Origin of the sequence: Pelomonas baiyunensis (assembly GCF_043555935.1) — a bacterium.
Classification (GTDB): Bacteria; Pseudomonadota; Gammaproteobacteria; order Burkholderiales; family Burkholderiaceae_C; genus Pelomonas; species Pelomonas baiyunensis.
Map to the genome: position 1 here is coordinate 1 of NZ_JBIGIB010000002.1, position 114363 is coordinate 114363.

94 protein-coding genes and 3 tRNA genes (1 of these 97 only partly in view) are annotated in these 114363 nt (G+C 69.0%); 64 read left to right on the forward strand and 33 right to left on the reverse strand.

Features of this window, described 5'->3' with window-relative positions:
* Nucleotides 1-243: 243 nt before the first annotated feature.
* On the reverse strand, nucleotides 244-2520 hold the full coding sequence (locus ACG01O_RS06390) for a TonB-dependent receptor plug domain-containing protein (protein ID WP_394382563.1): 2277 nt from the start codon (nucleotides 2518-2520) through the stop codon (nucleotides 244-246).
* A gap of 190 nt (nucleotides 2521-2710) precedes the next feature.
* On the opposite strand from ACG01O_RS06390, the gene apbC reads away from it, so the two are divergent.
* The 17 genes from apbC to ACG01O_RS06475 all read left to right on the forward strand — a co-directional run bounded on the left by apbC (nucleotide 2711) and on the right by ACG01O_RS06475 (nucleotide 20244).
* Complete coding sequence (gene apbC, locus ACG01O_RS06395) at nucleotides 2711-3805, forward strand: iron-sulfur cluster carrier protein ApbC (RefSeq protein WP_394382565.1); 1095 nt, start codon at nucleotides 2711-2713, stop codon at nucleotides 3803-3805.
* Nucleotides 3806-3981: 176 nt separating this feature from the next.
* Nucleotides 3982-7053 carry a formate dehydrogenase-N subunit alpha gene (fdnG, locus tag ACG01O_RS06400; RefSeq protein WP_394382568.1) on the forward strand — a complete coding sequence of 1024 codons (3072 nt, stop codon included), beginning with the start codon at nucleotides 3982-3984 and terminating at the stop codon, nucleotides 7051-7053.
* A 2-nt stretch (nucleotides 7054-7055) separates the two neighbouring features.
* Nucleotides 7056-7970: a formate dehydrogenase subunit beta gene (gene fdxH, locus ACG01O_RS06405; protein WP_394382570.1), complete on the forward strand. Its 915-nt coding sequence runs from the start codon at nucleotides 7056-7058 to the stop codon at nucleotides 7968-7970.
* Nucleotides 7971-7982: 12 nt separating this feature from the next.
* Entirely contained in the window at nucleotides 7983-8606 is a 624-nt protein-coding gene (locus ACG01O_RS06410) for a formate dehydrogenase subunit gamma (protein WP_394382572.1), read from the forward strand.
* A complete protein-coding gene (fdhE, locus tag ACG01O_RS06415) occupies nucleotides 8603-9613 on the forward strand; it encodes a formate dehydrogenase accessory protein FdhE (RefSeq protein WP_394382574.1) in 1011 nt (336 codons plus the stop codon). The genes ACG01O_RS06410 and fdhE overlap by 4 nt, the downstream gene beginning before the upstream one ends.
* Before the next feature lie 20 nt (nucleotides 9614-9633).
* Nucleotides 9634-11049 carry an L-seryl-tRNA(Sec) selenium transferase gene (selA, locus tag ACG01O_RS06420; RefSeq protein ID WP_394382575.1) on the forward strand — a complete coding sequence of 472 codons (1416 nt, stop codon included), beginning with the start codon at nucleotides 9634-9636 and terminating at the stop codon, nucleotides 11047-11049.
* 10 nt (nucleotides 11050-11059) lie between these two features.
* Nucleotides 11060-12925, forward strand: coding sequence for a selenocysteine-specific translation elongation factor (selB, locus tag ACG01O_RS06425; RefSeq protein ID WP_394382578.1), 1866 nt, complete (start codon nucleotides 11060-11062; stop codon nucleotides 12923-12925).
* Nucleotides 12926-12932: 7 nt separating this feature from the next.
* Nucleotides 12933-13028: transfer RNA gene (locus tag ACG01O_RS06430), tRNA-Sec, on the forward strand.
* Between the two features lie 120 nt (nucleotides 13029-13148).
* On the forward strand, nucleotides 13149-13604 hold the full coding sequence (locus tag ACG01O_RS06435; protein WP_394382581.1) for a glycine cleavage system protein H: 456 nt from the start codon (nucleotides 13149-13151) through the stop codon (nucleotides 13602-13604).
* On the forward strand, nucleotides 13601-13981 hold the full coding sequence (locus tag ACG01O_RS06440) for a DsrE family protein (RefSeq protein ID WP_394382584.1): 381 nt from the start codon (nucleotides 13601-13603) through the stop codon (nucleotides 13979-13981). The genes ACG01O_RS06435 and ACG01O_RS06440 overlap by 4 nt, the downstream gene beginning before the upstream one ends.
* 50 nt (nucleotides 13982-14031) lie before the next feature.
* A complete protein-coding gene (locus ACG01O_RS06445) occupies nucleotides 14032-14901 on the forward strand; it encodes a putative selenate ABC transporter substrate-binding protein (RefSeq protein WP_394382586.1) in 870 nt (289 codons plus the stop codon).
* On the forward strand, nucleotides 14898-15485 hold the full coding sequence (locus ACG01O_RS06450) for a nitroreductase family protein (RefSeq protein WP_394382589.1): 588 nt from the start codon (nucleotides 14898-14900) through the stop codon (nucleotides 15483-15485). The genes ACG01O_RS06445 and ACG01O_RS06450 overlap by 4 nt, the downstream gene beginning before the upstream one ends.
* Before the next feature lie 4 nt (nucleotides 15486-15489).
* Nucleotides 15490-15792 (forward strand): urease subunit gamma, encoded by a 303-nt coding sequence (locus ACG01O_RS06455; protein WP_394382592.1) that lies wholly within the window; start codon nucleotides 15490-15492, stop codon nucleotides 15790-15792.
* A 27-nt stretch (nucleotides 15793-15819) separates the two neighbouring features.
* Nucleotides 15820-16395 (forward strand): HupE/UreJ family protein, encoded by a 576-nt coding sequence (locus tag ACG01O_RS06460; RefSeq protein WP_394382595.1) that lies wholly within the window; start codon nucleotides 15820-15822, stop codon nucleotides 16393-16395.
* Nucleotides 16395-16700: an urease subunit beta gene (locus tag ACG01O_RS06465; RefSeq protein WP_394382599.1), complete on the forward strand. Its 306-nt coding sequence runs from the start codon at nucleotides 16395-16397 to the stop codon at nucleotides 16698-16700. Before ACG01O_RS06460 ends, ACG01O_RS06465 begins: the two co-directional genes overlap by 1 nt.
* The gene (gene ureC, locus ACG01O_RS06470; RefSeq protein WP_394382602.1) at nucleotides 16697-18415 is read left to right on the forward strand and encodes an urease subunit alpha; all 1719 of its coding nucleotides are present in this window, start codon (nucleotides 16697-16699) and stop codon (nucleotides 18413-18415) included. Before ACG01O_RS06465 ends, ureC begins: the two co-directional genes overlap by 4 nt.
* A gap of 257 nt (nucleotides 18416-18672) precedes the next feature.
* Nucleotides 18673-20244: a M28 family metallopeptidase gene (locus ACG01O_RS06475; protein ID WP_394382605.1), complete on the forward strand. Its 1572-nt coding sequence runs from the start codon at nucleotides 18673-18675 to the stop codon at nucleotides 20242-20244.
* A 145-nt stretch (nucleotides 20245-20389) separates the two neighbouring features.
* Here the strand turns inward: ACG01O_RS06475 and ACG01O_RS06480 are convergent, their stop codons facing one another.
* Complete coding sequence (locus ACG01O_RS06480) at nucleotides 20390-20830, reverse strand: hypothetical protein (RefSeq protein WP_394382607.1); 441 nt, start codon at nucleotides 20828-20830, stop codon at nucleotides 20390-20392.
* 268 nt (nucleotides 20831-21098) lie between these two features.
* Between ACG01O_RS06480 and ACG01O_RS06485 the strand changes: the two genes are divergently transcribed.
* Together ACG01O_RS06485 and ACG01O_RS06490 are read left to right on the forward strand one after the other, a co-directional pair.
* The gene (locus ACG01O_RS06485; protein WP_394382609.1) at nucleotides 21099-21302 is read left to right on the forward strand and encodes a hypothetical protein; all 204 of its coding nucleotides are present in this window, start codon (nucleotides 21099-21101) and stop codon (nucleotides 21300-21302) included.
* Nucleotides 21286-21624, forward strand: coding sequence for an REP-associated tyrosine transposase (locus ACG01O_RS06490; RefSeq protein WP_394382612.1), 339 nt, complete (start codon nucleotides 21286-21288; stop codon nucleotides 21622-21624). The genes ACG01O_RS06485 and ACG01O_RS06490 overlap by 17 nt, the downstream gene beginning before the upstream one ends.
* Nucleotides 21625-21754: 130 nt before the next feature.
* Here ACG01O_RS06490 and ACG01O_RS06495 read toward each other — a convergent pair whose 3' ends face one another.
* Nucleotides 21755-23791, reverse strand: coding sequence for a M13 family metallopeptidase (locus ACG01O_RS06495; RefSeq protein WP_394382614.1), 2037 nt, complete (start codon nucleotides 23789-23791; stop codon nucleotides 21755-21757).
* 204 nt (nucleotides 23792-23995) lie between these two features.
* On the opposite strand from ACG01O_RS06495, the gene ACG01O_RS06500 reads away from it, so the two are divergent.
* Nucleotides 23996-25864, forward strand: coding sequence for a M3 family oligoendopeptidase (locus ACG01O_RS06500; RefSeq protein WP_394382617.1), 1869 nt, complete (start codon nucleotides 23996-23998; stop codon nucleotides 25862-25864).
* Nucleotides 25865-25936: 72 nt separating this feature from the next.
* On the opposite strand, the gene ACG01O_RS06505 is transcribed toward ACG01O_RS06500, so the two are convergent.
* On the reverse strand, nucleotides 25937-26719 hold the full coding sequence (locus tag ACG01O_RS06505; RefSeq protein ID WP_394382619.1) for an SGNH/GDSL hydrolase family protein: 783 nt from the start codon (nucleotides 26717-26719) through the stop codon (nucleotides 25937-25939).
* A gap of 148 nt (nucleotides 26720-26867) precedes the next feature.
* Here ACG01O_RS06505 and ACG01O_RS06510 point away from each other — a divergent pair, with 148 nt between their 5' ends.
* Entirely contained in the window at nucleotides 26868-28076 is a 1209-nt protein-coding gene (locus ACG01O_RS06510) for a CaiB/BaiF CoA transferase family protein (RefSeq protein WP_394382622.1), read from the forward strand.
* Between the two features lie 84 nt (nucleotides 28077-28160).
* On the opposite strand, the gene ACG01O_RS06515 is transcribed toward ACG01O_RS06510, so the two are convergent.
* Together ACG01O_RS06515 and ACG01O_RS06520 are read right to left on the reverse strand one after the other, a co-directional pair.
* On the reverse strand, nucleotides 28161-29030 hold the full coding sequence (locus ACG01O_RS06515) for a matrixin family metalloprotease (protein ID WP_394382625.1): 870 nt from the start codon (nucleotides 29028-29030) through the stop codon (nucleotides 28161-28163).
* A gap of 166 nt (nucleotides 29031-29196) precedes the next feature.
* Entirely contained in the window at nucleotides 29197-30816 is a 1620-nt protein-coding gene (locus ACG01O_RS06520) for an oleate hydratase (protein WP_394382628.1), read from the reverse strand.
* Between the two features lie 219 nt (nucleotides 30817-31035).
* Between ACG01O_RS06520 and ACG01O_RS06525 the strand changes: the two genes are divergently transcribed.
* Entirely contained in the window at nucleotides 31036-31557 is a 522-nt protein-coding gene (locus tag ACG01O_RS06525) for a DUF4405 domain-containing protein (protein WP_394382631.1), read from the forward strand.
* Nucleotides 31558-31612: 55 nt separating this feature from the next.
* Here ACG01O_RS06525 and ACG01O_RS06530 read toward each other — a convergent pair whose 3' ends face one another.
* A complete protein-coding gene (locus tag ACG01O_RS06530) occupies nucleotides 31613-33013 on the reverse strand; it encodes a hypothetical protein (protein ID WP_394382634.1) in 1401 nt (466 codons plus the stop codon).
* A 236-nt stretch (nucleotides 33014-33249) separates the two neighbouring features.
* Nucleotides 33250-33876, reverse strand: coding sequence for a LysE family translocator (locus tag ACG01O_RS06535; protein ID WP_394382636.1), 627 nt, complete (start codon nucleotides 33874-33876; stop codon nucleotides 33250-33252).
* Nucleotides 33877-33962: 86 nt separating this feature from the next.
* Between ACG01O_RS06535 and ACG01O_RS06540 the strand changes: the two genes are divergently transcribed.
* Nucleotides 33963-34895 (forward strand): ParB N-terminal domain-containing protein, encoded by a 933-nt coding sequence (locus tag ACG01O_RS06540; RefSeq protein WP_394382639.1) that lies wholly within the window; start codon nucleotides 33963-33965, stop codon nucleotides 34893-34895.
* A 9-nt stretch (nucleotides 34896-34904) separates the two neighbouring features.
* Here ACG01O_RS06540 and ACG01O_RS06545 read toward each other — a convergent pair whose 3' ends face one another.
* The 6 genes from ACG01O_RS06545 to ACG01O_RS06570 all read right to left on the reverse strand — a co-directional run bounded on the left by ACG01O_RS06545 (nucleotide 34905) and on the right by ACG01O_RS06570 (nucleotide 48025).
* Nucleotides 34905-35918 (reverse strand): HD-GYP domain-containing protein, encoded by a 1014-nt coding sequence (locus ACG01O_RS06545; protein ID WP_394382641.1) that lies wholly within the window; start codon nucleotides 35916-35918, stop codon nucleotides 34905-34907.
* Nucleotides 35915-39571, reverse strand: a complete 3657-nt coding sequence (locus tag ACG01O_RS06550) for a PAS domain S-box protein (protein WP_394382643.1) — start codon at nucleotides 39569-39571, stop codon at nucleotides 35915-35917. Before ACG01O_RS06550 ends, ACG01O_RS06545 begins: the two co-directional genes overlap by 4 nt.
* A 26-nt stretch (nucleotides 39572-39597) precedes the next feature.
* A complete protein-coding gene (locus ACG01O_RS06555; protein WP_394382645.1) occupies nucleotides 39598-40410 on the reverse strand; it encodes a crotonase/enoyl-CoA hydratase family protein in 813 nt (270 codons plus the stop codon).
* Between the two features lie 153 nt (nucleotides 40411-40563).
* Nucleotides 40564-45093, reverse strand: coding sequence for a PAS domain S-box protein (locus tag ACG01O_RS06560; protein ID WP_394382647.1), 4530 nt, complete (start codon nucleotides 45091-45093; stop codon nucleotides 40564-40566).
* Nucleotides 45090-46103: a diguanylate cyclase domain-containing protein gene (locus tag ACG01O_RS06565; protein ID WP_394382648.1), complete on the reverse strand. Its 1014-nt coding sequence runs from the start codon at nucleotides 46101-46103 to the stop codon at nucleotides 45090-45092. Before ACG01O_RS06565 ends, ACG01O_RS06560 begins: the two co-directional genes overlap by 4 nt.
* An 11-nt stretch (nucleotides 46104-46114) precedes the next feature.
* Nucleotides 46115-48025, reverse strand: a complete 1911-nt coding sequence (locus ACG01O_RS06570) for a hybrid sensor histidine kinase/response regulator (RefSeq protein ID WP_394382650.1) — start codon at nucleotides 48023-48025, stop codon at nucleotides 46115-46117.
* Between the two features lie 168 nt (nucleotides 48026-48193).
* Here ACG01O_RS06570 and ureE point away from each other — a divergent pair, with 168 nt between their 5' ends.
* The 5 genes from ureE to ACG01O_RS06595 all read left to right on the forward strand — a co-directional run bounded on the left by ureE (nucleotide 48194) and on the right by ACG01O_RS06595 (nucleotide 51850).
* On the forward strand, nucleotides 48194-48961 hold the full coding sequence (gene ureE, locus ACG01O_RS06575; protein WP_394382654.1) for an urease accessory protein UreE: 768 nt from the start codon (nucleotides 48194-48196) through the stop codon (nucleotides 48959-48961).
* A gap of 98 nt (nucleotides 48962-49059) precedes the next feature.
* Nucleotides 49060-49671 carry an outer membrane beta-barrel protein gene (locus ACG01O_RS06580; RefSeq protein WP_394382656.1) on the forward strand — a complete coding sequence of 204 codons (612 nt, stop codon included), beginning with the start codon at nucleotides 49060-49062 and terminating at the stop codon, nucleotides 49669-49671.
* A gap of 16 nt (nucleotides 49672-49687) precedes the next feature.
* Nucleotides 49688-50368, forward strand: a complete 681-nt coding sequence (locus ACG01O_RS06585) for an urease accessory protein UreF (RefSeq protein ID WP_394382658.1) — start codon at nucleotides 49688-49690, stop codon at nucleotides 50366-50368.
* A complete protein-coding gene (gene ureG / locus ACG01O_RS06590) occupies nucleotides 50365-51021 on the forward strand; it encodes an urease accessory protein UreG (RefSeq protein WP_394382660.1) in 657 nt (218 codons plus the stop codon). Before ACG01O_RS06585 ends, ureG begins: the two co-directional genes overlap by 4 nt.
* Nucleotides 51014-51850: an urease accessory protein UreD gene (locus ACG01O_RS06595; protein ID WP_394382662.1), complete on the forward strand. Its 837-nt coding sequence runs from the start codon at nucleotides 51014-51016 to the stop codon at nucleotides 51848-51850. Before ureG ends, ACG01O_RS06595 begins: the two co-directional genes overlap by 8 nt.
* 58 nt (nucleotides 51851-51908) lie before the next feature.
* Here ACG01O_RS06595 and ACG01O_RS06600 read toward each other — a convergent pair whose 3' ends face one another.
* The 3 genes from ACG01O_RS06600 to ACG01O_RS06610 all read right to left on the reverse strand — a co-directional run bounded on the left by ACG01O_RS06600 (nucleotide 51909) and on the right by ACG01O_RS06610 (nucleotide 54357).
* Nucleotides 51909-52676, reverse strand: a complete 768-nt coding sequence (locus ACG01O_RS06600; RefSeq protein ID WP_394382665.1) for a TerC family protein — start codon at nucleotides 52674-52676, stop codon at nucleotides 51909-51911.
* Nucleotides 52677-52804: 128 nt separating this feature from the next.
* On the reverse strand, nucleotides 52805-53818 hold the full coding sequence (locus tag ACG01O_RS06605) for a 2-dehydropantoate 2-reductase (RefSeq protein WP_394382667.1): 1014 nt from the start codon (nucleotides 53816-53818) through the stop codon (nucleotides 52805-52807).
* The gene (locus ACG01O_RS06610) at nucleotides 53815-54357 is read right to left on the reverse strand and encodes an Mpo1 family 2-hydroxy fatty acid dioxygenase (RefSeq protein ID WP_394382669.1); all 543 of its coding nucleotides are present in this window, start codon (nucleotides 54355-54357) and stop codon (nucleotides 53815-53817) included. The genes ACG01O_RS06605 and ACG01O_RS06610 overlap by 4 nt, the downstream gene beginning before the upstream one ends.
* A 96-nt stretch (nucleotides 54358-54453) precedes the next feature.
* Here ACG01O_RS06610 and ACG01O_RS06615 point away from each other — a divergent pair, with 96 nt between their 5' ends.
* Nucleotides 54454-55146, forward strand: coding sequence for a YceI family protein (locus ACG01O_RS06615; protein WP_394382671.1), 693 nt, complete (start codon nucleotides 54454-54456; stop codon nucleotides 55144-55146).
* Here the strand turns inward: ACG01O_RS06615 and ACG01O_RS06620 are convergent.
* Genes ACG01O_RS06620 through moaA form a run of 4 tightly spaced genes read right to left on the reverse strand, consistent with a single transcriptional unit; the run spans nucleotide 55096 to nucleotide 57602 of the window.
* Nucleotides 55096-55617, reverse strand: a complete 522-nt coding sequence (locus ACG01O_RS06620; RefSeq protein WP_394382673.1) for a GNAT family N-acetyltransferase — start codon at nucleotides 55615-55617, stop codon at nucleotides 55096-55098. The two genes, ACG01O_RS06615 and ACG01O_RS06620, sit on opposite strands and share 51 nt — an antisense overlap.
* On the reverse strand, nucleotides 55610-56188 hold the full coding sequence (mobA, locus tag ACG01O_RS06625) for a molybdenum cofactor guanylyltransferase MobA (protein WP_394382674.1): 579 nt from the start codon (nucleotides 56186-56188) through the stop codon (nucleotides 55610-55612). Before mobA ends, ACG01O_RS06620 begins: the two co-directional genes overlap by 8 nt.
* Nucleotides 56185-56475 (reverse strand): hypothetical protein, encoded by a 291-nt coding sequence (locus tag ACG01O_RS06630; protein ID WP_394382676.1) that lies wholly within the window; start codon nucleotides 56473-56475, stop codon nucleotides 56185-56187. The genes mobA and ACG01O_RS06630 overlap by 4 nt, the downstream gene beginning before the upstream one ends.
* A 5-nt stretch (nucleotides 56476-56480) precedes the next feature.
* A complete protein-coding gene (gene moaA / locus ACG01O_RS06635) occupies nucleotides 56481-57602 on the reverse strand; it encodes a GTP 3',8-cyclase MoaA (RefSeq protein WP_394382677.1) in 1122 nt (373 codons plus the stop codon).
* Between the two features lie 133 nt (nucleotides 57603-57735).
* Between moaA and ACG01O_RS06640 the strand changes: the two genes are divergently transcribed.
* The 12 genes from ACG01O_RS06640 (at nucleotide 57736) to paaZ (ending at nucleotide 69052) form a co-directional block, all read left to right on the forward strand.
* A complete protein-coding gene (locus tag ACG01O_RS06640; protein WP_394382680.1) occupies nucleotides 57736-58677 on the forward strand; it encodes a PfkB family carbohydrate kinase in 942 nt (313 codons plus the stop codon).
* Between the two features lie 74 nt (nucleotides 58678-58751).
* On the forward strand, nucleotides 58752-59561 hold the full coding sequence (locus ACG01O_RS06645) for an enoyl-CoA hydratase-related protein (RefSeq protein ID WP_394382683.1): 810 nt from the start codon (nucleotides 58752-58754) through the stop codon (nucleotides 59559-59561).
* Nucleotides 59561-59998 carry a hydroxyphenylacetyl-CoA thioesterase PaaI gene (gene paaI / locus ACG01O_RS06650; RefSeq protein ID WP_394382685.1) on the forward strand — a complete coding sequence of 146 codons (438 nt, stop codon included), beginning with the start codon at nucleotides 59561-59563 and terminating at the stop codon, nucleotides 59996-59998. The genes ACG01O_RS06645 and paaI overlap by 1 nt, the downstream gene beginning before the upstream one ends.
* Nucleotides 59995-61305, forward strand: coding sequence for a phenylacetate--CoA ligase PaaK (gene paaK / locus ACG01O_RS06655; protein WP_394382688.1), 1311 nt, complete (start codon nucleotides 59995-59997; stop codon nucleotides 61303-61305). The genes paaI and paaK overlap by 4 nt, the downstream gene beginning before the upstream one ends.
* 9 nt (nucleotides 61306-61314) lie before the next feature.
* On the forward strand, nucleotides 61315-62319 hold the full coding sequence (gene paaA / locus ACG01O_RS06660; RefSeq protein ID WP_394382691.1) for a 1,2-phenylacetyl-CoA epoxidase subunit PaaA: 1005 nt from the start codon (nucleotides 61315-61317) through the stop codon (nucleotides 62317-62319).
* Between the two features lie 10 nt (nucleotides 62320-62329).
* Nucleotides 62330-62617: a 1,2-phenylacetyl-CoA epoxidase subunit PaaB gene (gene paaB, locus ACG01O_RS06665; protein WP_394382695.1), complete on the forward strand. Its 288-nt coding sequence runs from the start codon at nucleotides 62330-62332 to the stop codon at nucleotides 62615-62617.
* Nucleotides 62617-63381, forward strand: a complete 765-nt coding sequence (gene paaC, locus ACG01O_RS06670; RefSeq protein ID WP_394382697.1) for a 1,2-phenylacetyl-CoA epoxidase subunit PaaC — start codon at nucleotides 62617-62619, stop codon at nucleotides 63379-63381. The genes paaB and paaC overlap by 1 nt, the downstream gene beginning before the upstream one ends.
* Nucleotides 63375-63845: a 1,2-phenylacetyl-CoA epoxidase subunit PaaD gene (gene paaD / locus ACG01O_RS06675; protein WP_394382700.1), complete on the forward strand. Its 471-nt coding sequence runs from the start codon at nucleotides 63375-63377 to the stop codon at nucleotides 63843-63845. The genes paaC and paaD overlap by 7 nt, the downstream gene beginning before the upstream one ends.
* Nucleotides 63846-63908: 63 nt before the next feature.
* Nucleotides 63909-64967, forward strand: coding sequence for a 1,2-phenylacetyl-CoA epoxidase subunit PaaE (gene paaE, locus ACG01O_RS06680; protein ID WP_394382702.1), 1059 nt, complete (start codon nucleotides 63909-63911; stop codon nucleotides 64965-64967).
* Nucleotides 64968-65127: 160 nt separating this feature from the next.
* Nucleotides 65128-65739, forward strand: a complete 612-nt coding sequence (locus tag ACG01O_RS06685) for a TetR/AcrR family transcriptional regulator (RefSeq protein WP_394382705.1) — start codon at nucleotides 65128-65130, stop codon at nucleotides 65737-65739.
* A 25-nt stretch (nucleotides 65740-65764) separates the two neighbouring features.
* The gene (locus ACG01O_RS06690) at nucleotides 65765-66910 is read left to right on the forward strand and encodes an ABC transporter substrate-binding protein (protein WP_394382707.1); all 1146 of its coding nucleotides are present in this window, start codon (nucleotides 65765-65767) and stop codon (nucleotides 66908-66910) included.
* Between the two features lie 93 nt (nucleotides 66911-67003).
* Nucleotides 67004-69052, forward strand: a complete 2049-nt coding sequence (gene paaZ, locus ACG01O_RS06695) for a phenylacetic acid degradation bifunctional protein PaaZ (protein ID WP_394382710.1) — start codon at nucleotides 67004-67006, stop codon at nucleotides 69050-69052.
* A 16-nt stretch (nucleotides 69053-69068) separates the two neighbouring features.
* Here paaZ and ACG01O_RS06700 read toward each other — a convergent pair whose 3' ends face one another.
* Nucleotides 69069-69851 (reverse strand): hypothetical protein, encoded by a 783-nt coding sequence (locus ACG01O_RS06700; RefSeq protein ID WP_394382712.1) that lies wholly within the window; start codon nucleotides 69849-69851, stop codon nucleotides 69069-69071.
* A gap of 100 nt (nucleotides 69852-69951) precedes the next feature.
* Nucleotides 69952-70686, reverse strand: a complete 735-nt coding sequence (locus ACG01O_RS06705) for a C40 family peptidase (RefSeq protein ID WP_394382715.1) — start codon at nucleotides 70684-70686, stop codon at nucleotides 69952-69954.
* Nucleotides 70687-70917: 231 nt separating this feature from the next.
* Here ACG01O_RS06705 and ACG01O_RS06710 point away from each other — a divergent pair, with 231 nt between their 5' ends.
* The 5 genes from ACG01O_RS06710 to ACG01O_RS06730 all read left to right on the forward strand — a co-directional run bounded on the left by ACG01O_RS06710 (nucleotide 70918) and on the right by ACG01O_RS06730 (nucleotide 83232).
* Complete coding sequence (locus tag ACG01O_RS06710; RefSeq protein ID WP_394384184.1) at nucleotides 70918-72816, forward strand: propionate--CoA ligase; 1899 nt, start codon at nucleotides 70918-70920, stop codon at nucleotides 72814-72816.
* Between the two features lie 39 nt (nucleotides 72817-72855).
* Entirely contained in the window at nucleotides 72856-73662 is an 807-nt protein-coding gene (locus tag ACG01O_RS06715) for an AraC family transcriptional regulator (protein WP_394382718.1), read from the forward strand.
* Nucleotides 73663-73829: 167 nt separating this feature from the next.
* A complete protein-coding gene (locus tag ACG01O_RS06720; protein ID WP_394382721.1) occupies nucleotides 73830-74303 on the forward strand; it encodes an SgcJ/EcaC family oxidoreductase in 474 nt (157 codons plus the stop codon).
* A 70-nt stretch (nucleotides 74304-74373) separates the two neighbouring features.
* The gene (locus tag ACG01O_RS06725) at nucleotides 74374-76350 is read left to right on the forward strand and encodes a M3 family metallopeptidase (protein WP_394382723.1); all 1977 of its coding nucleotides are present in this window, start codon (nucleotides 74374-74376) and stop codon (nucleotides 76348-76350) included.
* 354 nt (nucleotides 76351-76704) lie between these two features.
* The gene (locus ACG01O_RS06730) at nucleotides 76705-83232 is read left to right on the forward strand and encodes a fibronectin type III domain-containing protein (RefSeq protein WP_394382726.1); all 6528 of its coding nucleotides are present in this window, start codon (nucleotides 76705-76707) and stop codon (nucleotides 83230-83232) included.
* 75 nt (nucleotides 83233-83307) lie between these two features.
* On the opposite strand, the gene ACG01O_RS06735 is transcribed toward ACG01O_RS06730, so the two are convergent.
* Nucleotides 83308-83799 (reverse strand): hemerythrin domain-containing protein, encoded by a 492-nt coding sequence (locus tag ACG01O_RS06735; RefSeq protein WP_394382728.1) that lies wholly within the window; start codon nucleotides 83797-83799, stop codon nucleotides 83308-83310.
* A gap of 45 nt (nucleotides 83800-83844) precedes the next feature.
* Entirely contained in the window at nucleotides 83845-85242 is a 1398-nt protein-coding gene (gene argH / locus ACG01O_RS06740) for an argininosuccinate lyase (protein ID WP_394382730.1), read from the reverse strand.
* 84 nt (nucleotides 85243-85326) lie between these two features.
* Here argH and ACG01O_RS06745 point away from each other — a divergent pair, with 84 nt between their 5' ends.
* The 4 genes from ACG01O_RS06745 to ACG01O_RS06760 all read left to right on the forward strand — a co-directional run bounded on the left by ACG01O_RS06745 (nucleotide 85327) and on the right by ACG01O_RS06760 (nucleotide 89307).
* Nucleotides 85327-86454: a sensor histidine kinase gene (locus tag ACG01O_RS06745; RefSeq protein ID WP_394382733.1), complete on the forward strand. Its 1128-nt coding sequence runs from the start codon at nucleotides 85327-85329 to the stop codon at nucleotides 86452-86454.
* The gene (locus tag ACG01O_RS06750) at nucleotides 86451-87281 is read left to right on the forward strand and encodes a LytR/AlgR family response regulator transcription factor (RefSeq protein ID WP_394382735.1); all 831 of its coding nucleotides are present in this window, start codon (nucleotides 86451-86453) and stop codon (nucleotides 87279-87281) included. Before ACG01O_RS06745 ends, ACG01O_RS06750 begins: the two co-directional genes overlap by 4 nt.
* Before the next feature lie 37 nt (nucleotides 87282-87318).
* Nucleotides 87319-88491, forward strand: a complete 1173-nt coding sequence (locus ACG01O_RS06755; protein WP_394382738.1) for a hypothetical protein — start codon at nucleotides 87319-87321, stop codon at nucleotides 88489-88491.
* A gap of 186 nt (nucleotides 88492-88677) precedes the next feature.
* Complete coding sequence (locus ACG01O_RS06760) at nucleotides 88678-89307, forward strand: DUF6976 family protein (protein ID WP_394382741.1); 630 nt, start codon at nucleotides 88678-88680, stop codon at nucleotides 89305-89307.
* A 28-nt stretch (nucleotides 89308-89335) separates the two neighbouring features.
* Here ACG01O_RS06760 and ppc read toward each other — a convergent pair whose 3' ends face one another.
* Together ppc and ACG01O_RS06770 are read right to left on the reverse strand one after the other, a co-directional pair.
* Complete coding sequence (ppc, locus tag ACG01O_RS06765) at nucleotides 89336-92134, reverse strand: phosphoenolpyruvate carboxylase (RefSeq protein ID WP_394382743.1); 2799 nt, start codon at nucleotides 92132-92134, stop codon at nucleotides 89336-89338.
* Between the two features lie 100 nt (nucleotides 92135-92234).
* Complete coding sequence (locus ACG01O_RS06770) at nucleotides 92235-93593, reverse strand: cytochrome-c peroxidase (RefSeq protein ID WP_394382746.1); 1359 nt, start codon at nucleotides 93591-93593, stop codon at nucleotides 92235-92237.
* 104 nt (nucleotides 93594-93697) lie between these two features.
* Here ACG01O_RS06770 and ACG01O_RS06775 point away from each other — a divergent pair, with 104 nt between their 5' ends.
* The 6 genes from ACG01O_RS06775 (at nucleotide 93698) to ACG01O_RS06800 (ending at nucleotide 103499) form a co-directional block, all read left to right on the forward strand.
* Nucleotides 93698-95164, forward strand: a complete 1467-nt coding sequence (locus ACG01O_RS06775; protein WP_394382749.1) for an ATP-binding protein — start codon at nucleotides 93698-93700, stop codon at nucleotides 95162-95164.
* Nucleotides 95161-95850, forward strand: coding sequence for a response regulator (locus ACG01O_RS06780; protein ID WP_394382750.1), 690 nt, complete (start codon nucleotides 95161-95163; stop codon nucleotides 95848-95850). The genes ACG01O_RS06775 and ACG01O_RS06780 overlap by 4 nt, the downstream gene beginning before the upstream one ends.
* Before the next feature lie 494 nt (nucleotides 95851-96344).
* Nucleotides 96345-99398: a TonB-dependent receptor gene (locus tag ACG01O_RS06785; RefSeq protein WP_394382752.1), complete on the forward strand. Its 3054-nt coding sequence runs from the start codon at nucleotides 96345-96347 to the stop codon at nucleotides 99396-99398.
* Between the two features lie 163 nt (nucleotides 99399-99561).
* Complete coding sequence (locus tag ACG01O_RS06790; RefSeq protein ID WP_394382754.1) at nucleotides 99562-100257, forward strand: SapC family protein; 696 nt, start codon at nucleotides 99562-99564, stop codon at nucleotides 100255-100257.
* Nucleotides 100258-100262: 5 nt separating this feature from the next.
* Nucleotides 100263-101228, forward strand: coding sequence for a cupin-like domain-containing protein (locus ACG01O_RS06795; RefSeq protein ID WP_394382756.1), 966 nt, complete (start codon nucleotides 100263-100265; stop codon nucleotides 101226-101228).
* Between the two features lie 6 nt (nucleotides 101229-101234).
* The gene (locus ACG01O_RS06800; RefSeq protein ID WP_394382758.1) at nucleotides 101235-103499 is read left to right on the forward strand and encodes a DUF6445 family protein; all 2265 of its coding nucleotides are present in this window, start codon (nucleotides 101235-101237) and stop codon (nucleotides 103497-103499) included.
* On the opposite strand, the gene ACG01O_RS06805 is transcribed toward ACG01O_RS06800, so the two are convergent.
* Nucleotides 103480-103788: an antibiotic biosynthesis monooxygenase family protein gene (locus tag ACG01O_RS06805; protein ID WP_394382760.1), complete on the reverse strand. Its 309-nt coding sequence runs from the start codon at nucleotides 103786-103788 to the stop codon at nucleotides 103480-103482. The genes ACG01O_RS06800 and ACG01O_RS06805 overlap by 20 nt on opposite strands.
* A gap of 64 nt (nucleotides 103789-103852) precedes the next feature.
* Here ACG01O_RS06805 and hemC point away from each other — a divergent pair, with 64 nt between their 5' ends.
* The 6 genes from hemC to ACG01O_RS06835 all read left to right on the forward strand — a co-directional run bounded on the left by hemC (nucleotide 103853) and on the right by ACG01O_RS06835 (nucleotide 108427).
* Nucleotides 103853-104779 (forward strand): hydroxymethylbilane synthase, encoded by a 927-nt coding sequence (gene hemC, locus ACG01O_RS06810; RefSeq protein WP_394382763.1) that lies wholly within the window; start codon nucleotides 103853-103855, stop codon nucleotides 104777-104779.
* Nucleotides 104776-105525 (forward strand): uroporphyrinogen-III synthase, encoded by a 750-nt coding sequence (locus tag ACG01O_RS06815; protein ID WP_394382765.1) that lies wholly within the window; start codon nucleotides 104776-104778, stop codon nucleotides 105523-105525. Before hemC ends, ACG01O_RS06815 begins: the two co-directional genes overlap by 4 nt.
* 73 nt (nucleotides 105526-105598) lie before the next feature.
* Nucleotides 105599-106696, forward strand: coding sequence for a uroporphyrinogen-III C-methyltransferase (locus ACG01O_RS06820; RefSeq protein ID WP_394382768.1), 1098 nt, complete (start codon nucleotides 105599-105601; stop codon nucleotides 106694-106696).
* A 2-nt stretch (nucleotides 106697-106698) separates the two neighbouring features.
* A complete protein-coding gene (locus ACG01O_RS06825; protein WP_394382771.1) occupies nucleotides 106699-107946 on the forward strand; it encodes a heme biosynthesis HemY N-terminal domain-containing protein in 1248 nt (415 codons plus the stop codon).
* A gap of 127 nt (nucleotides 107947-108073) precedes the next feature.
* Nucleotides 108074-108150 (forward strand) — tRNA-Arg (locus ACG01O_RS06830).
* 200 nt (nucleotides 108151-108350) lie between these two features.
* Nucleotides 108351-108427: transfer RNA gene (locus ACG01O_RS06835), tRNA-Arg, on the forward strand.
* Between the two features lie 81 nt (nucleotides 108428-108508).
* Here the strand turns inward: ACG01O_RS06835 and ACG01O_RS06840 are convergent.
* The gene (locus ACG01O_RS06840) at nucleotides 108509-109558 is read right to left on the reverse strand and encodes a CaiB/BaiF CoA transferase family protein (RefSeq protein ID WP_394382773.1); all 1050 of its coding nucleotides are present in this window, start codon (nucleotides 109556-109558) and stop codon (nucleotides 108509-108511) included.
* A 14-nt stretch (nucleotides 109559-109572) separates the two neighbouring features.
* On the opposite strand from ACG01O_RS06840, the gene greB reads away from it, so the two are divergent.
* Nucleotides 109573-110139 carry a transcription elongation factor GreB gene (gene greB, locus ACG01O_RS06845; RefSeq protein ID WP_394382775.1) on the forward strand — a complete coding sequence of 189 codons (567 nt, stop codon included), beginning with the start codon at nucleotides 109573-109575 and terminating at the stop codon, nucleotides 110137-110139.
* Nucleotides 110140-110184: 45 nt separating this feature from the next.
* Here greB and ACG01O_RS06850 read toward each other — a convergent pair whose 3' ends face one another.
* The 4 genes from ACG01O_RS06850 to ACG01O_RS06865 all read right to left on the reverse strand — a co-directional run bounded on the left by ACG01O_RS06850 (nucleotide 110185) and on the right by ACG01O_RS06865 (nucleotide 114306).
* Nucleotides 110185-112443, reverse strand: coding sequence for a RelA/SpoT family protein (locus ACG01O_RS06850; protein ID WP_394382778.1), 2259 nt, complete (start codon nucleotides 112441-112443; stop codon nucleotides 110185-110187).
* 80 nt (nucleotides 112444-112523) lie between these two features.
* Nucleotides 112524-112727 (reverse strand): DNA-directed RNA polymerase subunit omega, encoded by a 204-nt coding sequence (gene rpoZ / locus ACG01O_RS06855; protein ID WP_394382780.1) that lies wholly within the window; start codon nucleotides 112725-112727, stop codon nucleotides 112524-112526.
* A gap of 34 nt (nucleotides 112728-112761) precedes the next feature.
* Nucleotides 112762-113382 (reverse strand): guanylate kinase, encoded by a 621-nt coding sequence (gene gmk, locus ACG01O_RS06860; RefSeq protein WP_394382782.1) that lies wholly within the window; start codon nucleotides 113380-113382, stop codon nucleotides 112762-112764.
* A gap of 9 nt (nucleotides 113383-113391) precedes the next feature.
* Complete coding sequence (locus ACG01O_RS06865) at nucleotides 113392-114306, reverse strand: YicC/YloC family endoribonuclease (RefSeq protein WP_394382783.1); 915 nt, start codon at nucleotides 114304-114306, stop codon at nucleotides 113392-113394.
* A gap of 31 nt (nucleotides 114307-114337) precedes the next feature.
* On the opposite strand from ACG01O_RS06865, the gene ACG01O_RS06870 reads away from it, so the two are divergent.
* Nucleotides 114338-114363 carry the 5' portion of a serine/threonine protein kinase gene (locus tag ACG01O_RS06870; protein WP_394382785.1) on the forward strand. 943 nt of this gene lie beyond the right edge of the window, so only the first 26 of its 969 coding nucleotides appear in the window; its start codon is at nucleotides 114338-114340; its stop codon lies off the right edge, out of view.

Genomic DNA, 114363 nt, shown 5'->3' on the forward strand with positions numbered 1-114363 from the left:
TGTACGACGTGTACTTCTGCCATCAGCGCTTCACGCAGTTCGACCTACGTGAGCCTCTGTTGGACACTTGAGAACGCGTTACCCATGTCCTGGCACGGGTGTTACCCATGTCTCCGGTCTAAACAGCGCAGCAGAAGAAAGTTACCCCGCCGCCGGGCGGGACTCCCGGCACGGTGCACCGAGTCCAAAGGCTCTTGGCAAAAGCATCCAACCCATCAACCCAGTCGGCGCCCACCCGAGCGCTCAAATCTTCATCTCCCACCGCACCTGCCACTGCGTATAACTCGGCCCCCCACTGCGCGACGTGATCAGCTGATCGCCCGTGTTGATGACCGACCCCGTGAAGTAGTCCATCGCCGACAGGTTGCTCGCCGACACCCGCAACGACTGCTCCGGGTTGATCGCCCACAGTGCGAAGGCGTCCACCACCGCCTTGCGGCTGGCGGTGCTTTCGGTGATCAGCGTTTGCTGGATGGTCGTGGAGGGCGTCCAGTTCAGCGAGGCGCCGAGCGTGAGTGGCAGTGAACGCAGGCGGTAGTCGGCGCCCAGGTTGGCGGTTGCCTTGGGTTGGCCGTCGATGTGGTTGTTCGGGCCTGAAATGCCGTCCACCTTGGAGGTGAAGAAGCTGAAGTTGCTGCGCACATTGATCGGCCAGGCGTTGTCGAAGTACTCGTCCAGCCGGAAGCGTGCTTCCAGCTCCAGCCCCGCGGTGGAGGCCTTGCCGATGTTCTGCGGGCGGGCCACCCAGCGCTGGGTGGCGGCCCAGGGCACGGTTTCCAGGGCAGTCACGGTGCGCATCAGGTTGGTGATGCGCCGGGCGAAGAAGTTCGCGCTCAGCAGGCCACCCTTGCTCAGGTAGTGCTCCACACCCACCTCCACGCCGGTGGCCAGTTCGGGCTTCAGGTCGGGGTTGCCGGCGCGGTCAGGGGTGTTGGCCTGGTGGGGCACCTGGCTGTTGATGGTGGGGCGCGCGATCAGGTCTTGCAGCTGCGGGCTGCGGTAGCTGCGGGTCAGGCTGGCCCGGATCAGGTCGCGGCCGCGGTCGTCCAGCTTGTAGCGGGCGTGGGCCAGCGGCGTGAACACGCTGGAGGTGTTGCGCGCGTCGTACGTGGCAGCGCTGGAGCGGGTGCGGATGCCCTCCCAGCGGGCGCCGGCGTAGAAGTCCCAGCGTTTGCCCACGCTCCATTCGTCTTGCGCGTAGGCGGCGAGCCGGGTCGAGGCGGCGTCCAGGTCATCGCCGAAGTCGTCCAGTCCGGCCTGCGGAGCGCCATTGACCAAGGTCACGCGGTTCTGGTGCCGGGTGTTGCCCTCGGCCTCGAAGCCGGTCACCAGCGAGTGTTCGTCGCCCAGGTTGTGCGACAGCTTGGCCAGTGCGCTCCAGCTGTTGTCGTGGCTGGCGGTGGTGTCTTCCTGCAGGCGGGTGGCTGCGCCTGCCAGTCGCTCCTGGCGCACGCTGTGCGCGTCGGCCCGGGCGCGGCCCACACCGGCGCGGGCTTCCACGCGCGTCTCGCTGCTCAGGCGGCTTTGCCACTGGGCGTTCAGGCGCGCCATGGTGAAGCGGTTGTCGCCTTGCGTGTCCACGCTGTCGAAGAACCCGGCCGGGCGCGGGTTCGGTGTGGGCGTGGTGGTTTGCTGCAGCTGCGAGTCCGTGGTGGAGCGGCTCGACACGATGAAAGGCTGGATGGCCAGGCTGTCGGTGCCGTTGAGCTTGAACTGCACCCGGCCCGTCAGGTTCAGCGCCTTGCGGTCTTCCTCGCTGCGCCCTCGCGACACGAGCAGGCTGTCGGTGTTGGCCGCCACCGAGTGGGTGAGGGTGTCGTTGATGACGTCATCCAACCGCTTGGCCTGCATGGCATTGACGGTCAGGTTGTAGGCATGGCCTTCGCCGAAGGTGTCGTTGCGGCTCCAGCCGATGCCCGGGCTGATCTGCCCGCGCTCGGTGGCAAACCCGGCGCGGAACTCGTTGAGCGTGCGCTTCAGCGCCTCGCGCAGCACCACGTTGATGGTGCCCGCCACCGCGCGCGTGCCGTACTCGGCGGTCGGTGCGCGCAGCACCTCGATGCGTTCCACCTGCTCGGGGGGTAGTTGGTCCAGCGAGAAGCCGGGCGGCATGCGCTCGCCGTTCACCAGGATTTGCGTGTAGCCACCTCCCATGCCGCGCATGCGGATGTCGCCGCCGCGCCCCGGGCGGCCGCCGGTGGTGACGCCAGGCAGGCGCTTGAGCACCTCGCCCAGGGTGCTGTCGCCGAACTTCTCGATCTCCTCGCGGGTCACGACGATCTTGCTGGCCGTGGAGGCCTTGCGGATGGACTCGTCACTCGCCGTGCCGCTGATCTCCACGCGCTTGAGCTGCTCGCCGGCCTTGGCCGCCGGGGCGGGCGCGCTGGCGGCGGCGTCGGGCGCGGCGGGGCGGCTTTGGGGCTGGCCCTGGGGTTGGGTTTGCGCTTGGGCGGCGGGCAGGGCGGCGCCCGCGAGCAAGGCGGCGGCCAGAACGTTGAGGCTGGGGCGTGGCGTGTGCATAGCCCGTCAGCTTGCCATGCGGGGCGCCGCCGCTTGTGGCCTGCGCGTTAACGCAAATCTTCTTTACCGATTCAGTCAAAAGTCATGGTGGCCATCAACGCTGCCGGGGCCGCTCATGGGCCTGCGCGGAAGCCGGGAACACCCCCCGGGCTAGACTGCGCGCCCCTCAGATTCACAAGCCCGCACCGCCATGACCGCGATCACAGAAGCCCAGCTGCAACCCCTTCTGCAAGCCGTGACGGACCCCGGCAGTGGCCGCACGCTGGGCGACAGCAAGGCGCTGCGCACCGTGCGCGTGGACGGTGCGGACGTCAGCGTGGACATTGAACTGGGCTACCCCGCTGCCAGCCAGCACGCCAGCCTGCGCGCGGCCGTCATTGCCGCAGCGCGGGCACTGCCGGGTGTGGGCAACGTCAGCGTCAGCATCTCCACCAAGGTGGTGGCGCACGCGGTGCAGCGCGGCGTGCAGCTGCTGCCGGGCGTGAAGAACATCATTGCCGTGGCCTCGGGCAAGGGCGGCGTGGGCAAGAGCACCACGGCCGCCAACCTGGCGCTGGCGCTGGCCGCCGAGGGCGCCAAGGTGGGCGTGCTGGATGCCGATATCTATGGCCCCAGCCAGCCCACCATGCTGGGCACCAGCGGCCGCCCCGAGACGCTGGATGGCCAAACCATGGAGCCGCACATCGCCCACGGTCTGCAGGTCAACTCCATCGGCTTCCTGGTGGATGACGACCAGGCCATGATCTGGCGCGGCCCCATGGCCACGCAGGCGCTGGAGCAGCTGCTGCGCCAGACCCGCTGGCAGGAGCTGGACTACCTGGTGGTGGACATGCCGCCCGGCACCGGCGACATCCAACTCACGCTGTCGCAGCGCGTGCCGGTGACCGGCGCCGTCATCGTGACCACGCCGCAGGACATCGCCCTCATCGACGCCAAGAAGGGCCTGAAGATGTTCGAGAAGGTGGGCGTGCCCATCCTCGGCATCGTCGAGAACATGGCGGTGCACATCTGCTCGAACTGCGGCCACGCGGAGCACATCTTCGGCGCCGAGGGCGGCCAGAAGATGGCCACCCAGTATGGCACGGTACTGTTGGGTTCGCTGCCCCTGGCCATGAACATCCGCGCCCAGGCGGACTCGGGCCGCCCCACTGTGGTGGCCGAGCCCGACAGCGAGGCCGCGGGCCTGTACCGGGCGCTGGCGCGCAAGGTGGCCGTGAAGATCGCGGGCCAGGGCAAGGACTACTCCAGCAAGTTCCCCAGCATCTCGATTTCCAAGGGCACCTGACGTTCCAATTTCCTGACATCACCCTGACGGGCTGGAATGTCCCACCCAATCGGTGAGGAGGTGTAAAGCCTATTGGACAAGCCGAGTCGATTGTGGAGAAATGCGGGCGCTGCCGCGTGCCGGCGTCGATCATCAATGTTTAGGACGTGAGGCTCAGGCCTCAGGAGACGACTCCCATGGACATGAACCGGAGGCACTTCTTCCGGGTGAGTGGCGCGGGGCTGGCTGCATCCAGCCTGGTCGCGCTTGGGTTTTCGCCAACGGCCGCGCTGGCCGAGACGCGCAACTTCAAACTCTCCCGGGCCACTGAAACCCGCAACACCTGCCCCTACTGCTCGGTGGGCTGCGGGATCATCATGTACAGCCTGGGCGACAAGGCGAAGAACGTCACGTCGTCCATCATCCACATCGAAGGTGACCCGGACCACCCGGTCAACCGCGGCACGCTGTGCCCGAAGGGCGCCGGCCTGCTCGACTTCGTGCACAGCCCCAACCGGCTGAAGTTCCCGGAGATTCGCGAGCCGGGCAGCAAGGAATGGAAGCGCGTGAGCTGGGACGAGGCGATGGATCGCCTGGTCAAGCTGATGAAGGCCGACCGCGACGCCAACTTCCAGGCCACCAACGCCGACGGCAAGACCGTCAACCGCTGGCTCACCACCGGCATGCTCTGCGCGAGCGCATCCTCCAACGAAGCGGGCTACATCACCCACAAGGCGATGCGCTCGATGGGGATGCTCGTCTTCGACAACCAGGCGCGCGTTTGACACGCCCCGACGGTGGCCAGTCTGGCCCCGACGTTTGGGCGCGGTGCGATGACCAACCATTGGGTGGACATCAAGAACGCCGACCTCGTGCTGATCATGGGCGGCAATGCCGCCGAGGCCCACCCCTGCGGGTTCAAGTGGGTCATTGAGGCCAAGCACCACAACAAGGCCAAGTTGATCGTGGTCGACCCCCGCTTTACGCGGTCGGCGTCCATGAGCGATTACTACGCCCCCATCCGGGCGGGGTCCGACATCGCCTTCCTGGCCGGTGTCGTCAACTACCTGCTGAGCAACAACAAGATCCAGGCGGAGTACGTCAAGAACTACACCAACGCCAGCTTCATCGTGGGCGAGGACTACAAGTTCAACGACGGCCTGTTCAGTGGCTACGACGAAGCCAAGCGTCGCTACGACAACAAGAGCTGGGGCTACGAGCTGGACGACAAGGGCTTTGCCAAGGTCGACCCGACGCTGGAACACCCGCGCTGCGTGCTCAACGTGATGAAGGCGCACTACGCGCGCTACACGCCGGAGTTGGTCAGCAAGATCACCGGCACGCCGAAGGACAAGTTCCTGAAGGTGTGCGAAATGATCGCGGAGACCTCGAAGCCCAACAAGGTGATGACCATCATGTACGCCCTGGGCTGGACACAGCACAGCCAGGGCTCGCAGATGATCCGCACCGCGGCCATCATGCAGCTGCTGCTGGGCAACATCGGTCTGCCGGGTGGTGGTATGAACGCGCTGCGCGGCCACTCGAACATCCAGGGCCTCACCGACCTGGGCCTGCTCTCCACCTCCATGACGGGCTACATGAGCCTGCCGCGCGAGAGCGAGCAAGACCTGGAGACTTACTACAAGCCTCGCGCGGTCAAGCCCCTGCGGCCGGGCCAGATGAGCTTCTGGCAGAACTACCCCAAGTTCTTCGTGAGCCATCAGAAAGCCTGGTGGGGCAAGGCGGCCACGGCCGAGAACGAGTGGGCCTTCCACTACCTGCCCAAGTGGGACAAGGCCTACGACGTGCTCCAGGCCTTCGAGCTCATGAACCAGGGCAAGCTCAACGGCTACATCTGCCAGGGCTTCAACCCGGTCGGCTCCTTCCCGAACAAGAAGAAGATCGTCGCGGGCCTGTCCAAGCTCAAGTACCTGGTCATCATCGACCCGCTCATCACCGAAACCGCCGAGTTCTGGAAGAACCACGGCGAGCACCACGACGTGAAGAGCGAGGACATCCAGACCACGGTGTTCCGCTTCCCGAGCACCTGCTTTGCCGAGGAAGACGGCTCGCTCACCAACTCCGGCCGCTGGTTGCAGTGGCACTGGAAGGGCGCGGAGCCTCCGGGTGAAGCCAAGGGCGACCCGGAAATCATTGCCCACCTCTTCACGCGCCTGAAGGCGGCCTACGTGAAGGAGGGCGGTGCCTTCCCCGACCCCATCCTCAACCTGACCTGGCCGTATGCCCAGCCCACCAATCCTTCCGCGGAGGAGTTGGCCAAGGAGTACAACGGCAAGGCCTTGGGCGATGTGCTGGACCCCAAAGACCCGACCAAGGTGCTGGTGAAGGCGGGCGACCAGATCGCCGGCTTCGGCCAGCTGCGGGACGACGGTTCCACCTCGTCGGGCTGCTGGATCTATGCCGGTGCCTGGACGCAAGCGGGCAACCAGATGGCCCGCCGCGACAACGCCGACCCGTGGGGCATTGGCCAAACGCTGAACTGGGCCTGGGCCTGGCCGGCGAACCGCCGGGTGCTCTACAACGCCGCGTCGTGCGACCCCACCGGCAAGCCCTGGAACGCCAAGCGGCGCCTGGTGGCCTGGAACGGTGAGAAGTGGGGCGGCTCGGATGTGCCGGACATCCGGCCGGACGCCAACCCGACCGATGCCGACGCCGTGCGCCCGTTCATCATGACGGCCGAAGGCGTGGCACGCCTGTTCGCGCCCACCGGCATGGCCGAAGGTCCGCTGCCCGAGCACTACGAGCCGTTCGAGACGCCGCTGCTGGCCAACCCCATGCACCCGAACAACCCCACGGCCAAGAGCAATCCGGCCGCGCGGGTGTTCAAGGGCGACATGGAAGCCTTCGGCACGCCCAAGGACTTCCCGTACGTGGCGACGTCCTATCGCCTGACCGAGCATTTCCACTACTGGACCAAGAACGTCCGCAGCAACGCGGTCATCCAGCCGCAGCAGTTCGTGGAAATTGGCGAGGAGCTGGCCAAGGACAAGGGCATCGCCAATGGCGATTGGGTGAAGGTGAGCAGCAACCGCGGCTTCATCAAGGCGGTGGTGGTGGTGACCAAGCGAATCGCTTCGCTCGATGTGGACGGCAAACGTGTCCACACCGTGGGCTTGCCCAACCACTGGGGCTTTGTGGGTGTGGCCAAACCCGGGTATCTCGTGAACACGCTGACCCCCTTCGTGGGCGACGCCAACACGCAGACCCCCGAGTTCAAGAGCTTCACCGTCAACATTGAAAAGGCCTGACCATGTCCTCCCTTCAATCTCTGGACATCGCCAAGCGCTCGGCCACCACCACGCCGTCCACCCAGGCCCGCACGCACGTTGCTGAAGTGGCCAAGCTCATCGACGTGTCCTCCTGCATTGGCTGCAAGGCCTGCCAGGTGGCGTGCATGCAGTGGAACGACCTGCGTGACGACGTGGGCGACAACGTCGGCACCTACGACAACCCGCGTGATCTGTCCGCCCAAAGCTGGACGGTGATGCGGTTCTCTGAAGTCGAGGTCGAGAAGGACAAGCTCGAGTGGCTGATCCGCAAGGACGGCTGCATGCACTGCGAGGACCCGGGCTGCCTGAAAAGCTGCCCGGCCCCCGGCGCCATCGTGAAGTACACGAACGGCATCGTGGACTTCATCTCCGAGCACTGCGTCGGCTGCGGCAACTGCGTGACGGGCTGCCCGTTCGACGTGCCGCGCCTGAGCAAGGTCGACAACAAGGCCTACAAGTGCAGCCTGTGTTCTGACCGCGTGGGCGTGGGCCTTGAGCCTGCGTGCGCCAAGGCCTGCCCCACGGGCGCCATCCGCTTTGGCACCAAGGAAGACATGCTCGACTACGGTGCCGAGCGCGTGACTGACCTCAAGGACCGGGGCTTCGCCAACGCGGGCGTCTACGACCCTCAGGGCGTGGGCGGCACCCACGTGGTGTACGTGCTGCAGCATGCGGACAAGCCGGAGCTGTACCACGGCCTGCCGGCTGAGCCCAAGATCAGCCCGCTGGTGTCGTTGTGGAAGGGTGTGGCCAAGCCGCTGGCGGTGGCCGCCATGATTGGTGCGGCGGTGGCGGGGTTCTTCCACTACACCCGCGTTGGCCCCATCGAGGACCCGGACGATCCAAGCGCCGACCGCAATGCCGGCCGCAAGGATGCCGATCAACCCACTGCCTGACCGGAGCGCAACATGGCTACACGCTTTCTGCAGCGCTACAACGCTGGCGAGCGCACCAACCACTGGTTGATCGTGCTGTTCTTCCTCGGTGCCGGGCTTTCGGGCTTGGCGTTCTTTCACCCCAGCCTGTTCTTCCTGACGGCGCTGTTCGGGGGCGGCACTTGGGCGCGCATCCTGCATCCCTTCATGGGCTTGCTGATGGCCGCGTGCTTCTTCGTGCTCTTCCTCAAGCTTTGGCGTCACAACGTGATGACCGAGGCCGACCGCGAGTGGATGAAGCACACCGGTGACATGCTGCGCGGTGACAAGAGCCGCATGCCGCCGGTCGGGCGCTACAACGCCGGTCAAAAGCAGGTGTTCTGGGTGATGGTGGTCAGTCTGGCAGTGCTGGTGTTGACCGGGTTCGTCTTCTGGCAGCCCTGGTTTGCGGACAGCTTCCCCATCCTGGCGCGACGGATCGCCGTGCTGCTCCACGCCGTGTCGGCCACGGTGCTGGTGCTGTCGGTGATCGTCCACGTGTACGCGGCGATCTGGGTCAAGGGCACGGTTCGCGCCATGACGCGCGGCACCGTGACCGAGGGCTGGGCGCGTCAGAATCACGCGCTGTGGCACCGTGAGATGACAGGCAAACAGTGACGGCGAACACCAGCAAGCTCCTCAGCCCGGAAGAAATCGCGGTTCGCGCGGGCGAACAGCTGACCTTCCTGCACCTGCCCGACGCGGGGGTGTTCGCGGCCCGTGCCCTGCGCCTTCGGGCGCTGGCGCCGGGGCACGCGATGGGCGACTTCCTGATGTTCGTGGCCGAGTTGGCCGACGCCCAGCACCGGGCGTTGGCTGCCGGCCAGCCGCGCGTGCTGCCCACGCCCGAGCAGGTGGATGCCGCCGCCCGCGACGGCGTGCCCCTGCTGCCGGCCAGCAGCTGGGCCCGTGACCCCGCCTGGCGCGACGCTTTGCGGGCCTTGCTGCGCGACCTGTCGACGCGCCTCGCAGCGGGCCCGGCGCAAAACGCGGTGCTGGAGTTGGCGGCCGCGAGCGACGAGCATCTGGAAACCCAGGCCGGGCGCTTGCTGAATGGTGTGATGCTGGGGCTGGACATGGCCACGGCGCCGCTCATCGCCGCCGGCCTGCAGCTGTACTTTGTGCAGTTGGTGCAGCAAACGGCGCGGGCGTTCGACGGCGCCCCGGTGGCCCCCTTCGGCCGCATTGACGACGCCACCGCCTGCCCCTGCTGCGGCTCACGCCCCGTGGCTTCCGTGGAGCGGCTGGGCGCTGAAGGGGCGCGCTACCTGGCCTGCGGGCTGTGCGCCATGCAGTGGCACTACGTGCGCATCAAGTGCACGCATTGCCAAAGCACCAAGGGCATCTCGCTCCAAAGCCTGGTGGCGGCTGACGGTGCCCAGGCCGAGTCGCAACCGGCCGTGCAGGCCGAGTGCTGCAGCGAGTGCGGCCACTACCTCAAGCTCATGCACCCGGCGCGCGACAACGGCATCGAGCCCGTGGCCGACGACCTCGCCACGTTGACACTGGACCTGCTCGTCAGCGGCGACGGCGATGGCGGTGGCCACCAGCGTCACGCGGTGAACCTGCTGCTGCTGTTCGGCGAGCCCGACGACAGCGCGCCGCCACCCGGTCGAGGGCATTGATCGTGGCGCCCGACGAATCCGTGGTTCACGGTTCCAAGGCCCCCGACAACGCGGCCCCCAAAGACCTCCCCGCACTCGACAAGCTGCTGCGCGAATGTGCGCCGGTGGTGGCCGAGCACGGCCACACGCTGGTGGCCCGCGAGGCGAGGGCGCTGCTGGACGGCCTTCGCGCCCGGGCCGTGGCGGGCGAGCTGCCGCGCGCCGAATTGGACACGCTGCCGCAAACGCTGGCGGCGCGAGTCACGGCCCGCATGCAGCCGCACATGCGCGCGGTGCTCAACCTCACCGGCACGGTCATTCACACCAACCTCGGCCGCTCGCTGCTGGCCGATGCGGCGCTGCAGCAGGTGCTGGCCCTCACCGGCTCGCCCAACAACCTGGAATTCGATCTGGCCACCGGCGCCCGCGGTGACCGCGACGACCTGATCGAAGACCTGCTCTGCGAACTGACCGGGGCTGAAGCCGCCACCGTCGTCAACAACAACGCCGCCGCGGTGCTGCTGGGCATCGCCGCGCTGGCGCGGGGCCAGGAGGCCATCGTGTCGCGCGGCGAATTGGTGGAAATCGGCGGCGCCTTCCGCATGCCGGATGTGATGGCCGCCGCAGGCGCCACGCTGGTGGAGGTGGGCACCACCAACCGCACCCACCCACGCGACTACCAAGCCGCGTTGAACCCGCGCACCGGCCTCATCGTGAAGGTGCACACCAGCAACTACGCGGTGCAGGGCTTCACCGCGTCCGTGGATGAAGCCACGTTGGCCCCCATCGCCCATGCCGGCGGGGTGCCGCTGATGACCGACCTCGGCAGCGGGGCGCTGGTGGACCTGGCCCAGTGGGGCCTGCCCGCTGAGCCCCTGCCGCAGGCCATGCTGGCGGCCGGCTGCGATGTGGTGACCTTCAGCGGCGACAAGCTGTTGGGCGGCCCGCAGGCGGGGCTGATCGTGGGCACCAAGGCCGCCGTTGGCAAGATTCGCAAGTACCCCATGAAGCGGGCGCTGCGCCTGTCCAAGCTGCCGTTTGCGGCGCTGGAGGCCACGCTGCGCCTGTACCTGCGGCCCGAGCGCCTGGTGCAAGACCTGCCCACGCTGCGCTTGCTGACCCGCCCGCAGGCCCAGATTGCTGCGCTCGCCCAGCAACTGCTGCCGGCGGTGGCGGCTGCGGTGGCGCCGCGCTTCACCGTGGAGGTGGTGGCGCTGCAAAGCCAGATCGGCTCCGGCTCGCTGCCGGTGGACCGCCTGCCCTCGGCCGGCCTGGCCCTCAGCGCGGTGGACGGCCGCGGCCGCACGTTGGAAGCGCTGGCCGTTGTCCTGCGCGAGCTGCCGCGCCCGGTGATCGGCCGCATCCACGAAGCCCGCCTGCTGCTGGACTTGCGATGCCTGGAAGAGCCGATGCCGCTGACTTCGCAACTGAGCGTGCTGAAGGAGTCGCTGGCTTGAGAGGGGCGCCATGATCGTCGGCACCGCCGGGCACATCGACCACGGCAAGACCACGCTGGTGCATGCACTCACCGGCGTGGACACCGACCGGCTGCCCGAGGAAAAGGCGCGCGGCATCAGCATCGAGCTGGGCTACGCCTACCTGGACGTGCCAGGCCACGACCAGCGGCTGGGTTTCATCGACGTGCCGGGCCACGAAAAACTCGTGCACACCATGCTGGCCGGCGCCAGCGGCATCGACTTTGCGCTGCTGCTGGTGGCGGCGGACGACGGCGTGATGCCGCAGACGCGCGAGCACCTGGCCGTGTTGAGCCTGCTGAGCCTCACCCACGGCGCCGTGGCCCTCACCAAGGTGGACCGCGCCGAGCCCGGCCGCGTTGCCGCCCTCACTGACGAAGTGCGCAGCCTGCTGGCCGGCACGGGGCTGGACGCGGCGCCCATCGTGCCCGTGTCCGCCACCACGGGCGAGGGTGTGGCGTCGTTGCGCGAGTTGCTGTTCGACGCCGCCCGCCGCCTGCCGCCGCGCCATGTGCACGGCCTCGCCCCCCGCCTGGCGGTGGACCGCGCCTTCACGCTGGACGGCGTGGGCACGGTCGTCACCGGCACGCTGCACGCGGGCGAAATCGCCGTGGGCGACGAGTTGGTGCTGGCCGGCCGCAGCGCCCGCGTGCGCAGCCTGCATGCCCAGAACCGGGTGGTGGAACGCGCCCAGGCCGGCCAACGCTGCGCCGTCGCCCTGGCCGGCATTGCCAAAGACGAAGCCCCGCGTGGCGCCTGGCTGACCGCACCCCACGTGGCGCTCACCACCGACCGCTTCGACGCCGAACTGCGCCTGTGGCCCGGCGAAGAGAAGCCCCTGCGCAGTGGCGCGCGGGTGCACCTGCACCTGGGCGCCCAAAGCGTGATGGCCAGCGTGGCGGTGCTGGATGCCGAGGCGATCGAGCCCGGCGGTTCCGCGCGCGTGCAGCTGGTGTGCCATGGCGGTGTGGGGGCCTGGCGGGGCGACCGCCTCGTGCTGCGCGATGCCGGCGCCACGCGCACCGTGGCCGGCGGCCTGGTGCTGGACCCGTTCGCACCGGCCCGCTACCGCCGCACGCCCGAGCGGCTGGACGAACTGGCGGCCTGCGCCTTGCCCACGCCCACCCGGCGCCGGGAGCGCTTGCTGAGCCTGCTGACGGGTGGGCTGGACCTGGCCCGCTTTGCGCAAGCCGAAGGCCTGGCCGAGCCGATGCACGGCTGGGCGTTGGGCGACGCGGCAAGCGCGGCCCTCACGCAGCGCTTGCTGGCCACGCTGGCCGACTTCCATGCCCGCCAGCCCGACGAACTCGGCCCGGACGCCGCCCGCCTGCGCCGCCTGGTGGCGCCGCGCATGGCCGAGGCGCTGTGGCGCCAGGTGCTGGCTGACCTGCGCGCCACCGGCCGCGTTGCGGTGCGCGGCGCGTTCGTGCACCTGCCCGAGCATGGCGTGCAGCTGTCTGCCACCGAGCAGCGCATCGCGCAAAAGGTGGCCCCGCGCCTGGCGGCCGCCGGTGCCGAAGGCGCCTGGGCGCGTGACCTGGCCAAGGACTGCGCCGAGCCCGAACCGCTGATGCGCGCCACGCTGGCCCGGCTGGCCCAGCAGGGTGAGCTGCACCAGGTGGTGAAAGACCTGTACCTCGACCACGCCACCGCCACCTCTCTGGCCGCTACAGTGCGCCGGCTGGCCGGCGAGCACGGGCACGTGGCCGCCGCGGCGTTTCGCGACGCCACAGGCCTGGGGCGCAAAAGGGCCATTCAAATCCTGGAACACTTCGACCGCGTCGGCCTGCTGCGCCGTGTGGGCGACGAACACCGCCTGCGGGCGGACAGCACGCTCTTCACGCCGGAGGCCGGGTGATGCAACTGGAGGGGCAACGACACCGGTGTGTCGGCCGGGCTTCAAACCCGGTGGGGGGCGCCATGCGCTCCTGGGTGGGTTCGACTCCCACGCCCCTCCGCCATTTGGCATTCATTCGCCGGCTGCGCAGCCCGATCCTGCGTCTGCGATGCTCGCCGTACGCCAGTACGGCTGCGCTTCTCCCCACAGCCTCGGGCCGCTCGCGACGGCGACTGAACGCCAAATGCATCGTGGAGGTGCGGTGCTGATCGCGGGTGCGGAATTGCCCGACGACCTCTGGTACTGGATCGACGACCAGACCTGGGCGCGGCCGCTGGACGATGGCACGGTGCGCGTGGGCATCACGGCGCTGGGCCTCAAGGCGTCGGGCGACATCTACATGTGTCGGCCCAAATCGGTGGGCAGTGTGGTGGAGCAGGGGCGCTCGCTCGGGGTGGTGGAGCTGTCCAAGTCCATCGTGTCGGTGAAGTCGCCGCTGTCCGGCACGGTCACGCGGGTGAACGAGGCGTTGGACGAGCGGCCGGAGTTGGTGCACCAGTCGCCGTACGACGTTGGCTGGCTGGTTGAGTTGGCGCCGTCCGAGCTCGACGCCGACAAGGGCCGGCTTGCCATCGGCGAATTGGCCGTGGCTGAGGCCATGCAGCGTTGGGCCTGGCTCAACCAGCTGGACACCGCATGAGCCGCACCGGCTTGGCCTTGTTGCTCTGGGCTGCCGACCCGGCCGACCCGGTGCGCCTGGCCACGCCGTTTGCCCATGCGGCCGCCGGTGCGGCGTTGGAGTTGCAGGTGGAGGTGTACTTCACCGCGCGCTCGGTGCTGTTGCTCAAGCCCGGCGTGGCCGAGCGCCTGCGAGCGTCTGAGCGCTTTGACAAAACCATTGCCGCCTGGATGCAGGATGCGCTCGATCACGGCGCTCGCTTTCTGGCCTGCACCGATGCGCTGGCCGCCCACGGCCTCACGCACGCCGACTTGATTCCCGCCGCCCGCCAGCATGGTGGCGCGGTGCAATTTGCCGCCCGAGCCGCTGATCCGGCCTGGGCCACGTTGGTGTTCTGACCGAACGCCTTTTTCGTTTCGTCCCGTCCTTTCCCCTCAGGAGAACTGCAATGAATTTGACTCGTGTCGTCGCCGGTCTGGCGCGTGGTGTGGTGGTGTCGCTGGCCCTGGTGGGCGCGGCAGCGCAGGCGCAGCAGGTGCTGCGGGTCACCGCCATTCCGGACGAGTCGCCCACCGAACTGGCCCGCAAGTTCGCGCCGCTGGGTGCCTACCTGGAAAGCAAGCTGGGCATGAAGGTGGAGTGGACGCCGGTGACCGACTACGCCGCCGCCGTGGAAACCGTGGTCAACAAGAAGATCGACCTCGCGTGGTTTGGCGGTTTCACCTTCGTGCAGGCCAACGTGCGCTCGGGCGGCAAGATCGTGCCGCTGGTGCAGCGCGAGGAAGACGAGAAGTTCCGCTCCGTCTTCATCACCGATGCCAAGAGCGGCATCAACAAGCTGGAAGACCTGAAGGGCAAGACGCTGAGCTTCGGCTCCGCCAGCAGCACCTCGGGCCACCTGATGCCGCGCAGCTTCCTGCTGGCCGCCAAGATCAACCCCGACGTTGACCTCAAGCGCGTGGCCTTCAGCGGTGCGCATGACGCCACCATCGCCGCCGTGGCCAGCGGCAAGGTGGACGCCGGCGCGCTGAACATCTCGGTGTGGGAGAAGTTCGTCAACGAGAAGAAGGTGGACCCGTCCGCCGTCAAGGTGTTCTACACAACGGCGCCTTACTTTGACTACAACTGGAGCGTGCACGCCGACATGCCCCAGGCCCTGCAAGACAAGATCAAGGCCGCATTCCTGGCGCTGGACCCGAACACCCCGCAGGGCAAGGAGATCCTGGGCCTGCAGCGCGCCACCAAGTTCATCCCCAGCAAGCCGGCCAACTACGACGGCATCAAGGCCGCGGCGGAAAACGCAGGCTTGCTGAAATGAACACGGCGCCGGCCTCGCTCGACGCGCTGCTGACGCGCTATTCGGTCGGCCCCAAGCACCTGGTGGAGCCCGGGCCGAGCGATGCGCAGCTCGCGCTGATGGCCGAGGCGGCGCTGCGTGCACCGGACCACGCCGAATTGGTGCCTTACCGGTTCAAGCTGGTGCGCGGCGCCGCAAAACAGGGCATGGCCGGCTTGTTTGCCGATGCCGCACGCGCTGCCGGCAAAGGCGGGGAGGGCGCCACGCTGGACGCCGAGCGGGCGCTCAAGCCCCCGGTGACCGTGGCCGTGGTGGCCCGCATCGACCTGGGGCACCCGCTGGTGCCGGCGCACGAGCAATGGGCTGCGGTGGGCGGCGCCATCGCCAACTTCCTGACAGCCGCGCATGCACTGGGCTTTGGCGGCAAGATGCTCAGCGGCGCCAAGGTGCGCGACGCCGCCATCGCGGCCGCCTTCTGCGCGCCCGGCGAGACGCTTTTGGGCTGGATTGCGCTGGGCACGCCCGCCCGCAAGGCGGCGGGCCCGTCCCGCAAGTTGGACGCCTCGGCCGTGTTGGTGGACTGGCATCCGCCTTGCAGAGAGTGACGACATGGAATTGACTCCGAGAGAGAAGGACAAGCTCCTTCTGTTCACCGCCGCCTTGCTCGCCGAGCGCCGCAAGGCCCGTGGCCTGAAGCTGAACTACCCCGAGGCGGTGGCACTGATTAGCGCCGCCATCCTGGAAGGTGCGCGTGACGGCAAGACCGTGGCGCAGCTCATGAGCGAAGGCCGCGAGGTGCTGACCCGCGCCGACGTGATGGACGGCATCGCCGAGATGATTCCCGAGATCCAGGTGGAAGCCACCTTCCCTGACGGCACCAAGCTCGTCACCGTGCATCAACCCATCGTTTGACCTGGCCTGCCCCGGCCTGACCCTGCCATGAAGCTGACCCGCTGGATTGCCCTGACGCCCCTGTTCGCTGCCGCCGCGGCCCAGGCCCACACCGACGGCAGCGCGCATGCGCACCTGAGCGGCTTTGTGGCCGGCGCGCTGCACCCGCTGACCGGGCCCGACCACCTGGCCGCCATGCTGGCCGTGGGCCTGTGGAGCGCGCTGGCGCTGAAGTCGCCGCTGCGGGCGCCGCTGGCGTTTGCGCTGTCGCTGCTGCTGGGCGCGGGCTTGGCCATGGCCACGGGCTGGCAGCTGCCGGCGGTGGAGGCCGGCATCACCGTGTCGCTGGCGGTGCTGGGCCTGCTGGTGGCGCTGCGCCTGGCCATGCCGCCGGCCGCGGGCGCAGCCACGGCGGCCATCCTGGCCTTCAGCCATGGTGCGGCGCACGGGCTGGAGCTGCAAGGCGTGGCCGCCCTGGCGGGCATGGTGCTCACCACCTTGGCGCTGCACGGCACGGGCCTGGCCCTGGGCTGGAAGCTGCGCGCCGCGCCGGCTTTGGCGCGTGGCCTACTGGGCGCCAGCGTGGCCGCGCTGGCCTTGGCTCGCCTGGGCGGGGTGGCGTGATGATTCCCGGCGAACTCATCACCGCCGAGGGCGAGCACGAGCTCAACCCCGGCCGCCGCACGCTCACGCTCAAGGTGGCCAATGCCGGCAATCGGCCCATCCAGGTCGGCTCGCACTACCACTTTGCTGAAACCAACGCCGCGCTCAGCTTCGACCGCGAAGCCGCCCGCGGCATGCGGCTCAACATCTGCAGCGGCACGGCCGTGCGCTTCGAGCCCGGGCAGACACGCACGGTCGAGCTCGTCGACCTGGGCGGCGACCGCCAGGTCTGGGGCTTCCGTGGCCTCGTGAATGGAAACCTATGAAGATCAGCCGCCGCGCCTACGCCGAGATGCTCGGCCCCACCGTGGGCGACAAGCTTCGCCTGGCCGACACCGCCCTCGTCATTGAGATCGAGCAAGACCTGACGCTGCGTGCCGGCGGCTATGGCGAAGAGGTGAAGTTCGGCGGCGGCAAGACCGTGCGCGACGGCATGGGCCAGTCGCAGCGCGTGAACGGCCCCGGCCCGGGCGATGCAGTGGACACCGTCATCACCAACGTCGTCATCCTGGACCACTGCGGCATCGTCAAGGCCGACATCGGTATCCGCGGCTGCCGCATCTGTTCCGTAGGCAAGGCCGGCAACCCCGACGTGCAGCCGGGCGTGGACATCGTCATCGGCCCCGGCACCGAAATCATTGCGGGCGAAGGCTTCATCGTCACGCCTGGCGCCATCGACACGCACATCCACTTCATCTGCCCGCAGCAGATCGAAGAAGCGCTGATGAGCGGCGTGACCACCATGATCGGCGGCGGCACCGGCCCGGCCACCGGCACGCTGGCCACCACCTGCACGCCGGGCCCCAACCACATCGCCACCATGCTAAAGGCAGCCGATGCCTTTCCCATGAACCTGGGCTTTCTGGGCAAGGGCAATGCGTCGCGCCCCGAGGGGCTGATGCAGCAGATCGACGCCGGCGCCATCGGCCTGAAACTGCACGAGGACTGGGGCACCACGCCCGCCGCCATCAGCAACTGCCTGGACGTGGCGGAGCTGACCGACACGCAGGTGGCCATCCACACCGACACGCTCAACGAGAGCGGCTTCGTGGAAGACACGATTGCCGCCTTCAAGGGCCGCACCATCCACAGCTTCCACACCGAAGGCGCGGGCGGTGGCCATGCGCCGGACATCATGAAGGTGGTGGGCGAGGCCAATGTGCTGCCCAGCTCCACCAACCCCACGCGCCCGTTCACCGTCAACACGCTGGACGAGCACCTGGACATGCTGATGGTGTGCCACCACCTGGACGCGGGCATTGCGGAAGACCTGGCCTTTGCCGAGAGCCGCATCCGCCGCGAAACCATCGCCGCCGAAGACATCCTGCATGACCTGGGCGCCATCAGCATGTTCTCGTCTGACAGCCAGGCCATGGGCCGGGTGGGTGAGGTTAGCTTGCGCTGCTGGCAGACCGCGCACAAGATGAAGGTGCAGCGCGGCAGCTTGCCGGGTGACGGCGCCGGCAACGACAACGCCCGGGTGAAGCGCTACCTGGCCAAGCTCGCCATCAACCCCGCACTGGCACACGGCATCAGCCACGAGGTGGGCAGCATCGAGGTGGGCAAATGGGCCGACCTCGTGCTGTGGAAGCCCGCCTTCTTCGGCGTGAAGCCCAGCCTCATCCTGAAGGGCGGCTTCATCGCCGCCGCCGCGATGGGCGACGCCAACGCCAGCATTCCCACGCCGCAGCCGGTGCACTACCGGCCCATGTTCGGCAGCTTCGGCGGCGCACTGGCCCAGGGCTCGCTCACGTTCGTGAGCCAGAGCGGCCAGGCCCACGTCGAGACACTGGGCCTCGCCAAGACCCTGGTTCCCGTGAAGGGCTGCCGCACGGTCAAGAAGACCGACATGGTGCACAACGCCTACCTGCCGACCATGGAAATCGACGCGCAGACCTACGAGGTGCGGGCCGACGGTGTGCTGCTGACCTGCGAGCCGGCGAAAGAGCTGCCGATGGCGCAGCGGTATTTCCTGTTCTGACGCTGGCGCGCTGCGCTTGGCCGCAGCTGCGTGCCTCCACGCACCATCACCCTAGGGGCCGCATCCCACCGCCGCTGAATCCTGGGACAGGCGGCTCCCGGTTCCCGCGTGCGTGAGCGGGTTGGACGATGCGCAGGCTTGTGCTGGCGGCTGCCGGCACGCACGCGATCGGGGCCCTTGCCACTCCATGCGCCCAACGGCCACAAGCCGGCTGGGTGCGGGCCCCGAGTTCATTCACCTGATCGGGGAACCCCACCATGCGCTCTTCATTCAAGCCCCTGGCCCTGGCTGGCCTGCTGGCTCTGTGCTCCGCCGCCCAGGCGGGCGACAAGGTCTGGATCAGCCTCGGCGATGCCGCTCTGGCCCAGCTCCAGAAGGTCACCGCCGTGACGCCCGGCGCCAGCGCCACGCCCACGGCCGCGCTGGCCGGGGCTTCGGCGTCCACCGCCGGCCGCCGTGCCGAATCCATCCACCTCGTGCAGGTGGACGAGGCCGCGCTGCTGCAACTGTCGGCCGCGGTGCACCAGGAGCTCAAGCGCTGCGGGGGGTTCATGTTCCACGCCAGCCAGGCGGAGGGCCTGGCCTCGCTGCAGCGCCACGCCGGCACCGCCAAGCTGGCGGCCGTGGCGGCCCTGACGCGGCCCAGCTACGTGATCGACCAGCAAGCCGTGGTGACCCCGCTGCTGAACCAGATGCAGGCCAGCAACATCGGCCAGACCATCACCGACCTGTCCGCTTACGTGAACCGTTACTACCAAACGGCGGGCGGCGTGAACTCGTCGGACTGGCTCAAGCAGCGCTGGACGACGCTGGCCGCGGGCCGCGCCGACATCACGGTCGAGCAGTTCACCCACGCCAGCTGGAAGCAGAAGTCCGTCATCGCCACGATCAAGGGCACCGACAACGCCAGTGAAGTGGTGGTGCTGGGCGCCCACCTGGACTCCATCAACCAAGCCGGCACCACCGAAGCCACCCGCGCCCCGGGCGCTGACGACGATGCCTCCGGGGTGGCCAGCATCACCGAGGTGCTGCGCACCATGGTGGCCGGCGGCTACAAGCCGCGCCGCACGATCAAGTTCATGGCCTACGCGGCGGAAGAGGTGGGCCTGCGCGGCTCGCAGGAAATTGCCACCAGCTACGCCAACGCCGGCGTGAACGTGGTGGGCGTGATGCAGCTGGACATGACCAACTACAAGGGCTCGGTCAACGACATCTACATCTACACCGACTACACCGACAGCGCGCAGAACACCTTCGTCACCAACCTGATCCAAACCTACCTGCCCACGCTGAAGGTGGGCACCGACAAGTGCGGCTACGGCTGCTCTGACCACGCCTCGTGGACGGCCAAGGGCTACTACGCCAGCCTGCCGTTCGAGGCCGCGTTCAACCAAGACAACCCGTACATCCACACCGCCAACGACACCTTTGCCAACAGCGGCAACCAGGCCGACCACTCCCTCAAGTTCGCCCGTCTGGCGCTGGCCTACGCGGTGGAACTGGGCAGCGACGGCGCCGGCGGCGGCGGGGTGCCCGACAAAACCGAAACCTTCACCGGCAGCCTCACCCTGAACCAAACGCGGAGCTTCGGCCCGTTCAAGGCCGGCGTGGGCAGCTTCAAGGCCAGCACCACCGGCACGGGAGACATCGACCTCTACGCCCGCCGCACCACCGTGCCCACCACGACGACGTACGACTGCAAGTCCGACGGCGCGACGTCTGCCGAAAGCTGCAGCATCAACCTCACGGCCAACGGGGACGTGTACGTGCTGCTCAAGGGCTACAAGGCCGGCAGCTACAGCCTGACGGTGACGTACCGGCCGCAGTGAGGGCGGGGTGGGCGCGGGGTGGCTCGCGCCCGTTCGGAGTTTGTAGGTTGGGGTGAGCATCGCGAACCCCAACGTCTCGGCCGGCAGCGTTCGTTGGCTTGCTCTGCGTTTACCCCAGCCTACGAGCTATTCAGGACAGACAGTGTCATTTCCCAAGATTCGGGTTGATTTCGGGATCTAGCGTCCCCCGGAAGCGGTCTTCAAATTGTTTTCGGATTTCCACCTTTTTCAGTCGAACAATTACGCGCTTCCAGCTAGGAAGGGGGTCGCCGTTCATCTCATTCAACATGGGGAAAACCTGGCGATCGGTGACTTCCCAGCCGTTAAAAATGTACTCGGTGATGGTCAAGTAATTCACTGGATGTTCCGCAGGAACACCTAGCGACAAACATCGAATGTTGATTTCATTTGGGTCATCCGCCTTCATGTTCCACTTGCCCGAACATTCAATGGACTTCCCAATTTTGCTTGTCGCGACGGTATTGAGGAACGTCCACACTTCTTTCGAGGGGACCGCCCAAGTCTTGGCTGAACCAATACTGGGAGCTGCAAGGAAGGCGATGATTGCGAGGCGCTTGATAAGCATGGTGCGGGTCTCTAATGCGGAAATTTTATTATTCTTGGGTATGTGCTAGCTTGCCATGGCGCTCTCGTGTATGAATTCACAGAACAGCGCCGGTTCTCTACAAGGTTGTCGGGATATGTGCCGGGTACGACCCGACAAACTTGGGCGATCAAGGCTTATGGCGCGACTGTATTGACCCGGCGTCGGTCGGGTTGAGCCTGAGGCCCCAACGTTTGACCATCGCCGCTTGTTGGGGTTCACTCCGTTCACCCCAACCTACGCAGGCACCATGCGTTACCGCCGCGCCAACACGCCGGGCGCCACCTACTTCTTCACGCTGAATGCGGCGGACCGCAGCGGTCGTGTGCTGACCGATCACATTGATGCCTTGCGTGACAGTTTTCGTGCTGTTCGCGGGGCACACTCGTTTGTGGTGGACGCGATCTGCGTGCTGCCTGCCCCCCCTGCATCTGCTGATGACGCTGCCGCATGACGACGCGGACTTCGCCACGCGCATCATGCGCATCAAGCAAGCCTTCTCGAGGCGCATACCGGCAGGCGAGCGGATCAGCGCAAGCCGAGCGTCCAAGGGGGAGCGTGGGATCTGGCAGCGGCGTTACTGGGAACACCTCATCCGCGACGATGCCGATTTCGAGCGGCATGTGGCGTACATCCTTTTCAACCCCGTCAAGCACGGCTGGGTGCAGCGGGCGGCGGACTGGCCGCACTCCAGCATTCACCGCTTCATTCGTGACGGGGTCATCGATGCGTCGTGGGCGAGCGTGGGGGATGGGGCGCTGGCTGCGGGGGAGTGAGGCGTTGGGGTTCGCGGTGCTCACCCCAACCTACAGGGTCAGGGTCAATCCACGGCCCCACCCCACCCAACAAAAAAGGGCCTGCATCGCAGGCCCTTCGTCATTCAACCGCCGCGCACGGCGGTGTGCGTCACCAGATGACGACGCGCTTGTCGTCCGGGCGCACCATCGCGTCGCCCGCCTTGCAGCCGTAGGCCTTGGCAAAGGCGGGCATGTTGGACGGGGCGGCGTTGGTGCGGAAGCCGGCCGGGGCGTGGGGGTCGGTGTTCAGGCGCACCAGTTGGTTCTCCGGGCGAATGCTGCCGGCCCAGACCTTGGCCCAGTTCATGAAGAAGCGCTGGTCGCGGCTCATGCCGTCGAGCATGGGGTCGGGCTGGCCGACGGTGGCTTTCACCATCGCGTCGTAGGCCATGTTCAGGCCGCCCAGGTCGCCAATGTTTTCGCCCAGGGTCAGGCGGCCGTTGGCGCGCTTGTCGGGGTGCTGGGGCAGGGGGGCGTACTCGTCGGCCTGCGCGACGAGTTTGTTGGCGCGTTCCTCAAACCGCTGGCGGTCTTCGGCCGTCCACCAGTTGGCGTTGTTGCCTTCGCCGTCGAACTGGCTGCCTTGGTCGTCAAAGCCGTGGCCGGCTTCGTGGCCGATGACAGCGCCGATGCCGCCGTAGTTGATGGCGTCGTCGCCCTTGGCGTAGAAGAACGGCGGCTGCAGGATGGCCGCGGGGAAGTTGATGGTGTTGGTGGAGGGGCTGTAGTAGGCGTTGACGGTTTGCGGCGTCATGCTCCACTCGTAGCGGTCGGTGGCCTTGCCGATCTTGGCGAGGTTGAAGCGCTGGTTGAACGCGCGGGCCGCACGCAGGTTGGCGTAGTGGCTGTCGGCCGTCACGGTCAGGCCGGTCCAGTCGCGCCAGGTGTCGGGGTAGCCGATCTTGGGCAGGAAGGTTTGCCACTTGGCAATGGCCTTGGCCTTGGTTTCGGGCGTCATCCAGTCGAGGTTGTCGATGCGCGCCTTCAGGGCGTTGCGCACGTTGTCCACCAGTTGCTGCGCGCGCACCTTGGCTTCCGGCGTGAAGTACTGCTTCACGTACAGCTGGCCCAGGGCCTGGCCCATGCTGCCGTTGACGGCGCCCAGCGCGCGCTTCCAACGCACTTCCTGCTCGGGCGTGCCGTTCAGCGTCTTGCCGTAGAAGGCGAAGTTTTCGTCCTGGAAGGCCTTGGCCAGCGAGGGCGAGGCACCGTCGATGGCGTGGAAGCTGAAGTAGGCCTGCCACTGCGCCACTGGGGCTTCGGCGAGCAGGGTGTCCAGCGCAGCGAAGAACTTGGGCTGCGACAGCGAGAAGCCGCCGGTGGCGGTGACGCCGGCGTCGACCTGCATGGTCTTGAAGTACTGCGCCCAGTCCCAGTGCGGGGTGACCTTGTTGGCCTGCTCCACTGTCACGAAGTTGTACTGGTTCTCGGGCTTGCGCAGCTCCACGCGCAGGAAGGACGCGGCGGCGAGTTGCGTCTCCAGCGCCATCACCTGCGCGGCACGGGCCTGGGCTTCGTCAGCGGCGGTGCCGGTCAGCTCGAACAGCTTGGCAATGTGCGCCACGTAGGCGGTGCGCAGCTTGGCGTGCTCGGCCTTGCTGTAGTACTCGGGGCCGGGCAGGCCCAGGCCGCCCTGGCCGGCGAAGGCGATCTGGCGCTTGGCGTTCTTGTAGTCGGCGCTCACGCCGAAGCCAAAGGTGCGGCCTTCGCCACGGGCGTGCGCTTGCTGCAGCCAGGTGATGACGTCGGCGTTGGTCTTCAGCGCGGCAATGGCGGCCAGGTCTTTCTTGATGGGGTCAAAGCTGGCGCGCTCGATGGCGGCTTCGTCCATGGCGGCGCGGTAGATCCAGCCGATCTTTTGCTCGATGGAGCCGGGCTTGGCGCTGTCGGCGTTCTTGGCGGCGGCTTCCACGATGCCGCGCTGCGCGTTCTGGCTCTTCTCGGCCAGCGCGTCAAAGCCGCCCCAGCGGCTCTTGTCCGCCGGAATCGGGTTGGCCTTGACCCAGTTGTTGTTGGCCCAGGCATTGAAGTCGGTGCAGGCGGACTGGGTGGGGTCCACATCGGGCACGAATTCGGGAATGGCGGCGGCGTGGGCCACGCCGGCGCAGCACAGCGCGGCAGCCAGGGTGATGGCGCGAGGGGTCACGTGGGTCTCCGTGAGGGGGCAAAAAATGCGAAGCGCGCACCATAGCGGCGGGGGCGGGTCGGCTGAACTGCTGAAAGTCACCAGCCGGGTAAATCGGCGGTAAACCCCAGCAGCAGCCCTCAGGGTTTGCCCGGCCGTCACTTCGGTCAGATGCGCCGGCGGGCCGCGAAACTCGCCGCCTTCACATCCGTTCCGGTTTGACCCATGAAGCATCTGCCCTTGGCCCGTACGCTGGCCATGCCCCTCGCACTCAGCCTGGCCCTGGCCTTCAGCAGCCCCGTGGCTGTGCAGGCCGAGCCCTTGTCCACCACCTGGAACCTGAGCCCGCTGTACGCGTCGGCCGCCGATTGGGAGGCCGCCCGCAAGGCCTTGCTGGCCGACTTGCCCAAGCTCGCCGCACTGAAGGGCACGCTGGGCAAGAGCGCCAAGAGCCTGCGCTCGGGGCTGGACACGCTGAGCGCCGCCAACCTGCGGTTCGACCGCCTGCGCGTGTACGCCAGCATGGTGCAAAGCACCGACAACCGCGACGCCGCCAACCAGGAGCGCAGCAACCTGGCCGGCCAACTGGACGGTGAGTTCCACAGCGCGCTGGCGTGGGTGGAGCCCGAGATCCAGTCGCTGGGTGCGGCCAAGGTGGCGGCCTTCATCAAGGCCGAGCCGGGCCTGAAAAAGCATGCCGAGCACCTGCGCAACAGCCTGCGCCAGGCCCAGCACACGTTGAGTGCTGAAACGGAAGCCGTCATCGCCGCCTTGGGCCCGGTGCGCAGCGCCACGGGCGACGTGCGCACGCTGCTGTTCAATGCCGACACGAAGTGGCCCGAGATCACCGTGGCCGGCAAGCCCGAGCGCGTGGACGACACCCGCTACGGCCTGCTGCGCCAGAACCCCGACCGCGCGGTGCGCAAGCAGGTGTTTGACGCCTTCTTCGGGGCCATCGGCCAGTACGAAAACACCTACGGCGTGACGCTGGGCAACGTGGTGCAGGACGACACCACCCTGGCCAAGCTGCGCCGCTACCCCAGCGCCGTGGCCATGAGCCTGGGCGCCGAGGAAATTCCGGAAGCCGTGTACCGCACGCTGGTGGCCGAGGTGCGCCAGGGCCTGCCCACGCTGCACCGCTATTTCAAGCTGCGCCAGAAGATGCTGGGCCTGCCGGACCTGCACTACTACGACATCTACCCCGCGCTCGTCACGCAAACCAAGACCTACAGCCTGGACGACGCCGCCGCGCTGACCCTGGCCGCCACCCGCCCGCTGGGCGACGACTACCAAGCCCTGCTGCAAACCACGCTCAAGGCCAACACCATGCACGCGCTGCCCGCACCGGGCAAAAGCGGTGGGGCCTACCAAGACGGCGTGTACGGCGCGCCGCCCTTTGTGTTCCTGAACCACCAGGGCGAGTTCGATTCCGTCAGCACTTTCGCCCACGAGTGGGGCCATGCCATGCACACGGCCCTCGCCAACCGCGCGCAGCCGTACGAAACCGCCGGCTACTCGCTCTTCGTGGCCGAGATCGCCTCCACCGCCAACGAGGTGCTGCTCAGCCAGTACATCCAGGGCCAGGCGCAAACCAAGGCCGACAAGCTCTTCCAGCTGGGTTACGCGCTGGAGCGCCTGCGCGGCACCTTCTTCCGCCAGGCCATGTTCGGTGAGTTCGAGCTGAACACGCACGACGCCGCGGCCAAGGGCGAAGCGCTGAACGGCAAGCGCATGACCGAGATCTACTGCAAGCTGCTGAAGGACTACCACGGCGACGCCGCCGGGGTGATGAAGATCGACCCGCTGTACTGCCAGGAGTGGGCCTTCATTCCGCACTTCTACCGGCCGTTCTACGTGTACCAGTACGCCACCTCCATCACCGCTGCGCTGCACTTCGCGGAGGAGATTGCGGCCGGCAAGCCGGGTGCGCGTGAGAACTACCTGAAGCTGCTGGCCAGCGGCGGCTCGGTGGCGCCGTACCAGGCCTTGAAGAACGCCGGCCTGGACATGGCCAGCCCCGCGCCCTACCGCGCGCTGGTGCAGCGCATGGATCGAATCATGGATGAGATGGAGGCGCTGCTGGCGGCGAAGTGAGGCTTGACGGCCCGAGGCCACCGGAGCGTGGCTGTGGGCCGAGTCATCGGCCGAATCTTCGACGCCAGCAGGTCAGATCAGGCCAGCGGCTTTGAGCTCAGGCTTCCAGCGATTGGCCAATCGCCGAAACCCGGCGGGCGTGGGGTGAAGCTCGTTTGCCCAGTCTTCCGGCTTCAGGGTGCCGCGCTGGTCGACCAGGCGAACCACGCCCGGGAAGCTTTTCTGCAGCTCTTCCAGCTGAGTCCAGTACGTGTTGATGCAGTGGTTGACCACCTCTTGCTGCAAGGCGCGTGGCACCTTGCACATGTCCATGGGAACCTGCAGCCATTGGCCGAAACCGAGGAAGCCCAGCCCGTTCGGATTGGCGTAGTCGTATCCGTGCAAGAACACGGGCGTGCCGGGGATGAGCGATTGCACCAAGCTCACGGTGCTGGTGTGCGCGTTGATCACTTCTTTGAACAGGTCGCCTGGCTGATTGGTCTTGAAGCAATCGGTGGCTGATGTGGCGGCCGAGCAGTCTGGCCGCAGCAGGGGCACGAAGTCTTTCGGGCCGGCCAGGTCATTGCCACCGCCAGACACAAAGACCGCCTTGAGCGCTTTGCCGTAGCCGGTGACCGGGTTCAAGTCGCGCTCGAGCTGGGCGCGAATCAAGCCCGTGACGTACTCCCGCGCTTCAGCGCCGTTCGCGCCGCGCACCAGGATGATGTGCTCCCGCCCCTCGTTCAGGATCTTGTGCAGGCCGTTCAGCAGGTTGCTCTTCAGGTACCAGAACCAGGAGTCGCCCACCGCCAACACGGTGGGGAAGACGCCTTCGGCGCTGAGTTCCTGTTCGTTCCAAACGGGGCCGGTGATCATGGGCAAGCTCCTGTGACGCGAGGTGCGCGCATTCTGAGATCCGGCGCGGCGCGCGGCCTCCTCAAGCTTGTGGGCTTCGCGCGCAGCCAAGGCAGCCGGCGCCACATCCGCAGGGCGGTGCGGCCGGGCGCGTCGCACACTGCCGGGCATGAATGCGTCGTTTTCCACCCCTGCCGCGCTCGCCGGCCTCAAGGTCATTGAGCTGGGCCAGCTGATTGCCGGGCCGTTTGCGGCCAAGACGCTGGCGGACTTTGGCGCCGAGGTCATCAAGATCGAGCCGCCCGGCAGCGGCGACCCGCTGCGTCAGTGGCGGCTGATGCTGGACGGCACGTCGGTGTGGTGGCAGGTCAGCTCGCGCAACAAGCGCTCGCTCGCGCTGGACCTGCGCACCCCCGAAGGGCAAGACGTGGTGCGGCGCCTGGCGGCTGAAGCTGACGTGTTGATCGAGAACTTCCGCCCTGGCGCGATGGAAGCCTGGGGCCTGGACCCGGAGGCGCTGCGCGCCGCCAACCCGCGGCTCATCGTGCTGCGCGTGAGCGGCTACGGCCAGTCGGGCCCCTACCGCGACCGCCCCGGCTTTGGCGTGGTGGCCGAGGCCATGGGCGGCATGCGTCACCTCACCGCCGAACCCGGCCGCGTACCGGTGCGCGTGGGCGTGAGCATTGGCGACACGCTGGCCGCGCTGCACGGCGTGATCGGCATCCTGCTGGCGCTGCAGCACCGGCACGCCACGGGGCAGGGCCAGGTGATCGACGTGGCGCTGTACGAGGCTGTTTTCAACTGCATGGAAAGCCTGTTGCCCGAGTACAGCGCCTTTGGCGTGGTGCGTGAGCCGGCGGGCAGCGCCATGCCGGGCATCGCGCCCACGAATGCCTACCGCTGTGCGGACGGCGGCTATGCGCTGATTGCAGGCAATGGCGACAGCATCTTCCGCCGCCTGATGACGCTCATTGAGCGCGACGACCTGGGCACCGACCCCGCCCTGGCGAACAACGCCGGCCGTGTGGCCCGCGTGGGCGAGATCGACGCCGCCATTGGCGCCTGGGCCGCACAGCGCCCGGTGGCCGAGGTGCTTCACGCGCTGGACGGTGCCGCCGTGCCGGCCGGACGCATCTACACCGTGGCCGACATCGCGGCCGACCCGCACTACCAGGCCCGCGGCATGTTGCAGCAGGTGCAACTGGAGGGTGGCCGCACGCTGGCGGTGCCAGGCATCTGCCCCAAGCTCTCGGCCACGCCGGGCGGCCAGCACCGCAACGCGCCCACGCTCGGGCAAGACACCGACGCCGTGCTGGCGGAGTTGGGACTCACGTCGGAGCAGGTGGCGCAGCTGCGGGCGCGGGGCATCGTGAGCTGACTGCATTCGCGTGGCCCCCGCCGAGCCGGACGCGATCCCTCAGCGGCGCGGCGGGCGCTGGCGGTCAAACGCCCGCGGTGGCCCTCAACCAGCCGTGCGACGGCGCCACTGCAGCGCCAACACGCCCAGTGCCATCAGCGCCCAGGTGGCGGGTTCTGGCACCGGCTGCGGCAACACCACGGCGAGGTTGAGGTCGGGCGCCGATGTGCGAATCGACCAGCCCGCAGCGGTCATCGCATTCCAGTCGTTCGCGTCGAAGAACTTGCGCTGCACCGGGCCGATGCTGGGGTACATCGCGTCGGGCAGGTTGCTGGAGTGCGACAGGCCGAACGCATGACCCATTTCATGCATGACGACGCTGGCGAAGTCCACCGGCGGGGCCACATCCACCCAGCGTGCGCCGTTGGGCTGGTTCGGGTTTACCGGCAGGGATTCAGGTGCCGGGCGCTCGAAGTTGCGGATGTCCTGGTCGTACGAGAACAGCGCGCGAGTCTGGTTGGCGTAGGGGTTGGTGGTCACCCCCAAGGCCGGGTACGGCAGCGACGACAGGCTTTGCGGCTGCGTCTGAAAAATCATGTCGGCATAGCCGGAACGGGCGGTGCCCACGTAGGCGACCCCCAAGGTCGACCCGGTGAAGGCACCCGCCTGCATGAAGAAGACGATGGTGTCGGCCGCCACCTGGTAATTCGACAGGGTCAGGGCGCTGCCCACTGCCGCGCCGTTGCTGTCCATGAACGCGCCCAGCGTGGTGTTCACCGTGCGTGCTTGCAGCGTGTTGGTCAGGTTGTATTCAAAGATGGACGCCACCTGCTCCAGCACATTGCGTTTGTCCTGGGTGAAGAAGTTGGACTTGTCCAGCGTGTAGTCAAACACGATGTTCAGCGCGCTGGCGGGCGTGGCGGCCAGCGCGGCGGCCAGGCCCAGGGTGGACAGGGCGAATCGAACGGGGTTCATGGGCGGTCAGTCGTTGGGCGAGGGTGGAACATGCCGCTCGACGGCGGTGTCAGCGCGTCATTGTCTGCAGCTGGCCCCCCCAGCCTCCCCCCGGAACGTGGCTGCCGTTGTCCTCAGCATTGGCGATGGACGGCAGCGTCGATCGCCAGTACCGCAGCGCTGCCGGTCAGCTGAACGCGGCCGCCAGGGCGTCCAAGCCCACATGCGGGTCGTGCAGGCCCTGGTACAGCGGCGGGATGTCGCGGTTCACGCCGAACAGGCGATACACCGCGTGCATGGCGCAGTGCACCGAGTACTCGACGGTGTAGACCGTGTCGTCCGGCAGTTCCACGTGCTGCCCCAGGAAGGCGAAGTTGGCTGCGCCTTGCGGCAGCACCAGCGGCCGGTCGCCCGGCTTGCGCGGCGCGAACATGGCCGAGCCGTAGGGCAGCATCACCGGGGTCACGTCGGTGCTGGCCAGGGCGATGTTGCGAATGTCGCCAAAGCCGAGGTGCTGCAGCAGTTCGTCCAGGATTTCATGCCCGCTGCACTGCGCCATGGGCTTGGGCACGAAGTTGCCCGGGGCGTCGATGAACAGGCCGTAGCCCCAGGCCGTGAAGGTCTCGGGCGGCATGTTGGGGAAGTGCGGCTGGTGCGGCACCACCAGCGACATCAGCCAGTTGGAGTCCACCAGCGTCATCAGCGCGCCGGTGCCAGGCAGGTTGCCGCTGAAGTCGGCAATGCGGTCTAGCAGCGTGCGGCCGTGCAGGGTGAGCGTGAACGACTCCCACTTGTTGTCGTCCACGTTGAAGAAGGTTTGCGGGCGGCCGAAGTCGCTGGCCTTGCGGGCCAGCGTTTCCCACAGCGACCAGGCGCCGTCACGCCGGTCGCGGATGAGTTCCGGCGCTTCGTGGTTGCCGCCGTAGGTGGCGTCGGCGGTGATGGAGCCCAGCGTCACGAAGCAGGCGTCACCCGGTGCGAGGTCCAGCGTGTGTTCGCCCTGGGCGGTGCGCACGTGCAGGCCGGTGACGCGGCGGTGGGCGGGGTCGCGCAGGTCGAAGTCCACATCCGTCACGCGGTGGCCGAAGCGCACATCCACGCCCTGGCCCAGCAGCCAGCGCTGCAGCGGCACGGCAATCGAGTCGTACTGGTTGTAGGGCGTGCGCCGCACACCGGCCAAGGTGTGCATGCGCGGAAACTCCTGCATGAAGCGCAGGAAGTAACGGCGCAGTTCGGCGGCGCTGTGCCAGTCCTGGAAGGCGAAGGTGGTGCGCCACATCTGCCAGAAGTGGCTCTGGAAGAAATGCGGCGAGAAGAGTTCGTCAATGCGCCGCGCGCCCAGCAACGCCTCGGGCGTGGCCAGCAGGCGGGTGAGTTCGGCGCGGTCGCGGCCATTCAGCCCGTAGTGCCGTGCGTCCAGGATGCGCCCGCCCTGGCCGATGAGCCGGGCGTGCGCTTCGGTGCGCACCTGGGCATTGAACGCGTCGATCTCCTGCCGCACGCTCAGGCCCGGTTTTTCCAGGGAGGGAATGCCGTCCAGCAGGTTCCACAGGCACTGGTACACCTCCTCGCACAACATGCGGCCGCCGCGGGTCACGAAGCCGGGTTGGGTGGGCGAGGTGCTGCCATCCAGGCAACCACCGGCGGTGCCGCCTTCTTCGAGGATGTGGATGTGCGGGCCGGGCATGCCGGCATCGCGGATGAGAAACGCGGCCGAGGCCATGGAGGCGATGCCGCCGCCCACGAGCCAGACATGGGCATTCTTGGAGTCGAGCATGGAACGAGCGCGGCGTACCGCGCGAAGCACTGAGGTGCGTTGACTCTAGGCAGCGCCCCCGGGGCTTGGCTCTGATGCGCATCAAGGGGGCGTCAAAACCGGCGGAGCTCTCTAACGACGGCGCGCAGCAACGAAAGCTTCACGCGGCCCGCGCAGCATCCCCAGGTTTTGCGGCGATGCTTGCCGCTGTGTTCTTCCGGCCGCTGTGCATCGGCGTGCCGGCCTGTCGTTTTTGATTGAGCGAGCCTGATGACTGCACCCACCGTTCCCCGCCACTGGGCCACGCCCGTGGTGATGGCCTGTTTCACCGTGATGGCCGCCACCGGCGTGTTGATGTTCTTCCGCTGGCAATCGCCGCTGCAGAAGGAAATTCACGAATGGCTGGGTTGGGGCTTGCTGGCCGCGGTGCTGATGCACGTGCTGGCCAACCTGCCGGCGTTCAAGCGCCACTTCGCCGGCCCGCGCCAGGCCGTGGCGTTGCTGACGGTGGCGGTGCTGGTGGCAGGCGGCAGCTACTTTGTGCGCCCGGCCGACGGCAAGGGCCCGTCCGTGTCGGCCCTGGCGGTGCAGGCCCTGGCCCGGGCGCCGCTGCACACGGTGGCCGACGTGTTCGGCCTGCCGGTGCCCTCCGCCCGGCAGGCGCTGGCGGATGCCGGCCTCACGCTGGCGGACGACAACACCAGCATCGACACCGCCGCCCAAGGCAACCGCGAGCGCGTGGGCAAGGCCCTGAAGGCGCTGGCCAAGGCCGCGCCACAGCCGGCGCGCTGAGCTTGGGTCGTGGCCAGCCTGGGCACCAAAGCACCCGGCCGCCGCGCGCTGGACATCAGCGGGTGCAACTGACCCAGGTTTTGCCCGAGTCGGTGCTGCACTCCTTGTAGGTGGTCTTGTCGGTGCGCGTGGTGATGCGCACCCAAGGGCCGGCGTTGGCCTTCTCCACCGTGATGCGCAGGTCGGTGTCGTCGGTGGAACGCTTGTACCAACTGTCGGTGGCCAGCAGGACGTCTTCGTCGAATCGGATGCCGCTGGCAGCGATGCGCGCGATCACGGGGCTGAAATCGAGCTGACCGCCCTTGCCCTGCAGGTGATGCCACGCGGACAGTGCGCCGAACTCGGGTTGTTGCGGGCTGAAGCGCAGCACGTTGGTGTACGACACCAGACCCTTGGTGTAGTGGGCGTAGTAATCCAGCAGCGTGGGCGTGCCCGGTGTGGCGTGGGCATCACCCAGGCAAGCCAGCGGGTCGGCCTCGCGCTTGGGGTCGGCGTACTGCACAACCAGTTCGTAGGTGACGCCGTCGCGCACTTGCGCCACCGACTCGTGCGTGAAGCATCCGTAGTCGCTGTTCATGTCGTCCACGTTGTACGCGGAGCGCGTGGTCTTCAGGCTCGCGTTGCCGAAGGGTTGGCTGTCTTCCACCGTCAGGTTCAACACCCGGGTCACGCGGGTCAGGCTGTCGTCCAGCATGACCCATTCGTGGCGATAGCCTGAGGGGCGCCACACCGAGACGTTGCGGTACCAGACCCCGGCGCGATCGTTGATGTTGTCCGTGCCGCGACCGCGGTACACCTCCGCGCGGATGAAGCGGGCGTCCGGGTACTGGGCGTGCAGTTGCTGCTTGTAGGCGTATCCCGCCTTCAAGCCTTTCACGATGTCCTGGGCCAGGGCATGGCTGCCGGTGTCCTGGGTCTGGATGAAGTCCGCATGGATGCGGGCCTCCGACAGGTTGTAGCGGCTCACCAGGTCACCCATGACGTTCCGAATCTCGGAGCTCATCGATTCCCGCAGCTGCTGGTTCTGGCGCAGTTGTTCACAGCTGTTCAGGTTGGCGGAGGTGGCGGTGAGCCGCGTGCGCACTTGATCCCAGATGGCGGTGGTGAGGGGCGAGATGTTCATCACCTGCTCGGGGGTCAACGGCCGCAGCTGTGGCGCCATGGCCATCTGGTAGGCAGCCTTGACCGGGCCGGTGTCCTCGTCCACCGCGCCAACCGGCACATCCACGTACAGCGTGGCATAGGGCAGGCACGCCTTTTGGCTTTCGTTCAATTCCAGCTGGTAAGCGCCCGCGGCCTTGGACACGGCAAACGGCTCGTCGGCGTCCTTCACGTGATTGGCATTGATGTCGAGCCACACCGTGGCGCCGCTGATGTAGCCGTCAATCACCTTGCCGGCAACCGACGTCTTGACCTCAGGCGGCGGAGGCTCAGGGGTGGGGGCCGGGGTGGGCACGGGAGCCGGGACCACGGGCGTGGGGGCGGGGTTTCCACCGCCGCCGCATCCAGCCAAGGCCAATGTCAATCCAGTGATCCATGCCGTGGCCACCACTTGGCCGCGCGTGGTCGTCGATCGTGCCATCCATCCCCTCCCGCTCGTCGTGAAAAGGCGCGCAGTGTAGGGACCCTTCGCAGCCCAAAAAGGCTTCCGGCTGCTGGAGCGGAGGGTGCAATTTCACCTCCGGTTGGAGGTCATTTCGTGAGGATCATGCGCAGGCCCAGGCCGATGAACACCGTGCCGGCCAGTCGGTCCAACCAAGGGCCGATGGCCGGGCGCCGGTTCAGCCAGGCGCCCACGCGGCCCGAGAAGTAGCCCAGCGCGCCGAACAGCAGCGCCGCCTGCGCGGTGAACAACAGCCCGAGCAGCCCCAGCTGCACCGGCACGCCGCCCTGCGAAGCCACCACGAACTGCGGCAGGAAGGCCAGGAAGAACAGCACCACCTTGGGGTTGATGGCGTTGGCCACCAGGCCTTTCACGAACAGCTGGCGCAGCGAGGCGCCGTCATCGCTGCCGCCGCCCACGGCCACCCGGCCCGCGTGGCGCCAGGCCTGCACGCCCATCCACACCAGGTAGGCGCCGCCCACGGCCTTCAGCAAGCCGAACGCCAGCGGTGACGCCGCCACCAGCGCGCTCACGCCCACCACCGCCAGCAGCGTGTGGCTGAGGCAGCCCAACGCACAACCCAGGCCAAAGGCCATGCCGGCCCGCCGCCCGCGGGACATGCCCATGCTGAGCACCATCAGGTTGTCAGGCCCCGGCGTGGCGGTGAGCACCAGCGCGGCGGCGAGGAAGGCGAGGGTCTGGGCGAGCGTCAGCATGGGCGCGATGCTAAGCCGCGCAACCGCCTGAACGCGCCTCTCTAGAATCCGCCCCCTTTTCCGAAGTTCGCACCCGCCCGGCTCCCATGGACATCGTCGTCAACGAAGACCTCAAGGCATACATCGACCCCCTCACGCCGGACGAAGAGGAGGCCCTGGAGCGCAGCCTGCTGGCTGAAGGCTGCCGCGATGCATTGGTGCTGTGGGGCAACGTGCTGGTGGACGGCCACAACCGGCACCGGCTGTGCACCAAACACGGCATTCCATTCCGCACGGTGCAGAACCCGCGCTTCAAGTCGCTGGAAGACGTGCACCTGTGGATGATCGACCAGCACCTGGGCCGGCGCAGCGTGTCGGACTTCCAGCGTGGCGTGCTGGCGCTGCGCAAGCGCGAGATCGTGGCCGAGCGCCGGGCGCGCGTGGCGGCGGTGGAGTCGGGTGCGGTGGAAACGGTGGCGGCGCCGGCTGTGCAGGCCGCGGCGGACGCGGTGGCGTCGGCGGACATGGCAAGCGACGTGGCCGCAGCACCCGTAGCACCCGCAGCCGCGCTGCCGCCGCAAGACAGCCTGGAAACCCGTGAGGCCCTGGCCCGTGCCGCGCGCCTGAGCAGCAGCCAGGTGGTGTTGATCGAAAAAATCCAGAAGCAGGGCGCGCCGGAGTTGGTGGCGGCCGTGCGGGCGGGCACCGTGTCCATCAATGCGGCGGCGGCGGTGGCGAGCCTGCCGGTGGAGGAGCAGGCCGCGGCGGCTGCGGCCGGTGCTGAAGAGTTGAAGCAGGCGGCCAAGCGGGTGCGCGAATCGCGCCGCCGGGCGCCGCCGGCTGAGGTGGCCGCCACCGACGAGGCTTCCGCCGCGCCGGCCGCGCCTGAGGCGGGCGATGCCTTGCCGTCGATCGATGCCCTGCGCCAGCGGGTGGCCGACCTGGAAGCCGAAAACGCCCTGCTGCGGGCGGAACTGGCGGGCCTGCGTGCTGCCGGTGGCGGCGAGGGCGTCAGTGGCGGGGGTGGCGCGCCGTTCTGAGCGCCGCGTTCAGTCGGCCCAGCGCTCGCGGATGGCCAGCATTTGCGGCAACTCCGCCACGAACAGCTCCACCAGGGTGGGGTCGAAGTGCTTGCCGGCATCGGCGCGCAACTGCGCCACGGCCTCGTCCACCGGCCAGGCCTTTTTGTAGGGCCGGTCGCTCGTGAGGGCGTCGAACACATCGCACAGCGCCACGATGCGCGCTTCCAGCGGAATGGCCTCGCCCGCCAGGCCGTGCGGGTAGCCACTGCCGTCCCACTTCTCGTGGTGGTGAAGGGCCACACGGCGGGCCATTTGCAGCACGCGGGCGTCATGCTCGCCAATGATTTCAGCGCCCATTTCCGGGTGGCTGCGCATGTGCGCCCACTCCTCGGGCGTGAGCTTGCCGGGCTTGAGCAGCACCGCGTCGGCAATGCCGATCTTGCCCACGTCGTGCATGGCGGCGGCGTTGAGCAGGTCGTCGGCCTCGGCGTCACTCATGCCCAGGCGCCGCCCGATGACGGCTGCGAAATGACTCATGCGCAACACGTGGCGCCCGGTTTCGTTGTCGCGGTACTCGCCCGCGCGGCCCAGGCACTGCACGATGGCCAGCCGGCTGGCGCGCAGCTCGTCCGCCGCCACCAGCGACAAGTGGTTGCGCACCCGCGCCAGCACGATGGGCGCGCTGATGGGCTTGGTGATGTAGTCCACCGCGCCGGCGGCGAAGCCCTCGGCTTCGTGCTCGGGGTCGGCCAGGGCGGTCACGAAGATGACCGGAATGCGCCGCAGGGCAGCGTCCGCGTCGGGCGCCTTCAGGCGCCGGCACACCTCCAGGCCGGACAGGCCCGGCATCATCACGTCCAGCAGGATCAGGTCCGGCCGCTCTCGGGCCGCCAACTCCAGGGCCTTCTCGCCGTCGCGTGCAAAGGCCAGGCGGTAGCGCGACTGCAGCACCTGACGCAGCACCTGCAGGTTGGCCGGTTCGTCATCCACCACCAGCAGCTTGGGGCGCCGGTCGTCTGCAACGTCGGGACTGTCGGTCATGCACTGTCCTTCAACAACCCGGCCAACACGCGCCGGGCTTCATCGAACTCGAAATCCATCATCGCCGCGTCCAGCCGCTCGCGGGTGGCCACCGGCAAGCGGCTGAGCACGCGCTGACACAGCGCGTCAGGCATTTCGCCCTTCGCCAGCGCGGCGTCCAGAGCGCGCACGTCCGCAGGCTCGGGCGCCGGCATGTGCTCGATTGTGGCGGCGTCGGGGGTGGACGGCACCGTGGGCGTGCCGGCGTCCTGCAGTTGAACCCGCAGCGCCTGCAGGCGGTGCTGCTGGGCCGCCCAGGCCGCGGGGGCGTCGGCCACGGTGCCGTGTTCCAGAGCGTCCAGGGCCTGCCCGTCGTCCGGAACGCCCAGGTTGGCCAGGGTGCCGCGCAGGCGGTGCGCCCAGGCCGCGTCTTCCTGCCCGGTGGGCCAGCGGTCCAGGCTGTCGTTCAGAAAGCGCAACAGCTGGCCGCGCAGCAGTTCAGCGCTGCCCCAACGGGCCAGGCCGGCTGACCAGTCGATGCCCGGCGGCAAGCCGGCCACCGTGGCGGCAGTGGCGGGGCTGGCCGCAGCGGCGGCGCCCGGGGTCAGTTCTGATCCTGGGGCCAGGCCCAGCACGCGGGCGATTTCCGCCAGCAGCACCGGCCAGTCGATGGGCTTGACCGCAAAGCCGTCCATGCCGGCGGCGAGCGTCATGTCGCGGTCGCCCTGCATGACGCTGGCGGTCAGCGCAATGACCGGCAAGTGGCCCGCACCTTGCGCGGCCTCGAACTGGCGCAGTTCACGGCAGGCCTGCAGGCCGTCCATCACCGGCATCTGCACATCCAGCAGGGCGAGGTCGAAGCCGCCCTGGCGCATGGCTTCCAGCGCTTCGCCGCCATGGGTGGCGGTGGTGACGGTGTGGCCCTGTTGGCGCAGGCGCAACTCCAGCAGCGTCAGGTTCTCGGGCACGTCGTCGGCGATCAGGATGCGCAGCGGCGGCAGGCTGGGGCCGTGGCTGTTCAGCGCGTGGCTGGCTGCAGCGCTGGCGTCCGCCGCCTGCAGCGGCACTCGAACCCAGAAGCGGCTGCCTTGGCCCAACTCGCTTTGCACACCGATGCGGCCGCCCATCAGCTCCACCAACTGCCGGGCGATGGTGGTGCCCAAGCCCGTGCCGCCGAAGCGGCGCGTCATGCTGGCGTCGGCTTGGGCGAAGGGGTCGAAGATGCGGTCCAGCCGGTCCGCTGCGATGCCGATGCCGGTGTCCGCCACCGACAACTCCAGCCAGCCATCGGGCCGCACCGTGGCCGCCACGGTCACGGCGCCTTGTTCGGTGAACTTCACCGCGTTGCCCGCCAGGTTGAGCAGCACCTGGCGCAGCCGCAGGGGGTCGCCCATCACCAGGGGCGGCAGGGTGGGGTCGAGGTCCAGGGTGAGGCCCAGGCCCTTGCGGCGGGCGTTCAGCTCCAGCGTGGAGAGCACGTCCTCGCACAACTGGCGCAGGGCGAAGGGGCGCGACTCCAGCTCCACGGCGCCGTTTTCCAGCTTGGCGGTGTCCAGGATGTCATTCAGCAGCCCAAGCAGCGCCCGGGCCGAGCGCTGCACGGTTTGCATGTGCTGGCGTGACGCGGGGGGCAGTTCGCCGTCCAGCACCACGTCGGTGAAGCCGATGATGGCGTTCATCGGCGTGCGGATCTCGTGGCTCATGTTGGCCAGGAAGCTGCTCTTCGCGGCGGCGGCTTGCTCGGCCCGGTCCTTGGCGATGCGCAGGTCTTGCACCAGCGCGTGGCGCTCGGTGAGGTCGGTGACGAACTTGACGATGCGCAGGGGCTGGCCGTTGGCGTCCAGGATGGGGTTGTAGGTGGCCTGAATCCAGATGTGGCGGCCGTCTTTGCCGACGCGTTCGTACTCGCCGCTGCGGAACTCGCCGCGTCGCAGCGCGGCCCAGTGCTCCGCGTAGTCGCGGCCCACCGCTTCCTCCGGCAGGCACAGCATGCGGTGGTGCTGGCCGATCAGCTCCTCGGCCGTGTAGCCCACCAGGGCCAGGAAGTTGTCGTTGACGTGCAGGATGTGCCCGTCCAGGTCGAACTCGATCACCACCAGCGCGCGGCGAATGGCCGTGAGCACGCCGGAGAACTCGGCGTTGCGCAATTGCTGTTCGGTGATGTCCATCAGCAGCGAGTCGATGCGGGCGCGGCTGCCGTCCAGCGGCGTGATGCTGCCGGTTTCCGAGAACCAGCGCACCTCACCGTCACGGCGGCAGATGCGGAATTCCAGCTGGTAGGTGCGGGCGGTGTTGGCGCCGCGGCGCGCGGGGCTGCCCACGCGCTGCAGGTCGTCTGGGTGAAGCAGCGCGTCCAGCCCGGCGCCGGGGGCGCGCAGTTCGTCAGGCGTCCAGCCGGTCAGGCGCTCGATGCGGTCGCTGATGTAGAGCAGCTCGGTCTGGCCGGTGGCGAAGTCGTGAATGCCGTGCACGGCCGCGCCGGGCAGGTTGGCGATCAGGCTGCGGTGCTGCTGTTCGCTTTCCTGGAGGGCCTGTTCGATGTGGCGCCGCTCGCTGATGTCGGCAATGAACGCCACCTGCATGGCCTCGCCCTGGCTGAGGGTCTGGCCGAAGGCCACACGCAGCGGCAGTTCGCGGCCATCCAGCCGGCGGCCCACGGTTTCTGTCACGCCGTCGCGTTCGGCGCCTTTGGCCTGGTCGGTGCGCAACTGGGGCACCAGCTCGTGCAGCGAGCGGCCGATGAGCTCGGCCTCGCGGCCGCCGAACAGTTCGGTGGCCGCGCGGTTCACGCCCAGCACCCGGCCGTCGGCGTCCATGCGCAGCACGCTGTCCACCGCGGTGTCGAACAGGGTTTGCAGGCGCGCCTCGCTGCGCCGCAGGGCCTGGAACAGCAGCCGGTGGCGCAGCGCCGAGCTGACCGCGCCTCCCAGCGCACTCACCAGCAGCGTGACCAGGGCGATGGCCAGTGCCAGGTCCGCGTGGCGGCTGAGGCTGACCATGCCCGACACGTCCGCCACCCCCACAAAGCGCGAGGCCTGCATGGCCGTGTAGTGCATGCCCGCGATTGCGCTGCCCATGACGACGGCGGCCGACAGGTCGGCGAGCCGGTCGGGCCAGCCGCGTTGGGCCATGGCTGCGCGCACCCACAGCGCCAGCACGGCCAGCACCACCGCGACGACGATGGACGCCGCAAAGCCCAGCGGGTCGTACCGCAGGCTGGCGGGCGTTTGCAGGGCGGCCATGCCGCTGTAGTGCATGACGCCGATGCCCGCGCCCATCAACACGCCTCCGGCCAGCAGGCGCCAGCCGCTGCTGCGGCGCGCGGCCAGCTGGTTCAGCGCCACCGCAGCGGCCGCCAGCGCGGGCAGCACCGACAGCGCGGTGATGCGGTGGTCATACCCGACCTGCGTGCACAACTGAAAGGCCAGCATGCCGATGAAGTGCATGGCCCACACACCCACCCCCAGCGACAGCGCACCCGCGGTCAGCGCGGCGCGGCGCAGCAGCGGGGTGAGGCTCTCGCGCGCCTTCACGGCCAGTTGCAGCGCGATGTAGGCGCTGAGCACGGCTGTCAGCACCGACAGCCCCACCAGTGCGGGGTCGTGCGTGCCGGGCACCAGGCTGGGCGGCGCAGCGCCTTCAATCAGGAAGAAGCGGTCCAGGTCCAGCAGCATGGCGTGCCTCCAGGCCGGGGTGAGGGTCAGTCGCGGAACGTGGGCGCGGCGCCCTTGCCGGCCATCAGTGCGCGGGTCAGGTCTTCGCTCATCAACATCCCGGCGTTCCAGGTGGCGATGTAGTTCAGGCCGTCGGCCACCGAGTGGTCGCGGGCGAAGTTCAGCTGCTCCTTGGTGCCGCGAATGCTCAGCGGCGACTTGGCGGCAATGCTGGCGGCGATCTGGCGCACACCGGCTTGCAGGGTCTCGCGGGTGTCGAACACGCGGTTCACCAGGCCGATGGCTTGCGCCTCGGCGGCTTCCACGCGCCGGCCGGTGTAGGCCAGCTCACGCACCAGGCCCTGGCTGCCGATCAGCTTGGGCAGCCGCTGCAGCGTACCCACATCGGCCACCATGCCGATGTCGATCTCCTTGATGGAGAAGTAGGCGTCGGCACTGCAGTAGCGCATGTCGGCGGCGCAGATGAGGTCGATGCCGCCGCCCACGCAGGCGCCGTGGATGGCCGCCAGCACGGGCTTGCGGCAACGCTCCAGGCTGGTGAGGGTGTCTTGCATGTCCAGGATCACGCGGCGCAGGGCCTCGCGGGTGCGGCCGTCGCACGGGTCCTGAATCTGCGGGGCCAGGCCCATCATCATTTGCAGGTCGATGCCGGCGGTGAAGTGCTTGCCTTCGCCGTCCAGCACCACCACGCGGCATTCGGGCTGGCCGTCCAGCCAGTCGAAGGCGCGACGGAAGTCTTGCCACATGGTGGCGTTCATCGCGTTGGCCTTGTCCGGGCGGTTCAGCCGCACGGTGGCGATGTGGTCTTGCAGGGTGATGGCGAGGGTGTCGAGTTGCATGCGAGGGGCAGGTTATGGGGCGCGCCGGGGCCGCGCCGCCTGGGCTCAAGTGATGTGATCGTGCCACCACCCGGCCTGGCCCGGCCGCTCAAGGGTGACACGGGCGGTGATATTTGCCCGCCGCCGTGCCTTCGGGGCGGCCCTGGAGCGCGCTCAGCCCGCCGGGGGCGGCACGTGGGCCGGGTCCAGCAAAGGCTGCAGGGCTTGGGCGGCGGCGCTGAAGGCCAGGCGTTCCATCTGATCCCGCACCTGCGCAAACGCCTCGGCCCCGAGGCGCTGCCGCAGGGCCGGGCCCAGCTCGGCAAACAGTTGCAGCGCGCCCAGGTCGCCGTTGTCCAGTTGCTCCAGCAGGTGGGCCAGGCGGGCCGCGGGCAGGGGCTCCGCGCTGTGCGAAACCGGGGCCTCGGCCGTGCTCAAGACGGGCGCGGCGGCGGCGCTCAAGGCTTGCAGCTGCGCGGCCAGCGGGCCGAAGCTGGCATCCGCCTCGGGCAGGTTGCGCTGGCCGCAGGCGGTTTCAGCCACTTGGGCGGCGCGGGCCAGCTCGCGCGCGCCCAGCGTGCCGGCGCTGCCTTTGAGGTTGTGCATGCGCCGCGTCCAGCGGGGCAGTTCGTCCCGGTCCAGCGGCACGGCCGTGGGCACGTCGGCAAAGTCGTTCAGCAGGCGGCGCAGCAGGGTGCAGAACAGTGTGAAGTCGCCGCCCAGCCGTCGGCGTGCGTCGGGGCCGTCGATGCCGGGGATGTCCAGCCAGGCTGCGCGGTCCGGCGGCGCCGCTGGGGCCTCTGCGGAAGGGGCGGCCGGTGCAGCGGTGGCGGGCGCCCGTTCGCCCAGGTGCCGGCGCAGGCAGGCCACGAGCTCTTGCGGGTCGAAGGGCTTGCCCAGCACATCGTTCATGCCGGCGGCCGAGGCGCGTTGCTGTTCGCCCACCGTCACGCCAGCGGTCAGCGCAATCACGGGCAGGGTGTGCAGCCCCAACGCGCTGCGGATGCGCCGGGTGGCGTCGTGCCCGTCCAGCACCGGCATTTGCACATCCATCAGCACCACGTCGACCTGGCCGGGGTGGTCGATCAGGTGCTGCACGGCGGCCTGGCCGTCGTGCGCGACGCTGACGGTGGCGCCCTCCAGCCGCAGGATGCGGCGGGCCACCTCGAGGTTGAGTTCGCTGTCGTCGGCCACCAGCACGTGCACGCCTTGCAAGGCCAGGCCGGCCGGCGTGGTGGGGGCGGCCGCGTGCAGCAGGGGCAGAGCGTCGGCCGACGCGGTGCGCAGCGTGAGGTCCACGGTGAACTCGCTGCCCACGCCGGGCTGGCTGGTCACCGCCACGGTGCCGCCCATCAGCGTGACGAGCTGCCGCACGATGGACAGCCCCAGGCCCGTGCCGCCGTAGCGCCGGGTGGTGGAGGTGTCGGCCTGGGCGAAGGGCTGGAAGATGCGGCCCAGGGCGTCTGGCGCAATGCCGATGCCGGAATCCCGCACCACAAAGCGCAGCGCCACGCGGGCCGGGTCGTTCGCGTTCGCCGCCCCAGCCGCCGGCAGGGGCTGGGCCTGCACCTGCAGCCGCACCTCGCCTTGCGCAGTGAACTTGATGGCGTTGCTCAGCAGGTTGGTCAGCACCTGGCGCAGGCGGGTGGCGTCGCCCTCCAGCGCCTCGGGCAGGTCTCGCGGCCGGTCGATGCTGAAGCCGATGCCTTTGTCCTGCGCCTGCACGCCCAGCATGCCGGCCAGCTCATCCAGCAGGTTCTCCAGCGAGAAGGGGGCGGCCTCCAGGCTCATCTCCGACGCCTCAACCTTGGACAGGTCCAGCACGTCGTTGATGATCGCCAGCAGCGACTTGCTGGCCTGCTGAATCTTGGTGACGAAGCCGCGTTGGTCGCCGTCCAGCGGTGTGCGCTCCAGCAGGTACGAAAGGCCGATCACCGCGTTCATGGGCGTGCGGATCTCGTGGCTCATGTTGGCCAGGAACTGGCTCTTGGCCTGGTTGGCGTGGTTGGCGCGGTGGATGGCTTCGCGCAGCGTGCGCTCGAACTCCTGCCGGGCGCTCACGTCGTGCGCGATGCCCAGCAAGCCCACAAGCGCGCCGGCGTCGTCGCGGATGTGGGTGATGGCCAGTGACACCGGCACGCGGCTGCCGTCCTTGCGGCAGTAACTCCACTCGATGGGCAGCCCGACCACGCTGTCGTCCACAAACACCCGGTTCTTGCCGACCGACTCGCCCAGTTGCGCCTGCATCGCCGCGCGGCGCTCTTCCAGCTCCAGCGGGTCGTGCAGCAGCTCAACGGCCTTGCGGCCCATCACTTCGTCGGCGGTGTAGCCGGTGAGCTTCTCAGCGCCGCGGTTGAACAGGGTGATGCGGCCGTTCAAGTCCACGCTCAAGATGGACACCTGCGTGGCGGCATCCAGCACCGCGCGCAACGTGGTGAGCGCGCGTTCCAGCGCCTGTTCAGCCCGCTTGCGCTCGGAGATGTCGGTGGACACCGCGTAGTAGCCCTGCACCTCGCCCGCGGCGTTCAGGTCCGGCACCAGCCGGGCTTCGTAGTCGCGCAGCTCGCCGTGTCGGCTGGGGATGACCGTCTCGAAGATCTGCGACTGGCCGGCCAGCGCCCCATGGAAAGCCGCAGCCAGCTCGGGCGGGGGCGTGCCGTCCACGAACGCGCGGGGCTGTTGGCCCAGCAAGGCCTCGCGGGGCAGGTTGTAGGCCTCGCATTGCGCGGCGTTCACGAAGCGGAAGCGGTGGTCCCGGTCCATGTAGGAAATGCGCAGCGGCAGGCGGTCGGTCACCTCCTGCAGGAAGCGGCTGGCGTCCTCCGCCGCCTTGCGGGCTTGCTCGGCCTCGTGCTGCAGGCGGCGGATGGGGGTGATGTCGATGCTGATGGAAATGAAGCGCTCGATCTGGCCCTGCGCGTCCAGGAAGGGCGCGACGATGCTGTCCAGCCAGTAGCGTTCGCCGGCTTTGTCCAGGTTGCAGATCTCGCCCCGCCAGGCGTCGCCCTGCAGCAGGTGCTGGCCGAGTTCGGCCCAGAACGCGGGCGTGTGCTCGGGGGCGGCCAGCGTGGGGTGGGTGCGGCCGATCAGTTCGTCGGCGCTGAAGCCGGAGCGCTCGCAGAACAGGGCGTTGGGCTGGGTGATGCGGCCGTCGCGGTCGGAAATGGCCACCAGGGCGAAGCGGTCCAGCGTTTGCAGCAGCGCGGTGTTGTTGCGCAGCGCGGCCACCAGTTCGGCGGTGCGCTGCTCCACCTGGGCTTCCAGGCTGGCGTTCAGGGCCGCGAGGGCTTCGCGCGCCTGCTGGGCGGCGCGCATGTCGCGCAACGTCTTGGCCATGCCCACGCAGCGGCCCTGGTCGTCCAGGATGGGGCCTGCCGTCAGCGACACCGCGATCAGGTGCCCGTCTTTATGGCGGCGCAGGGCGTCGAACGGCGGCACGCGCTGGCCGCGGGCGATGGTGGCGCGAAACGACAGGTCATCGCTCAGGCTCTCGGGCGGCAGCAGCAGGGCTTCTACCGTTTGGCCCAGCGCCTCGGTCGCGGTGTAGCCGAACAGCCGTTCGGCGCCGCCGTTCCATTCCGTGATCACGCCGTCCAGGGTCGCGCCGATGATGGCGTCGTCGGACCCCTCCACGATGGCCGCGCGGCGGGCCTGCTCCAGCCGCTCGCGCCCCGCGCGGGCCCGGGCGGTGACCCAGAAGAAGGTCAGCCCCGCCAGCAGCAGGCCCACGCCGCCGACGCTGGCCGCCGCGGCCTCCGGCGGCGGCAGGCGCAGGCCGGCCACGAAGTCTTGTGTGGCGTGCACCCGGGCCAGCCAGCGGCGGCCGCGAATATCGAACTCGACGTCGGTGGTGGCTGGTTCGGTGTCGTGGCCTTCGCCCGGGTGGGTGTGCTCAATGAACTGGCGTGGGTTGCCGGTGCCGCCTTGGGGCAGGTCGAACAGGTCCAGCGCCACATGGCCGTGGGCTGCGCCCACGTCGGCCAGCACGTCGCGGGCAACGAGCACGGCGTAGGTCCAGCCCATGGTGTTGGCTTCGCGGGCCTCCGGGGTGGCGCCCGGGTCGGCAAAGCGGTAGATGGGCAGCGCCAACATCAGGCCCGAACTGCCGCCGTCGCGCGCAATGCGCAAGGTCAGCGGCTCGCTCAGCACGGAATCGCCATCGCGCGCCGCTTGGCGGGTGGCGGCGTCGCGCGCGGGTTCCGAGGCCAGGTCCAGCCCGATGGCCGCCTGGTTTTGCGCCAGGGGTTCGGCGAAGGCCACCAGCTTGCGCTCGCCCTCGTGCGGGCGGAACTGGCGGACGGCGTAGTCAGGCTGCCCCTGGGCGCGGGCGCGGGCGACGAAGGCGGTTTCGTCAGCCTGCGGCACGCGCCACACCACGCCCAGCCCCCGTGCGCCCGGGAACTCGCGCTCAGCGTCGCGGCTGAGCATGTAGGCGTGCATCTGCTCTGACCGCAGGCTGCGCCCGCCGGCCGCCATCACGGCACCTCGCAGCCCGCGCAGGCCGGCGTCGTAGCGGGTGATGCGGGCCTGGATTTCGCGCGTGGCTTCCTGCGCGCGGCTTTGCAGCGCCTCGCGCACGGCCTGCTGGTTGTGGCGGGCCTGCCAAGCGGCGGCGCCCGCCGTGGCCAGCCCGGTCAGCACCACCACGCCCAGTGCGGCGCGCAACGCGGTGCTGAAGTCGCCCTCGGGCCGGCGGCCCGTCACGCCGCGCTCCCCTGGGCGTCCCGCGTGGCGGGCGAGTCGGTGGAGGGCAGCGGGCACCCACCCGGGGCGGCCGGGGAGGGCTGGGCGTCGAGGATGTCTTGCCGCCAGGTGCGGTCGCGGCCGGCCTGTTTGGCGGCATACAGCGCTTCATCAGCGGCTTGGGTCAGGCGCTCCGGCGCCAGCCCGGGTGCGGCCGGGCCTGCGGAGCGCGGCGGATACACCGCGATGCCCACGGACACCGTCACGTGGTCGGCCGTTTGGGACGTGGCGTGCGGCAGCGCCGCGTCCCGCAGGCGGCTCTGGATGCGGGCGGCCACATCTTCGGCCCCGGAGCCGTCGGTGTTGGGCAGCAGCACGACGAACTCTTCGCCGCCGTAGCGCGCAAGCACGTCGGTCGGGCGGCGCAGCGAGTCGCTTGCGGCATCGGCCACCCGGCGCAGGCAGTCGTCACCCGCGGGGTGGCCGTAGTGGTCGTTGTAGGCCTTGAAGTGGTCCACATCCATCATCAGCAGCGCCAGGGGCTGGCCGGTGCGGTTGGCCCGCGCCCATTCGCGCTGCAGGGCTTCGTCGAAGCTGCGGCGGTTGGCCTGGCCGGTCAGGCCGTCCGTGGCGGCCACCGCGCGCAGGGTGTCGGTCAGCGCCTTCACGCGCAGCTGGGTGCGCACGCGGGCCACCAGCAGGGGCTCGCTGATGGGCTTGGTGATGAAGTCGGACGCGCCGGCTTCCAGCCCGCGCAGTTCGTCGGCGGGCTCCAGGTAGCCGGTGACAAAGATGACAGGCACGTCGGCCAGGGCCGGGTCAGCCTTCATGCGCCGGCACACCTCGAAGCCGCTGATGTCTGGCAGGTCGCCGTCCAGCAACACGAGGTCCGGCACGTGTTCGTGCACTTTGGCCAGCGCTTGGTGGCCGTCCATCGCAAAGCGGATGCGCCCCATGCCCTTGAGGGCGCCGGCCATGACCTGAATCATGCCGGGGTCGTCATCCACGAGAAGAAGTTCGGGGGCGTTCATGCAAGCAAGGCTCAGGCGCAGCGCAACGTGATGGCGAAGCAACTGCCTTGCCCGGGGGTGGAGGTGACGGACAGCTCGCCGTGCATGGCATGCACGAGCTGCCGCGTGATGGCCAGGCCCAGGCCCGTGCCGGGCCGGTCCGAGCGCTCGCGGCCGAGGCGGTTGAAGGGTTCAAACAGGCTGTGCAGCTGGGTTTCGTCCATGCCCATGCCGTCGTCTCGCACCGCCACGCGCACGCGGCCGGGGGCCGGCTCGTCGATCTCCACGCCCACATGGCCACCACGCTCGTTGTATTTCACGGCGTTGGAGAGCAGGTTGCTCAGGCACTGCGTGAGGCGCCGGGCATCGGCCTGGGCCAGTGGCGGGCGCTGCGTGAGCACGGGTTCGCGCACGTCCACGCCCGCCCAGCTGGCGGCGGGTGCCACGGCGGCCAGGGCCTCGGCCACGGTGTCGCGCAGGTCCACCGCGCCCAGGTTCAGCTTGAGGGCGCCGGTCTCGCCGCGTGCGAATTCCAGCAGGTCTTCGATGAGGTGCTGCATCGCCCGGCCCGCGTTCTGGATGCGGTCCAGCCCTTCGGCCCGCTTGGCGTCCAGCGCCGGGTCCATGCGCATGATTTGCGCGAAGCCCAGCACCGCGTTGAGCGGGTTGCCCAGCTCGTGGGCGATCACGCCGATCATGCGGGTCTTGGCTGTGCTGGCGGCCTCGGCCGCCGCGCGGGCCACGCTCTCGGCCTGCAGGCGTTCGCGGTCGCTGATGTCGCGCAGCACCCAGGTGGTGAACTGGTGTTGCCCTTCCACCAACGCCGAGGCCGTGGCCTCCACTGGCTTCGGCGCGCCGTTGCGGCCGCTGAGTTGCAGACGCACCGGCGCACGGCGGGCCTGCTCGGCCAGCAGCGTGGGCGCATCCAGCCAGGCCGACAGCGGGCTGCCCACCACGGCGCCTTCACGCCCGGCAAACATCTCGGCTGCGGCGGCATTGGCCAGCAGCACGGTGTTGGCTTCGTCGCACACCAGGATGGCGTCCGTGGCGGTGCGCACGATCTCGGACACGCGCGCATCGGCAATGCGGCGCCAGCGCTCGCCGGCGGCGCGCAGTTCGGCGTCTTGCCGCAGTTTGAGGTCCAGCAGGTTGCGCACGCGGGCCCGCAGCACCGGGGCCACGATGGGCTTGCTGACGAAGTCGGCCGCGCCGAGTTCCAGGGCGCGGGTCTCGTCGGCCGGGCGGTCGTAGCGGGTCACGAACACCACGGGCACGCCTTTGAGCCGCGGGTCGGCCTTCAGCGCCGCGCAGATGGCGAAGCCGTCCTGGCCCGGCATCATGGCGTCCAGCAGCACAAGGTCAGGCTCGATGCGCCGCGCCATCTTGAGCGCGTTGCGCCCTTCGGTCACGAAATGGATGCTGCCCAGGTCTTGCAGCGTGCTGCCCAACATCTGCACGGCGGCGGCGTCGTCGTCAATGATGAGCAGGGCCGGCAAGTCGCGCGCGCGGCCGGGGTCGGCGGCGGGCAGGGCGCCCGTGCCGGCGCTGGCGCCTGCCGCCATCAAGGCCCGTTCCCGCAACCGGGCGCGCACCCGGGCGCGGAAGGTTTCGGGCACCAGCGGCTTGGTGATGAAGTCGTTCACGCCGCGCTGCACGGCGGCCAGTTCGGTGTCGGTCTCGTCGTCGGCGGTGGCCATGATCACCGGCACGGCGCGCAGGTCGGGGTCGCGGCGCATGGCGTCGTACACCTGCAGACCGTCCATGCCGGGCATGCGTGCGTCCAGCACGATGAGGTCCGGCCGCGAGGCGCGTGCCAGCCGCAAGGCTTCCTCGCCCGTGCTGGCGAAGTTCAGGTTGGGGAAGTCCGACAGCAAATGCCGCATGGTGTGGATGGCGGTGGGGTCGTCATCCACGAGCAGCAGTCGGGCGTCACGCAAGTCCATGGCGGGTCGTCATCCTCAGACGGTTGAGAATTCGCAAATGTATCAATATTGCAGTTTGCGGACCCAACGGATATCGTTTGTATTTGTGATGAAGTATCAGTTTTTTGGGTCGGCGTGGATAGTCACCCGGCCTCGGGACACGCCCGGGGGAAGTCGCACAATCGCGGGATGCTGACCGTCGACAAGATCATTGCGCGGGGCCATGGCCTCGCATCCGTGTTGCTCAAACGGGCCACCCAGGTGGAGCTGGATTGGGATGTGCGCCAGAAAAGCCGCTTCGAGGCCACCGACAGTGCCGGGCGCCGCTTGGCGGTGTTCCTGCCGCGCGGCACCGCGGTGCGCGGGGGCGATGTGATGGTGGTGTCGGACGGCTCCCTGGTGCGGGTGCTGGCCGCGCCGCAGCCGGTGATGCAGGTGCGCGTGTGCGCCGCGCACGGCCAGCCGCTGGACCTGCTGCGCGCCGCCTACCACCTGGGCAACCGCCACGTGCCGCTGGAGGTGCAGGCCGACGTGCTGCAGTTCGAGCCCGACCCGGTGCTGGCCGACATGCTGCGCCGTCAGCACCTGATCGTGACCGAGACGCACGCGGCGTTCGAGCCGGAGGGCGGGGCTTATGGCGACGGGGCGGGCCATGGGCATGGACACGACCACAGTCACGACCATGGCCACGCCCATGCTCATGCCCATGACGAGCCGGGGCACGCCTGTGGTCATGCGCACCACGAACACGGCCACGACCATGGACACGAGCATGTACATGAGCATGGCCCCGCGTGCGGGCACGCGCACCACACCCATGAGCCGCATGCGGCGCACGGGCATGCGCCCGCCTTGCCGGCCCGGTCGGGCAAGCCGGTGGGCATTCCGGTGAAGGCGCATGACGGCCATGGGCACGAGGGGCATGTGCACGGCCCCGGCTGCGGGCACGACCACTGAAACCGCCCGCCGGCATGACGGCTGGTGCCGCCGATTTGCTGCATTAGCATCCGGCGCGCGGGCCGCACGGGCGGCCGCGTTTCAGGCCGTTGACTCCCATGACATCCATCCGTCCCTTGGCCCTCACCTCGCTCGCAGCGCTGGCCGTTGCGTTGCTGCCCAGCACCGTCTGGGCGCAGTCGCCCAACCTGGCGGGCGCCACCTACTTGAGCGCTTCGGTGGGCACGGGCAAGGTCGGGCTGAACTGCCCGGCCAACACCCCGTGCAGCCGTGTGGACGCCAGCAGCGTGCTCCGCGCTGGGCACCGCCTGGGCAATGGCTGGGCCTTCGAGGTGACCTACAGCCGCATCGCGGCGGACTGGGGTGTGCTGGGAGCCAACTACTCGGCCGAGTTCACCGGTTTCGGCCTGGGCACGGCCTACGCCATTCCCCTGACCGACAGCTTCAGCGCCTGGGCGCGGCTGGGCGGCAGTTCCAACGAGTTGCGCCTGCAGCCCGCCGTGGGCCTGGCCGGGCGCAACCCCGGCACCATCACCACCACCTCGTTCAACCCCTACGCGGGGCTGGGCCTCGTGTGGCAGATCAGCCCGCACTGGAGTGCCAGTGCCAACCTGGACGTCACGCGCGCCGACCTGCGCGAGTCACCCAACGCCGCCCGTCAGGGCGTGACGGTGCGCTCCGTCGGCCTGGGCATCGGGTTCAACTTCTGACGGCCAACCACCGCACATGACGCCCACGCCCCCCGCGCTGCTGCACTTGCTTTGGCTGGCCAGCCCGGCGCTGCCGGTGGGTGGCTTCAGCTACTCCGAGGGCCTGGAAGCCGCCGTGGATGCCGGTGTGGTGACGGATGAAACCTCGGCGGGCGACTGGCTGCTGAATCAACTGGCCTTGGTGCAGGCCCGTGCGGAGTTGCCCGTGGCAGCGGGCGCCCATGCCGCCGCGCTGGCGCTGGACGGCGAGCGGCTGGCGGCGCTGAACGCCTGGGTGCTGCAAACCCGCGAGACGGCCGAAAGCCTGCAGCAGGTGCAGCAGATGGGCCGCAGCCTCGTGGTGTGGATGCAGTCGCTGCTGCCGGGCTCCCCCGTGCTGCCGCTGCTGCAAGCGCTCAGCCCAGCGCCGACCTGGCCCGTGGTGATGGGCGCGGTGGCCGCTGCGCGCCAAGCGCCGCTGGAGGCCGCGTTGCAGGCCATCGCCTTCGGCTGGGCCGAAAACCTGATGCAGGCCGCCGTGCGCTGTGTGCCCCTGGGCCAAACGGCCGGGCAGCGGCTGTTGGCACGGCTCGTGCATGCCATTCCGGAGGCCGTGGCCCAGGCGCTGGCACAGCCCGAGCCGCTGGCGTTTGCCCCGCTGCTGGGCATCCACGGCGCCCGTCACGAAACTCAATATTCCCGCTTGTTCCGCTCATGACTGTCCACCCCGCGCAACTCCACGCCATCCCGAACCGAACCAAGACGCTGCCGCCGCTGCGCGTGGGCGTGGGCGGGCCGGTGGGGTCGGGCAAAACCACCTTGGTGGAAATGCTCTGCAAGACCATGCGTGAGCGCTGGGACCTGGTGGTCGTCACCAACGACATCTACACCAAGGAAGACCAGCGCCTGTTGACCGTGGCCGGCGCGTTGGAGCCCGAACGCATCATGGGCGTGGAGACCGGCGGCTGCCCGCACACCGCCATCCGCGAGGACTGTTCCATCAACCTCGAAGCGGTGGACCGCATGCTGGAGAAGTTCCCGAACGCCGACATCGTGTTCGTGGAAAGTGGCGGTGACAACCTGGCCGCCACCTTCAGCCCCGAACTGTCGGACCTCACCATCTACGTGATCGACGTGGCCGCCGGCGAGAAGATCCCGCGCAAGGGCGGCCCCGGCATCACCAAGAGCGACCTGTTCGTCATCAACAAGACCGACCTGGCCCCGCATGTGGGCGCGGACCTGGACATCATGCGCAGCGACACCGCGCGCATGCGGCCGGTCAAGCCCTGGGTCATGACCAACCTCAAAACCCGTGAAGGGCTGGCCGAGGTGGTCGACTTCATCGAAAAGAAGGGCCTGCTGGTTGGCTGACGCGGTTCGCTGGCCGGCACGCCTGGCCCTGAACGCCACGCGCGACGGCGCCGCCACCCGGCTGCACGCCCGGCACGACGGCCCGTTGCGGCTGCTCAAAACGCTTTACCCGGAAGGGCCGGGCGTGGCGCATGCGGTGCTGGTGCATCCGCCAGGCGGGCTTGTGGGCGGGGACCGGCTGGACATCGAGTTGGATGTGCAGCCGGGCGCACATCTGCTCGTCACGACGCCGGCCGCCACGCGCTTTTACCGCTCCAACGCCGGCGAAGCCGCGCAGGTGGTGCAGGCGCGGGTGGGCGCGGGCGCGCGTCTGGAATGGCTGCCGCAAGAGACGCTGGCCTACCCGGCCTGCGACGCGCGCAACGAGGTGCGGCTGCGCCTGGCCCCGGGTGCCAGCCTGTTCGCCAGCGAGGTGCTGGGCCTGGGCCTGCCGGCCGCGGGTGAGCCCTACGTGCGGGGGCGGCTGCTGCAGCATCTGGAAATCGCCGGTCTGTGGTTGGATCGCGGCCGCCTGGACGCGGCTGACCATGCGCTGCTGGATGGCCCGTGCGGCCTGGCCGGTCACCGTGTGTTGGGCACGCTCGCCTATGCGCAGACGGTGCCGCTGCCCGAAGCGCCGGGCTTGCTGGATGACGCCCGCGCGCTGCTGGCGGCGGTGCCGCATGCCGGCGCCACCCACCTGGCCTTGGCCGGCGGTGCCGTGTTGATCGTTCGCGTGGTGGGCGACGAGGTGGAGGCCGTCACCGGCGCCCTGCGCCAGGTGCACGCGTTGTGGCGCGAGCGGCTGTGGCGCCTGGACAGCGCCGCCCCGCGCATTTGGGCGACCTGACGCCCCGGTCAGTTCACCCCGCCCCAGCAGGGCGGCAAGTGCTGCCCGAGCGACGGGCTCAGTCGTCGCCGCCGGGGATCTGCTGGCGCAGCTTGACCTTGGTGGCCGCGTTCTTGCGCATCTTGATGTTCATCATCTCGACGCCCAGCGAGAACGCCATCGCGAAGTAGATGTAGCCCTTGGGCACGTGGTGGCCAAAACCTTCGGCCACGAGCACCACGCCCACCACCACCAGGAAGCTCAACGCCAGCATCTTGATGGTCGGGTGATCACTCACGAAGCGGCCGATCGGGCCGGCAAACAGCATCATCAAGGCCACCGAGCACACCACGGCGCCGATCATGATGCGCACGTCATCCACCATGCCCACGGCGGTGATGATGGAGTCCAGCGAGAACACCAGGTCGATCAGCATGATCTGCAAGATGATGGACGCGAAGGCCGCCTTGGCCTTGGCACCGGGGCTGGCGTGGGCTTCGTCCTCGCCTTCCAGCGAACCGTGAATCTCGCCGGTGCTTTTCCAGATCAGGAACAGGCCACCGCCGATCAGGATGAGGTCGCGGCCGGAAATCGGTTTGTCGAGGATGGGCAGGGTGAACAGCGGCTCCACCATGCCCACGATCCAGGCCAGCATCAGCAACAGGCCGATGCGCATGAACATCGCGGCGAACAAGCCGATGCGACGGGCCACCTCCTGGCGCGCCTTGGGCAGCTTGTCGACCAGGATGCTGATGAAGATGATGTTGTCGATGCCCAGCACCAGCTCCAGTGCGGTCAGCGTCGCCAGGGCGATCCAGGTTTGCGGGTTGGAGAGCAGTTCCAGCATCGTGTTCCGTCCGAGGTGAATCGCGCATTGTCGGCAGCGGATGGGCGGGTGATTCCAGCCGAGGGCTGACGCTGGCTTCGGTTTTTCCGAGGTGCAGGCGGGTGCTGCGGGGGGTCTGGGGCCAGCGCTCAGTGCGTGCCCAGGGCGCGCAGCAGGTCTTGCGGTGTGTAGGTGCGCGGCTGCGCGGGCCAGTGCTGCACCAGCGCGAGCATGCGGGCGTTGAGGGGCGCCGCGCGGCCCAGCTGCGTGGCCAGCCGTACCACCTCGCCGCACAGCGCATCGATTTCGGTGGGGCGGCCCAGGGCCAGGTCGTCCGCCATGCTGGACCGGGCACGGTCGTCCATGCGCAGCATCCGGGCGGCCAGCCGCTGGAACAGCCAGGTGGGTAAGCGCAGCACGCGCACGAGTTGCCGGGGCGGCAGGGGCGTCAGGCGAGCCAGGGGGCGTCCGGCGGCGTCCAGCAGGTCCAGGGCTTCTTCCTGCAAGGCGGCCAGCACGCGGCGGTAGCCGCGCTCCAGCAACTGTGCCCGCAGCGGCAGGCCGCTGAGCGCGTTCACGGGGTTGTTGAGGTTGAGCAGCAGCTTGGCCCATTGCACCGGCGCCAGGTCGGGCAGCAGCTTCAGCGGCAAGGGCAGTGCAGCCAGGGCCGCTTGCCAGGCGTGCAGCGCGGCATCACTCGGCTGTGCCTGCACGGCCAAGGCCCCGTCGGTGCCGCGGTGCACATGGCCCGGCGACAGCTCAGCAATGTTGAACGGCACCATGCCGGCATGCCACTGCAGGGCGGGCGCCGCACGGCGGGCCAGCTCGGTGTTGCCCACACCGTTTTGCAGGCTCACCACCGGCGTGCCGGCGGGCAGCGCCTGGGCCAGTTGCGCAGCGGCTTCGGCCGTGGCGCCGGACTTCACGCACAGCAACGCCAGGTCCGGCTGCAGGCCCGGGGGCGGTGTGTCGTGCAGGTGCAGTTGGGCGGCGGGCAGGTGGCGATCCAGGCCGTCCTGGTCGGTCAGGCGCATGCCGTGTTGCTGCAAGGCCGCCAGCATGCGCGGCCGGCCGACGAAGTGCACCGTGCATCCCGCCAACTGGGAGCACCCGCCAACGAAGCAGCCGACCGAGCCGGCCCCCATCACGAGCAGCGTGGTCACACGGGCTGGGCGAGGTCGCGCAGGTGCGTGGGGCCGACGCGGCGCTCGATTTCAGCCAGCAGGCCGCGGCCCCAGCCGGCCATGAACAGGGCCTCGCCCACCACGAACATCGGGCCGACGAGCAGGCCCACGAGGTCGTCGACGAAGGCGGGCTTGCGGCCTTCGTAGTAGTGGCCCACGAACTGGAAGATCCAGCCCACCACGAAGCTGCCCACGCCGATGGCCAGCCACAGGCTGGTGGTGGTGCCTTGCGTGGCCATCATGGCCAGCGCGGTGAGCGCACCGTTGGCCACGGTGGTGGCCGCGCCCAGCATGAAGTTGCCCCGCGTGAGGTACCAGACCGCGCTGACGCCCCACAGCACGATGGCTGCGTTCATGGGGGTGGAGCCGACCGCAAACTCCGCACGCGCCAGCAGCGCGCTGATCGCGAACACGATCAGCGGAATGCCGACGAAATGCGTGGCGATGTTGCGGCGATCGCGGTGGTAGGCGGCGTATTGCGCCATCAGGTCTAGGGCAGAACGGAACAGGCTGGCCATGGCAGGCTCCAGGCGTGGCGGTGCTGGCTATGCTAGTGCAGGCTTTCGCGCGCCAGGTGGCCCGCACCGGGCCTGACTCCAAGGAATTCCCCTGAAATGCACGCATCTTGGCGCCTGATGTATCGCCACGGGTTGCCGGCCCTGGCGCTGGTGACCCTGGTGGCCTGCACGGCCACGCCCTCCGTGCCGCCGGCGCGGTTGGAAGCCGCGCCGGCGGCTGCGGCCGCCAACGCGCAGCCGGACGCCACCGCCGGCTTGCGGGTGTGGGTGTTCCGCGCGGGGGCGGCGGCGCATTTGGGACACAACCATGTGATGCGGGCGGGTGACCTGCGGGTGCAGTGGCCGGCGGCTGGGCCGGTGCTGCGGTTCCGGCTGGATGCGTTGGCGGTGGACCCGCCGGAGCTGCGGGCAGCGGCGGGCCCGGCATTTGCCAGCGTGGTGGACGACGACGCCCGAGCCGGCACGCGTGCCAACCTGCTGCGGGCGCTGGAGGCGCAAGCGCACCCCGAAGTGGTGGTGCGCACGCTGCAGCAGCGCGGCGAAGGCCCACGGCGGGCGGTGGAGGTGGAGATCGAACTGCACGGCGTGACGCGCCGGCAGTGGCTGGCGGTGGAGGTGCAGGGGCGCCGCGCGCACGGCGTGGCGGTGGTGCGGCAATCCGACTTCGGGGTGCAGCCGTTCAGCGTGCTCGGCGGCTTGCTGGCGGTGCAGGACGCGCTGGTGGTGGAGTTCGACCTGCTAGAGCCCGAGCCGCATCAACTGCTTGGTGAGTTGCCGCCCGTCCGGTAGCCGCACCGCGTCGGGCAGGCTGCCGTAGCAGACGAAGCCCTGGCTCTCGTACAGGCCCACGGCGGCGCGGTTGCCGGCGGTGACGCTGAGTGTGACCTGCGCCAGACCCGGCGTGGCCCGCAGCCGAGCCAGCGCTTCGAGCAACAGCGCACGGCCGATGCCCCGGCCGCGGTGGGTGTCCGACACCATCATGCCGATGAGATGGGCCACGTGCTGCACCTTGCGCCGAGGCTCGCGCTCGCAGGTGATGGCGCCCACCAGCCGTGCGCCGTCCAGCGCCACCAGCGTGAACAGCGTGGCGCCCTGGCTGCCCCCAGCCAGGCGGCTGCGGTAGCTGGCGATGTCGCGCTGGGCCTCGGTTTCGGCGTCTGACGTGAAGGCCTGCGGGTGCCCGGCCAGCATCGCGTCGCGCAGCGCCTTGTAGGCCATGAGGTCGGGCTCCAGCAGCGGGCGCAAAACGAGGTCAGCCATGGGCGGGCGGGTGCAGGTCGGTCAGGTGGTTGAAGTTGACGAAGGCGCCGGGCGCGTTGAACTGCGCCACGCCGTGCGGCTGGCTGCGCATCCAGCGCAGCACCGCATGTTGCCCTTGCGCCAGTGCCGCGTCGAGCGTGGCGCGGTGCCGGGTGTGCAGCAGCGCGTGGGTGGGGTGCTCGCGCTCGGCCTGCACGAAGGCCAGGCCATGCGGCAGCGCAGCGGCCCAGAGGCGGGCGGCCAGGTCGGACGGCAGCTGGGGGCTGTCGCACGGAACGGTCAGCAACCAGGTGTCGTCGGGCACGGCGAGCAGCCCGGCCAGCATGCCCGCCAGGGGGCCGGCAAAGGCGTAAGCGGGCGGGTCCGGCAGCACGGGCACGCCGAGCGCGGCGTAAGCGTCCAGGTGGCGGTTGGCGCTCACCATCAGCGACTGCACCTGCGGCGCCAGGGCATCCAGCACATGCGCCGCCAGCGGGCGCCCGTGCCAGGGTTGCAGGCCTTTGTCGACGCCGCCCATGCGCGTGCCGCGGCCGCCGGCCAGCACCAGGCCCACGATGGGCGCGGGCGTCACGGCGGGGGCTCGCCCGGCGCGCCGGGAAACGCGTCGGCGTCTTGCCGCGGGCCTTGCATCACGGCGGTCACCCAGCAGCCGATGAGCCAGGTCAGCACCATGCTCAGGCTGAACAGCTGAGCGCCGGCCACGATGAAGTCGATGAGCAGCTGCGAGCGGTGCGGGTCCGGGTGCAGGCCCGGCTGAAAGAAGCCTTTGGCGGCCTCGCCGACCAGCCAGGGCAGTGCCACACCGGCCACCACGGCCCACAGGGCGAGGCGGCGCAGGCGGGGCGTGAACCAGGCCATGACGGTCAGCCGCCGATGTAGTGCATTTCCACGCGCCGCTCGCCGCTGGGCGCCTGGCCTTGGCCGCGCAGTTGCGAGTAGCGGTCGCGCCGCTGGCCCCACAGGCCGGCAATCGCGCCGGCCAGCTGGTCGTCGGCCAGCGCGTCGGGGCTGCGCAGCAAGTGCCGAAGGTCCGTGCCGCGGGTGGCGAACAAGCAGGTGTAGAGCCGCCCTTCGGTCGACAGCCGGGCGCGGTTGCAGTCGCCGCAAAAGGCCTGTGTGACTGAGGAAATGAAGCCCACCTCGCCGCGGCCGTCGGCATAGGCCCAGCGCTCCGCGGTTTCACCGGCAGCGCTGGGCGACAGCGGCGTCAGCGGGAACTCTGCGGCAATGCGCCGCTGCACCTCGGCGCTGGGCAGCACCTGGTCCATGCGCCAGCCGTTGGTGGCGCCCACGTCCATGTATTCGATGAACCGCAGCACGACGGCGCCGCCGTGGTGCTCGCGGAAGTACCGCGCCATGGGCAGGATCTGGTGGTCGTTGACGCCGCGCTGCACCACCATGTTGACCTTGATCGGCCCGAGACCGGCCGCTTGCGCGGCGGCGATGCCGTCCAGCACGTCGGCCACGGGGAAGCCGACGTCGTTCATGCGCTGGAACACCGCGTCGTCCAGCCCGTCCAGGCTCACGGTCAGGCGTTGCAGGCCGGCCGCGCGCAGGCCCGCTGCTTTTTTGGCCAGCGTGGAGCCGTTGGTGGTGAGGGTTAGGTCCAGCGGGGTGCCGTCGGGCTTGCGCAGCGCAGCCAGCATGCGGATGAGTTCGTCCAGCCCGCGGCGCAGCGTGGGCTCGCCGCCGGTGATGCGCAGTTTCTCCACGCCCAGGCTCACGAACACGCGCGCCAAACGGGTGATCTCTTCAAAGCTCAGCAGCTCGGCGTGCGGCAGGAACTGGTGGTGTTTGTCGAACACCTGCTTGGGCATGCAGTAGCCGCAGCGGAAGTTGCACCGGTCGGTGACCGAGATGCGCAGGTCGCGCAGGGGCCGCCCCAAGGCGTCGGCCAGCAAGGGGCCCGGCTGCCAGCCCGGCGCCGGCACCTGCAGCGGGGCGGCGGGCGGGTGGAAGGTCAGGGGCACTTCGCGTGAGCTCATGCAGTGATTCTCACTCTGCGCTGGCGGCCTTGCGCTTAGCAGGACTTGCGCGGCGCCGTCATCGTCAGGCTTCAGGATGCCGCCACGCGGCTGCGCTTGCCAGCGGCCCGGTCCGCCCGGTTGAATGGCGCGCATGCCCGCAGTACTGCATGCCGACCTTCCGCGCTTCGTTGCCTTCGGCGAAGCCCTCACGCAACTCACCCGTGTGGGGCCGGACCTCTGGCGAAGCAGCTGCGCCGGCGCGCCATGGCGGGTGGCGGTGGCGCTGTCCAGCCTCGGGCAGTTGAGTGCCTTTGCCGGTGCGGTGAGTCAGGAGCCCTTCGGCACGGCGCTGTGGCAGGCCAGCCAGGATGCCAACCTGGACCTGCGCTTCCTGCAGCAACTGCCGCGCGCGCCGTTGTTGGCGGTCCTTCACTCGGTGCAGCCGCCGCACTGGGAGTTGATCGGCGACGACAGCGCCGACCTGCACTTTCGCCCCGAGGGCCTGCCGCAGGGCTGGACGCGGGCGCTGCGCTGGGCGCATTTCGGCAGCCTGGGGCTGGTGCGTCGCCCGCTTGCCGGGCGGCTGATTGCGCTGGCTCAGGCGCTCAAGGGGGAAGGGCGGCTGATCAGCTACGACCCGGGCTACCGCGGCCTGCCCATGGACTCCAACTACGACGAGACGCTGGAGCTGATGTGCCGTATGGCTGATCTGGTGCGGCTGTCAGAGGCGGACCTGCGGGGGCTGTTCCGCGTGGGGGATGTGCGGTCGGGCCTGGCTCAGATGGCGGCCTGGAACCCCACCGGCTGGCTGCTGCTGACCCGGGCTGACGGCAGCGCCACGCTGTACCACGGGGTGCAGGAGTGCCACGGCCAGCCGCCGCCGCACGCCCTGGGCGACACCGCCGACATGGGCGACGCCGTGCTGGCCGGCTTGCTGGACAGCCTGATGCGCGACGCCGGAGCGCCGGCCGCGCAGCACCTGCGCTGGGCGCTGGCTGCCGGCGCGGCCGCGTGCAGCGTGACCGGCTGGGTGCCGCCGCGCGCCGCAGTGGCCGACGGGCTCGCCTCCAGCGTGCGCATGACGCCGGACTAGGGTTTGCCCGCGGGTCTCTTGATCCAGGTCAAGGGGGCTTCTACGATTAACCGACCGGTCGGTAGAGAAATCCCATGTCCGAAATGTCCTCCCTGATCCAGATCGAGCAACACGGCGCCGTGCGCCTGCTGCGGCTGAACCGCCCCGAGGCGCTGAACGCCTTCACCACGGGCCTGTTGGCCCAGCTGCGCCAGGCCCTGGACGCGGCGGCGGACGACCGCGAGGTGCGCTGCGTGGTGCTGACCGGCGCGGGCCGCGGCTTCAGCGCCGGGCAAGACCTGGGCGACCCGCACGTGGCGCCCAGCCGCGAACCCGGCACGCCGCCCAAGGACATCGGCCACCTGCTGGACCATTTCTACATTCCGCTGGCCCGGCGCGTGCGCAGCATGCCCGTGCCCGTGGTGGCCGCGGTGAATGGCGTCGCGGCCGGCGCGGGCGCCAGCCTGGCGCTGGGGTGCGACCTGGTGCTGGCGGCCGAGAGCGCCAGCTTCATCCAGGCGTTTTCCAAGATCGGGTTGATTCCGGACTGCGGCGGCACCTGGCTGCTGCCGCGCCTGGTGGGCCGCGCCAAGGCGCTGGAATTGGCGCTGCTGGGCGACAAGCTCAAGGCTGCGGAGGCGCAAGCCCTGGGCTTGATTTCCCGCGTGCTGCCGGACGCTGAGCTCATGGATGCCGCCATGGCCACCGCGCAGAAGCTGGCGTCCATGCCCACCCGCGCGCTGGTGGCCACGCGCAATGCGATGGACGAAGCGCTCAAGCTCGACTTCGACACCGCCCTGCAGCGTGAGGCCGTGCTGCAAAGCCAGATGGGCTTTGCCTACGACTACCTCGAAGGCGCTGCGGCCTTCCTGGACAAGCGCAAGCCCGCCTTCAAGGACCGCTGATGGACGCGCAAGCCGTTGCCGACCGCGTTCGCGACGTCATGGTCGCGGACGACGCCGCGAGCCGCATGCTGGGGCTTCACGTGGCCGAGATTTCGCCGGGGCGTGCCGTGGTGACCATGACGGTGCGCGCCGACATGCTCAACGGCTTTGCCATCTGCCACGGCGGGCTGATCGCCACGCTGGCCGATTCGGCCTTCGCGTTCGCCTGCAACAGCCGCAATGCGCTGACCGTGGCTTCGGGCTTCGGCATCGACATCGTCAAGAGCGCCAAGCTGGGCGACGTGCTGACCGCCACCGCCAGTGAGACCTCGCTGGCCGGCCGCACGGGCCTGTACGACATCACCGTCACCAACCAGCACGGCGAGCTGATCGCCATGTTCCGCGGCCGCTCGCACCGGCTGGGTGACCGCCAGGTTTTCGATCAAGGACAAGCATGAGTGCCAAAGCCCCGATCCGCGTTCCGAAGCCGGGCGAACTGGACCCGATCGAAACCGCCAGCCGCGATGAGTTGCAGGCCCTGCAACTGGAGCGCCTGCGCTGGAGCCTGCAGCACGCCTACGACCACGTGCCGCACTACAAGGCCGCGTTCGATGCCAAGGGCGTGCACCCGTCGGACCTCAAGACGCTGACCGACCTCTCCAAGTTCCCCTTCACCACCAAGCACGACCTGCGCGCCAACTACCCGTTCGGCCTGTTCGCGGTGCCGCGCGAGCAGATGGCCCGCATCCATGCGTCGTCGGGCACCACCGGCAAGCCGACCGTGGTGGGCTACACGCTGAAAGACATCGACAACTGGGCGAATCTCGTCGCGCGCTCCATCCGCGCCTCGGGCGGCCGGGCGGGTGATCTGGTGCACGTGGCTTACGGCTATGGCCTGTTCACCGGCGGGCTGGGCGCGCACTACGGCGCGGAACGCCTGGGTTGCACGGTCATCCCGATGAGCGGCGGCCAGACCGAGAAGCAGGTGCAGCTGATCACCGACTTCAAGCCCGACATCATCATGGTCACGCCCAGCTACATGCAGGTGCTGATCGAGGAGTTCCGCCGCCAGGGGCTGGATGCGCGCGAGTCGTCGCTGAAGATCGGCATCTTCGGCGCCGAGCCCTGGACGGAGGCCATGCGGCGCGATATCGAGCAGGGTGCCGGCATCGACGCGGTGGACATCTATGGCCTGTCTGAAGTGATGGGCCCGGGTGTCGCCAACGAATGCATCGAGAGCAAGGACGGCCCGGTCATCTGGGAAGACCACTTCTACCCCGAGATCATCGACCCCGAGACCGGCGAGGTGCTGCCCGACGGCAGCGAGGGCGAACTGGTGTTCACCTCGCTCACCAAGGAAGCGATGCCCGTCATCCGCTACCGCACGCGCGACCTCACGCGCCTGCTGCCGCCCACGTCGCGCAGCATGCGCCGCATGGGCAAGATCGTCGGCCGCAGCGACGACATGCTGATCATCCGCGGCGTGAACCTCTTCCCCACGCAGGTGGAGGAGCTGGTGCTGCAGGAGCCGGGCCTTGGCGGCCAGTACCAGCTGGTGGTGACGCGCGACGGCCACCTGGACGAACTCGTCATCCGCTGTGAGCTGGCGCTGGGCGCCACCGACGACGGCATTGGCCAGCGCCTGGCTGAACGCATCAAGAACCTGATCGGCGTGAGCGCCAAGGTGAGCGTCGAACACCCCGAATCCATCGAACGCACGCTGGTGGGCAAGGCCCGCCGCGTGGTGGATCAACGCAAAAAGTAAGGAGCCTGCATGTACACCCAAGCCATGGATCTGATGGCGCGGGAAGCCAAGCCCAAGGTCGTCAAAAGCGCCGAGGAGCTGGCCCGCGAGCAAGCCTTTGAAGCCCGCATCGATGCCGGAGACTTCATCGAGGCCAAGGACTGGATGCCCGAGCACTACCGCAAGACGTTGGTGCGCCAGATCAGCCAGCACGCGCACAGCGAGATCGTCGGCATGCTGCCCGAGGGCAACTGGATCACCCGCGCGCCCACGCTCAAGCGCAAGGCGATTCTGCTGGCCAAGGTGCAAGACGAAGGCGGCCACGGCCTCTACCTCTATGCCGCTGCCGAGACGCTGGGCACCAGCCGCGACGAGATGACGGCGGCGCTGCTGAGCGGCAAGGCCAAGTACAGCTCCATCTTCAACTACCCCACGCTGACCTGGGCCGACATCGGCGTCATCGGCTGGCTGGTGGACGGCGCGGCCATCATGAACCAGGTGCCGCTGTGCCGTTGCTCGTACGCCCCGTACGCGCGGGCCATGATCCGCGTGTGCCGCGAGGAAAGCTTTCACCAGCGCCAGGGCTACGAGAGCCTGCTGGTGATGATGCAAAAGGGCACCGCCCAGCAAAAAGCCATGGTGCAGGACGCCGTGAACCGCTGGTGGTGGCCGGCGCTGATGATGTTTGGCCCGGCGGACAAGGATTCGCCCAACTCCGAGCAAAGCATCCGCTGGGGCATCAAGCGCGTCACCAACGACCAACTGCGCCAGAAGTTCGTGGACGCGACCATTCCGCAGGCCGAGATCCTGGGCGTGACCGTGCCCGACCCGGACCTGAAGTGGAACGCCGAGCGTGAGAGCTACGACTTCGGCGCCATCGACTGGGCCGAGTTCTGGCGCGTGGTGGGCGGCGAAGGCCCCTGCAACCGCGAGCGCCTGGCCGCGCGCAACAAGGCCTGGGACGACGGCGCCTGGGTGCGCGACGCGGCCATGGCCCACGCCAAGAAACAAGCCACCAAGGCCCAGGCGGCCTGAAGGAGACGAGATGAGCAACAACGAATGGCCGCTGTGGGAAGTGTTCGTCCGCAGCAAGGCGGGCCTGGACCACAAGCACTGCGGCAGCCTGCACGCGGCCGACTCGGCCATGGCCATCCAGATGGCCCGTGACGTCTACACCCGCCGCCAGGAAGGCACAAGCATCTGGGTCGTGCGCTCCGAGCAGATCGTCGCCAGCGACCCGGTCGAGAAGGGCAGCCTGTTCGAGCCGGCCGATGACAAGGTCTACCGCCATCCCACCTTCTATGAGCTCCCTGAAGAGCTCAATCACATGTGATGGACGCCCGCCTCAACTACGTCCTGCAACTGGCGGACAGCTGCCTCATCCACGCCCAGCGCCTGGGCGAGTGGTGCGGCCATGCGCCGGTGCTGGAGGAAGACCTCGCCCTGTCCAACATGGCGCTGGACCTGCTGGGCCAGGCCCGTGCGCTGCTGACCCACGCGGGGCAGATCGAAGGCGCCGGCCGCGATGAAGACCAGCTGGCGTTTCTGCGCGACGAGCGCGACTACCGCAATCTCGTGCTGGTGGAGTTGCCCAACGCCGCCGCCAGTCCGAGCGACGGCGCAGGCGGCCGCGACTTCGCGTTCACCACGCTGCGCAACGCGGCGGTCTCGATTTGGCTGGAGTTGTTGTACGGGCGCCTGCAGGCCAGCGCCGACGCCGAACTGGCCGGCATTGCCGCCAAGTCGCTGAAGGAAGTGCGTTACCACCGCCAGCACAGCAGTGACTGGGTGGTGCGCCTGGGCGATGGCACGGCCGAATCGCAAGCCCGCATGCAGGCGGCGCTCGCCGTGCTGACGCCGTACTTCAACGAACTTTTTGCGGCCACCGGCGTGGAGGGCGTGGGCCCGGCCTGGGCCGATCTGGAGCCTGAATGGCGCGCGCGCTGGGCCACGTTGTTGGCTGAGGCCACGCTCACGCCGCCACGCGACAGCGCCATGCAGCCGCAAGGCATCCACGGCATCCACAGCGAGCACATGGGCCACCTGCTGGCCACCATGCAGCACCTGCAGCGCGCCTACCCCGGGGGCGTGTGGTGAATCTGGACCTCGCCCGCGCCAAGCTCGCCGCCGTGCCCGACCCTGAAATCCCGGCCGTGAGCCTGGTGGAGCTGGGCATCGTGCGCGACCTGCGGGCCACGGCAGCGGGCCTGGAGGTGGTGCTCACGCCCACCTACAGCGGCTGCCCGGCCACCGAGTTGATTGCCGACGATGTGCGCGCGGCGCTGGCCGAGTTCGGCCCCGTGACGGTGACGCTGCAACGCGTGCCCGCCTGGACGACCGACTGGATCACGACCGAGGGCCGCGAAAAGCTGCAGCAGTACGGCATCGTGCCGCCGCAGTGCAGTGCGGAGCAGGCCATCCGCGTGGTGCCGCAACTGCGCTGCCCGCGCTGCAGCGGTGGGCAGACCGAGCAGCTGTCCCGCTTCGGCTCCACGCCGTGCAAGTCCACCTGGCGTTGCATCGCGTGCGGCGAGCCCTTCGAATACTTCAAGCCCATCTGATGACCTTGCGGGACCGACCGATCGAGCAAAGCGAGTAGCTCCGTCCCCACCTGACTGCGACTTATGGCCCTCCACTTTCACCCCCTGCGCGTGACTTCGGTCGAGCGCGACACCGACGATGCGATGGTTGTCGGCTTCGAGGCTCCGCCCGAGGGCTTCGGCTTTGAGCCGGGCCAGTACCTCACGCTGCGCACCACCCTGGCCGGCCAGGAGCTGCGCCGCAGCTACTCCATCTGCTCTGACCGTGCGCTGAAAGTCGGCATCCGGCGCGTGGACGGCGGCGCGTTCTCGACCTGGGTGCACGAGCAGCTGAAGGTGGGCGATGTCATCGAGTCCTACCCGCCGCAGGGCCGATTCACGCTGCCGGCCGCGCAGGGCGGGCGCCACGTGCTGTTCATCGCCGGTGGCTCGGGCATCACGCCCATCCTGAGCCTGCTCAGCGCCTTGCTGGATCGGGAGCCGCAGTCGCGCGCGACGCTGATCTACGCGAACCGCCGCACCGCGTCGACGATGTTCAAGGAAGAACTGGAAGACCTGAAGAACCGCTTCATGACGCGCCTGTCGCTGCACCTCGTGTTCAGCCGCGAGGCGGTGGACGCGCCGCTGTATGGCGGCCGCCTGGACGCCGGCAAGCTCAGCGCCTTCCTGGCCGGTGCCGTGCCGGCCGCCAGCGTGGATCAGGTCTACGTGTGTGGCCCGTTCGAGATGAACGACCAGGCCGAAGCCGCGCTGCTGGGGTCGGGTGTGCCCGCAGAGCGCATCCACATCGAGCGCTTCGGCACGCCGCAGTCGCTGAGCGGCCAAGCCGCGCCGCACGAAGTCAAGCCGGGTGATGCGCCCGAGGCCCGCGTGACGGTCATTCGCGATGGCATCGCCCGCGAGATCGCGTTCCACGCCGGTGACCCCAGCCTGCTGGACGCCGCCGCCCGCGAGGGCATGGACGTGCCGTTCTCGTGCAAGAGCGGCGTGTGCTCCACCTGCCGCTGCAAGCTGGTGGAAGGCCGGGTGCGCATGGACAAGAACTTCGCGCTGGACAAGGACGAGATTGCGGCCGGCTTCATCCTCAGCTGCCAGGCGCATCCGCTGACCGAGCGGGTGGTGATCAGTTTCGACGAACGGTAGAAGCTATGAACGAACCCCACACGCCCGCTCATCCCGCCGCAACGTCGCCGCTCGGCGTGGCAAATGCTCGCCGTAGCCCCAGCGACGGCTGCGCTTTGCGCCTTGATTGGCGCCGCCGGGACGGTCTGCTCGGCCGCGCGGTGTCCGTCCACAGCTTCTAATGGCCCGCAAACGCGCCCCCGGCTTTGAAGCCCAACGCGAGGACATGCTCGCCGCGGCGGCCCAGCTGTTCGCCACGCAGGGCTTCAGTGCCACGTCCATGAACCAGGTGGCCGAGGCCTGCGGCGTGGCCAAGCCGACGCTGTATCACTACTTTGAAGACAAGCAGGCCTTGCTGGCCCAGATCTGCGACGCCCACGTGCACGACCTGTTGACGCTGGTGGAGGAGGTGCGTGCCCAGGCCCTGGCACCCCAAGCCCGGCTGCGCGCACTGATCGAGCGCTTCACGCTGGCTTACGCCGATGCGCAGGACGAGCACCGTGTGCTGACCAGCGAGATCAAGTTCCTGGCCGAAGCCGAGCGTGAGCGCCTGCTGGACGTGGAGCGGCAGGTGGTGGGCGAGTTCGCGTCCACCATCGGCCAGGTGCGGCCGGAATTGCACGAAGCCCGGCTTCACAAACCGCTGACCATGCTGCTGTTTGGCATGATCAACTGGACCTTCACCTGGTTGCGGCCGGACGGCGAGCTCTCGCACGAGACGCTGGCCAGTCTGGTGAGCGACCTGTTCTTTGGCGGCCTGGGTGCGGTGCAGCCGCCCGCCCCGGCACCTTGACGATTCACCCTGAGGAGACGAGACCATGAAGAAGCTGCAGCAAATGACCGTGGCCCTGGCCGCCACGCTGGCCCTGGCCGCGCACGCGGACATCAACGTCGGCGTGACCGTGTCGGCCACCGGCCCGGCCGCCTCGCTGGGCATCCCCGAGAAGAACACCGTGGCGCTGATGCCCACGACGCTGGGCGGTCAGAAGGTGAACTACATCGTGCTGGACGACGCGTCCGACACCACCACCGCCGTGGCCAACACCCGCAAGCTCATCACCGAGAGCAAGGTGGACCTGATCATCGGCTCCACCGTCACGCCCAACTCGCTGGCGATGATTGACGCCGTGTCGGAGAGCGGCACGCCCATGATCTCCATGGCCGCCTCAGCCCGCATCGTCGAGCCCCTGGACGCCAAGAAGAAGTGGGTCTTCAAGACCCCGCAGAACGACATCATGATGGCCCTGGCCATCGTGACCCACATGGTGGACAACGGCATCAAGACCGCCGGCTTCATCGGCTTTGCCGACGCCTACGGGGAAGGCTGGTGGGGCGAGTTCAACAAGATCGCCGCTGCCAAGAAGCTCAACATCGTGGCCAGCGAGCGCTACAACCGCACGGACACCTCCGTCACCGGCCAGGTGCTCAAGCTCGTGGCCGCCAAGCCCGACGCCATCCTGATCGCCGGTTCGGGCACGCCCGCGGCGCTGCCGCAGAAGGCGCTGAAGGAGCGCGGCTACGCCGGCAAGATCTACCAGACGCACGGGGTCGCAAACAACGACTTCCTGCGCGTGGGCGGCAAGGATGTGGAAGGCACGCTGCTGCCGTCGGGCCCGGTGCTCGTGGCCGCGCAATTGCCGGCCGACCACCCGGTGAAGAAGAGCGCGCAGGATTACATCGCCAAGTACGAGGCCGCGCACGGCAAGGGCAGCGTGTCCACCTTCGGTGGCCATGCCTGGGACGCCGGCCTGCTGCTGGCTGCGGCCGCCCCCGAGGCGCTGAAGAAGGCGCAGCCGGGCACGCCGGCCTTCCGCGCCGCGCTGCGCGATGCGCTGGAGAACGTGAAGAACCTGGCCGGCGCGCACGGCGTGTTCAACATGTCGGCCGGTGACCACCTGGGCCTGGACCAGCGCGCCCGCGTGATGGTGCAGATCGAGAACGGCACCTGGAAACTCATCAAGTAAGCGGGGCGGCCGGGCGCCGCCTTCCGCAGAGAACGGCCCTGCGGGGCCGTCCTTTTTTCGACCGGGCTGCATGAGCGGCCGAAGGAATTCGACATGGCAGTTGCCACACTTCAGAGTTACATCGCTGGCCGCTGGGTCGGCGAGCGCGCGGCCAAGGCGCTGACCAGCGCGATCAACGGCCGCACGGTGGCCCACACCCACGAGGAAGGGCTGGATTTCGCTGAGGCCATGGCCTTTGCTCGCGGCACCGCGCTGCCCGGGCTGCTGCGCACGCACTTCCAGGACCGCGCCCGCGTGCTCAAGGCGCTGGCCACCTACCTGATGGAGCGCAAGGAGCAGCTCTACGCCATCAGCGCCCACACCGGCGCCACGCGCAGCGATTCGTGGATCGACATCGAGGGCGGCATCGGCACGCTGTTCGCGTACGCGTCCATCGGCGGCAAGGACCTGCCCAGCAGCAACGTGCTGCATGAAGGGCCGCCGATGCGGCTGGGCGCCAACAACCACTTCATCGGCAGCCACGTGCTGGTGCCCAAGCGCGGCGTGGCGTTGCACATCAACGCCTTCAACTTCCCGATGTGGGGCATGTTGGAAAAGTTCGCGCCCAGCTTCCTGGCCGGCATGCCCTGCCTGGTGAAGCCCGCCACGGCCACCAGTTATGTGGCCGAGGCCTGCGTGCGGCTGATCGTCGAGTCCGGCCTCGTGCCGGCGGGTGCGCTGCAGCTCATCATCGGCGGCACGGGCGACCTGTTCGAGCGGCTGGATGAAGCCGACGTGGTGACCTTCACCGGCAGTGCCGACACCGCGCTGATGCTGCGCGCCCACCCCAATTTGCTGAAGAAGAGCATTCCGTTCAACGCCGAGGCCGACAGCCTGAACTGCGCCATCCTCGCGCCCGACGTGACGCCGGACGACCCGGAGTTCGAGCTCTTCATCAAGGAAGTGGCCCGCGAGATGACGGCCAAGGCCGGCCAGAAGTGCACGGCCATCCGCCGCACGCTGGTGCCGCGCCACCTGACCGATGCGGTCGCGACGGCCTTGAAGGCCCGCCTGAGCAAAACCGTGGTGGGCGACCCCGCCGTGGAAGGCGTTCGCATGGGCGCGCTGGCCAGCAAGGCCCAGCAAGCCGACGTGGCCGAGCGTGTGGCGCAACTGGCGAAGAACTGCGAGTTGCTGCTGAGCGAGCGCGACGGCTTTGCGCCGAAGGGTGAAGGTGTGGGCGAGGGCGCCTTCTTCGCGCCCACGCTGCTGCTGGCCCGCGACTCGGCGGCCAGCGACGCCCACCACCTCGAAGCCTTCGGCCCGGTGACCACGCTGCTGCCGTATGGCGATTTCGACGAAGCCCTGCACCTGGCCACGCTGGGCCGGGGCAGCCTGGTGGGCACGGTGTGCACCAAATCGCCGGCTCTGGCCGCGCAGGCGGTGCCCACGTTCGCCGCCTGGCACGGCCGCATGCTGGTGCTGGACCGCGAGGCCGCGCTGGAGAACACCGGCCACGGCTCGCCGCTTCCCAAGCTCAAGCACGGCGGCCCAGGCCGCGCGGGCGGGGGCGAGGAACTCGGCGGCCTGCGCGCCGTGAAGCACTACTTGCAGCGCTGCGCGGTGCAGGGTTCGCCGACGATGATTTCAGCCATCACTGGCGAGTACCAGCGCGGCGGTGCGGTGACGGAGAGCGAAGTGCATCCGTTCCGCCGCTACTTCGAGGACGTCGAGGTCGGCATGAGCCTGCTGACGCACCGCCGCACGGTGGGCGAGGCGGATATCGTGGCGTTTGGTGGCCTGTCGGGCGACTACTTCTACATGCACTTCGACGAGGTGGCGGCGAAGGAATCGCCCTTCGGCCAGCGCATTGCCCACGGCTACTTTGTGTTGTCGGCCGCGGCGGGCTTGTTCGTCAGCCCGGCGCCGGGCCCGGTGCTGGCCAACTACGGGCTGGAGAACCTGCGCTTCGTCACGCCCGTGGCCATTGGCGACACCATCCAGGCGCGCCTGACGGCCAAGCGCAAGATCGACCGCCCGCCGCGCGACGACCAGCCTGCGCAGGGCGTGATCGGCTGGGACGTGGCCGTGACCAACCAGCGCGGCGAGCTGTGCGCGAGCTACGAGATCCTGACGCTGGTGGCCAAGCGCGTGGCGGGCTGATGCACGCGCCGGGGCGTCAGGGCAGCAAGCCCTGGCGCATGCGCGGCGACAAGAACCGCTCCAGCAGCGCCAGGTAGGCGCCGCTGCGCCGCATCTGCTCGGCAGCGCGGCGCAACGGCTCGATGCAGCCCTCCGGCGTGGCGGTGGACAGGTACATGCCGATGTCCACCGGGTCGCCCAGGTCCAGGTCCAGCATCTGCACCTCGCCCGACCACTGCGCCTGCTGCAGCGCCGATTCATACACGGCAGGCAGCCCCAGCGCCCCGGCACTGCGGCCGGCTTTCATCATGCGCACGGCCGTGCCCTGGTCGCTGACGATGTGGATCTTGCCGGCGCGGGCCAGGCCTTCGGCCCAGGCGTCGAAGCGCGAGCCGAACTGCTGGCCGCGCACCAGGGTGAGCGGCTGATCGAAGGCGGTCAGGTCTTGAACCTGCTGGGGCGTGATGGGGTTGCGGCGAGGCAGGATCAGCAAGGGCTTCACCCGCCCCAGCGGCAGCAGCCGGCCCCAGGCGTCGCGCTCGTCGCTGCGGGATGCCATGGGCAGCACGTCGACGCGGCCGGCCTTGAACTCGGTCACCGCCCGCATGCGTGGCATGTCGGTGCGAGTCCACTGCACGCCGCTGCGTTGGGCGAGCTCGTCCAGCAAGGCGTCGGCCGCCCGCTCCAGCGGTGCGTCGGCGCGTGAGGGCTGCAGCGAGGTCATCGCCACCGTGAGCGGGCGAGGGCAAGCCTGGGCACCGGCCGTGTGCGCCAGCGCCAAGCCCAGGGCTCCCACAAGGATCGCAAGGCAGCGATTCATGTCGCCATGATGCCCGGCGGAGCTGAACGTTGTCTGAAGTCCTTGCGGCCCGTTGCAGCTGATCGCAGCCGGGGGCGTGGGCGGCAGGCGCCCGACGCAGTCAGCGCGCCGATTCGGCGGCTTGCAGGTCGGCGCGGCGCGCGCCGGTGAAGCGCTTGGCCCAGTAAGCGTCCCGCATGTCTTCCACGCGCACGGCGCTGCCGGTGCGGGGGGCGTGGATGAACTTGCCTTCGCCCACGTAGATGCCCACGTGGCTGAACGTGGCGCGCATGGTGTTGAAGAACACCAGGTCGCCGGGCTTGAGTTCGTCTTTGCGGATGGCGGCCAGGCTGCTGTCTTTGGCTTGCTCGTCGGCGCGGCGCGGCAGCACCAGGCCCACGCTCATCTCGAAGATGTGGCGGGTGAAGCCGCTGCAGTCGAAGCCGTTTTCCACCGAATTGCCGCCCCGGGTGTAGCGCACGCCCAGGAAGTTCATGGCCGACAGCACCAGATCCGACGCGGTGTCGCGCACGCTGGCCAGCAGGCGGGACGAGGCGCCTTGCTCGGTGCTGTTCAACAGGCCGCGCTCGCTCAGGAAGCGGGTGACGGCGTCTTGCGCGGTGGCCGGCTTGGCCGGTGCCGTGGCCGGGGTGGCCGCAGCGGTGGCGTTGCGCTCCGGCGCGGCTTGTTGGTGCTGCTGTTGCTGCTGCAGGCTCTGGCCGTAGGCGCCCATCATGGTGCCTGGCGGCGGCGTGGTGGCCGCCTGGGCCACGCCCTGCGCCTGCGCGGCGCAGCCCACCACCAGCAGACAGGCTGCGGCGGTGCGCTGAAGCAGGGAACGGGGGGCCAGGAACATTCGGAACGCGGAAACCAGGAGCCAGGGGCGGGCCGCAAGCGGTCGCGGTAGCAGGGGGGTGAAAGCGGTGCGCAGGTTAGGGGGCAGGCCCGGCACCGTCAACCAAGGGGGGAGCCAAACCGTCGATTTTGAGGGCAAACCCCGGCTTCGCGAGCGGCGAGGTCGGTGGAAACCCTTGATTTTCTCACGGCTGCGACGGGGTCAGACTGATGTCAGTGGGCCAAGCCCACACTGGCCGGTATGACGACCTACGCCGACTTCCACCGCCGCAGCCTCACCGACCGTGACGCTTTCTGGGCCGAGCAGGCCCGTCGCATCGACTGGCAGACCCCGCCGCAGCAAATCTGCGATGTGAGCCGGCCGCCGTTTGCGCAGTGGTTCGTGGGGGGCACCACCAACCTGTGCCACAACGCGGTGGACCGCCACGCGGCGCAGCGGCCGGGCGATGCGGCGCTCATCTGGGTGTCCACCGAAGTCGGTCAGGAAATCGTCTACAGCTACGCGCAACTGCTGGCCGAGGTGGAAACCATGGCCGCCATCCTGCAGGCGCAAGGGGTGGGGCAGGGCGACCGGGTGCTGATCTACATGCCCATGATCCCGGAGGCGGCGTTTGCGATGCTGGCCTGCGCGCGCATCGGCGCCATCCACTCGGTGGTGTTCGGCGGTTTTGCGTCGCACAGCCTGGCCAGCCGCATTGACGATGCCAGCCCGAAGCTCATCGTCAGCGCGGATGCGGGCAGCCGGGGCGGCAAGGTCGTGCCCTACAAGCCGCTGCTGGATGAAGCCATCACGCTCGCCGCGCACAAGCCGGCCAGCGTGTTGATGGTGGACCGTGGCCTGGCCGCATTCACGCCCGTGGCGGGCCGTGACCTGGACTACGCCGCCCAGCGCACCCAGCACGCCGGCACCCGCGTGCCGGTGGCCTGGCTGGAAGCCAACGAGATCAGCTACACGCTCTACACCAGCGGCACCACGGGCAAACCGAAGGGCGTGCAGCGCGATGTGGGCGGCTACGCCGTGGCCCTGGCCACGAGCATGGACTACATCTTCGGCGGCAAGGCCGGCGAAACCTACTTCTCCACCAGCGACATCGGCTGGGTGGTGGGCCACAGCTACATCATCTACGGCCCGCTCATCGCCGGCATGGCCACGCTGATGTACGAGGGCCTGCCCATCAACCCGGACGCCGCCATCTGGTGGAGCCTGGTCGAGAAATACAAGGTCACGGTGATGTTCAGCGCCCCCACGGCGGTGCGCGTGCTCAAAAAACATGACCCGGCCTTGCTCAAACGCCATGACCTGTCGTCCCTGCGTGCGCTCTTCCTCGCCGGCGAGCCGCTGGACGAACCCACGGGCCGCTGGATTGCCGAGGCCCTGGGCGTGCCCATCGTCGACAACTACTGGCAGACCGAAACCGGCTGGCCGCTGCTGACGGTGGCCAACCACATCCCGGGCGTGGACCCGGTGCCCACGCGCTTCGGCTCGCCCGGCATGCCCATGTACGGCTACGACGTTCAGCTGCTCGACGAGCAAACCGGCCAACCCTTGAGCGAGCCCAACCAGAAGGGCGTGTTGACCATCGCCCACCCCTTGCCGCCGGGCTGCCTGCAGACGGTGTGGGGCGACGACGACCGCTTCGTGCGCACCTACTGGAGCAGCGTGCCGGGGCAACAGGTGTACTCCACCTTCGACTGGGGCCTGCGCGACGCCGATGGCTACACCTTCATCCTCGGCCGCACGGACGATGTCATCAACGTGGCCGGCCACCGGCTGGGCACGCGCGAGATCGAGGAAAGCATCTCCAGCCACGCCGCCATTGCCGAAGTGGCGGTGGTGGGCGTGGCCGACCAGCTCAAGGGGCAGGTGGCCATCGCGTTTGCGGTGCTGCGCAACCCCGAGCAGGCGTCGCCGGCCTTGGAAGGCGAGGTGATGAAGCACGTGGACGGCCAGCTCGGCGCTGTGGCCCGCCCGGCGCGGGTGCACTTCGTCAGCGTGCTGCCCAAGACCCGCTCGGGCAAGCTGCTGCGCCGCGCCCTGCAAGCTGTGGCCGAAGGGCGCGACCCGGGCGACCTCACCACCTTGGATGACCCGAACGCGCTGGCCCAGGTGAAGGCCCTGCTGGCCCGCTGAGCGCCGGTCTATGCTGTCAGCCTGTTTGCGCTGACAGCCATGCTGAACTACCGCCAAGCCCCGCCACCGCCCGCCCTGCAGGGCGTGGTGGCGCGGTTCTCGCAGCGGCGCTGTGTGGACGCGCAACACCACATCCCGGCCTTCGGGCTGCCGGCCCGGCTGGACCGCTTCATCGAGTTCTACCTGGGCGAGCCCGTGCGCGTGGCCGTCGACGCCCAGGCCCCCGTGGCCGCGCCAGACATCGTGCTGGTGGCCCCGCACACGCGGCCTGGCAAGCGGCTGCACCTGGTGGGCGATGTGGACACCTTCACGGTGCATTTCGAGCCGACCGGGCTGCACCGGTTGTTTGGCCTGTCTTTGCAATCGCTGGACAACCTGGCTGTGCCGGCGAACCAACTGGTGGGCCCGGGGGTGCTGGAGCTGCGCGACCGCTTGGCACGGGCCCACGGCTTTGAGGCGCGGGTGCAGGCGGCCAGCGGTTGGCTGCTGGAGCGGCTTGCCAGCTCGCGGCCGGCCGACGCGCTGGACCGGGCGGTGGCCGCCTGGCGGCTGGAGGATGGCGTCGCCCCCGTGGCCACCTGGGCGTGCCGCCTGGGCTGGAGTGAGCGCCACCTGCACCGCAGGTTTCTGGAGCGCACGGGCCTGTCGCCCGCATTGCACGGCCGGCTGCTGCGCTTTCAGGCGCTGATGGCCGCGCATGCGCGAGCCCCGCAAGCCGCGTTGACCACGCTGGCCCTGGAGGCCGGCTACTTTGACCAGTCGCACTGCATTCGCGACTGCCGGGCCTTCACCGGTGAAGCGCCCCGCGCGTTTCTGAGCCAGTGGCCCGATCTTGGGCGCGCCTGACGGCGGGCGGGCATGTCCGGTTTGTGCAATCCGACGGCGGCGTCGGGGCCTAGGGTGCAGGCCTGTGTTCACCGTTGCGGAGTCTTGCCATGCACTTGCCCGGTCGCCGGCGCTGGATTCAGCACCTGAGCCGCCTTGCCGCCTTGCCTTTTGTTGGAGCCCTGCCCATGTCTGCTGCCGCTGCCCCATCCGCTGCGTCTCCCAACGCTTCGTCTCTGGCCGGTGTGGAACCCCCGGTCGCGCGCTTGTTGCAGGTCATGGAAGACACCTGGAACGCGTCGGACATGGATGCGATGTTTGCCGTGGCCACGCCCGACATCCATTGGGTCAATGTGGTGGGCATGCACTGGCAAGGCCACGCCGATGTGAAGAAGGCGCATGCGGTGTTCTTCGACGTGATGTTCCGCGGGGTGCCTCTGAAGCTGGAGGCGGTGGAGCATGTCAAGGCGTTGCCCGGCGGCGTGCGCCTGCTGGTGGTGCGGTGGTGGCTGGGGGCATACACCACGCCCTCGGGTGAGCCGCGGCCCGCGTCGCACAACCGCATGTCCATCGTGGCCGTGCCGGGCGACGACGGCCTGCGCATCAGCCACGTGGCCAACATCGAGGTGAATCCGTTCGCCGCACGCCACAACCCGGTGTGACGGCCAGCCGGGCGCTTCGCGCGGCCGCAGAATCGCGGCCTTCCCACAAGGAGACGCGATGAGTCCCGCGATGAAACCCGTTCTTGCCCTGTTGGCCGCCCTGGCCTTCGGCGCAGTGGCCCAAGCCCAGGCCCAACCTCGCCTGCCGGCTCCCAATTTCCCCAGCTTCGGCTCGCCCGCCGATGTGCAAGCCGCGTGCGACACCGGCCTGAAGGGCGCCCAGCAGCGCGTGACGCAGCTGGAAAAGCGCAAGCTCGACGCCGGCTGGCTGGCGGCGTTTGATGACCTGACGGTCTACTTTGAAGACCACCAGGGGCCGGTGGACTTCGTGCTGAACGTGCACCCCGACAAGGCGGTGCGCGATGCGGCGCAAGCCTGCTCGCTGCGCTGGGCGGATTTCAGCTCCAGCCTGGGCCAGAACGAAAAGCTCTACCGCGCGCTGCAAAAGGCACCGCGCAAGGACGCCATCGACGCTGAACTGGTGCGCCTGGCTTCGGGTCAGTTCGAGGACAGCGGCGTGGCCCTGCCCAAGGCCAAGCGCGAGCGCGCCAAGCAGATCCTGAACCGCCTGACCGAGCTGGACCAGCAATTCGGCAAGACGCTGCGCGATGCCGGCACCCGCGTGCCCTTCACCGTGGCCGAACTCGAAGGCGTGCCGGTGAGCGTGTGGGAAAAAGCCCCGCGCAACGACCAGGGCCGGCTGATGTTGGGCGTGGACTACCCCAGCTACGTGCCCGTGATGCGCAGCGCCGTGAACGGCGAAACCCGCCGGCGCATGTGGCTGGCCAAGACGAACGAGGGTGGCCAGGGCAACCTGGATGTGCTGGCCCAGATCGTCACGCTGCGGGGCGAGTACGCGAAGCTGTTCGGCTTCAAGGACTACGTGGACTTCAACCTGCGCCGCCGCATGGCCAAGGACGGTGCCACGGCCACGCGCTTCCTGGACTCTGTGACCGGCGCCGTCAACGCGCGAGAGAAAACCGAGCTGGAGGAACTGCGCGCCGCCAAGGCCCAGCACCTGGGCACGCCGCTGGAGCAAACGCAGGTGGAGCGTTGGGACGCCACGTTCTACAGCGAGCGCGTCAAGCTGCAGAAGTTCAGCGTCGACCAGAACGCCTTCCGCCCCTACTTCCCGCCGCAGGCGAGCCTGGAGTTCGCGCTGCACGTGATCGAGAAGCTCATGGGCGTGAAGTACGAGCGCGTGGCCAACACGCTGTGGCACAGCGAAGCCCAGACCTACGTGGTGAGCGACGCGGCCTCGGGCCAGGCCATCGGTCAGCTGTACGTGGACCTGTACCCGCGTGACGGCAAGTACAACCACGCCGCCGTCTGGCCGCTGCGTGGCAGCGCCACGCGCATCGGTCGCACCCCGGTGGCGGCGCTGGTGGTCAATTTCGACCGCAACGGCCTGACGCTGGACGAGGTGGAAACGCTGCTGCACGAGTTGGGCCACGCGGTGCACGTGAACCTGTCCAAGACCCGCTATGCCGCCACCGCCGGCACCACGGTGATGCACGACTTCGTCGAAGCGCCGTCGCAAATGCTGGAAGACTGGGTGTATGACAAGAACGTGCTGAAGCTGATGCAGGACGTGTGCCCCACCTGCAAGCCCGTGCCCGACGCCATGGTGGCGCAGGCGGTGGCCGCCAAGCAGTACGGCAAGGGCGGTCAGTTCGGCCGCCAGCACCTGTACGCCAGCTATGACCTGGCCCTGCACCAATCGGCCAAGCCCGAGCCGCTGCCGCTTTGGGCGCAGATGGAAGGCGCCACGCCGCTGGGCTACGTGCCGGGCACGATGTTCCCCGCCGGCTTCGCGCACATCGCCGGTGGCTACGGCGCGGGCTACTACGGCTACCTCTGGAGCCTGGTGGTGGCCATGGACCTGCGCACCGCCTTCGCGGCTGACAAGCTGAGCCCCACGGTCGGCCAGCGTTACCGCGAGCTGGTGCTGGGGCAGGGTGCGCAAAAGCCCGCACCCGCGCTGGTGAAAGACTTCCTGGGGCGTGAGTCCAACTCGCAGGCCTTCTTCGAGTACCTGAAGAAGTGAACTGAACCGCCGGGAATGCAACAAGGGCCTTCGGGCCCTTTTTTGTTGCCTGTGCTGGGTGCGGGGCGAAGCCGGGCGAGGGTGCGGTGTGGTGTGGTGTGGTGTGGTGTGGTGTGGTGTGGTGTGGTGTGGTGTGGTGTGGTGCCGTGGGCGCACCGGCGCGCGGCAAACCGGTCAGAAGTCATGCGGGGGATTCATTTGCCGCCTGGGTTGAAGGCTTGAAATCATTTCTAGCTTTAGCATCAATTCGATGGGCCGTGGAGCCCCAGCGAGCGGGCCGCCTCGCCAACCTCCGCCTCGGATGCAAGACAGGGGTGTGGCTGGCCACCTCGCAGCACCGGAGGAGACCAACCCATGGGAAGCTGCCGTCAGGGAAGCTGCCGCAACACCCGCTCGGACCCGCCAGCCCGCGCCTTCGGTGCGCTGGCCGTGCTGTGCCGTGCTGCGCGCTGGTTGCTGCTGGCCGCATTGAGCCTGTGCTTTGCGGCGCCGGCCATGGCGGCGGTGCGTTGTTCCATCACCTGGAACCTGGCGAACACGGGGACCAGTTCCTACGTCTACACCTTCACGCCGAGCGACTACGGCAGTTGTGATCCGGGCGGGGTGGACGGTGTCTACACGGACGGTTTTGGCTCCACCAGCAGCATCTCGACCTCCCAAGGCGGGAGCATGGCCACCGACCTGAACACGCCCAACGTGGACAAACTGGTGTACCAGATCCCCACGGTGAGATACACCGGCACGGACTCGGTCACGCTCTACGACGCCTATGGCGACACGGTGCAGGTGACCATCGTGGTGTCCGCCACCGCGCCCGGTGCGCCGACCATCATTTCCGGCACGGCCGGCAACGCGCAGGCCACGGTGAGCTTCTCGGCGCCGGCCTACGACGGTGCCAGCACCATCACAAGCTACACGGTCACCTCCAGCCCGGGTGGGTTCTCGATGACAGGTGCGTCCAGCCCGCTCACGGTCACCGGCCTCACCAACGGGGTCGGCTACACGTTCAGGGTCACGGCCACCAATGCCGTCGGCACGGGCGCGCAGTCGGGTGCGTCGGGCACGGTCACCCCCAAGGCGCCGCAAACCATCACCTTCGTCAACCCCGGCGCGCAGAACTTCGGCACCACGCCGACGCTGCCGGGCAGTTCCGACTCCGGCCTGGCCTTGACCTTTTCCTCGGTCACCACCGGCGTCTGCACCACCACCAGCGGCGGCACGCTCACCTTCGTCACGGTCGGCACGTGCACCATCCACGCCGATCAAGCGGGCAACGCGGCCTATCTGGCCGCCACCACCGTGTCGCGCAGTTTCACGGTCAACGCCGTGGTGCCGGGGGCGCCGACGGTGGGCACGGCCACGGCGGGCAACACGCAGGCCAGCGTCACCTTCACGGCGCCGGGCTTCAATGGCGGCGCGAGCATCACCGGCTACACCGTCACCGCCAGCCCGGGCGGGGCTACCGGCACAGGCGCGGCCAGCCCGATCACCGTCACCGGCCTGACCAACGGCACGGCCTACACCTTCACGGTCACGGCCACGAACTCGGCGGGCACGGGCAGCGCCTCGGCGGCGTCCAACTCAGCCACGCCGAAAGCTGGCCAGACCATCACTTTCGCCAACCCGGGCGCGCAAACCTTCGGCACCACACCTACGCTGACGGCCACCTCCGACTCGGGGCTGACCGTCAGCTTCACGTCGTCCACCACCGGCGTGTGCACCATCACCAGCGGCGGGGTGCTGACCTTCGTCACGGCCGGCACCTGCACCATCAATGCGGACCAAGCCGGCAACGGCAGCTACCTGGCCGCCACCACCGTGTCGCGCAGCTTCACGGTCAATGCCGTGGTGCCGGGCGCGCCCACCGTGGGCACCGCCACGTCGGGCAACGCGCAGGCCAGCGTCACGTTCACGGCGCCGGCGTCCAACGGCGGCGCCAGCATCACGGGCTACACCGTCACGGCCAGCCCGGGTGGGGCCACCGGCACAGGCGCGGCCAGCCCGATCATCGTGACGGGTTTGACCAACGGCACGGCCTACACCTTCACCGTCACCGCCACGAATTCGGCGGGCACGGGCAGCGCCTCGGCGGCGTCCAACGCGGCCACGCCCAAGGCCGGCCAGACCATCACATTCGCCAACCCGGGCGCGCAAAACTTCGGCACCACCCCCACGCTCACGGCCACGTCCGACTCGGCGCTCACGGTCAGCTTCACGTCGTCCACCCCGGGCGTGTGCACCACCACCAGCGGCGGTGCGCTGACCTTCGTCACGGCCGGCACCTGCACCATCAATGCCGACCAAGCCGGCAACGGCAGCTACCTCGCCGCGGCCACCGTGTCGCGCAGCTTCACGGTCAACGCCGTGGCGCCGGGCGCGCCCACCGTGGGCACGGCCACGGCGGGCAACACGCAGGCCAGCGTTACGTTCACCGCACCGGGCTCCAACGGCGGCGCCAGCATCACGGGCTACACCGTCACCGCCAACCCGGGTGGGGCCACGGGTTCGGGCGCCGCCAGCCCGATCACGGTGACGGGCCTGACCAACGGCACGGCCTACACCTTCACCGTCACGGCCACGAACTCGGCGGGTACGGGCAGCGCCTCGGCGGCGTCCAACGTGGCCACGCCGAAGGCTGGCCAGACCATCACCTTCGCCAACCCCGGCGCACAGAACTTCGGCACCACGCCCACCCTCAACGCCACGTCGGACTCAGCCCTGACGCCGACCTTCAGTTCGGCGACCACGGGCGTGTGCACCATCACCAGTGGCGGGGCGCTGACCTTTGTGACCAGCGGCACCTGCACGATCAATGCCGATCAAGCCGGCAACGGCAGCTACCTCGCCGCGGCCACCGTGTCGCGCAGCTTCACGGTCAACGCCGTGGTGCCGGGGGCGCCCACGATGGGCACGGCCACGGCGGGCAGTGGGCAGGCCAGCGTCAGCTTCACCGCACCGGCCAGCAATGGCGGCAGCGCCATCACCAGCTACACGGTGACCTCCAGCCCGGGCGGCATCACGGCGTCTGGCGCGGCGAGCCCCATCACCGTCACCGGGCTCAGCAACGGCACCACCTACACCTTCACCGTGGTGGCCACCAATGGGGCCGGTACCGGGGGGGCTTCGGCAGCGTCCAATGCGGTGGCCACCCAGGCCGCGCAGACGCTCATCTTTGCCAACCCGGGCACGCAGAATTTCGGCACCTCGCCCACGCTCAGCGCCACCTCCGACGCGGGCCTGACGCCCAGCTTCAGTTCGGCCACGCCGGCGGTGTGCACGGTCACGGCGGCCGGCACGCTCACCTTCCTGGCCGTGGGCACCTGCACCATCAGCGCCGACCAAGCCGGAAACGCCAGCTACCTGCCGGCAGCCACCGTCACGCGCTCGTTCACCGTGGCGCCGCCGGTGCTGACCATCAGCCCGGCCACGCTGCTGGCACCCGCGGTGGCGCAGCCCTACGCGCAGACCATCACCATGTCGGGCGGCACGGCGCCGTACCGCTTCAGCCTGAGCGCTGGCAGCCTGCCGGCCGGCCTGGCGCTGGGGGCGAGCACCGGCACGCTGTCGGGCACGGCCACGGCGGCGGGGGCGTTTGCGTTCACGGTGCAGGTGACCGACCAGCGCGGCTTCAGCAGCTCGCAGGTTTACAGCTTCAACATCGCGCTGCCCACCCTCGCCGTGGCGCCGGCCGGCCTGGCCGCGGGCCAGCAAGGGCTGGCGTACAGCCAGCAGGCCACCGCCTCCGGCGGTTTGGCGCCTTATGCCTACAGCCTCAGCGCCGGCAGCCTGCCCGCCGGCGTGACGCTGAATGCCGCCACCGGAGCGATCTCGGGCACGCCCACCGTCAGCGGCACGTTCAACTTCACCGTCAAGGCGACCGATGCCACCAGCGGCAGCGGCCCCGCGCAAGGAACGCAGGCGTACACCGTGGTCATGGCCGCCGGCCAGCCGCGGGCGGCGGCCGCCCGTGTGGACACCGGCTACGGCACGCCCGCCCCGGTGAACCTGGGCGCTGTCATCACCGGCGGGGCCGCCACAGCGGTGGCCGTGGTGTCAGGCCCCGCGCACGGCACGGCGGTGGTGTCGGGCCCGACGACCCTGCTGTACACGCCCGCCGCCGGCTATGCCGGGCCAGACAGCTTCACCTACAGCGCGAGCAACGCCTTCGGTGCGTCGTCCGCCACGGTGACGGTCAACGTGGGTTCGGCCACGCTGAGCTACGCGCCGGCCCCGCTGGCGCCCGGCGTCGGCGGCGCGGCCTACAGCCAGTCGGTCGCTGGCGCCAGCGGCGGCGCAGCGCCTTACAGCTATGCGGTGGCCAGCGGCGCGCTGCCGGCGGGTTTGAGCCTCGCGGCCAACGGCACCCTGGCCGGCACACCCACGGCGGGCGGCACTTTCCAGTTCACCGTGACGGCCACGGACAGCAGCACCGGCGCCGGCCCTTTCCGCGCCACCAGTGGCCTGTTGACGCTGACCATCCGCGCCGCCACGGTGGCGCTGGCACCAGCCAGCCTCGCCCGCGCACAGGTGGGCGTGCCCTACAGCCAGGCCCTGAGCGCCACCGGTGGCAACGCGCCCTACAGCTTCAGCGTGTCTGCCGGCACGCTGCCGCCCGGCCTCGCGCTGAACGCCAGCACGGGTGCACTCTCCGGCACCCCCACGGCGGCGGGGCGCTTCGCGTTCACGGTGCAGGCCAGCGACAGCACCGCCGGCGCCGTGGGCACCGGCAGCCGCGAGTTCGTGTTGACCACCGACCCGGCCTTGCCGATTGCCGGTGCCAAGGGCCTGACGGTGGCGTTCAACACCGCGACGGTGCTGGACCTCGCCCCCGCCCTCAGCGGCGGACCCGCCACCGCCGTGGCCGTGTCCAGCGCGCCGGCGCACGGCACGGTCACGGTGAGCGGGCTCACGGTCACCTACACCCCGACGGTCGGCTACACGGGCACGGACCGCTTCTCGTACACCGCCAGCAACGTGTCGGGCACCTCGGCTCCGGCGGCGGTGGACGTCACCGTCAACCCGCCGCTGCCGGTGCCGCAGCCGGGCAACGTGACGGTGATCAACCGCGGCGCCAACAACGGCGGCGTGCCGCAGCCAACGGTGATCACGCTGACCTCGCAGGGCGGCCCAGTGACGGGCGTGACCATCGTTGTGCCGCCGGCGCACGGCACGGTCACGCTCGCCGGCATCCAGCAGGCCGGCCGCGTGCAGGCGAGTGCATTCACCGGGCGGCAGGACGCGGGCGGTAGCAGCGCGACTGTCACCTACACGCCCAACGTCGGCTTTGTCGGGACGGACAGCTTCACCTACACCATGACCAACGCCGGCGGCACCTCGGCGCCGGCCACGGTCACCATTCAGGTCACGCCGCCGCCCCCGGTGCTGGGCAGCGCCGGCACCACGGCGCGCACCAAGGGCGGCCAGCCGGTAGTGCTGGCCGTGGCGGCGCAGGCCACGGGCGGGCCCTTCACCGGGTTGACGGTGGTGTCAGCACCCGCCGAGGGGCGCACCGAGGTGCAAGGCCTGACCTTGGTCTACACGCCGCCGGTGGCGTTTGCCGGTGTGGCCACCATCACCTTCGCCCTCAGCAATGCCTACGGCAGCACGCAGGGCACGGCCACGGTCACGGTGGTGGGCCGGCTGGACCCGTCGAAGGACGCCGAGGTGGGCGGCCTGCTGGCGTCGCAGGCCGACACCGCGCGGCGCTTTGCCCGGTCGCAGCTAGGCAACTTCAACCGGCGCCTGGAAAGCCTGCACAGTGCGGGCGGCTGGGGGCGGTCGAGCCTGGACCTGGGCCTGAGCTCCTTCGGCGTGCAGTCTCGGGCCGAGGCCCGGATGGACCCCTTGGCCCAACTGGATGCCCGGCGCGGCGGGGATGCCACGGGGTCCGCGATGCCGGGGGCTCGGGCCGGGGGCGGCGGCGCTCGTGTGTCGAGCGCCGCACAGGGTGGGCCGGACGCCGGCGCTGCGCCCCGTGCGCATCTGCGTTCGGGCGACCGTCAAAACGCCGGTCGAGACAGTGACGGCGCCGAGGCCCGCGAGCCGTGGGCCTTCTGGATGGGCGGTGGCATCGACTTCGGCCGGCGCGATGCGCTGACCGGCCAGGAGCGGCTGCGCTTTCACACCGATGGCGTGAGCCTCGGGGCCGACTGCCGGGTCAACGACCGCTGGACCTTGGGCGTGGGCGGAGGCTTTGGCAGTGACCGGGCGGACATCGGCACCCACGGCTCGCGCAGCACGGCCCGAAATGGCGTGGTGGCGGTGTACGGGGCCTGGCGGCCGGCGGAGCAGGTGTTCGTGGACGGTGTGTTGGGCTACAGCCGGCAGAGCTTCGATCTGCAGCGCTACATCACCGATGACGGCGGCTGGGCCACCGGCTCGCGCAGCGGGCGGCAGTGGTTCGGGTCCGTGACCGCCAGCCACGAGTCGCGCCTGGCCGGGGGCTGGATGCTGGCGCCCTATGGTCGGCTGGAGTGGATGCGCGCAACGCTGGCGGCCTACACCGAGACCGCGGCCGATGTGGCGGCGCTGAGCTTTGCCGATCAGCGCGTGCGCATGGCCACCGGCAAGCTGGGCCTGCGCGCGGCCTTTGCACATCCGCTGCAAGGTGGTGAGTTGCAACCCCGGCTGCGGCTGGAGTGGCAGCACCAGTTCGAAGGCACGGACCCGGCAGCCATGACCTATGCCGACCTCGGGCCGCAGACACCGGTGTACCGCGCCCAGCCGGCGCAAGACAAGCGCACCCAAGGGGCGGCGGAACTGGGGGCCAAGTGGGTGCAGTCCGGCGGCCGGCTGGCGGTGTCGGTCGACGTCGGCACGCAGTTCAGCGGCCGCAGCGGGGCTCAGCAGTCGCTGCGGCTGGGGCTGGAGGGGCGCTTCTGAGCGAAGCGGCTCCGAGGGTGGAAAAAGAATCGGGCCGCACGTGCGGCCCGAATGTCAACGGGGGTGAGGGGGGCTTCAGTGCCCGCAGCTGCTGGAGCCGCAGCCGGAGCCAGAACCCGCAGCGGCGGCTTCGGTGGCCACGGCCTCGCGGCACTCGCCGGTGGCCGGGTCAAAGCCGCGCTGCTCCATGGTCCACACCAGGGCGGCGTCCATCATCTCGGCGTGCTGCGGGAACCACTGCGCCAGTTCGCCGCGCAGGATGCTCAGCGGCTCGCGGTCGTTCAGTTCGTTCGCGTAGCGCAGGGCTTCGCGCATCACGTTCAGCACCATGGCGTGCTGGCTGCTGTGGCAGTTCTGCGGCTCGAAGCCCACGCGAGCCATCCAGTCCTCTTCCATCGCGAAGTGGGCTTCGGTGTGGGCCAGCAGCGCGTGGTAGGCGGGCAGGGCGTCTTCACCGGCGTCCAGCGCCGCACCGAAGGCGTTCAGCAGGTCGATGAATTCCTGGTGGGTGGTGTCCAGCTGCGGCTGGTTCAGGACGAGCGAGTCGGTCCAGGCAAGGGTGGTCATGGTGGGAATGCTAGGCAGCGTGGTGGTGCGCGGTATTGAGGCAACTCAAGCCAAGCGGGCACGGTGGCGGGCCACTTGCGCACGCACTTGGGCCGGGGCGGTGCCGCCCAGCACGTTGCGGGCGTTGAGCGAGCCTTCCAGCGACAGCACCTCGAACACGTCGGCTTCCACGCGGGCGTCGAACGCCTGCAGTTGCGCGAGCGTCAGCGCGGCCAGGTCCACGCCCTGTTGCGTGGCGGTTTTCACCGCGTGGGCCACCACCTCGTGGGCGTCGCGGAAGGGCAGACCCTTCTTCACCAGGTAGTCGGCCAGGTCGGTGGCGGTGGCGTGGCCCTTCAGGGCGGCGGCCCGCATGGCATCGGGCTTCACGGTCAGGCCGGCCAGCATGTCGCCAAAGATGCGCAGCGTGTCCTTCAAGGTGTCCACGGTGTCGAACAAGGGTTCCTTGTCTTCCTGGTTGTCCTTGTTGTAGGCCAGGGGCTGACCCTTCATCAGCGTGATCAGGCCCATCAGGTGGCCCACCACGCGGCCGGTCTTGCCGCGGGCGAGTTCGGGCACGTCCGGGTTTTTCTTCTGCGGCATGATCGACGAGCCGGTGCAGAAGGCATCGGGCAGCGCGATGAAGCCGAAGTTCTGGCTCATCCACAGGATGAGTTCTTCCGACAGACGCGAGATGTGCACCATGGCCAGCGAGGCCGCGGCGGTGAACTCGATGGCGAAGTCGCGGTCGCTCACGGCGTCCAGGCTGTTCTGGCACACGCCTTCCATGCCCAGCGTGCGGGCCACGCGCTCGCGGTCCAGCGGGTAGCTGGTGCCGGCCAGGGCGGCGGCACCCAGCGGCAGGCGGTTCACGCGGCGGCGCACATCGGCCAGGCGCTCGGCGTCGCGGGCGAACATTTCCACGTAGGCCAGCATGTGGTGGCCGAAGGCCACCGGCTGGGCCACCTGCAGGTGCGTGAAGCCAGGCAGGATGACTTCGGCATGGCGCTCGGCCTGATCCACCAGCACGCGCTGCAGGTGCGCGAAGAGCGTGCTGATTTCATCGATCTCGCTGCGCAGCCACAGGCGCACGTCGGTGGCGACCTGGTCGTTGCGGCTGCGGCCGGTGTGCAGGCGCTTGCCGGCAATGCCCACGCGCTCGGTCAGGCGGGCCTCGATGTTCAGGTGCACGTCTTCCAGGTCCAGCTTCCACTCGAACTGGCCGGCCTCGATCTCGGCGGCGATGTCGTTCAAGCCGCGCTGGATGGCGGCGTGGTCTTCGGCGCTCAAGATGCCTTGGGCGGCCAGCATCTCGGCGTGGGCCAGGCTGCCGGTGATGTCTGCGCGCCAGAGGCGCTGGTCGAAGTCGACGCTGGCGGTGTAGCGCTTGACCAGGTCGCTCATGGGTTCGGAGAACAGGGCAGACCAGGCTTGGGACTTGTTGGCGAGTTGGTTGTCAGACATGGGGCAGCGGAGATTCAGCGCGCACAATGCGCCGCGACGCGGGATTATCGAACGCCCGGTCTCAACCGCCCTTCGAGCCCCGAGATGCCTTTGTTCAAGCGCCGCCCCGCGCCGCCGCAGGGCCACTGGCAGGAAACCACCCAGCGTAGCCAGTGGCACACCTTCGGCGCGACCGAACTGCCACCGCTGCCCGCCCTGGACCCGCGCACCCGTGACGGGGCCGGTGCCGGCGCGTCGGACGCACAGGCGTTCGACGTGTGCCACGTGGGCCTGGTGCTGCGGGCGGTGCTGGGTGTGCATGGCGTGCTGGCCCTGGGTGCCGCCCTGATGGCGCGCGACGGCGGCCAGTGGCTTGCGCTGATGGCCCAGGGCACGGTGGTGACCATGTTTGCCGTGCTGGCCTGGCTGGTGGGGGTGTGCGCCGGCAAGCGGCTGTGGCCGCGCTTGACCGCCGGGGTCTTGTGGCCGTTGTTGATGGGGTGGGGCGGCGCGGCGGGCCTGCTGGGCCTGGGGCTGCTGAACCTGACGAGTGATGAGCCCTTCACCGCCTGGCGCGCGACGGGCGTGCTGCTGAGCGGTGCGGCCGCTGCGGGCGTGTTGCTGGCCTGGCTGCAGCTGCGGGCGCATTCGCAACGCCCGGCGGATGCGTTGGCGCAGCTGGTGGAGTTGCAATCGCGCATCCGGCCGCATTTTTTGTTCAACACGCTCAACAGTGCGATTGCCCTGGTGCAGGTGGACCCGGCCCGCGCGGAGAGCGTGCTGGAAGACCTGGCCGAGCTGTTCCGCGTGGCGCTGGGCGAGGCCAGCGAGGCGGTGTCGCTGGGGGAAGAGGTGGAACTGGCGCAGCGCTACCTGGCCATCGAGCAGATCCGGTTCGGCGACCGCCTGCGGGTGCGCTGGCAACTGGACCCGCAGGCCAACGGCGCCCGCGTGCCGCCCTTGCTGCTGCAGCCGCTGGTGGAGAACGCGGTGCGTCACGGCGTGGAGCCCAACGACGATGGGGGCGAGCTGCAAGTGACCACGCAGCGGCGGGGCGACCAGGTCGAGATCCGCATCGTGAACACCGTGGGCGCGCCGGCCCGCACGCCCGGGCACGGGCTGGCCTTGCGCAACGTGCGGCAGCGCCTGGCGCTGATGCACGACGTTGCAGCTCGTTTCGATGTGGATGCTTCCGCCCACCGGTATGCCTTGCGGATACTCGTGCCGTTATGAATGCCGCCCTTCGTGTGTTGATCGTGGACGACGAGTCCCTGGCCCGGCTGCGCCTGCGCGGGCTGCTGGATGCGATCGCCGAACCCCGCTGCGAGGTGGTGGGCGAGGCAGCCAACGCCGCGCAGGCCACGCAGTGGCTGGCCGAGCACCGGTGTGATGTGGTGATGCTGGACGTGCAGATGCCGGGTGTCGACGGACTGAACCTCGCCGAAAAACTGCGGGCCGTGCCGCCACCGGGGGGCGCGCCGCTGTTCATCTTCGTCACGGCGCACGCCATGCACGCGCTGCAGGCCTTCGAGCTGGAGGCGCTGGACTACCTCACCAAGCCTGTGCGCCGCGAGCGCCTGCAAGCCGCCCTGGCCCGTGCCACGCTGCGGCTGGCCGAGCGCGCCGCCGTGCAGGGCCTGCCCCCGCCGGTGGCCGCCCCGGCGCCGCTGGAGGCCGGCGAGTTCATCACCCTCACCGAGCGCGGGCGGGTGCTGCGGGTGCCGGTGTCGGACGTGCTCTACGTCAAGGCCGAACTGAAGTACCTGACCTTGCGCACCGCCAGCGCCAGCCATCTGCTCGATGGCTCGTTGTCGGACCTGGAGCAACGCTTCCCGTCGCGCTTTTTGCGGGTGCACCGCAACGCCCTGGTGGCCCGCGCCGCGGTGCGCGAGCTCGAGCGGCATGCCGCCACCAACTTTGGTGAACTCGACGGGGGCGACCCGTCGGGCGAGGCGGCAGACAGCTGGGCCGTGCGCGTGGCGCATGTGGATGAATGGCTGGCCGTGTCGCGCCGCCAGGTGGCGGCGGTGCGGGAGGCGATTGCGGGGGTGAGGTGCTGACGCACCTGGGGCCTGGGTTCACCGGCGGGCGGCGCGCGTGAAGCCGACGGCACGTCGGCACGCGGCCTGGCTGTTGGGGTTGGCGGCACTGCTGGCCGGCGCCCTCTGGCACTGGGCCCGCGAGGCACCCGAATCAACAGGTGCGCCGGCCGAGGCCCCGGTGCCCGTGGCCGCGCTGCCGCTGCCGCTGCCGCAGCCCGTGGCTTTGCCGGGTGGGGCGGGCGCCTCAGCTGCCAGCGCGCCGCGGGCCCTGCCGCGCCCCGATGGTGCCGATGAGGGCTTGGAGGTGTGCGGTGGTGGTCGTGTCCCGGCCGAACAGGTTCGGCTCTGGCGCGCGAACCCCGACCTGGGCCGCGCCTGGCTGGATCAGCAGATGCAGGGCCTGGAGGCGCGCACCCAGGCGGCCGTGGCCGAGGTGGCGGCTCGCCTGGCGGCGGGCCCGGTGCGGCAGCAGGTGGCGGCCCGGCTGCTGATGGGCGACGCGGATGGCGCGGCCTCGTTGGCGGTGCTGGGCAGTGACGTGGGGGCCTACCAACTGGCCACGGCCGGCTGTGTCGGGCGGGGGCTGGCCCAGGGCGGGGCGGGATGTGGCGCCCTGAGCCCGCAGCGCTGGGCGGCACTGGACAGCAGCGACGCCCGACCCTGGTTGCTGGTGCTGAGCCAGGCGCAACAGGCCAAAGACACCCTCGCGGTGGAGGAAGCTTTGGCCGCCCTGGCGGGCCGGCCGAGGCTGTCTCGCCGTTTCCATCTGCTCACCAGCGAGGTGTTGCAGGGTCTGCCACCAGCCATGGAGCCGGCGACGCGTGCGCAGGTGTTGATCGTGACGATGGGCATTCAGGCGGCCTGGGCCGATGCGGGCATGGCGTCGTTGCGCCGGGCGTGTGGCGGGGAGGCGCGCCGCCCGACGGCGCGTTTCGCTGTGTGCCAGACCGTGGCGCGGCAGATGTTGGCCGCCAGCACCGATTTCATGGAAGCCACGTTGGCGCAGAAGATGGCGGACGACCTCTCGGTGCCCAAGCGCGACCAGGCGTTCACCGCCGAGGCGTTGGCCGCCGCGTGGGCCACCTTCCTGGAGGTCGCTCACGCGCGGCCGGGCGCCGACATGAGCTGCCGCAGCTTGCAAGCGCAAGGCGACCTGACGGCGCAACTGGCGCGCGAGGGCGAACTGCCCTACGCCATGGCGCAATGGCGCGCGCGGCAAGCGCGATAGCGACCCCCACCCGGGCTGCGTTCGGCTGGCGAATTTGTGCGATTGTTCGGCTTGAATGGGCTTGAAAATATCAAATAAGCCGAATTAAGCGATAAAGTCGAGCTGTTCATTCCAGAGTCGCTCGGTGAACCGGCAAGGAGGCATCGACGGTTGTGGACGTTGTTTTTCGCTCTCCGGGATTGCCTCATGCACCAACTGATGACGATTGATGCCGTGGTTCGACTGCTTCGCAATGGCCGCCCTTTGGCCGTGACCGGCGCCGAGGCGGCGCTGGATCAACTGCCCGTGGGGCCCTGGGTGGGGGCAACGACGTCGCCCGTGCGCTCACCCCAAGGCGAGGTGCGCACCGATCGACAGGTGTGGGTGACCGAGCTGCCCGCGCGCGGCCTCACGACCTTGCACCACGTGGCCGCCGATGCGATGCACGAGGTGTGGACCCAAGGCCCCGAGCAGGGCTACAGCCTGGCGCTGTTGCCGGAAGGCGGCGTGGCCCATGTGTGCTGCACGCAGCCGGACCTCGCGGGCGCGGGCCAGCCGCAGTCGCCCGTGGTGACGTGGCTGGCGCGTGTGGAGGCGGGGCGGCCGGGGCAGCACCCGCTGATCTATTTCGGCAAGACCGGCCAGAAGCTCAGCGACGGCGCCGTGGTGGCGCATGTGCGCTTGCCGAACGGCCAGTCGCCTGCCGAGGCCCTGGCTGGCTTGATCGCGCCGGAGGGCGTGCAGGTGCTGGGGCTGGCCCCGGGCATGGCGTCTGCACCGGTGGGCCTGCGCCAGCCGAGCGAGGCCACCGTGGGGGCCGCGCTGCTGGCCGCCTGAAGCGGCCTGCGCCGGCTCTGGGCGGGCCTCAGCCCGTGTTGCGCAGGCCCGCCGCGATGCCGTTGATGGACAGGTGGATGCCGCGCTGCACGCGCTCCATGGCCGGGTCGTCGGCCTGGGTGCGGCGGTAGCGGCGCATCAGCTCCACCTGCAGGTGGTTCAGCGGATCGATGTACGGGAAGCGGTGCTCGATGCTGCGCGCCAGCGACGGGTTGGCCGCCAGGCGCTTGTCGTCGCCGGTGATGAGGCTCAAGGCCGCCTGCGTGCGCTCGAACTCGGCCTTGATGGCCGTGAAGATGCGCTTGCCCAGCTTCTTGTCTTCCACCAGTTCCACGTAGCGCTCGGCCAGGGCCAGGTCGGTCTTGGCCAGCACCATGTCGAGGTTGGACAGCACCGCGCGGAAGAACGGCCAGCCCTTGAGCATGCGCTTGAGCAGCGCCAGGTTCTTGGCGCGCTGGGCCGGTTCTTCGCCCAGGAAGGCTTCCACCCCGGAGCCGAAGCCGCACCAGCCCGGCAGCGCCACGCGCGCCTGACCCCATGAGAAGCCCCAGGGAATGGCGCGCAGGTCTTCAATCGCGCGGGTGGCCTTGCGGGAGGCGGGGCGGGAGCCGATGTTGAGCTCGGCAATTTCGCGGATGGGCGTGCTGGCGAAGAAGTAGTCAGCAAAGCCCGGCGTGCCGTAGACGAGGCCCCGGTAGGCCGCAAAGCTCGCGTCCGACAGCGCCTGCGCGGCTTGCAGGAAGCCCTTGGGCGCGCTTTGCGTGGGGTGCAGCAGCGTGGCCTCCAGCGTGGCGGCCACCAGCGTTTCCAGGTTGCGCCGGCCGATTTCCGGGTGGGCGTACTTGGAGGCGATGACTTCGCCCTGCTCGGTCAGGCGGATCTGGCCGTTCACGGTGCCCGGGGGCTGAGCCAGGATGGCCTCGTAGCTCGGGCCGCCACCGCGGCCCACCGTGCCGCCGCGGCCGTGGAAGAGGCGCAGCGTGAGCGGGCCCACGCGGCGCAGTTCGTCGAACAGCTCCACCAGCGCGATCTCGGCGCGGTACAGCTCCCACGACGACGTGAACATGCCGCCGTCCTTGTTGCTGTCGGAGTAGCCGAGCATGATGTCCTGCTCGCCGCCCGAGCGGTCCACCATGCCGCGGATGCCGGGCAGGGCGTAGAACTCGCGCATGATCTCCGGCGCCACGCGCAGGTCGCCGATGGTCTCGAACAGCGGCACGATGATCAGGTCGCTGGTGGCGTACTCGCTGAGCACGCCGCGCAGCAGCCCGCATTCCTTGAGCAGCAGGGCCACTTCCAGCAGGTCGCTCACCGATTCGGTGTGGCTGATGATGTAGTGGCGCAGCGCCTCGCGGCCGAAGCGGTTCAGTGCCTCGCGCGCAGCCTCGAAGGTGGCCAGCTCGCCCAGCGTTTTCTCGGTGTAGTGCGCACCGATCACGCGCAGCGGGCGGGCGTCGTTCAAAAGGCGCAGCAGCAGCTCGCGCTTGTGGCCTTCGTCCAGCGCCGAATAGTCGCTCTCGATGCGGGCCGCGGCCAGCAGCTCGGCGATGACGAGTTCGTGCTGGTCGCTGCTCTGGCGCAGGTCCAGCGTGGCGAGGTGAAAGCCGAACACCTGCACGGCCCGCATCAGCGGCGCCAGGCGCGGCGCGATCAGCGCCTCGGCGTGGTGGCTCTTGAGCGAGGCCTCGATGGTGCGCAGGTCTGCCAGCAGCTCTTCCGGCGTGCGGTAAGGGTCTTGCGGGGCCACGGCGTGGCGCAGGGCCTCGGTGCCGGTCAGTTCATGCAGCGTGGCGGCCAGGCGCGCGTACATGCCGGTCAGCGCGCGGCGGTAGGGCTCGTCCAGCCGGTGGGCGTTCTGGTCGGGGCTGCGTTCGGCGAGCAGCTGCATCTCGGGCGACACGCCGGTCAGCCGCAGCGAGATGGACAGCTCGGCACCCAGTTCGTGCAGCTCCGTCAGGTAGTGGCGCAGGGCCACCTCGCTTTGGCGTTGCATGGCGCGCTTGAGCGTGGCGGCGCCGACGTTGGGGTTGCCGTCGCGGTCGCCACCAATCCAGTGGCCCATGCGCAGGAAGCTGGGCAGCTGCGCGCCGGGCAGGTGCTCTTCCAACTCGGCGTAGAGCTTCGGGATCTGGCGCAGGAAGGTGGCGTGGTAGTACGACAGCGCGTTCTCGATCTCGTCCGCCACCGTGAGCTTGGAGTAGCGCAGCATGCGCGTCTGCCACAGCTGGGTGATGCGGGCGCGCAGCAGGCTCTCGGTCTCGCGCAGTTCGCGCTCGGTGCCCGCACGGTCACGCGTTTCCAGCAGGGCGGCCACGGCGCGCTCGGCGTCCAGGATGCTCTTGCGCTGCACTTCGGTCGGGTGGGCGGTGAGCACCGGCGAGATGAAGCCGCGCTGCAGCACCTCGGCAATTTCGGTCGGGCGGATGCCGGCTTCGTGCAGGTGCTCGAGGCAGAAGGCCAGTGAGCCCGGCTGCAGGCTGCCCGCACGCTCGTGGATGTCGCGGCGGCGCACGTGGTGGCGGTCTTCCGCGATGTTGGCCAGGTGCGAGAAGTAGCTGAACGCCCGGATCACGCTGACGGCCTGCTCGCCGGAGAGGCTCTTGAGCAGCTTGTCGAAGCGCTTGCCGGCTTCCTTGTCGTGCTTGTGGCGGTAGGCCACCGACAGCTGGCGGATGCGCTCCACCAGCTCGTAGGCCTCGCGGCCTTCCTGCTCGCGGATCACATCGCCCAGGATGCGACCGAGCAGCCGGATGTCGGCCACCAACGGCTCGTTCTTGTCGACTTTTTTGTCGGCGTCGTGGCGGGCGGGGGCTGCGCGAGGAGGCATGGCGAGGCGTCCGGAAAGAAATTGCTATAGGAGAAGTAACGAAGTTACCTCCGCATCACTCTAGCAGTTTCTTCTTCCGGGCGCCTCCCCGGTTTCGCCCTCAGGGGGCGGGTGGGGCCGGGCTGAAGCCGTCGGTCAGCGTGCGCAGAAAGGCCACGATGTCTGCCCCGTCTTGGGGCGTGAACGCCGGCGGCTGGCCGGGGCGGCGGAAGGGCGCGCCCCGGTGCACGTTGGCGCGGTAGGCGGCGGGCAGGTCGTCGTACAGCTGCACCTGGCCGTTCACCACCTGGTACCAGCGGGCGGGGTCTTGGTCGCGGCTGGCGTAGAAGGCCAGCACGTCTTCGAGCGTGGCGAAGCGGGCGTTGTGGAAGTACGGTCCCGTCAAAGCCACATTGCGCAGTGTGGGCACGCGGAATTGGCCGCACAGGTCGGTGCGCGCGCTGAGGTCGGTGCGCTGCGGCCCGCACAGCCCCAGGTCGAAGAACGCCGGGTTGGCGGTGGCCTGGCTGACGTTGCGGGGCACGGCCAGCGCGTGGTAGCTGAAGTTGGTGAACAGCGCCCGGTTGATGCCGCTGGCGTTGGGCACGGGCCGGCTGTCGTGGCAGGCGGCGCAATTGCCGCGCTGCGGGTCGTTGAAGGCCGCCTGGCCGCGCAGTTCTTGCGCGTTGAACGTGGCGCGGCCGTCTTGCACGGCGTCGAACTTGCTGGTGAAGGGGTGGAACTTGGGGTCTTCCGCCTGGTAGCGGTCGAGCGCGGTGAGTGCGGCGGTGATGAGTTGGTCGTCGGTGGCCGCCGGGCTCAGGCCGGCGGCGGTACGCAGATCGGCCACGTAGGGCAGGGCGCGCAGCTTGGTGGCCAGCGTGGCGGCGTCGGGGTTGGCCATTTCGTTGGCGTTGAACAGCGGCCCGCGGGCTTGCTCGATGCGGCTGTTGGCCCGGCCGTCCCAGAACAGCCCGCCGTGCGGGCGGCCCTGGGCGTCGAAGCGGAAGGCGCCGGCAGCGTCCAGGTAGCGCAGGCTGGGCGAGCTGCGCAGGCCTTGGCGCTGGCCGTCGATGCCGCCAAGCGGCAGGAAGCCGCCGGCCGGGTCGGCGTGGCCGCGGGTTTCGGCGTGGCAGCTGGCGCAGGCCAGGCGCCCGCTGGCGGAGAGGCGGGTGTCGTCGAACAGCCGGTTACCGACGCTGGCCAAGGAGGGTGCAGGCGGGCGCGGTGCGGCGGCCGTGTGTGGAGTCGTGGGCGGGGCCGCGGGTGGCGCGGGTGGGCGCACGGCCGCGGGGGTGACTGCGGAGGTGATGGCGGGGGCAGCGTCCGCCGCCGTGGCGCTTTCGGTGGGGGCTGAGGGGTCAGCGCCGCCACCGCATCCGGACAGCGCGGCGGCCAGGCCAAGGGACAGGGCCAGCCCCCACGCGCCGTGCAGGCATAGGTGGCGCGGGGCATCAAGCAGCGGTGGGCGGTGGGGCATGAGCGTCTCCGGTTGGGGATGGCGCTCAGCGTCGTGCGGCAAGGTGCGCAGACGATGGAGGAACTGTGGAGGCCGCGTTCACAGTTGCAGGGCAAGATGACGGCATGCGTCTGGTGCACCAGTTGTCCTTGCTGCTCATGGCCACGGCCCTGGCCGTGGTGGCTGCGGTTGCGGCGGTGGTGGGGTGGAACCTGCGGGCGGGGTTTTCGGACTACCTCGCCGCGCAGGAGGGCGAACACCTGACCCGCCTGATGGAAGCCGCCGAGCAGGACCTGGCCCGCCGGCCGAGCCTGCCGCAAGACTGGCGGCCGGTGCTGCACGACTGGCTGGAGACCGTGCGGCTCACCAGCGTGCGCGGCGCGCCGCCGGAGGCTGACGCACCCCCGCCCGAGCGCCGAGCTGGGCCGGACGGGCGCCTGCCGCCGCCTCCGCCACCCCCGCGGCGCGACCCGGGCAACTTCGGGCCGCGCATGGTGGTGCTGGCCGCCGATGGCCTGACACCGCTGGCCGGCCGGCGCGAGTTGTGGAACCGCCCCGGCCAGACCCGCGCCGTCAAGCTGAACGGGCAGACGGTGGTGGTGCTGAAGCTGGCCGAACGTGCCGGCCCGGTGGAGGGCGTGGACGCCAAGTTCCTGCGCCGGCAGTACCTGGGCCTGGCCGCTGTGGCGGGCGCCGTGCTGCTGGTGGCGCTGGTGATGGCGCGGGTGCTGGCGGTGCGCTGGGCGCGGCCGCTGGGCCAGGCGCAGACGGCGGCTCGGCGCATTGCCGCGGGTGAATTCAACGTGCGCCTGCCCAGTCCGCGCGGGGGCGCTGGGGCCAGCGAGATCGCCGGCTTGCACCAGGACATCAATGCCATGGCGGCGGCTTTGTCGAGGCTGGAAAGCAGCCGGCAGCGCTGGATTGCGGAGCTGTCGCATGAGCTGCGCACGCCCCTGGCGGTGCTGCGGGGTGAGGTGGAGGCGTTGGTGGATGGCATCCGCCCGCTGGAGGTGGCGGCGCTGGGCTCGCTGCAAGAGGAAATCCGGCGCTTGTCGCGCTTGGTGGAGGACTTCCACCTGCTGGCCACCTCGGAGCTGCGCAGCCTGCCGTGCACGTTCGAGCCGGTGGCGCCGGCGGCGGTGCTGCAGGCGGCCGTTGCGCGCGTGGCGGCGCGAGCGCAAGCGCAAGGCTTGGTGCTGGAAGTGCAGGTGCCCGAGCACTTGCCCGCAGCGCGCTGGGACGCGGTGCGGGTGGAGCAACTGCTGGCCAACCTGCTGGAGAACAGCTTGCGCTACACCCGGGCGCCCGGCCTGCTGCAGTTGCGGGCCCGCTCGCTGGGTGCGGCCATCGAGGTGCGCCTGGAGGACACGCCGCCCGGTGTGGCGGGGCCAGACCTGCAGCGTTTGTTTGACCCACTGTTTCGCGCCGACCCGTCTCGCAGCCGGGCGCATGGCGGTGCCGGGCTGGGCCTGGCCATTGCCCGGGCCATCGCGCTGGCGCACGGCGGGCGCCTGGCGGCCGAGGCGTCGTCGCTGGGCGGCTTGTGCATGGTGCTGACCCTGCCGCTGCACCCGCCTGGGAGTGCTGCATGAGCGCCTTGGTGTTGGTGGTGGAAGACGAGCCCAAGCTCGCCGCGCTGGTGTGCGACTACCTGCACGCGGCCGGCTACCGCACCGAATGCCTGGCCGACGGCTTGCAGGCGGTGGCGCGCCTGCGCGGCGGCCCGCCGCCTGCCGCCGTGGTGCTGGACTTGATGCTGCCCGGGCTGGACGGCCTGGAGGTGTGCCGTGCGGTGCGCGCGTTCAGCGACCTGCCCATCTTGATCAGCAGCGCGCGCGTGGAAGAGCTGGACCGGCTGTTGGGGCTGGAGCTGGGGGCCGACGACTACCTGTGCAAGCCCTTCAGCCCGCGCGAACTGGTGGCGCGTGTGAAGGCGCTGTTGCGCCGCGCCCAAGGGCGCCTGGCACCGCCCACCTTGGTGCCGGTGGGTGGCGGATTCTGGGTGGACGAAGCCGGGCAGCGCATCGTGTGGCAGGAGCAGGCGCTCGGGCTCACGCCGGTGGAGTTCCGGCTGTTGCGGCAACTGCTGACCCACCCCGGGCGGGTGTTCGAGCGGGCGCAGCTGCTGGACCTGATCCACGAGGACTTCCGCGATGTGTCGGACCGCGTGGTGGACAGCCACATCAAGAACATCCGGCGCAAGCTCGCCACGCTGGAGCCGCCCCAGTCCTGCATCAGTTCGGTCTACGGGGTGGGATACCGCTGCGACTGGGCGTGAGCGGGCGGCCCGGGCGCTGCTTGTTGTGACACGGCCAGGCCCCTGTTCCTGGGGCGTTTTGTGGCGGGTTTTGTGGCGTGAGGGCTGCAGCCAAGGGAAAACCAGAGAGGGGGCAGCATTGATGCCGTCAGTCGATTCGGCTAACGTAGACAGCGTTGTCAATTTGACGCCAACGCAGCATTTCTTGCGGTTTGGTCAGACATTGAGATCGCTACCAGTTGTGATTGAGATGCGCCTTGGAAACCGCCAGAGGCCTGGGCTGCCGGGGCTCCCGCAGACGCGGCAGACCCGCCGTTTTGTGGCGCTAAATAGCAACGAGGTCTCGCGTAAACCCTAGCAGAACAGGGGGAATCGAATCAATACAGTCCATTCGGCGCCCAGGTTGTTCCAGCATTCGGCCGGTTGTTGATATCGCTACCAACAGCGGCCGTGGGTGAAGAGAGAACATCGTCCACCGGCTCCGCAAGGAGTCGTCAAAGCAAACAAGGAGACAAATGAAACATCCTCAAAGTTCCAAGACGCGGCACGACGCCCCGTTCGCCCGCCGGCTCAAGCCGGTGGCGTGGGCCTCGTCGGTGGCGCTGCTGACCGGCGCTGCTGCGGTGCAGGCGCAGCAAGCGGCTCCCGCCGCCCCCGGCGCCACGCAGGCGCTCGAGACGGTGGTGGTGACCGGCATTCGCAAGTCGCTTGACAGCGCTGTCACGCTCAAGCGCGAGAACCGCGGCCTGGTGGACGGCATCGTGGCCGAAGACATCGGCAAGTTCCCGGACAGCAACCTGGCCGAGTCGATGCAGCGCATCGCCGGCGTGTCCATCGACCGCGCACCCAGCGGCGAAGGCTCCAAGATCACCGTGCGCGGTGTGGGCCCCGACTTCAACCTGGTGCTGCTCAACGGCCGCCAGATGCCCACCGGCGTGATCAGCAACGAGAACGGCGGCGCCAACGGCTCCCGCGCGTTCGACTTTGCCAACCTGTCGTCCGACTCCATCTCGGCGCTGGAGGTCTACAAGACCGCACGTTCGTCGTCGCCCACGGGCGGCATTGGCGCCACGGTCAACGTCAAGACCGCGCGACCGCTGGACAGCAAGGTCCGCATCGCGAGCCTGGGCATCAAGGCCAATTTCGACGGCTCCAACAGCCGCCTGCCCGAAGCGTTCAAGGGCAGCAGCGTGACGCCGGAAGTCTCGGGCATCTACAGCGACGTCTTCGCCGACGGCACGCTGGGCCTGGCCATCAGCGGCAGCTACTCCAAGCGCGATTCCGGCTCGAACAAGGCCTACACGCAAAACGGCTGGCGCACCTTCACCGCCAACTCGGGCGACTGGGGCACCATCCCCGCCAAGCCGGCCACGGGCACCGACCCGATCGTGAACCGCCCGACCGGCCTGTACTCCACGTCCACCGACATGCGCTACTCGCTGACTGCGCTGCAGCGTGAGCGTGTGAACGGCCAGGCCGTGCTGCAGTACGCGCCCAGCAAGGACTTGAAGTTCACGCTGGACTACACGCTGGCCAACAACACCATCAACAAGAAGAACGCCGAGCTTTCCAGCTGGTTCAACTTCTCGTTCGGCCCGTCCACGCCGCCCACCACGTTCACCAGCGGCCCCGTGGCGACGCCCATCATCCAGACGGCGCTGTTCCCGAACAACGACCACGACCTGGCCATCAACGGCGGCATCTACGGCGACAAGACGCAGGTGCGCTCCACCGGCTTCAACACCGAGTGGAAGGTCAACAACGACCTGAAGTTCGAGTTCGACGCACACCACTCCACGTCCAGCACCAAGCCCAACAGCCCGTTCGGCAGCTACTCGACGATGGACTTCGGCCTGTTCAACCAGGGCAACGCGACGGCCTACTACGACCAGAAGTTCCCCATCTTCAGCCTGCCGACGACCAAGTTCGACGCCAGCAAGCTGATGCTGACGGGCAGCCAGTTCGTCAGCAACCTCAGCGCCCAGACGGTGGACCAGTTCCAGACGCAAGGCAGCTACCGCGTGGACGTGGACAACAAGCTGACCGCCGGCCTGGGTTTCACCCGCGTGAAGAACCGCGCCGCGAGCTACAACAACCAGAACAACGACTGGGGTGGCGTGGGCTCGCAAGGCCAGTACTCGAACGTGGCGACGGTGACGGAGAGCCTGCCCGGCTTCTTCAGCCAGATCCCGGGTTCGGGTGATTCGCGCCTGTTCCCGAACTTCTACATGTTCGACTTCAACAGCCTGCGTGCTCGCTCGATTGAAGTGCTCATGGCGTCGCGTGGCGTGAGCCGTGCGCAAGCGGAGGCTTACTTCTCCGCTGCACCGGACTACTCGCTGGGCAACGACTGGCGCACGACGGAGAAGTCCAGCAGCGCGTTCGCGCAGTGGGACCACTCGTTCGACACGGCCATCCCGATGAACCTGTCGGCCGGCCTGCGCTATGAAAGCACCAAGGTCGTGTCCGCCTCGCAGGTGGTGTCGCGCACCTCGGCGTCGTGGATCTCGCAGAACGAAGTGACGCTGACCTCCGGCGCCACGGTGTTCGACAGCAAGACTGGCAAGTACAGCTACGTGCTGCCCAGCATCGACTGGGACGCTGACCTCGCCCCCGATGTGAAGGTGCGTGCCAGCTACGGCCACAACATCGGCCGTCCGGGCTGGAACGACCTGGTGGGCGGCACCAACTTCGGTGCTGGCGCCAACGCCGGGGGCGGCACGGGCTCGCAAGGCGATCCGTCGCTCAAGCCGCTGCTGTCCAAGAACTTCGACCTCTCGGCCGAGTGGTACTACGGCAAGGGCAGCTACCTGGCCGCCGGTGCGTTCTACAAGAAGGTCAGCAACTTCGTCGGCACGTCCAACGTCACGCAAACCATTCCGGGTGTCACCACCCCGATCGGCGGCGCGTACTACAAGGCCGGCCTGGCGGCGTGCGGTGGCAATGCGCAGCCCCTGTGCATTCGCAACTACATCTTCAACAACTTCAAGGGCAAGCCTGGGGTGGTGCAGACCGGCGTGAACGCGTCGGGCGAAATCCTCGGCACCATCGCCGGCCAGCCGGGTGACCCGCTGCTGAGCTTCCAGGTCACGACGCCGTCCAACGAAAAGGGCGACAACATCAAGGGCCTGGAGCTGAATGCGCAGCACATGTTCGGCAACAGCGGCTTCGGTGTGTCGGGCAACTACACCTTTGCCCGTGCAGGCCTGAAGTACGACAACACCAACATCACCACCCCGCAGGCGGCGTTGTTGGGCGTGAGCGACTCGGCCAACCTAGTGGGCTTCTATGAAGACAACACCTGGTCGGTGCGCGCGGCCTACAACTGGCGCGACGAGTTCCTGGCCTCCAAGGTTGACGGTGCGGGCAACAACCCGGTCTACACCGAAGCCTATGGTCAGGTGGACATGTCCATCGGCTACAAGATCGGCAAGGACCTGACTCTGCAGGCCGACCTGATCAACCTGAACGATGGCTACATCCGCCAGCACGGCCGTGCCAAGGAGCAGCTGATCTCGGCCACGCAGACCGGCCGGCGTTACCTGATCGGCGCTCGCTACCGCTTCTGAGCGGTGCCCTCGGCCGCAGGTGCCTGACCCCTCTCGGGGCGTAGCTCTGCGGCTGAACCGGGCCGGACGCGCGCTTGCCGTGCGCCCGGCCCGTCCTGTTTTTCTGCCCGGCGGGGCCACAATCAAAAGCACTGCCCTTCGCCGCGAATTTCAGCCCACACCCATGCTGCAACTGCTCAACAACATCACCCACAAAGACCTGCGCGTCGTGACCCAGCGCGGGGCGCAGTGGGGCGACAACGTGATGTCGGCGCTCATCACCCCGGACGAGTTCCGCAGCGTGCAAGCGCATTACCCCATCCTGTTCCAGCCCGACGGCGAAGGCGGCTACCAGGCCGTGGCCTTGTTCGGCCTGGAGCAGGGCCAGAACCTGTTCCTGACGGCCGATGGCTGGGATGCGGAATACCTGCCGCTGTCCATGCAGCGCCTGCCGTTCTCCATTGGCGTGACCAATGGCGAGCTGCGCATGATGGTGGACATGGCCAGCCCGCGCATCAGCCACGGCGCCGAGGGCGAGGCGGTGTTCCTGCCGCACGGCGGCACCACCGATTTCATCGAGAACGCCAACACCGTGCTGCGCACACTGCACGAGGGCCTGGAAGCTGCGCCCGAGTTCATGCAGGCGCTGGTGGCGCACGAGTTGCTGGAATCGGTGCGCATCGAAGTCGAGCGACCCGACGGCTCGCGGGGCGAGTTGGTGGGCTTCTTCATCATCCATGAAGAGCGCCTGGCGTCGCTGGACGCCGCCACCATCGGCCTGCTGCACGAGGCCGACTACCTGCAGCCCATTTACATGGCCATCGCGTCGCTGTCCCACCTGCCGGCGTTGATCCGCCGCCATTTGGCCCTGAACGCCTGAGGCCCATGCGCGAAAGCCGCGTGCTGGACGCTGCCGTCCTGCAGTCCACCGAGCCCGTGCTGCTGCGCGGCCTGGTGCGGCACTGGCCGCTGGTGCAGGCGGCGCAGCAGTCCGACGCCGCTTTTTGCGCAGAGTTGCGCCGTTACGGCGCTGACACGCGGGTGGGCCTGTGGCGGGGTGGCCCCGACATCGACGGGCGCTTCTTCTACAACGCCGACCACACGGGTTTCAACTTCCACCGTGAGGTGGCGCGCTTTGGCCAGCTGCTGGATGAGTTGCTGGCCGGTTCGGCGGACGCGCTGTACCTTGGCTCCACCGAGCTGGACGGCAGCTTTCCGGGTTTGCGCCAAGCCCATCCGCTGGAGGTCGGCGCGCCCGATCCTCTGGTGAGCTTGTGGCTGGGCAATCGCACCCGCGTGGCCACGCACTTCGACCTGCCGGACAACGTGGCCTGCGTGGTGGCGGGGCGGCGCCGGTTCACGCTGTTCCCGCCCGACCAGGTGGCCAACCTGTACATCGGCCGGCTGGACCTCACGCCCGCCGGCCAGCCCATCAGCCTGGTGGACCTGGCGGCCCCCGACCTGGACCGTTACCCCCGCTACGCCGAGGCGCTGCGCCACGCCCAGGTGGTGGAGCTGGACCCCGGCGATGCGGTCTTCATCCCGAGCCAGTGGTGGCACGGCGTGGAAAGCCTGGCCGCGATCAACGGGCTGGTTAACTTCTGGTGGCGGCAATCGCCCGCCTACATGGACACGCCGCTCAACACGCTGATGATGGCGCTGCTGAGCCTGCGCGACCTGCCGCCCGCGCAGCGCGACGCCTGGCGCGTGCTGTTCAACCACTACATCTTCGATGCCGACGCCAGCACGGCCGCCCACATCCCCGCTGCCGCGCGCGGCGTGCTGGCGCCGCTGGATGACAACGCCGCGCGCCAACTGCGCGCCGCGTTGCTGCAACGACTCAACCGCTAGACCCGCATGACCTCCGCAGCCTCGCCCCAGCCCATCCGACGCATCGTCATTGCCGGCGGCGGCACGGCCGGCTGGATGGTGGCCGCTGGCCTGGCCAAGTGCCTGGGCCAGCAGTACGACATCTGTCTCGTCGAGTCCGAGGAAATCGGCACCGTGGGCGTTGGCGAAGCCACGATCCCGACGCTGCATTTCATGCACGAGATCTTGGACCTGGAGGAGAAGGAGTTCATCCAGGCCACGCAAGCCACGTTCAAGCTGGGCATCAGCTTCGAGAACTGGCGCAACGTCGGCGAGCACTACTTCCACTCCTTCGGCAAAACCGGCCAGGGCCACTGGACGGCGGGCTTTCACCACTTCTGGCTGGAAGGCCGCAAGCGCGGGCTGGCGAGTGACTATGGCGACTACTGCCTGGAACTGCGCGCCGCGCTGGACAAGCGCTTCGCCCTGCTGCCCGAGGGCGGCCTGAACTACGCCTATCACTTCGACGCCACGCTCTACGGCCAATACCTGCGCCGCTTCTCCGAAGACCTTGGCGTGCGGCGCTTGGAAGGCAAGATCGTGCAGGTGCACCAGACGCCGGAGCAGGGCGACATCACCGGCCTGACGCTGGACAGTGGCGTGCGGGTGGACGGTGATTTCTTCATCGACTGCACCGGCATGCGGGCCTTGCTCATCGGCCAGGCCCTGGGTGTGGGCTATGAAAGCTGGCAGCAGTGGCTGCCGTGCGACCGCGCGCTGGCGGTGCAGACCACATCGGTGGAGGAGCCCGTGCCCTACACGCGCTCCATTGCCCACCCGTGGGGCTGGCAGTGGCGCATTCCGCTGCAGCACCGCGTGGGCAACGGCCTGGTGTTCAGCAGCCGGCATGTGAGTGACGACGACGCCCGGCGCGCGCTGCTGGACAACGTGCAGGGCGAGGTGCTGCGCGAGCCGCGCGTCATTCACTTCACGCCGGGCCAGCGCGAGGCGGTATGGAAGCGCAACGTCGTGGCCATCGGCCTGTCCAGCGGCTTCCTGGAGCCGCTGGAGTCCACCAGCATCCACTTGATCCAGAAGGGGCTGACGCGGCTGGTGGAGCTCTTCCCCACCGACGGCATTTTCCAGAGCGACATCGACGAATACAACCGCCAGGCGCGCGAGTCCATCGAGCACATCCGCGACTTCATCATCCTGCACTACCACGTCACCCATCGGGCCGACTCTGACTTCTGGCGCCGGTGCCGCGACATGGACGTGCCGGCTTCGCTGCAGCACCGCATCCAGCTGTTCCGCGACTCCGCGCGCTTCGTGCCGGCCGCGGGTGATCTGTTCGCCGAGAACTCCTGGGTGCAGGTGATGATGGGGCAGGGCATCGTGCCCCGCGCGCACCACCCTATCACCCGGCAGATGGACAACGCCAGCCTGTCGGACTTCCTCGGCACGGTGCGCAAGGATGTGGCGCGCCAGCTGATGAAGTTGCCGCGCCACCAGCAATTCATCCAGCAGTTCTGCCCCGCACCCGCACCAGACCGCGCGGCCCCTGCAGCCCGACCCGCGGCCCCGCCCGCTGCCGTGAGCGCCCCGGCCTTGCGCATCAACCCCCAGGCCGTGCCCAGCATCGTGACGCTGGATGACGGCTCCAAGGTCTATGTGCTGGACGACTTTGTGCAAGACCCGCAAGCCCTGGTGGATTGGGCCCAGTCCCAGCGCGATCAGTTCGAAGCACCCGAGGGGCATCCGTACCCCGGCCCGCAACTGGGCCTGCCCGCCTCTCTGTGCGCGGAGTTGAGTGAGTTCTTCCAGCGCCATCTGCGTCAGCCGCTGCGTGCAGGCGAGCCGGTGGGCATGTACGGCCGCTTCTCACGCGTGATGCAGGCGCCGTCCACGCTCGATGCCCGGCAGCGCGTGTGCCACCGAGACGACTCCGGCCTGCAGGCGGGCGAGATGATCTGCGCCTCGGTGCACTACCTGTTCCAGGACCCGGCACTGGGCGGCACGGTGTTCTTCCGCTCGCGCATGAACGCCGCCGACACCGAGGCCTTCATGCACGACGCCAACCACCTGAGCGCGTCCGCCTTCGGCGAGAAATACGGCATCGCGCCGGGCTACATGACCGAGGGCAACCGGCACTTCGAGGTCATCGGCCGCTTGCCCGCCAAATGGAACCGTGCGGTGTTCTACGATGGCGGCATCTTCCATTCCGGCGACATCGGCCGGGCGTCGCCGGCGGCCTACGCGCAAGACCCGGGGCGGCTCACGCTCAACGCGTTCTTCAAGAGCCGTCGGCCTTGAACTTGGACTCGCGCAGCAGCTGGCACACCTTGAGGTTGTATTCGGCGTAGAAGTTGGCACGGCCCTGTTTCTTGGCGTTCACATGCAGCGCATTGACCGCCCACGCCTGCTGGCTGGCTTCGTCTTCAAACTCCACGATCACCACCCGCTCGCCGTCATCCGCCGTGAACACCTTGTGCGACAGGTAGCCGGGCATGGTCTGCGCCAGCGCTCCCATCTGCGGCGCCAGATCGAAATAGTCCGTCCGGGATTCATCCTTGAGCCGGGAGCGGAACACGGTGACGATCAAGAGGGACTCCTTGCAAGCAGTGGGGTGCGGTGAAGCGCGATTGTGGCGCCTCGATAATCCGGCCATGACCACCTCCATCACCATCGCCACCCGCGAAAGCCGCCTGGCGCTGTGGCAGGCCGAGCATGTGCAGGCCCGCCTCGCTGACGAACTCGGCATCACCGCCGCCCTGCTGGGCATGACCACGCGCGGTGATCAGATCCTCGACCGCACGCTGTCCAAGATCGGCGGCAAGGGCCTGTTCGTAAAGGAGCTGGAAACGGCCTTGGCGGAGGGCCGCGCCCACCTGGCTGTGCATTCGCTCAAGGACGTGCCGATGGAGTTGCCCGAGGGCTTCACGCTGGCCGCCGTGCTGGAGCGCGAAGACCCGCGCGACGCCTTCGTCTCGAACGACTACGCCTCGCTGGCAGAGTTGCCCGAAGGTGCTGTGGTGGGCAGCTCCAGCCTGCGGCGCGTGACGCAACTGCTGAGCGTGCGGCCGGACCTGCGTGTCGAGCCGCTGCGCGGCAACCTCGACACGCGCCTGCGCAAGCTCGACGAAGGCGGCTATCACGCCATCTTGCTGGCCGCTGCGGGCCTCAAGCGCCTGGGCCTGGGCCACCGCGTGCGCAGCGTCTTTGAGGTGGACCAAATGCTGCCATGCGCAGGGCAGGGCGCGCTGGGCCTGGAAATCCGGTCCGACGACGCCGCGCTGGCGCAAGCGCTGGCGCGCCTGGCGCACCTGCCAACCTGGCTGGCCTGCGAGGCCGAGCGTGCCGTGTCGCGCGCCCTGGGCGGCAGCTGCAGCCTGCCGCTGGCCGCGCATGCCCGCTGGCAAGACGGGGCGCTGCATCTGGATGCCGCGCTGGGCCATGCCGAGTGGCACACCTCGCCGCTGCTGCGCGCCGCCGTGGCGGGCACGGTGGACACGGTGGATGCCGCACGTGCGCTGGGTCAGCAGGCAGCCAGCCGTCTGCGCGAGCTGGGCGCTGGCCAGTACCTGCCCGTATGACCCGCCCCACGCTGGTCGTCACCCGGCCGCGGGCGCAATGCGCCGCGTGGCTGGCGCGTCTGGCGGCGTTGGGGGTGGAGGCAGTGGCCTTGCCCCTGATCGAGATCTTGCCGGCGCGCGACCCAGCACCGGTTGAAGCCGCCTGGGCCGCGTTGCCGCAGGTGGATTTGGCGGTGTTTGTCAGCCCCAATGCGGTGGCGCAGTTCTTTGCGGCATCGGGCGGCCGGCCTTGGCCGGCACACACCTTGGCCGCCTGTGTGGGACCGGGCAGTGCGCAGGCCCTGCTGGCGCACGGCGTGCCGGCCGCGCAGGTGGTGCAGCCGGCCGACGATGCGGCAAGCCTGGATTCCGAACACCTCTGGGCGCAGCTCCAGCCGCGACGCCCTTGGGCCGGCGCACGCGTGCTGCTGCTGCGCGGCGACGGCGGCCGTGAATGGTTGGCCGAGCGGCTGCTGGAGGCCGGCGCGCAGGTGCAGGCCGTGACCACCTACCACCGCACCGGGCCGCGCCTGGATGCTGCCGAAGCAGCATTGCTGGAGCGTGTGCGCCGCAATCCGCAGCACTTCGCGTGGCTCTTCAGCAGCGCCGAGGCGGTGGGGCACTTGGCGCCCTTCGGCCTGACCGGGCAGCGGGCGATCGCCACGCACCCTCGCATTGCGGAGGCTGCGCGCGCATCGGGCTTCCTGCCTGTGGTTTTGGCGCGACCGGCCCCCGAAGCGGTGACGCAGGCCCTGGAGGGGCTCTGACAGAATCTGGCGCACTGTGAGTGAGCCCGAGCTGAATCCCCCCGTAGTTGCCGCAGCCGAGCCTGCCGCCCCGATGTCTCCTGCCGCCACGGCGGCCCCAGCGTTGCCCGCCTGGCTGCCCTGGCTGCTGGCCTTGTTGGGCGCAGCCGTGCTGATGTGCGTGGCCCTGGCCTGGCAGAGCCTGTCGCGCCAGCAGTCGCTGGAACAGGAATTGGTGCGCCGCCAAGAGGCCAGCCAGACCCAGGCCGCCGAAGCGCGCGTGGCCGCCAAGCAGTCGGCTGAGCTGGTGCGGGACACCGCGGCCAAGGTGTCGCTGCTGGACGCGCGGCTGGCCGAAGTGGCGCTGCAGCGCGGGCAACTGGAAGAGCTCATCCAGTCCATGTCCCGATCGCGCGACGAGAACGTCGTCGGTGACATCGAGGCGTCCATCCGCGTGGCCTTGCAACAAACCCAGATCACCGGCAGCGCCGAACCCCTGATCGCAACGCTCAAGCAGGCCGATGAACGCCTGCTGCGCTACAAGCAACCGCGCATGGAAGGCGTGCGCCGCGCGGTGGCACGAGACCTGGACCGCGTGAAGGCCGTGGCCGTGATCGATGTGTCCACGCTCACCATCAAGCTTGACGAAGTCGTGCGCATGGCGGATGAGCTGGCGCTGGTGTCGGCCGGTGAGGCCGCCCCGCGCACGCGGAACGACGAGCGACATGCGGACGCGGCCAAGGACCGTGAGCGCGCCCTGCAGCTGCAGCGCGAGCAAGCCGCTGCTGCGGCCGACGGCCGTTTGGCGCTGTGGTGGTGGCAGGCCAGCCAGCAACTGTCCAGCTGGACGGGCCTGGTCTGGGGCGAGGCCCGCACGCTGCTGCGCGTGACGCGCATCGAGCACCCCGAAGCCGCGCTGGTCTCACCGGATCAAAGCTTCTTCCTGCGCGAGAACCTGAAGCTGCGCCTGCTCAATGCGCGGCTGGCGCTGCTGAGCCGGCAGTTCGACACCGCACAGTCCGACCTGCGCGACAGCCAAGACATGCTCAACCGCTACTTCGACACGCGTTCGCGCAAGGTGGGGGCGGTGCTGGAGCTGCTGCGCCAAGTGGCGGGGCAGGCGCGGCAGGTCAGCGTGCCGCGGCCTGACGACACGTTGGCCGCCCTGACGGCCGCCGCTGCGGGGCGTTGATCATGCGCCTGGTGATTTGGCTGGTTCTGCTGTTCGCGGTGGCCGTGGTGGCCGCGCTCACCCTCGGGTCCAACGACGGGCTTGCGAGCTTCTACTGGGCGGGTTGGCGTCTGGATCTGTCGCTCAATTTGTTCCTGTTGCTGCTGATCGCCGGGTGCTTTGCGCTGGTGACGGCCATCCAGGCCATCGAGGCGTTGACGACGCTCCCCAAGCGCGCCCGTGAATGGCGTTTGGCGCAGCGCGAACGCAGTGCGCAGATGGCTTTGCGCGAGTCGCTGGTGGAGCTGTTCGGTGCCCGCTACAGCCGCGCCCAGAAGGCGGCGCAAAAGGCGCTGAGCATCCAGTCCGCCACGCCGGAGTTGGCGGCAGACCCGTCCTTCATGGCGCTGGCGCACCTGCTGGCGGCGGCCAGTGCCCACCGCCTGCAAGACCGCCGTCACCGGGACGAGCAATTGCAGTTGGCCCTGGGCCTGACGAGCCGTTTGGGTGGCGCCCGCGCGCAGGAAGACGGCGCCCGGCTGCTGGCGGCGGAGTGGGCGCTGGACGATCGCGACGCCCCGCGCGCCTTGAGCGTGCTCAGCGAGTTGGCGCCTGGCGTGGCGCGGCGCACGCAGGCGCTGCGCTTGCGTCTGCAGGCCTCTCGTCTGGCCAAGCAACCGCTGGACGCACTGCGCACGGCCCGTCTGTTGGCCAAGCACCAGGCGTTCTCCAAGGCGGCCGCGCAAAGCCTGCTGCGTTCCCTGGCGTTTGAGGCGCTGGACGGCGCACGCGACGTCGACCAGTTGCGCGCCGCCTGGCAGCAACTGGATGCCAGCGATCGCCGCGATCCCTTGGTGGCTGCGCGCGCGGCTCAATGTGCCGGGCAACTGGGCGCGCCGGATGACGGTCGCGGCTGGCTGCGGCCGTTCTTCGACGATTTGGCTGCGCTTCAAGCAGACGATCGTTCCGCGCTGGCCGTGGCCTTGGTGCCAGTGCTGGCCGGTTGTGGCCCGGATTGGCTGCAGCGGTTGGAGCAAGCCCAAGCCCGCTTCCCGCGCGAGCGCGCATTGGCCTACGCGCTGGGCCATGCGCTCGCCGAGCGCCAGCTGTGGGGCAAGGCGCGCTTGATGCTCGAGGTGGTGGCAGAGGACGCGACCATGCCCTCGGTCGCCCGACGTCGCAGTTGGCTGGCCTTGGCCGCGATGGCCGAAAACGACGGCGACGACGCGCGCCGCGCGCGTTGCTTCGAATCGGCCGCGCGGCTGCCTTGAGTGCGCCGAGCAGCGTCAGGTAGGTTCACAAAAAGCACTGTCCTGCAGACCGTGTGAGTGAAGCGGCGCGCTGCTTGGCAGAAAACTTGCGCGGGATTCCAAAAACTGGTTATACTGTGAGGCTTCAGCGGCTGTAGCTCAGTTGGATAGAGTACTTGGCTACGAACCAAGGGGTCGTGGGTTCGAATCCTGCCAGCCGCGCCATAACAAGAAGAGCAACGGGTCCCGTGCGAAAGCACCGGACCCGTTTCCATTGGTGCCTCAGTGCGTGCGCCTTCCCTGGGCGCGCTGCAGTGACACGCGATCGGACCGGCGGCGAGTTCGTCGTTGCGCGAAAAATTGAAGAGATCGAGTTAGAGCGCTGAAATTCCAGCTAGAATGCTGAGTTCCAGCTAAACAGCAACGCGGCTGTAGCTCAGTTGGATAGAGTACTTGGCTACGAACCAAGGGGTCGTGGGTTCGAATCCTGCCAGCCGCGCCAAAAACAAGAAATGCAAAACGCCTCGGTGCTCCTCGCACCGGGGCGTTTTTGTTTGTGCGTCCGATTGGCTCGCGGCGGAGTTCAGCGGCTGAACCGCGGTGCGGGCGAGGGTTCCCAGTGTCCGTCTGCACGGCGGCGGTAGCTTTGTCGTTCGCGGGCATGCGGGTGGTCCGGCGCTTCGGCCAGGTTCAGCACGGGTGCGAAACAGGCGTTCGTGCCTTCGAGGCGCTGCTGCCATTCCTCCATCGTGCGTTCACGGATGCGCTGGGCCACGCGCTCGCGCACGGCGGGCCACTGTCGGGTGTCGTGCTGGCTTGCCGGCGAGATGTCGCCAAGCTCCAAGCGCTGCAGCAATTCCGCGTAGAACTGGGGCTCCAAGGCGCCCAGCGACACGTAACGTCCATCCGCGCATTCAAAGCAGTCGTAGAACGGAGACTGGTGCAGGAAGAAGTTCTGCTCCGGCGCCTCCGCCCAGCGCCCGGCGGCGCGAAGCGAATGCAGCAGGCCGGCCATGAGGCCCACGCCGTCCGTCATCGCCGCGTCGATCACGCAACCTTGCCCGGTGGCACGCGCCTGCCACAGCGCGGCCATGACGCCGAACGCCAGCATCAGGGCGCCCCCGCCCATGTCGCCAATCAGCGTGGCGGGGATGCTGGGCGCTTGGCCGGCGCGGCTGGCAATCGACAGCGCGCCGGTCAAGGCCACGTAGTTGATGTCGTGACCTGCGGCCTGGGCCAGCGGGCCGGTTTGCCCCCAGCCGGTGACGCGGCCGTACACCAACGCCGGGTGCTGTGCGCGCAGTTCAGCAGGCCCCAAGCCCAGGCGCTCCATCACGCCGGGCCGGAAGCCTTCGATGAGGGCGTCTGCGCCTGCGATCAGTTGCCGGGCCTGGTTCAGGTCACCAGGGTGTTTCAAGTCCAGGCAGATGCGTTGCTTGCCGCGAGCCAAGCCCGTGCCCGTGTCGATGGCGGGCGGCCCGGGGCGGTCGATCACGGTGACCTGGGCGCCATGGTCCGCCAGCAGCATGCCGGTCAGCGGGCAGGGGCCCAGCCCCGCCATTTCGACGACCTTCAAACCCTCCAGCGGGCGAACCGGAGGGGCGGGCGAGGCGGCAGGGGCGGCGGCTTGCATCGGACAATGCTCGCATGAACAAGGCATTCACCAAGGAGCCGGATGGGGCCGAAGACGACGACGGCGACGGCGTGTCGCTGCCGGCGCTGCCTGCCGGATCGCGCAACTACATGACCCCTCAGGGCCACGCCCGGTTGCGCGCAGAGTTCATGCAGCTGATCGACGTCGAGCGACCGAAGATGGTGGAGACCGTGTCCTGGGCGGCCAAGAACGGCGACCGCTCAGAAAACGGCGACTACCTCTACGGCAAAAAACGCCTGCGGGAGATCGATCGGCGCCTGCGCTTCCTGACCAAGCGGCTGGACATCGCCGAGGTGGTGGACCCGAGCGTGCACCATGGCCGCGAGCAGGTCTTCTTCGGCGCCACCGTGACCTATGCCAATGCCCGCGGCGAGGAGCGCACCGTCACGATCAAGGGCATCGATGAGTCCGACAGCCTGGCCGGCGAGGTCAGCTGGATCTCGCCCATCGCCCGCACCTTGCTCAAGGCGCGGGTGGGCGACGAGTTGAACCTGGTGACGCCGGTGGGCGTGGAAAAAATCGAGGTGGTGGACGTTCAGTACCCGGCGCCCAAGGCCTGATGCGGGCCTACCGGCCGCTCGGCGCTTGAACCCGTTTCGCCTGACTCAAGGCTTCACCCGCCAGACGCGCTGGACCGGGGCGGTGCGGCGCAGCACCCGCAGCACATCGGCCAGGTGCAGCCGGTCGCGAACGTCCAGCAGCAAAGTCATTTCCGCGGTTTCGCGCAGGGGCGCGTCGTCCGTCATGGAGATGTGCGTGATGTCGGCTTCCGCCTGCGCCACCGACTGGGCCACCTGCGCGAGCACGCCCTTGCCGTTGTTGAGCAGCAGCGCGATACCAGCCTCAAAACTGCGTTTGAGTTCTTCGGCCCATTCCACCTGGATCCAGTGCTCGCTGTCGCGCTGGAACAGGCGGCGCCCGACCGCACACTCGCAGGTGTGCACCACCAGGCCTTCACCGCGGCCGAGGTAGCCGCGCACCTCGTCGCCCGGAATGGGGCGGCAGCACGTGGCCAACTGCACCGACGCGCCTTCGCTGCCGTCGATGGTGACGCTGCCCTGCTGCGCCGAGGTTTCGCTGAAGCGGCCGAGCGTCAGCGCCAGTGCATCAGGCTTCTGACCCTGTGCGGCCATGAGGCGGGCGAGCTTCTTCGCGATGATGGTGGCAATCTTGCGGCCCGCGCCCACGTCCACCAGCAGCTGCTCGACGCCAGAGCTGCCGGCCCAGGCGGCCAGCTCCGTCCACATCGGGTGGGCCGGGTCGTCCATTTCCAGACTGGGCAGCGCCAAGCCCTCGGCGCGCATCGCTTGGGCCAGCATCTTTTCGCCCAGTTCGCGGGACTCCTCCTGCTCCAGATCCTTCAGGTAGTGACGGATCTTGGAGCGGGCCCGGCCGGTGCGCACAAAGCTCAGCCAGGCCGGATTGGGGCTGGCGCCTGGGGCGGTGATGATTTCGACGATGTCGCCGCTGCGCAGCTCGGCGCGCAGGGGCACCGGCTCGCCGTTGACTTGCGCGGCCACGCAGTGGTCGCCCACGTCGGAGTGAATGGCGTAGGCAAAGTCCACGGGCGTGGCGCCCTTGGGCAGCGCCATGATCTTGGACTTGGGGGTGAAGACGTAGATCGAGTCCGGGAAGAGGTCGATCTTCACGTGTTCCAGGAATTCGTTCGCGTCGCGCGTTTCGTCCTGGATGTCGATCAGGCTTTGCAGCCATCGCGCGTTGGCCTGCTGCGCCATCAGCGCTGACGCCTGCTTGCCGCGGCTCTTGTAGATCCAGTGCGCCGCCACGCCTTGCTCGGCGATCTGGTGCATGCCCTCGGTGCGCAACTGGAATTCCAGCGGCGTGGCCAGCGGGCCCATCAGCGTGGTGTGCAGCGACTGGTAGCCGTTGTCCTTCGGCGTGGCCACGTAGTCCTTGAAGCGGCCCGCTTGCGGCTTGTAGAGCTGGTGCAGCACGCCCAGCGCCGTGTAGCACTGCAGGGGCTCTTCCGTCAGGATGCGAAAGCCGAAGATGTCGCTCACCTGGGCGAAGGACAGGCCGCCCTTTTCGCGCATCTTTTTATAGATGGAGTAGACGGTCTTCTCGCGCCCCTGCACCGACACCCGCAGGCTGGCCTTGGTGAACGCCGCGCGAATCTCGCCTTCGATGCGGGACACCAGATCGCGCCGGTTGCCGCGGGCCTTGGCCACCGCCTTGGTCAGCACCGCATAACGCCAGGGGTGGAAGTACTGGAAGGACAGGTCTTGCAGTTCGCGAAACGTCTGGTTCAGCCCCAGCCGGTGCGCGATGGGGGCGTAGATGTCAAACGTCTCGCGCGCGATGCGCCGCGACTTGTGCGGCGCCATCGCACCCATCGTGCGCATGTTGTGCAGCCGGTCGGCCAGCTTGATGAGGATGACGCGCAGGTCGCGCGCCATGGCCAACAGCATCTTGCGGAAGGACTCAGCTTGCGATTCCTCTTTCGTGGAGAACTGGAGCTTGTCCAGCTTGGTCAGGCCGTCCACCAGGTCGGCGGTGGTTGCGTCGAATTTCTCAATCAACTCGGCCTTTGAGACGCCGCAGTCCTCGACCACGTCGTGCATCAACGCCGCCATCAACGCCTGCGCGTCCAACCGCCACTCGGCACAGATGCCGGCCACGGCGATGGGGTGTGTGATGTAGGGCTCGCCGGTCGCGCGTTTCTGGCCGAGGTGGGCTTCGTCGGCGAACTTGTAGGCCTCGCGCACGCGCTTGACCTCGGCCTTGCTCAGGTAGCCCAGCTTGGGCAGCAGGGCGTCGAAAGAGGCCGCCTCTGCTGGCGTGGGTGGCGCCGCCGGGCGAAGGCCGGGCAGCGTGAACCAGGCAGTGAGAGATCGTTGGGCCATGGCCCGAATTTAGCTGATGCCCAAAGCACAACGGGCGTCCTGGGAAGCCCAGGACGCCCGTTGAACGGGAAAGGAATCGATCAGACCGGCACTTTGCGCAGCATCTCGACGCCGACTTCGCCGGCCGCGATTTCGCGCAGGGCGGTCACGCCCGGCTTGTTCTTGCTTTCGATGCGGGCGCTGTGGCCTTGGCTCAGCATGCGAGCACGGTAGGTGGCAGCCAGCACGAGCTGGAAGCGGTTCGGGATCTTGGTCAGGCAGTCTTCGACGGTGATGCGGGCCATGGTGTTCCTTGAGGTGTGCGGTGCGGGCGGTCGGTCAGGGCAGATCGAGCGCCTGGAAGACAGCCGAGCGATTTCGGCGCTGAGCCGCGTATTTTAGCCGCTGTGCGTGGACGATGGTTTTCAGGTCGAACACGGCGGTGTCGAACACGGCGTTCACCACCACGAAATCGAAGTGCTGGGCCTGGGCCACTTCGACACGGGCGTTGTTCATGCGCTTGGCAATCACTTCCGGTTCGGTGTCGCCACGCCGGTTCAGGCGCAGGCGCAGCTCATCCCAGCTCGGGGGCAAGATGAAGATGAGCACCGCATACGGGAACAGCTGCTTGATTTGCAGCGCCCCCTGGTAGTCGATCTCCAGCACCACGTCCTCGCCGTGTTGCAGCCGCTCTTCGATGCCGGCGCGCGAGGTGCCGTACAGGTTGCCGTGCACCTCGGCCCATTCGAAGAAATCACCGCGCGCGGCCATGGCGCGGAATTCATCCGGCGCCACGAACCAGTACTCGCGGCCGTGTTGCTCCTGCCCACGGGGCGCACGCGAGGTGTGTGACACCGACACCGCCAGCTTGGCATCCAGCTCCAGCAGCGCCTTCACGAGGCTGGATTTGCCTGCCCCGCTCGGGGCGGCGACGACGAAAAGATTGCCCGGGTATTCCATGACTGCCTGTTATTCGATGTTCTGAACCTGCTCGCGCATCTGCTCGATCGCGACCTTCATTTCGACGGAAATATTCGTCAACTCCAGCGCGGCCGACTTCGAGCCCAGGGTATTGGCCTCGCGGTGCAATTCCTGGATCAGGAAATCCAGCCGTTTGCCCAATTCCCCGCCTTTTTTGAGCAGGCGCGTGAGTTCGTCCAGGTGCGCGCGCAGCCGCCCCAGTTCCTCTGCCACGTCGATGCGGATGGCGAAGGCCGCGGCCTCGTTCAAGGCGCGCTCCTGCAAGGCTTCCTGGGGGACGGACGTGGCGCCGCCCGTGCTGGCCAGGGCTTCCTGCCAGCGCTCCAGAAAGCGTTGCTGTTGGCGTGCCACCACGGCGGGCAGCAGCGGTTCGGCTTCGTCGGCCAGTTGGCGCAGGCGTTGGATGCGCTCTTGCAAGATGGCCACCAGCTTGGCGCCCTCTCGCTCTCGGGCGTCCGCCAGGCCTTGGACGCAGGCCTGCGCCGCCTCCAGCGTGGCAGCGTCCAGCGCCACGGGCGTGGCCCCGCCGCTCTTGCACCAGTTCAAGGCTTCGTGAACGGACAGCGGCGCCGCTTGCGGCAGCCAGGCTCGCACCTTGGATTCGAGGTTGGCCAATCGGTTCAGCTGGTCTGGCTGGGGGCTGGGCCACGCGCCGTCGCTGTCTTTCTGCGTGTTAATCCGCAGTTCGATCTTGCCGCGCTTGAATCGTGCGGCAATCAGTTCACGCAGTTGAGGTTCCAGGCCGCGCAGCTCTTCCGGCATGCGCATGGACAAGTCCAGAAATCGTCCGTTGACGGACCGCAATTCAACGCTGACGGACGCAGACTGTGACGGGTTGCCGTCGTCGGCTTTAGGGGGTTGTGCCAGGGAATTGGCATACCCGGTCATGCTGTAGACTGGCATTTCGCACTCGCAAAACAGACAAAACGCGATTATGTCCAAGCCGAAGCCGGCGCCCTT

Coding starts and splice junctions, on each gene's coding strand:
- ACG01O_RS06390 (WP_394382563.1), bottom strand. CDS start 2,520: ATGCACACGCCACGCCCCAGCCTCAACGTTCTGGCCGCCGCCTTGCTC.
- apbC (WP_394382565.1), top strand. CDS start 2,711: ATGACCGCGATCACAGAAGCCCAGCTGCAACCCCTTCTGCAAGCCGTG.
- fdxH (WP_394382570.1), top strand. CDS start 7,056: ATGTCCTCCCTTCAATCTCTGGACATCGCCAAGCGCTCGGCCACCACC.
- ACG01O_RS06410 (WP_394382572.1), top strand. CDS start 7,983: ATGGCTACACGCTTTCTGCAGCGCTACAACGCTGGCGAGCGCACCAAC.
- selB (WP_394382578.1), top strand. CDS start 11,060: ATGATCGTCGGCACCGCCGGGCACATCGACCACGGCAAGACCACGCTG.
- ACG01O_RS06435 (WP_394382581.1), top strand. CDS start 13,149: ATGCATCGTGGAGGTGCGGTGCTGATCGCGGGTGCGGAATTGCCCGAC.
- ACG01O_RS06440 (WP_394382584.1), top strand. CDS start 13,601: ATGAGCCGCACCGGCTTGGCCTTGTTGCTCTGGGCTGCCGACCCGGCC.
- ACG01O_RS06445 (WP_394382586.1), top strand. CDS start 14,032: ATGAATTTGACTCGTGTCGTCGCCGGTCTGGCGCGTGGTGTGGTGGTG.
- ACG01O_RS06450 (WP_394382589.1), top strand. CDS start 14,898: ATGAACACGGCGCCGGCCTCGCTCGACGCGCTGCTGACGCGCTATTCG.
- ACG01O_RS06455 (WP_394382592.1), top strand. CDS start 15,490: ATGGAATTGACTCCGAGAGAGAAGGACAAGCTCCTTCTGTTCACCGCC.
- ACG01O_RS06460 (WP_394382595.1), top strand. CDS start 15,820: ATGAAGCTGACCCGCTGGATTGCCCTGACGCCCCTGTTCGCTGCCGCC.
- ACG01O_RS06465 (WP_394382599.1), top strand. CDS start 16,395: ATGATTCCCGGCGAACTCATCACCGCCGAGGGCGAGCACGAGCTCAAC.
- ureC (WP_394382602.1), top strand. CDS start 16,697: ATGAAGATCAGCCGCCGCGCCTACGCCGAGATGCTCGGCCCCACCGTG.
- ACG01O_RS06475 (WP_394382605.1), top strand. CDS start 18,673: ATGCGCTCTTCATTCAAGCCCCTGGCCCTGGCTGGCCTGCTGGCTCTG.
- ACG01O_RS06480 (WP_394382607.1), bottom strand. CDS start 20,830: ATGCTTATCAAGCGCCTCGCAATCATCGCCTTCCTTGCAGCTCCCAGT.
- ACG01O_RS06485 (WP_394382609.1), top strand. CDS start 21,099: ATGCGTTACCGCCGCGCCAACACGCCGGGCGCCACCTACTTCTTCACG.
- ACG01O_RS06490 (WP_394382612.1), top strand. CDS start 21,286: ATGACGCTGCCGCATGACGACGCGGACTTCGCCACGCGCATCATGCGC.
- ACG01O_RS06500 (WP_394382617.1), top strand. CDS start 23,996: ATGAAGCATCTGCCCTTGGCCCGTACGCTGGCCATGCCCCTCGCACTC.
- ACG01O_RS06505 (WP_394382619.1), bottom strand. CDS start 26,719: ATGATCACCGGCCCCGTTTGGAACGAACAGGAACTCAGCGCCGAAGGC.
- ACG01O_RS06510 (WP_394382622.1), top strand. CDS start 26,868: ATGAATGCGTCGTTTTCCACCCCTGCCGCGCTCGCCGGCCTCAAGGTC.
- ACG01O_RS06515 (WP_394382625.1), bottom strand. CDS start 29,030: ATGAACCCCGTTCGATTCGCCCTGTCCACCCTGGGCCTGGCCGCCGCG.
- ACG01O_RS06525 (WP_394382631.1), top strand. CDS start 31,036: ATGACTGCACCCACCGTTCCCCGCCACTGGGCCACGCCCGTGGTGATG.
- ACG01O_RS06535 (WP_394382636.1), bottom strand. CDS start 33,876: ATGCTGACGCTCGCCCAGACCCTCGCCTTCCTCGCCGCCGCGCTGGTG.
- ACG01O_RS06540 (WP_394382639.1), top strand. CDS start 33,963: ATGGACATCGTCGTCAACGAAGACCTCAAGGCATACATCGACCCCCTC.
- ACG01O_RS06545 (WP_394382641.1), bottom strand. CDS start 35,918: ATGACCGACAGTCCCGACGTTGCAGACGACCGGCGCCCCAAGCTGCTG.
- ACG01O_RS06550 (WP_394382643.1), bottom strand. CDS start 39,571: ATGCTGCTGGACCTGGACCGCTTCTTCCTGATTGAAGGCGCTGCGCCG.
- ACG01O_RS06555 (WP_394382645.1), bottom strand. CDS start 40,410: ATGCAACTCGACACCCTCGCCATCACCCTGCAAGACCACATCGCCACC.
- ACG01O_RS06565 (WP_394382648.1), bottom strand. CDS start 46,103: ATGAACGCCCCCGAACTTCTTCTCGTGGATGACGACCCCGGCATGATT.
- ACG01O_RS06570 (WP_394382650.1), bottom strand. CDS start 48,025: ATGGACTTGCGTGACGCCCGACTGCTGCTCGTGGATGACGACCCCACC.
- ureE (WP_394382654.1), top strand. CDS start 48,194: ATGCTGACCGTCGACAAGATCATTGCGCGGGGCCATGGCCTCGCATCC.
- ACG01O_RS06580 (WP_394382656.1), top strand. CDS start 49,060: ATGACATCCATCCGTCCCTTGGCCCTCACCTCGCTCGCAGCGCTGGCC.
- ACG01O_RS06585 (WP_394382658.1), top strand. CDS start 49,688: ATGACGCCCACGCCCCCCGCGCTGCTGCACTTGCTTTGGCTGGCCAGC.
- ureG (WP_394382660.1), top strand. CDS start 50,365: ATGACTGTCCACCCCGCGCAACTCCACGCCATCCCGAACCGAACCAAG.
- ACG01O_RS06600 (WP_394382665.1), bottom strand. CDS start 52,676: ATGCTGGAACTGCTCTCCAACCCGCAAACCTGGATCGCCCTGGCGACG.
- ACG01O_RS06610 (WP_394382669.1), bottom strand. CDS start 54,357: ATGGCCAGCCTGTTCCGTTCTGCCCTAGACCTGATGGCGCAATACGCC.
- ACG01O_RS06615 (WP_394382671.1), top strand. CDS start 54,454: ATGCACGCATCTTGGCGCCTGATGTATCGCCACGGGTTGCCGGCCCTG.
- ACG01O_RS06620 (WP_394382673.1), bottom strand. CDS start 55,617: ATGGCTGACCTCGTTTTGCGCCCGCTGCTGGAGCCCGACCTCATGGCC.
- ACG01O_RS06630 (WP_394382676.1), bottom strand. CDS start 56,475: ATGGCCTGGTTCACGCCCCGCCTGCGCCGCCTCGCCCTGTGGGCCGTG.
- moaA (WP_394382677.1), bottom strand. CDS start 57,602: ATGAGCTCACGCGAAGTGCCCCTGACCTTCCACCCGCCCGCCGCCCCG.
- ACG01O_RS06640 (WP_394382680.1), top strand. CDS start 57,736: ATGCCCGCAGTACTGCATGCCGACCTTCCGCGCTTCGTTGCCTTCGGC.
- ACG01O_RS06645 (WP_394382683.1), top strand. CDS start 58,752: ATGTCCGAAATGTCCTCCCTGATCCAGATCGAGCAACACGGCGCCGTG.
- paaI (WP_394382685.1), top strand. CDS start 59,561: ATGGACGCGCAAGCCGTTGCCGACCGCGTTCGCGACGTCATGGTCGCG.
- paaK (WP_394382688.1), top strand. CDS start 59,995: ATGAGTGCCAAAGCCCCGATCCGCGTTCCGAAGCCGGGCGAACTGGAC.
- paaA (WP_394382691.1), top strand. CDS start 61,315: ATGTACACCCAAGCCATGGATCTGATGGCGCGGGAAGCCAAGCCCAAG.
- paaB (WP_394382695.1), top strand. CDS start 62,330: ATGAGCAACAACGAATGGCCGCTGTGGGAAGTGTTCGTCCGCAGCAAG.
- paaC (WP_394382697.1), top strand. CDS start 62,617: ATGGACGCCCGCCTCAACTACGTCCTGCAACTGGCGGACAGCTGCCTC.
- paaE (WP_394382702.1), top strand. CDS start 63,909: ATGGCCCTCCACTTTCACCCCCTGCGCGTGACTTCGGTCGAGCGCGAC.
- ACG01O_RS06685 (WP_394382705.1), top strand. CDS start 65,128: ATGGCCCGCAAACGCGCCCCCGGCTTTGAAGCCCAACGCGAGGACATG.
- ACG01O_RS06690 (WP_394382707.1), top strand. CDS start 65,765: ATGAAGAAGCTGCAGCAAATGACCGTGGCCCTGGCCGCCACGCTGGCC.
- paaZ (WP_394382710.1), top strand. CDS start 67,004: ATGGCAGTTGCCACACTTCAGAGTTACATCGCTGGCCGCTGGGTCGGC.
- ACG01O_RS06700 (WP_394382712.1), bottom strand. CDS start 69,851: ATGAATCGCTGCCTTGCGATCCTTGTGGGAGCCCTGGGCTTGGCGCTG.
- ACG01O_RS06705 (WP_394382715.1), bottom strand. CDS start 70,686: ATGTTCCTGGCCCCCCGTTCCCTGCTTCAGCGCACCGCCGCAGCCTGT.
- ACG01O_RS06715 (WP_394382718.1), top strand. CDS start 72,856: ATGCTGAACTACCGCCAAGCCCCGCCACCGCCCGCCCTGCAGGGCGTG.
- ACG01O_RS06720 (WP_394382721.1), top strand. CDS start 73,830: ATGTCTGCTGCCGCTGCCCCATCCGCTGCGTCTCCCAACGCTTCGTCT.
- ACG01O_RS06725 (WP_394382723.1), top strand. CDS start 74,374: ATGAAACCCGTTCTTGCCCTGTTGGCCGCCCTGGCCTTCGGCGCAGTG.
- ACG01O_RS06730 (WP_394382726.1), top strand. CDS start 76,705: ATGGGAAGCTGCCGTCAGGGAAGCTGCCGCAACACCCGCTCGGACCCG.
- ACG01O_RS06735 (WP_394382728.1), bottom strand. CDS start 83,799: ATGACCACCCTTGCCTGGACCGACTCGCTCGTCCTGAACCAGCCGCAG.
- argH (WP_394382730.1), bottom strand. CDS start 85,242: ATGTCTGACAACCAACTCGCCAACAAGTCCCAAGCCTGGTCTGCCCTG.
- ACG01O_RS06745 (WP_394382733.1), top strand. CDS start 85,327: ATGCCTTTGTTCAAGCGCCGCCCCGCGCCGCCGCAGGGCCACTGGCAG.
- ACG01O_RS06750 (WP_394382735.1), top strand. CDS start 86,451: ATGAATGCCGCCCTTCGTGTGTTGATCGTGGACGACGAGTCCCTGGCC.
- ACG01O_RS06760 (WP_394382741.1), top strand. CDS start 88,678: ATGCACCAACTGATGACGATTGATGCCGTGGTTCGACTGCTTCGCAAT.
- ppc (WP_394382743.1), bottom strand. CDS start 92,134: ATGCCTCCTCGCGCAGCCCCCGCCCGCCACGACGCCGACAAAAAAGTC.
- ACG01O_RS06770 (WP_394382746.1), bottom strand. CDS start 93,593: ATGCCCCACCGCCCACCGCTGCTTGATGCCCCGCGCCACCTATGCCTG.
- ACG01O_RS06775 (WP_394382749.1), top strand. CDS start 93,698: ATGCGTCTGGTGCACCAGTTGTCCTTGCTGCTCATGGCCACGGCCCTG.
- ACG01O_RS06780 (WP_394382750.1), top strand. CDS start 95,161: ATGAGCGCCTTGGTGTTGGTGGTGGAAGACGAGCCCAAGCTCGCCGCG.
- ACG01O_RS06785 (WP_394382752.1), top strand. CDS start 96,345: ATGAAACATCCTCAAAGTTCCAAGACGCGGCACGACGCCCCGTTCGCC.
- ACG01O_RS06790 (WP_394382754.1), top strand. CDS start 99,562: ATGCTGCAACTGCTCAACAACATCACCCACAAAGACCTGCGCGTCGTG.
- ACG01O_RS06795 (WP_394382756.1), top strand. CDS start 100,263: ATGCGCGAAAGCCGCGTGCTGGACGCTGCCGTCCTGCAGTCCACCGAG.
- ACG01O_RS06800 (WP_394382758.1), top strand. CDS start 101,235: ATGACCTCCGCAGCCTCGCCCCAGCCCATCCGACGCATCGTCATTGCC.
- hemC (WP_394382763.1), top strand. CDS start 103,853: ATGACCACCTCCATCACCATCGCCACCCGCGAAAGCCGCCTGGCGCTG.
- ACG01O_RS06815 (WP_394382765.1), top strand. CDS start 104,776: ATGACCCGCCCCACGCTGGTCGTCACCCGGCCGCGGGCGCAATGCGCC.
- ACG01O_RS06820 (WP_394382768.1), top strand. CDS start 105,599: ATGTCTCCTGCCGCCACGGCGGCCCCAGCGTTGCCCGCCTGGCTGCCC.
- ACG01O_RS06825 (WP_394382771.1), top strand. CDS start 106,699: ATGCGCCTGGTGATTTGGCTGGTTCTGCTGTTCGCGGTGGCCGTGGTG.
- ACG01O_RS06840 (WP_394382773.1), bottom strand. CDS start 109,558: ATGCAAGCCGCCGCCCCTGCCGCCTCGCCCGCCCCTCCGGTTCGCCCG.
- greB (WP_394382775.1), top strand. CDS start 109,573: ATGAACAAGGCATTCACCAAGGAGCCGGATGGGGCCGAAGACGACGAC.
- ACG01O_RS06850 (WP_394382778.1), bottom strand. CDS start 112,443: ATGGCCCAACGATCTCTCACTGCCTGGTTCACGCTGCCCGGCCTTCGC.
- rpoZ (WP_394382780.1), bottom strand. CDS start 112,727: ATGGCCCGCATCACCGTCGAAGACTGCCTGACCAAGATCCCGAACCGC.
- gmk (WP_394382782.1), bottom strand. CDS start 113,382: ATGGAATACCCGGGCAATCTTTTCGTCGTCGCCGCCCCGAGCGGGGCA.
- ACG01O_RS06865 (WP_394382783.1), bottom strand. CDS start 114,306: ATGCCAGTCTACAGCATGACCGGGTATGCCAATTCCCTGGCACAACCC.